Origin of the sequence: Dysgonomonas sp. GY75, assembly GCF_015234155.1 — a bacterium.
Lineage (GTDB): Bacteria > Bacteroidota > Bacteroidia > Bacteroidales > Dysgonomonadaceae > Dysgonomonas > Dysgonomonas gadei.
Genome location: NZ_JADCLQ010000065.1, coordinates 1 through 84,077, shown reverse-complemented (window position 1 = coordinate 84,077; position 84,077 = coordinate 1). Strand labels below are relative to the sequence as shown.

The following is an 84,077-nucleotide window of genomic DNA, read 5'->3' as shown; positions in this document are numbered from 1 at the left end:
AAGCCAAAAAGCAAGTCTTTAACTGATAGTCAAAAAGAAGAAAACAGAAAAATATCAAGTTTTCGTATTCTTGTTGAACATGCCATCGGTAGTGTCAAAAAATGTCGTATTGTCAAAGAACGATTCAGATGTCGCAAGTTTGGTTTTGACGATTTAGTCATGCTTATTGCTTGCGGTCTGCATAATTTCAGAATTTCAATTTCACTGATTGTGAAACATATATAACTTTATTGAATATAATGTCTAATAGATTTAATTATGGATAAAGACCTAATTATAAGCGTATTTCCTGCAGCCCTCATAAAAAAGGAATTGCAGCAAGAGTAAAAGATTGAAGGTTTGAACTAAATCTTGGCTCAGGAGGCTTTTACTAAGCGTACTGATGTTAGTTATGATGCATATCGTAGGTATTGAGAATATAGTTAAAATTACTCTTTGTGACTTAGTTTTATGTCCTGTCGCTCTGTATGGCATATAACAAAGATAGAAATAACTCCAATTCAAGATAGTTAACTGGGTAGTCTGTTCAGGGTAGTACTACCCAGTAAAATTTAAAATAATATTTCCAAAATTTTCCGTCAAATATTTCATCTTTTCACCAATGTCACGTATATTAGCGTAAGTGGTTGGTACAAAACAGAATGCATACAGAACCTATTTATGAGTTTGTACCGAAAAAATCATTATTTTCTTGATTAATAAATATCTATGCATTCTGTATCGTCGGCCTTAATTATTTCCTATCTTAAGGATTCAGATTCAGCATTTTTCGGACTCTCTTTTCATATTGATAACCTTACATTTTTGACTATGAAGATATTCTAAGATACAATACTACCTTTCGTCCGATATTGTAATCTTATTTCTTTGAAAATCATGTAATCCGATAGCATAGATCATATAGGGCCAGATTTCAGAACCTTTAACGCCCGAAAACATTCCCACATTAGAAGTAGACTCAAACTCGCCATCTTCTACTTTTTGGATTTCAGATATGTACTGGAGGGATTCTTTTGAGTAATTCTTGAATAATAAATAAATTTTCATGTTTTTCTCTTTTTCTGCCTCTGTATCCCCATGAGTTGCAAAGCAGAAATAACAAATAATAGTATTATCTTCCCCCTTATCCTTGAATAAGTAGTTATTATTCCACGAGTCAACAACTTCATTAAATGGTTCGAATTCAATGACAGAAATATCGAAATTAACAGAATCTACAGGATGGAGCTTTAATGTGAATTTAGTCCCAATAGGAAAGGAGAACCCTTTTGCTGGTATGGTTGGTAACTCCTGCGCATAGGCAGATAGAGTAATCAGTCCAAGTAAAATAATTAGAATCTTCTTCATAGCTAAGTTTTTTCTTATTAGATATAGTTAGGTATAATATTCCATAACAGCTCAACAAACATAGATAAAAAACTTTATTAGAAACCGACAATATCATAAAATTCAGAATCAGAATTTCATTATTAATATGTAGATTTGCAATAGAAGTACCTTATTCCTTTATGTTTATATGAAAACAACACATCTTATTATATTCTGCATTTTTTTGCTGCAGCAACCTTTTTCTTTTGCACAATCCGGCTTGGCCGATAGTCCACACTCTTCATCTGAAGTCCATATTTATCAAATAAGTAAAGATGATTTACGAAAAGTCCATATCAAAGATGATGGTTTTGATGAAGATATGCTAAAGACTTTTGTGTCGAAATATAATGTAGGTGAAGATATTCCTGCTTTACCAAAAGGGAACTACATACTAGTAAAAGTGATAGACAATCAGTTAAATTATACAGAACATACAGTAGATAACCTTTATGCAAAAATAGTACCTTCTGAAAAGTTTATTATTTGTCTATACGATTCATTAGGAAATATCATAAATGATGCCGAAATAAGGAAAGGGTCTTCAAAACTAAAATATGATAAAGAAACACAAACATATAGCACCAATAAAGCAAAAGATGAAGATATAATCGAAATAGCTCATAATGGAGTTTACCATTACTTGGAAATAGAAGATAACCAATATCGCGATAATTATAATCTTTTTGAATCAACCTGGTCGAAAATGAAATGGAGATGGATCGGACTAAAAAATGGAATAAAATATATCTTTAATCCATCTGAGCGACCTGCCAAACAGAAATATACTGGTTTTATTGTGTTTAATAAGCCCAAGTACAAACCGGGCGAAACCGTAAAATTAAAGGGATACTTATCAGAATATAACGGAAAAAAATATGATAAGCCTGTCGGGATCCGATTACTTGGTAGTCATAACTCATTTAATATTGATACAATTTTAATCAAATTAGAGCCCTATCAACCGGGGATGTACAGCTATGAATTTAAGCTGACCGATGAATTGGACTTGATGTTAGACATACTCCATATCACTGATTACTGATGATAAAAATGCAAATACCGTGAGAGATTATTTCAGATATGAAGATTATGAACTTAAGGGCATAAGCTTTTCGTTAAAATCTGATAAGAAAGAATTTGCGATGGGAGATTCTATCAAATTGGATATGAAGGTAACAGATGAAAACGATATGGCTGTCTACGATGGAAAAGTTGAAGTTTTGGTAACCCCGGAATATTTCGACTTGAACAAAATAAAAATGATGGAGCCGGTTTTTATTTCGGATACACTATGGAATCACACTGTTGACCTATTCGGTTCATCCGAAAAAGGATTGATTATTCCTGATTCCATTTTCCCTCCAAATATTGATTTAAAATTTAAAGTAAGATGTACTTATTTAAGTACCGATAATGAAAAACATGTGGAATCATTATCTCTGGAAAGAATAAATAAAAAGTATACATTGGATTTTTCATTAAATAAAGGTATGCTCTCTATTAAAGAACTTTATCTGGGAAAATCACAACAAGCATTGGCTAAAATTATAATCAGTGGAGAGAATGATGAGTGTCTATATAATGATTCTGTTATGTTGCCACACACATTAGCAATTCCTTGGAATGCAGCTGATGTAACCGTCGCAACCAAAAATACAAAAGATTATTATTTTTCTGATGATATTGCAGAAGGACATCAGCTAGGGTATAAATTTTATAGAAGCAATGATTCGATTTATCTAAAAGTTGATAATCCTGCAAAAATTCCTTTTTGGTATACTATCCGTAAAATGAAAAAAGAAATAGACAGGGGTTATACAACACAGTTAAACTACTCAATCAAAGATACTGGAGAGGATGGTTACAGTATGCAGCTTTCTTATTTGTTTGGAGGGAGAAGTGAGTCAATAGAAGGTTTATTACCTTTTGCTCAAAAGAATATGACTCTGGATGTGACGACTCCTACGACTGTATATCCGGGGCAGACTGCAAATGTTCAAATCTCGGTAACAGATAAAAAAGGAAAACCTGTAAAAGACGCTGATGTTACAGCCTATTCTTTTACATCCAAGTTTAAGAACTATTCAATGCCTAACATCTCCATTGGAGGTAAAGCTCGTTATGCCAAGCAGTTTTATAATACCCGTTATGAAATGGATGATGATTTGTATTATAATGGAAAATCAAGTTTGACATGGAAAAGATGGGCTGGCGCAATAGCTCTGGATACGGTCGAATACTATAAATTTTTATATCCGGAAACATATTATGTATATAAGGAACAATCTTCCAACGGAAAAACACAAATATCCCCTTTTGTTGTTATTGGTGGAGAAGTACAAGGAGTGCATATGTTATGGATAGACGAAAGGCTTTATTATGCCAATCAGTCTCAACATCAGAATATATATACTTTTGAAATTGATCCGGGAAAACACAGTTTGCGTTTTCGGACTCATAACAGGGAGATATTGGCTTTAAATTTTTATATCGAAGAAGGCAAGAAAAACATTCTGTCCTTCAATGCAGGGAAATCATATACTAAAATTCCTTATGAAGATTCTAGGTTAACACCTTTCGTTTTAACTTCCAGATTATTGGATAAGAAGGAACAAGGATATTTATCGGACAAAGAGGTTTCTGAGCTTAGTTCACAATTAATAACTGTAGATAATAATTTCGGAGAAATAGAACTACCTAATATTCGCCAAAAAATTGATATTCCGGGTTATATTAATACAGGTAATACTCTCTATTATCTAAATTACACAAATAGAACTACCTATGACCGAACTTTAAATACTCAAGTTAAATCTCCCATTCTTGCAGGGCCCTTTCCTAAGAGGAATATTCTTGCAGGATTCTCAAATATAGCCTCAGTTTATGCAGGAAACAGGTCTTTAGCTAATGTTGAAATTGAAGGAGGAAATCATTATACCTTATATCCGAATTATCAGAAAATAAAACAATGGGATAAATCGCAAATAAACAGAAGCATATCAGCATTTAAACCCGTGTTGAGCTTTAAACAAGAGCCACTAACAAAAGAAGATATCGAGAATCAGATAAAGACTAAGATTGCAGATGTTATACGCTCTACAAGAGGTTTTGTCAATATAAGACAATATAATAAAAGTTTTAGAGGCACTAATTACAAATTGGAATTGGTTCTGGGAAAAGACACAACAGGGATGTCAATAAGCCCTGCACTCATTTTAATCGAACCGAAAAAGGAAGAAGACCGGAAAGATTTCCAACTTTATTATGGAGGGACCAGGGACTTTAATAATCTGCCAACAGAGGAACTAACGCTTCATCTCATCTTTAAAGATTCGACATCATATAGCTATCCTATACAGTTACACAAAGGAGGGCAGAATTATCTGAAGTTGGATTCTATTGCCGATTATAAGAAGGATTCTGAAATATCGAGAGTTGCATATAACCTATTTAGCAAAGGCATTAAGACTCTCTCTGTAGAAAATCCATATATTTTAAAACCAATAAGGGATACTCTTTCTTTGTCTCCCATATTTGATAAAGGGAAATTTAGCAGAGAAAATGAAAATAAACGGATTGTGACCGGTATAGTGAGGGATAATGAAGATGTTGTCATCGGGGCTACAGTGAAGATTAAAAATACAAACAAAGGAGTTATCACCGATTTTGATGGACGGTTTGAAATAGATGTAGATGGAAATGCTACCTTAGAGGTAATGTATATAGGATATAAGACCAAAGAAGCCAATGTATCAACAGGTCATGATTATAACATTACCATACAAGCAGATGAACAGCGATTGGAAGAAGTGGTAGTTATTGGTTATGGTATACAGAAAAAGTCAAATCTTACCGGGTCTGTTGTTACTATCAATCCCTTAGATGGCTATTTTGACAATCAAGTTTTACAAGGCAGAGTAGCAGGTTTAATGATCAGGGGAGCATCTGGTACGGATGCTAAAGCAAACCCTTTAATAATTATAAATGGACTTCCTTTTGATGGTACTCTCGAAGATATTGATGCATCTTCAATCTTATCGCTAAATGTTTTGAAAGATGCTGCAGCAACTTCTATTTATGGTGCACGAGCAGCGAATGGAGTAATTATGATTGAGACTAGTGCATTATCGTCTTCTAAAATTGCAGAATCTGAGAATATACCCAATGAAGAGCCGGGTAATACTATTAGGCGTAATTTCCATGACGATGCATTCTGGCAACCAAAACTTAGAACCGATGAAAAAGGAGAAGTAAATTTCGAGGTAACTTATCCCGATGATATAACCAACTGGAATGCTTATTTCGTTGCTTTGGGTGGAAAGAATCAGTCAGATACAAAACAGATGAGTGTCAAATCTTTCAAGGCTTTATCTGCACGTCTATCGACTCCTCGATTTGCTATCAGGGGAGATAGCCTGAATACCGTAGGCAAAGTAGCCAATCATTTTGGGGACAGTTTAACATTAACTCGAACTATTGATATAGATAATAACAAGCAAGTTGAAAAAATAAAAATAGGTAATTCACACGTAGACTATATACCCATGCATGCAATTAATGGCGATAGTCTCACTCTGGCTTATTCTTTGCAAATGGAAAATGGCTATTTTGATGGAGAAGAGCGTTCATTCCCTATTTTTGAGCAAGGTTTGCTGCAAACCTATGGAGATTTTAAAGTAATTAATGATTCGTCAACTTACACATTCAAAACAGACCCTGAGTTTGGGGAAGTAACCCTTTATGCCGAGGCTTCAAGTTTAGACCTTTTCCTGCGTGAAATAGATAATATTGATCGGTATCCATACATGTGTAATGAACAGATGGCATCCAAAATTAAAGCTCTGTTGGCAAAAAAGCATATCTGTAAAATACAGGGAAAAGAATTTAAAGAAGACAAGAAAATTAATGGTCTTATCAGAGACCTGAATAGAAATAAAAACAAAGAAGGGCTTTGGGGTTGGTGGAATAAAAGTGAATCTGTGATGTGGATATCGAAACAGATCATAAATGCACTACTTGATGCAGACGAAGCGGGATACAAAACAGAATTAGATAAATATACGCTGGCATTAGCTTTTGAACAGGAATTAAAGAACAGTTTATCTAGTCTTCCTTTAACTGTGGATAAAAAACTACCATACGCAAAAGGTGAATTGCTTGACAGACTTATTTTCTTAAAGCGGTTAAACGCTACTGTTGATTATAAGACATATCTATATCAAGTGGATTCTCAGTTGGAGAATTCAACAGCAAGAGATAATTTAAAAACAATGCTGGTGATGTCTTCTCTCGGACTTCAAGATTCAATCAGAATGGACTCGTTGATGCATTATTCCGACAAAACAATTTTGGGCTCTCTCTATTGGGGTGAAAATAAAAAGGGGAAACCTCAGCCAGGATATTTTTATCGTCCGGATAAGACAAACACCGAAAATACACTGTTGGCTTATCAAATATTGAAAAATCTAGGAGGACACGAAAAAGAATTGGAAAGCATTCGAAACTATTTCTTTGAACAAAGACAAAATAATACATGGAATAATATCTATGAATCATCACGTATTATACAAACAATAATGCCTGATATGTTGAAGAATGCAGAGAAATATACCAATGTTGTGATGAATATGAATGGAAGAAAAATCTCAGAATTTCCGTATACCACTAAACTAGATTCAAAAGAAAAAATTCAAGTAAGCAAAACTGGTACTATGCCTCTATTTGTTACCATCTATCAGAAAGAATGGAATACAAATCCGATACAGGAAAAGTCGAAAGGATTTGAAATATCGACAACATTCAAGGTAAATAATGATAGTGTGGCAGATTTGAAAGATGGTAAAACTACGATATTACAGGCAACTCTTAACCTCTCAGGGGATGCTGAATATGTACAAATAGAAATTCCTATTCCGGCAGGTTGTTCTTACAACTCAAAAACTATGGGTAATTATTGGAAAGAGGCGCATCGGGAACACTATAAGGAAAAAGTAGTAATTTTTTGTAATAAACTCTCAAAAGGACAGCATGTATTTGACGTTGAATTGTTACCAAGATATACAGGTCGTTATACACTCAATCCTGCGAAGGCAGAGCTTATGTATTTCCCTACATTCTATGGAAATGAAGAGATTAAAACAACTTTGATAAAATAATAGTATTCTCACTTTATGAACATCAAAATAATTATCCAAACAGTTCTCATATTCCTTTTTTTATTTGCGGGTACATCCTGTCAAAAGCAGGGAAATAATTATTCAGGCAATGAGCAACGGTCTTTTTGCTATTGGAACACGAGCTATGTTCCCGATTCTGCCCTTTGGAATAAATTGGAGGCGAATCATCTGTATGTACGCTATTTTGATGTGGATTGGGATGATCTCTCAGGAGAGTCTAGGCCCATAGCTTCTATCTGGAGCAATGATTCATTGCCATTTAATTTTACCCCTTCGGTATTCCTAACCAATAAAGTTTTTGAAAAAAGTAATGAGCAGGCATTAGACTCGCTTAGTTTAAGAATAAAGCGTCGCATAGACGATATTACTGTTAGCTTTGGGACGAGTGCTTTCTATGGCCGGGAGTATCAGGATAAACACTTGAACCGTGACTCTTTCCGAAATATTGCGATTGATGAATATAAAAACAGATATAAGGACATTCTTATCGACTGTGATTGGACGGCAAGCACAAAAGATAGGTTCTTCTATTTTCTGGATCAACTGAAAAAAGATTGTAGCGGTAAAAATATCACAGTAACACTGCGTTTGTGGCAATATAAACAGACTAAAATAGCGGGAGTTCCACCTGTCGATCGTTGTTTACTAATGTGCTATAACATGCAAACAGCCAACAATTTCAATGTGGAAAACTCAATAGCCTCAATGGATGAATTGAAGAAATATATTTCAGGCGATAAGTATCCGTTAACTTTAGATGTAGCATTACCTATTTTTAGTTGGGCTGTCTTGTTTCGTAATGAGCAATTCGTTGGCTTGATAGGCAATGCCACAGATAAAGGTTATAAAGATAATTTTATTGAGTATGAAAGCTTAGGAAATGGGCGGTATAGATCACTGACAGATAAAGTTATTGGGAATTATTTTATGAGAAAAGGTGATGTTATAAGAGTTGAAAGTGTATCCAATAAAGAACTCAATGATATGGCACAATACCTCAAAAAGGAAATACCAATGGACAAATATTCGCGCATAACATTTTTTTCCTGGAATAAATCATATATTGAAAATTATGGCACAGAAGAAATTAAAAAGATATATAGTTTATTTGGTAAGTAGCCTTTTTCTACTCTTTTCGTTACAGTCTAAAGCCTGTGGATTTTATGAGACAGAGGCAGATTACAGTGCAATGATGTTCAAAGTATCCTTACCTTGGTTCAAATGCTTGCAACCATTTTATTATACAACATCTTCTTTCTATTACCTCCCTGTTGATGATCCTCTGGTGAGTGACCCTAACGGGAATGATCGTTACCGAAACTGCCTCGAATGGCAAATAGCTTGCAGTAATAAACCGTCAATAGACGATGTATATGTTATTCAATATGACACAGACCCTGTTATCTTTATCAAATCGCATGAGGAGAACTCGTTGAATAAAGTTTTTAAAAATAATTCATTCATCAAATATCTGGTAGAAGAGAAAAACAGAGATTTACTTAACTATATGCTGTTTGCTAAAAAAGCGGAGCTATATGAAGCCGGAAGAAACAATCATTTTGAGGATTGGGACTATAATGGGTATAGATACAAGGATGATAAGAGCGGAAGAGAATGTGCAAAAGCAGAGTTACTGGTAACTGCCGATTCCATTTTAAAAATAAAGCTTCCCCAATTCTTGAAAGAACGCTATGCTTTTCAGGCATGTCGCCTATATTATCAATTAAATCAATATAGAGAAGTTACATATATATATGATAAATATTTTGGAAAAATAGATAAAAACAGCCTGATGAGTGTATGGGCCGGATTGTTCAAGGCTATGGCAACCTCATCAGATAGTATAGAGCATCATCGTTTGCTGATACAAGTCTTTAATAATTGCGATGAGAAGAAATTCAGATGTGTACAGCTATTCAGAGATAATTTCGATGAAAGAGAGCTTAAAGTGGAAGAATTAAGCACAGCTCTGGTCATGATGGCTTTAAAAAATCCGGGGAAGTCTCTGTATAAGATAAAAAGAGCATTCGAACTAGACAAAGACAATAAATATATTCCCTTCTTAGTTTTAAGAGAGATCAACAAACTGGAAGATTGGATAATAACTCCACTTTTCTATGGTAAATACTCTATTACAAACAGCGATCCTTTTCGATGTGCATATTATAGCGAATGGTTAGAGGAATATAAGAAGGAGCATCCCGAAGAATACAAAAGCGATGAAGAGGAATCCAGATTACAACAAGAGAATCTTATAACTGATATGAAATATATAAATCAGCTAAAGTCTGTCATATCAAAGATGTTATCTTGTTCAAATGCTGAAATAAAGGATTTTTATGCAATCAGTTTGGCACACCTGTCCTTATTAGAAGAAAATACATCGGATGCCCAAAAGTATATGTCTATGATTTCGGACAAAGCAAATCCGTCTATGCTTTTACAAAAGAAAGTTGAAAGTATTTGGTTGGCAATCAAAACTCAAAATATTGAATCCGATAAATTCAAAGATTACTTTGTGAAAAATATCTCTGATTTGGAACGTATTTCGATGCCTAACTTCGACAACAATAAAATGCTGTTTACACTTACTTTATCGTTAGCGAATGGATATCTGAAAAGAGATAACCGGGTATACGGTAATCTCTTCCGGTTAAAAGCAGACCGGTACAATAATAAAGAAAGCGATTGGTATTCTTCTTATTCTAGAAATGGTGATTCTTATTATACAACTGTATATTTTGATATAAATGCCACTACATCCGATATGGATATACTTATCAGGTTATTGGAAAAGCCGAATAAAACTCCTTTCGATAATTTTTTATGTAATCAATCTCTAAGCTCAACCAATGCTTATAAAGAGCTGAAAGGAACGATAGCTTTCCGAAATAATAATCTAAAACTGGCATATGAGACTTTTGCTTCTATGCCGCAAGACTACTGGCAAAGTGAAAACTTTTCTTTCAATAGTTACCTGAACGAAGATCCTTTTGTTCCTAAAGGTCTAAAAGCAGATAAATATCGGCTATTCGATTACAAATTCAATAAAACTAATTTTGTGAAAGAATTGATAGATCTGGAGGAAAAAGCCTCAAAGAAAGATGAAAGAAGTTCCGATTATTATAATAGACTCGGAGATGCTTATTTTAACACCACATATTGGGGTAATTCCTGGATGATGACACGATACTCATGGAGTTGCAATGACCAGGATTATTCTAAAATAGATTGTCTCCCTGAATGGATGTGCAACTATATGACAGCAGGAACAGCTCGCAGGTATTATGAGAAAGCGTTGGAGAAAGCTGCGAATGAAGAACAAAAAGCGTATGCTACGGTTATGCTTCGTTATATACACTACCTGAATTTTTCATTCCGATCGCAAGGCTATGATAAACGATTGGCTCAAAAATACAGGGATGATCTGAAAAATTATGAGTATACAAAGGCTTATCAGATATACAGATCGAATTGTATCGCTCCCTTTATTGCAAACTAATATCCTGAAATTAAAGAAATTTCATTTTCAAGAGATTAGATTTCTTTTCGCCTTAATCGCGCTCGAACTCACAATTGAAACAAATATTTTGGGAAGAATTTTCCATCCAATATTTGATTTTTATTAAAAAATCAAATATATCTTCTCGCTTATTTGCACAATCGGGGAGCAAATATATCTGCATTTTGCACTATTACAGTATTTGAAATCAATGGAAACGAGATACTTTAATAAATTCGCCACCAATGATAAATGAGCGTATTGACTGTGGATTATTTGCCTTATGCAATATATATTAAGATAATGATCATTAAAATAATTCTGTCGGTCGATGGGGAATTAAATAAAATGTTCTATTTTTGTAATGGGTATTAAAATAATATTCATTAAATTATTATTTAAGATGAAATTTTATAATAGAATACAGGAATTAGAGATTTTAGCCCGCACACTGGAGCAATCTCAAAAAAGTTCGTGTTTTACAGTTATGGTAGGACGTCGCCGTATCGGTAAAACATCTCTTCTTCTCGAATCTGTAAAGGGTCAAAAATATCTATATCTATTTGTTTCCCGAAAAAGTGAGCCGCTTCTTTGTGAACAGTTTCAAAAAGATGCAACAAGAGCTTTGGGTATACAGATATTCGGAAGTATTACCCAATTTAAAGACCTCTTTGAGCAATTACTTATTTTTGCCACAAAAGAACATTATACGCTGATAATTGATGAGTTTCAGGAATTTGACAATATAAATTCATCTATATTCAGCGATATCCAGAATCTTTGGGATCAATATAAAGACAAGACTAAAATCAACTTTATAGCTTCCGGTTCTATCTATTCAATGATGATGAAGATATTTGAGAATAGAAAAGAGCCTCTATTTGGTCGTCTTACATCAAAGATGATATTGAAACCTTTTGCCGTAAGTGTCATCAAGGAGATATTAAATGATTATAATCCTAAATACACTGCAGAGGATCTTCTGTGCTTGTATATGCTTACCGGAGGAGTTCCTAAATATCTTGATTTATTGATGGAGGCTGGAGCGGTTACGAAAGATAAGATGCTGGATAGGGTCACAAGTCCGAACTCACCCTTTCTTGATGAAGGTAAAGATCTACTGGTCTCTGAGTTTGGAAAGGAATATGGCACATATTTTTCCATTATGCAGTTAATTGCTTCAGGAAAGACTACCCAAAGTGAAATTGATTCTATTATCGAAAAAAATACAGGCGCCTATCTGGTAAATCTTGAGAAGGAGTATTCTCTTATCATAAGAAACAAACCGATGTTTTCAAAACCGGAGAGCCGTAAAAACCGTTGGAGCCTGAATGATAATTATCTTCGCTTTTGGTTCAGGTTTATTTTCCCGAACCAATCATTGATTGAAATGGGAAAGAACGAATTGCTTCGAGAGTATATTGATAAGAATTACGAGCAATACAGCGGACTGATCTTGGAGAAATATTTCCAGTCAAAAACGGTAGAAGAGGAGAGGGTTACCATGATTGGTAGCTATTGGGACAATAAAGGATTAAATGAAATCGATTTGATAGCACTGAATGATTTGGATAAGACAGCTATTGTTGCAGAAGTAAAACGTAATCCGAAGAAAATCGATTTAAATCATCTTCAGGCAAAGGTTGACTCTATAAAAAAAGAACTTTCAAAATATAAAGTTCAATTGAAGGGGCTTTCTCTGGAAAATATGTAACTGTTATAAAAGTTTCGTTACCCTCGGTGCAATATCCTCATGAGACATTAAATAAAGGTATATTAAATGTCTTTATAATAAAATATTGTAAAACAATAAAATAAGTAGGTTTTTTTTCGTATCTTTAGAACTTGAGCAATCTGGTTTTTATTGTATCTATCTTCTCAATGTTTTGCTCCGCGCTGGTTAGCGGATCTTCCCATCGTCAAAATCGACAACAAAATTAACTTTCTTGTTTATGGTATTAATCAGTTACGAGAATGTGTAATGCTTTTGTCGTAACACATTTTTGTAAATAAGATGAAATCATTTTTTATAGGGAATCTGGAAGTTAAACTTCCGGTTATCCAAGGTGGAATGGGAGTAGGCGTATCTTTGTCCGGTTTAGCATCAGCGGTAGCCAATGAAGGAGGGATAGGAGTTATATCGTGTGCCGGTTTGGGCCTTATCCATAAAGGCCACGGAAATTTTATCAAGAGCAGTATTTGGGGGCTAAAAGAAGAGTTGCGTTTAGCCAGAGAAAAAACAACCGGCATAATAGGAGTCAATATAATGGTGGCTTTATCCAATTTTGCAGATATGGCGCGTACAGCCATCGAAGAAAAAGCGGATGTCATATTTGCCGGAGCAGGACTACCGTTGGATCTGCCATCTTATCGGACTGTGGATAGTAAAACCAAGTTAGTCCCGATCGTTTCTTCCGCCCGGGCCTCAAAAATAATTTGCGAGAAATGGTATAATAATTACGGTTACCTACCTGATGCGATCGTTGTAGAAGGTCCGAAAGCAGGAGGGCATTTAGGATTCAAAAAAGAGCAAATCGATGATAACCTGTATTCTCTGGAACAGATAATTCCCGAGGTCATAGAAACAGTTTCATTATATAAAGGAATAAAAACGATATCAGTTATTGCCGCAGGTGGGATATCTTCAGGAGGGGATATATACCGTTTTATCGAAATGGGGGCATCGGCTGTACAGATGGGAACAATATTTGTTACTACAGAGGAATGCGACGCTTCAGAAGCCTTCAAGCAGGTCTATCTTACTGCCAAAGAAGACGACTTAATGATAATCAACAGTCCCGTAGGGATGCCCGGGCGTGCCATCAAAGGAGAATTTCTCAAACGTGTTGCCGATGGATTAGAAGTTCCTAAAAACTGTCCTGTACATTGTATAAAAACCTGCGACTATACGAAGAGCCCCTATTGTATTATGAAAGCATTATTTAATGCAGCAAAAGGTGATATGAGAAAAGGGTATGCTTTTGCCGGAGTAAATGCACATCTGGCACAGAAAATAAGCAGCGTAAAAGAAGTTGTATACAGGCTGAAAGAAGAATTTGCCCTGGCGGAAAAAAGAACATTATTTACAATGGGGCTGTCTTATGAACGATAGTCTGGTAGAAGAAACAATAAGAAGATATATCCGGGAATACAGGAATGGCCTTGACATTCTGTGCTCAGGATGAACAAGGCTTGCTCAAGGAAATTCAGAAACTTACAGGCAAGCGTCTAACAGTATCGAGTCAATAATAAACATTCACTAAAACTACAATATATGGTAGCAAAACAAAGTTCTTCCCTCAATAGAAAAGAAGGTGAAATAACCCGTTCTGAAAGAACTTCGGCAACACAACAAGCCGAGTCAGTGTTGAAAAATGCAAAGGAGCGTGCCGGAGATGTTATTCATGTCGTAATTAGTGACAGGACTACGATTGAACTCCCGGCTCATTTATCACAGGAAGAGATAGATGCCCGCGTGGAGAAATATATAAAGTTGCATAAATCGAAGATATAGTTTCTAGAGAATTGCTGTAATAAAAATAATAAGTATTCATTATAAAAAAACAAAGATATTTTAAGAATAAGTATGGCTAAATCAAACTCATTTAACAAGAGAGAAATAGAAAAAAACAAACAACAAAAAAGAAAAGAGAAACAGCAAAAACGGGAAGAAAGAAAAAATAATCCAGCCGATTCTTTTGAGGATATGATTGCTTATGTAGATGAAAACGGAGTTATAACCAGTACTCCTCCCGATCTTACTAATAAACGAAAAATCAAGATCGAAAATATAGCTGTTTCTACACCGAAAAAAGAAGATATGGAAGATCCTATATTGAATGGGCGTGTAGAATATTTTAATTCCGATAAAGGATATGGTTTTATAAAGCATACAGGAAGTACGGATAAATATTTTTTCCATATAAGTAGTGCTCCGGCTTCCATTATAGAAGGAAATATGGTGACATTCGAATTGGAACGTGGTCAAAAAGGCATGAATGCCGTAAGGATTACTCTTGCCAATAAGGACGGCCAGTAATCAATAATAATTAATTTAAGAAAAAGAATGAACATTTATGTATCAAGTCTAAACTTTAGCACAACAAGCGAAAGTTTACAGAAATTATTTGCAGCGTATGGTGAAGTTGAATCTACAAAGATTATCACAGACAGGGAAAGCGGGAGGTCTCGCGGGTTCGGTTTTGTAGAAATGCCAAATGATACCGAAGGGCAAAATGCCATATCGGGATTACATGACACCGATTTTGAAGGAAAGACTATTGGCGTAAGCGTTGCCCGTCCAAAAACAGATAGAAGCGGCGGTGGATATAATAGAAATCGCTATTAATCAAACAGTATAGTTAACGGGTAGGAGACTTTTCTTACCCGTTTTCTGTTTTTGTAATCGGTACCCCGATTATTTTTTGTATATTTACAATCCGGGATCATTTATACAAACGCAATAGCATCCTTTTAGCTGTACCTGTGTTTGTTCCGGATATGATTAGTCAATATATCATTGTGAGATATTTTATTTACAGGTAAGATCAGCTTTTTTCTAAACCTTATCTGATATGGCTTGAACTCTATTCAGGTTTGCCTTTTTGTCTATTTACTGATTATGAATATTCAGATGATGCCTTCTGTACACTCGAAAACAACATAAAATCAAATTCAATATACCTGCACTTGGAATATAAGTAAGTGTAGCTTAATAATTTAACTGTAAATATGAATAAATCCCGTAATCAATTAAAAACGTACACATTACACAATTATCAATCAATACCTCAGATGGCAGGTACCTCCAAAGAGTTTGTCAGGGATATTGAAATCGTAGGAAGAGTATTACCCTTCAAAACCAATAATTATGTAATAGATGAACTGATAGATTGGGATAATATCGAAACTGATCCGATATTCACATTAAACTTTCCAAGAAGAGGGATGCTTGATAAAAAGCATTATGCGATAGTCGAAAAATTATTGGATAGAAATGCAGAAAAATCCTTTCTTGACGGGAAGATACAGGAAATACGTCTGTCGTTGAATCCCAATCCGGCAGGGCAGGAGCATAATGTACCATCTTTAGGAGAGATAAAGTTAAAAGGTATCCAACATAAATATCCTGAAACGGTATTGTTCTTTCCCAGTCAGGGACAAACCTGCCATGCTTATTGCACTTTTTGTTTCCGGTGGCCTCAATTCTCAGGGATGAGCGGATTAAAATTTGCAATGAAAGAAGTGGACTTATTGCTTAAGTACCTGCGGGTTCATAAAGAGGTAACAGATGTTCTCTTTACAGGTGGAGATCCAATGGTTATGAATGCAGCCATTCTTAGTAGTTATATTAACCCCTTGTTAACTTCTGATTTTGATCATATCCGTTCTATTCGTATCGGGACAAAGTCATTAGCCTACTGGCCATACAGATATCTTACCGATACAGATAGTGATGATATTATTCGCTTATTTGAAGAAATTAACAAATCGGGAAAGAACCTGTCGATTCAGGCACACTTTAATCATCCGAGAGAGCTGTCGACCGAGGCTGTCAAGCAAGCCATTATGCGTATCCGAAGTACCGGAGCACAAATACGGACTCAGTCTCCACTGCTAAAGCATATCAATGATAAGCCTGAAATATGGGTGCAAATGTGGCGTAAACAAGTTGATTTGGGTTGTATCCCTTATTATATGTTTATCGCACGGGATACCGGCTCAAAGCAATATTTTGAACTTCCATTGGAGAAATGCTGGAATATCTTTCGAAGGGCATATCAGCAGGTGAGCGGTCTATGCAGGACCGTAAGAGGACCGAGTATGAGTGATCATGCCGGAAAGATACAGGTGTTGGGTGTGCAGGAGATTAAAGGAGAAAAGATATTTATACTTCGTTTTATTCAGGGACGTAATCCCAAGTGGGTCGATATTCCTTTTTTTGCTGAATATGATCCCAAAGCAACTTGGTTCAATCAGCTTAAACCGGCATTCGGAGAAGAAAAATTCTTCTTTGAAGAAGACCGTTATAAACTTATCGATACAAAACCTTTCTTGTTTGAATAATGAAGAAAATTATGCAAGGAGATTCTCTCTTTTGGGCTTTCAATTTTTTCTTTTACTTTAAGAAGATATGGCCTGTAAACTATAGTTGCTTTCTTTGAGGCTGTATTATTTTTTCTTTTATGTTATAAATATTTATAGTATATACTGAGTCCAATTATATTATTTCACAGCAGGTTGTACCCATTTGAAAATATAAGAATCCACTGGAATAACCAACCGTTCTGATATTTTAGACATACGCACAGGAAGCTTCATCAGAAAATCGCGGGCACGTTCTGCTTCGTCCGTTAATCCCGTAATTTTATCTATCTGCCATTTGTCTATCAGCTTTTGTATAATATCCACATAATCGGCGGCTGTATATACCCCGATGCGCTGTGCGGCATTTGAAAACTGTTCGAAGGCAGTGCTTATTTTCTCTTTCGATTCTCTCAGGAAGTGAGCAGGCATAACTATCTTTTGTTTCATCATATACTGGAAAGCGAGCATCATTTCACTCGGGTCTACCTCAAATATACGCCTTACAAATTCGCTGTATGCATGGTGATGCCTCATTTCGTCACTTGCGATACGTTTACACATTCTCGACAATTTTTCATTACTCATTTTTTTGCCATTTCTGCAACACGATTGTGCGAAATGAAAGTTGCCAATTCCTGAAAACTGGTGTATACAAAGTTTTTGTACGGATCTCTTCCTGTACCAATATCAAAACCGTCATTGATGAGATGTTGCGTGGTTTGCTCAATCTCTCTCATATTCACTCTGCCGGATAAATAAAGGTATTTGGTCAATAAATCGCCGTGACGGTTTTCCTCGCCCGTCCAATGTCTGATCCATTTTGACCAACCGTTACGCTTTTCTCCGTCTACATTGTCTATACCTTCTACGTCCATTAACCACGATTCATAAGTGGGTAAAGCCTCTTCGGTGATGGTATCCCCGACCAATACGACCCAGAAGTCGTAAGGGAGCTCTTTGGCCAGTTCGCGTAATTCTTTTACATCTTCAAAGAAAGTTTCTTTCTCTGAGTCAGGAAGATAATCAGTAGGTTGCCATATTTTTTCAACAGGAACCAGAAACTGGGTAATAAAATTCTCGACATTCTTTTCTAAGAAGTGCATGACTTCTAAACGGATATTTGTAATTGACATTATACTATATTAATTAATGCCTTCTACCACTGATCTTTTCTTCTTCTCAGAAACTTTCGAGAAGGGTGATCTTTTACAGTAAAAGGCTGGTGTGTTGTAAAGGTAAAATTATTTTCAAGTCCTAATAGTAAATTATTATATTTTGTCATTTTCTACAAGTTATTAATAGTTAAACGCCTATCATGTAAGCGGCTGAAATGAATTTCCATGAATTTTATTTTACTTGTTTCTTTATGAAAGATTTATAGTAAATTACTCTGTTGAATAAGATTATAAACTATTTGTACTTCAATCTAGAACTGATAAATATAGTCACTTAATTTGGTTATATGCAGCTAATTAGTTTCCGGACGAATATATAAATAAATTGCATCTTTTCCTTTGGTGTAACTCACTGCAAAACAGTGAATAATAAGCGTGGGCTATTTGCTCGTTCATAAAATATCAATGGTTTAACCAATTGATATACAATATAAAGATTTGAGGGCAAAGTTCCCTCTCTCCGTCAAGATAAGATGAAAGATGAATTAAAATACTGAAATTCAATGAGTTTTAGGTTTTTTTGTTTAATCGTACTATTTGCTACTATAACTGTTATATTCTTCATCGGTTACAGGTTCCATCCAAATAACAGCGCCTTTATGAGATTGTGGGCTAATTGCTATATGCTCGAATTCACTATCTGGAGTTGCGCCATGCCAATGGACGACATCAGCATGAATTTCAACAACATCGCCTACATTAAGTAATTGAATCGGCTTGTCTTTTTCCTGATAATAGCCTTGTCCTTTAGTACATAGCAGAATTTGTCCGCCCGGATGTGAATGCCAGTTATTCCGTACTCCCGGTTCAAAAATTACATTACCTATCGTGAGGTCGAAATTTTCTTTATCTGTTACTAACATTTGCAGCCATGCTGTTCCGCTGAAATAGTTGTTATTTATCTTTTCTCCTTTCGGAAATATCTGATTTATCTCTTTATTGTTTGTTTCCATTTCATTGTTATTTTTTGAGTTATTACATGCTGTGAACAGTAACAGGGCGATAGCCGGTAATACAAAAGCATTTCTTTTTATTGTTCTCATATTCTATTGTTTTATTATTTCAGATATTGTTTAAAGAATGAATTCAATTTAGGTAATGAAATACCCATATATTCCGGTCTGTCGTATAAATCTACATGTGAGGCTCCCCGCACAACAAACAACTCTTTCGGCTCGGCAGCTTTGCTATACGCATCTTCACTGAAATAAGCTGATACGGCACGCTCACCAACTATAAATAACAGAGGTCTTGGTGAGATAGTTTCTATTTGAGCAAACGGAAAGAAGTTCATCATCGGCGCAAGGCTCGTATAAGAATAACTCGTAGTTGAGTTTGGATGCCCTCCACGTGGTGTACGGTAGTAATCGAAAAATTCCCGTGTATTTTCCGTATCGTTGGGACTAAGCCCGGTAGGAATAGCTGCAATATCTTTTCTTGCTGCGCCATTAAACTCTTTTGTACGTTGTTCGCCTATATCATCCAATGTTTTCATGCGCTGTTCATATGTTATCACATCGCCTAATCCTTGACGGCGGGCGCGCCCCATATCATACATGCTAATGGTAGCTACCGCTTTTATCCTGTGGTCTATTTGCGCTGCACTGACCGAATAACCACCACCGCCACAAATGCCGATAACTCCGATTGCCTCCGGATTTACGTTTTTATGATTACTAAGGAAATCAACCGCCGCACTGAAATCTTCCACACGGGCTTCGGGTGATTCAATATAGCGTGGATAACCACCGCTTTCGCCATAATGTGTAGCATCGAATGCAAGAGTGACATAACCTAACTCTGCCATTTTTTGTGCATGAAGTCCTGAAGTTTGTTCTTTTACTCCACCAAACGGATGACCTACAACGATAGCTGCATACTTCTTGTTTGTATCATAGTTTGGAGGAAAGTACAGATTACCTACCACCGTATTAAGAAAACGGTTGGGGAATGAAACTTTTTGGACACTTACTCTGTTTTCGGCTCTCATAGACGGATCAATGTCAGTTTCTATATTGCGACTTTGAAATACATCGGCAAGGACTGATTTTGCCTGTGTGCCTTCTAACTGTCCAATAGTTGTAGTGATTATTTCTACAACCTGTTTTAGTTGAGTGGGAGTTATACCGGTATTGAGTGCCAGCCCCATGTGTGAAGTCAGCATGGGTTGCAAATCGCCCAATGCAGCTATTACCGATACCGTAACCAGTTCACGCTGAGCATAGGTCAGTACATCCCGCTCAAATATATCAGCAAAAAGATGTTCTTTCAGGAATGTTTCTATTTCGGGACTGAAACCTGCATAGCCTGCGGTTGCGCGTCCGGCCGGTGGAGTAATACCTTGAAGTTCGGAAAGGATTTCTTTTCCACGCTCGTATTTATCGCGGGTATCGGTAACGGGTGAGGCTTCACGTCCGGGGTTATCGTTTATACCGGCTGCTTTGCGTTCATCCAATACGCTCATAAAAGTTTGCAGTCCGCGCAGGCTTCTGGGAAAGCCGCTGTAAGCATACAGATGTACTAATACTTCTTTAATTTCACTAACCGTCAATCCGGCTTCAAGCCCTGCTACTAATTCGAGTTTTAATTTGTCTAAATCACCCCTTGCCGTAAAAGCGGTGATGGTTACTATTTTTTCCTGCTTTTTATCTAACATATTATTCTGTGCATTTACGTTGCCGGATATGCCCAGCAACAAAATCATTATTGCTATATATAAATTTATATTTCTCATCTTTCAATTGTTTAAATTAAGTTCATATTCATGCGCCTGGCGAGTGAAGGTCATCGCCATCAATTTCCATTCGTTGTCTTTCCTGATATATATTTCGGCTACGATAAACGGATTTACAACTTCATTGCCGCCTACAATGGATTCTAGGTGGATTCGGTTCAGAAGAATGGCAGTCGCTCCATCTACCTGTACAGATATTTCTTTTATATCAGCATGTTTGTAAATAATATTCTTTTTATTAATTACATCTAATTCTTGCTCTTTTGTAAAGGTTGCACCCATATGTACAAATACAACCTTATCATGGAATAAGTTGGATAATGCCTCGGTATTAAACTCTGCCATCCATTGCCATTTAGTTTTTGACAGGTCGATTAATTCCTGCTTTGTTTTATCATCGTTTTTTACTTCTTGCTGCGCATATGCTTCTTGAATGCCGAATAATATGCTTAAAGCAAGAACCAACACAATCACTTTTGTTTTCTTTTCCATATCTATAATATTATTGATTTGAAATAATACCGATCTCTTTCAGCCACGGTGTTACATCAGCATTTCTGTTGGTAGTTCCAAGACCTTTCAGATGCTCGGAATCGGGAGTAAGTTCTACTATTTTAGCCAGTGTTTCATCCCTATATGTGGCGGCATATGTGCAAAACGGAATGATTGTTTTTCCTTTGAAATTATAATTTTCACTTTCCAGAAACGACCAAATTGCCATTGGTGCGGTATGCCACCAAACAGGACAGCCTACAAAAATGGTATCGTATTCATCCGGATTTTCAACTTCAGTTTTTAATGCCGGACGTATTCCTTCATCACGTTCCACTTTTGCCACTTCGGTACAGGGTACATATTCAGTAGGATAAGGATTTACAGTTTCTATTTTGAAAAGTGTTCCTCCGGTATGTTTGGCAATATTTTCGGCAACTTGCTGCGTGGTTCCTCCCCAACTGAAATAGGCGATAAGAATCTTCCGGTCTGTTACTTCGGAGGGTATCTGCTCTTTATCTTCCCAAATATTTTCGTTATTACCTGAACATGCCGACACGGGGCATATTATTAGCATCATGAATAGGGTTAAAATTAAATTCTTCATGTTTCTATTTTTTATCTAAGTTTTTTTCTTTCAACCAACCGGAAAGCAAATCGGCTATTTCTACATTGTTGAGGTCAGACATCGGAAAATGGGTATTGCCAAATACGCCTATTTTGGGTAATTCAACTAAAGTAGCATCACCGCCGTGACGGTTTATAGCTTCAACGAATAATCGCCCTAATGCCAGACGTGTCCGCCAGTTTTCTCCTCCGAGTTCGTTGGTTACTTCATCAGGTATATAATCGCCGAAATACATCACAATAGGAATTTTAGTCAGTTTCATGAAATCTTCCATCGAAACTTCAACACCTGATAATATTCCTGTACGTCCGCTTATTGGTTGGGGTACTTCTCCTTTGGGGAATGGGTAGGTTCCCGGCTCATAGGCAACGATGGCTTTTACATGCTGATTTTTTATGCCTGTAAACCATCCCGGAAGGCCTCCTTGCGAATGTGTTACCAGAATACCTGAGCCTATTCTATCAAAAAGGGCAGACATGCTGTTGCTGATTACTTCGTTGTCGAATGCGCCTGTATTCGGCGTCATTTGGCGGAAGAAGTTTTCGAGGCTCTGGCTATCTTTCGGGAATTGTACTCCCTCGTGATAATCGGGCCATATACCTATACGGAATATTTCGTACCACATTTGCTCGTCGGCAATGGGTTCGATGGTAGATGCAACCGTGCTTCTTCCTGCTTTTCCCCGGCGGGGTTGGTCGATTAAGTATGTACTGAAACCTCTACGGAGAAAAATATTCTGGAAGCCTTCACGCCCGTCGGGTGTCGTTTCCCATGTTTTGGAGGATTGCCCTGCTCCATGCAGAAAAACAAGAGGTAATTGCCGGGCTTTGTCGGGTATCTGGTAAAATACATAGGCATGGTCGCCGTGATAGGTTTGCCCTTCGGGATAAGGTTTGAAGTTATCGAAGTTGTTGCCATTATATGTACCTTCATTTTGAATCACCGAGCCACCAACGGCAAAACTGCCCTGTTCTTTTATTACAAGTAGTCCGTTCATATCTTTTTCCTTATTTTGATTACAAGCCGAGAAAATAAGGAGGATACTTATTATAAATACTATCTCTTTTACGCTATTCCTTTGCTTCATATTTTACGGATTATAAGTTTATAATTTTCATGTTACAAACTTACGCTGAAAAATACCCCATGTAAATAGACAGATTACTGATTCTCCTACCATTATTACTGATTGCTACTTTATAGAATATCAATCATATACACAAATTACAGTTTCTTATACCATTATTACTGATTTACAGCATGGGATGGTAGATTTTAAACAAGAAGCCTTATTTTTACAAAATATAGGTGCGCCTCAGCAATTCAAATAAATTTGATTGCTTTCGGCTTTTTATATATTTGTTATACATAAAATCAGAAATTATGAGCGAAATATTGAATTTTGATACTATACACGATTATAACAGTTTTCTGGGAATAGAAACGCTGCACCCTTTGGTAAGTTCTATCGACTTTTCCACAGTCACAAAAGAATTTCATCATATCCGTAAAAGATATGGTTTCTATTTCATTTTCCTGAAAGATGTTAAATGCGGCGATTTGATTTATGGCCGCCATACATACGACTATCAGGAAGGTACGCTTGTTTTTATTGCTCCGGGACAAGTGGCCGGAAAAGATGATACGGGCGAAACTTTCAAAATGCAGGGCTGGGGGTTATGTTTTCATCCCGATTTGCTTCGGGGTACACTGCTTGGACAGAAAATGAATGATTATTCGTTTTTCTCTTACGAATCGAATGAATCGCTGCATATGTCGGAACGTGAACGGCAGATTATAGTGAATTGTTTTCAGGAAATAAAAGACGAATTGAGTCATTCTGTTGATAAACACAGTAAAGCCATCATTACGGCGAATATTGAGGTTTTTCTTAATCATTGCCTGCGCTTTTATGACCGCCAATTCATTACCCGTGAGAATATAAATAAAGATGTATTGTCCCGGTTCGAGGAACTGCTTAACGGTTACTTCGAATCGGATAAACCGCAAACAATCGGTTTACCTTCGGTGCAGTATTTTGCAGATGAACTTCATTTGTCAGCCAATTATTTCGGGGATTTAATCAAAAAAGAAACAAGTAAATCCGCTCAGGAGTATATCCAGATAAAGGTTATTGAAAAGGCAAAGGATAAACTGTACCACCCCGATAAGTCGGTAAATGAAATTGCTTATGAATTAGGGTTTAAATATCCGCATCATTTCAGCCGGATGTTTAAGAAGATTGTGGGTAGTTCGCCAAGTGATTATCGGTTGATGAATTAATAAAAATGAGAGAATCCGTAAAAATTCTCTCGTTATATATCGTATGTTTATATCCACTCTATTTCAAGTATTCCTTAAAGAAAGATTCCAGTTTGTCAAATGGTATATAGCTAACGACTAGATATGCAGAATTTTTCATTCAGGAATAGGATCGCACTCAATTACATAATCACAACCGCTTTGCTGATTGGTTTCAGGGCAAACGCATCAAATTGTTCAACTTCTATCGAAGGCCTGTAGGGGCGTATTGCATACGCCCGCATAGCAAAATGTCACAATTGGGCGTATGCAATACGCCCCTACATGAGGCTGAAAAACAGCTTTATGAATTTTGATGCGTTTGCCCTAATTATTTGTACAATATAAAACAAACATAAATAAAAACTACTACATTTATAGAATATCCTAATAGCTCTATAGATAAAAATATATGATGAAACTCAAATTGTACAAATCTATTTTTTATGTATTTTCCTTTCTGTCTGATAAGACGAATGGAGCGAGTTTTTTTGTTAAATACAAACTATTATTAGGCACTCTTATTATTGGATTGGCAGGGACATCTGCAAAAGCTCAAAAGAAAGAGGTCATAAATGATACGATCCCTCTTCGAATACCTCTTTATTCAGAGATGGCATCCTGCTATAAAGTCGCTGTTGATTCAACTGAAATACAACAGACCTCAGATACTTTAAATGTTAAAGAAGTAGTTGTTGTCGGTAGTAGATCAATAGTTAAAAACCGATCAGGTATTGCTTGTTATGCGGTTCAGGTCGTTGACGGGCCAGTAATAAAACCCAAAAGTTCTGTAAGCATAGATTCTATAACAAGCAAATCATTAAAGATGAATATTACAAATGAACTTACAGGTATCATGTGTTATGGTATTAGTGTTAATCCATATAATAATGATGACATATATGCTTCCAGACTCAAAGAAAGAGAATTCGATTATGACCAGGTAATAATAAAGCCCATATCTCCTGTCGGTAATCTTGAAGACTTTGAAAAATGGCTCCAACGTAATATTCGATATACAGAACAAATGCGCAGAGATGGAATAGAAGGAGTGGTAAAACTCAGCTTTATTATAAACAAAAAAGGGAAAGTAATAAATAAAAAGATTGTAAAAAGCCTATCGAAAGAAGCGGATAAGGAAGTCCTTAATGTTATATCGAAATCTAAAAGATGGAAACCCGGGCAGATTTATGGGGATCCGGTAAAAACAAGAATAACAATAACGGTTAATCTTAGTAGCGACATAGAATGAAACTCAAATCATATAATATATTATTTTGCCTATTCTCTTTTCTTGCGGACAAGACAAACGGATCGCCGATCTTTGTCAAGTATAAATTATTACTAGGTACATTGATTATTGGCATAGCAGGGACAACAGTTCAAGCACAGCGAAAAGTAGAGATAAGTTGTTATGATACGATACCTCCTCGTGTACCTCAAAATAAAGAAATAAAAACTAGGACTACTTCTTCTTTAGAAAAACAGAACAATAGGCGCGATAGTCTTATAGAAATAAAGGGAAGAGTAAAGGATGAGCATGGCGATTTTATAGCCGGAGTATCAATTGTTGCAAAAGGAGCTACAAATGGAATAGTTTCTGGTATAGACGGAACCTTTAGTATTGAGGTTAAATCTACTGACAGGTTAGTGTTTTCTTTTGTTGGTATGGAAAGCCGGGAAATCTCAGTTTCAACTATGATAGGAGGTGAAGCAATAATAACAATGAAAGATTCAGATATGATTCTCTGCTACGAAGTCATTGTTGTTAGTGATCCAAGATTCCGGGATGATATATATTCACCGGGAGTGAAGCCAATAACTAAGATTTCGTATAATGAAATATCTAAAAAGCCGGTTTCTCCTGCCGGCGATCTTGAAAGCTTCCAAAAATGGATACAAGGTAATATCCGGTATAGCGAACAGATGAAGAATGATAACGTCAAAGGAGAAGTTATTCTTAGTTTTGCCGTTGATAAAAAAGGGAGACTGGTAGATAAAAAAGTGATCGGTAAGCTATCAAAAGATGCAGATAAAGAAGCCTTGAGAGCCTTATCGTTGTCCGGAGTATGGGAACCCGGAATTCATTATGATGGCAAGCCGGTTAAAACAACGATGACTATTAGTCTGGATTTCGGAGATGAAAAATAAGGAAAGATTACAGCTATATAATATTGCCTTTGAACTGACTGATAAATGCAATCTTGCTTGCCGTTATTGTTACAATATCTGGAAGATACCTGGTGCACAACATCAATCATTCAATTCATACAATAAAGCAATCAAAACCCTGAAACAAGTTTTTTCGCAGGTGGATATCCGTAATATTACCCTTACGGGAGGGGAACCTTTTGTCGCTCAACGTATCAAAGAGATTGCTCTTTTTTGCCGGATGGAAGGTAAAACGGTCACAGTTATCAGTAATGGGTATAAAGGCACAGCAGAGGACTATGACGATATGATAGCTATGGGAATTACTCTGTTTGAGTTTCCCATACATTCAGCGGACGAAACTGTACATGATTATATTACACAGGTACACGGAAGTTGGAAGAAATCTATTAACTCTATTCGGACAGTGCAAGGTATCGGTGGTTATCCGGTTCCTGTAATAGTATTGACAAGATATAATATAGAAGTCCTATCTGATACGTTGGGCTTTATATCCGATTTAGGTTTAAGACGAATTATGATGAACCGGTACAATATCGGTGGGTGCGGTGTTGCCAATCCGGCATCTGTTTCGGCTAATCATAATCAATTGAAAAAAGCATTTACAATAGCTAATGCCAAAGCTGAGGAATTGGGCTTGGTTATTTCTTCCAATGTGTGTTCTCCCGACTGTCTTATTGATCCAGAGATGTATCCAAATATCATGTTTGGCCATTGTTCCGATAACGTATTACAAAAGCCAATAACGATGGATATTAATGGGAATATTCGTCTGTGCAATCATTCTCCTGTAGTGGCTGGAAATATTTACAAACAAGATTTAAGACAAATCTTGTATTCCCCATACGCCAATTCGTGGAATGAGATTGTTCCTGAGTATTGCTGTAAATGTGACAAATGGGATATTTGTCGTGGTGGTTGCCGTGCAGCTTCTGAACAATGTGGATTAGGATTGGAACATGTAGATCCTATATTGACTAGTGAGGAATTAATTTGATTTGATCAATCAGGAGTAAAACGCCTTTAATTCAAGAAATAGTCTCATCTTATATTATTTTTAAAATTTAGATAGATATTCCGTATCTATTTAATCAGTATGTATATAAAAAAAGAGACCGGGCCCGGTCTCTTTTAGGGTTGATGCATCACTGCATTAAAAAGTGTTTGTATGAATTGGATGCAACATTATAAGGAGTGTATCCTGTCCCCTATTTCATTGTGTTTATTATTTCTACATTTACGGTTTTATCGTAAATGTGAAAGCAGCATAAGATCCAACTCCCACAATAGTTGGTGTTGCTGTAAATTTTATCTGCCGGGTACATGTGGAAACAGAAGCATCTTTAAATCTCCAGACAACCGGAGTCGCGGGATTTCCTTGGTAATCATCTCCTGTAGGCTGGTCTGTAGCCACAATCGAAAAATCTTCCGTATTTATCCAAATCAATGTATATTCACGAGCACCCTCCCAAATATTAGGAGAAATAGGCTCAATCCTTATACCATATAATTTTGCTGGATCTACACCAGCCGGAATCGTTTCAGGATTGCCAGTATGATGAGATAATGTCACTGCATAGGCATCATTACCATAAGAAGACGTTTCAGTACATTGAAAAGTTCCAACAAATGTTGTTTCCGGAACGAATGGACATACAACAGAATATTGTACACGATAAGAAAGGCCCCGGCCTTCAATTTGCCAGCCTGCAAAAGCCTGATTATTATAAACATTTGTATTTGGATTCCAGCCCGGAATTACTTCTCCGCTTTTTAATACAACATTCACAGTGAAATTTAATGTTTCACCCAAGGCCGGAGATGTTTTTCCAAACTTACCATACACATCAGCCATATTAATCGATATTGTCGACGGAAAGCTTGTAATGTTATCCACAACCACCTGAGCAGTCGTTTTGGTCCCATCATTTAACACAGCTAACAATTGTGCATGATCCATCATTGAATAGTCGCCTTGCTGAGTAGGGATAGTCAGTTTTACCTGATAGTTTCCGGTTGTTTGGCCATCTGAAAGGACACCATCAGTTCCGGGTACTCTCAAAATATCAATGACAACCCCTCTTTTTACTTCATCTATAGGGAACGGAAGATCCTTGTCGCAACTTGCTGTAATTAAGCATATCGTAATTGCCGCAAGAATATATAAATATATTTTTTTCATATTTCTTTTAACTTTAAATTGTCTATCAATCGCTCTGTTTTATTTATCCCAGAATATAAATTTAGCCGACAAGTTCGTCTTTTGCTCCAGATTTGGATTCAGATCCGTTTCGGTAGTTGTAGGATAATATAATGATCTAGGGAAAGATACTATTGGAGCAATAGGTACCCGTGCCGGAGAGAGTGCAGTAACGGTAGGATTTACTCCATATCCCGGATCTGCCGTATTAGCCGGATTGAACAACTCCGGATAGCCTGTCCTGCGGTAATCTGTATAGGCATCTTCCGGAGAGAAGATATTCCCGATCCATTTTTGTGTCATGATGATCTCCAGTTTACCTGCATCTGAAGCTGCGTCATATTTGGCTAGTACTGAAGTCGTGAATGCGTCTCTGTCGGCTGTCGCAATTGTAGGAATATTACTTTGTTTTGCCGCGACTGCATTTACATGTGCAATAGAAGCATTCATTCCTTCCTTAAATAAAGCCTTTGCATCGCCGTTTATCTCACCGGTAAGGGCCAATTCAGCCAGCATAAATTTGAGTGAATGAAATGTAACAAGTTTAAGTGGAGCCACACCATTACCGGTATTTGCGGATACAGCACCTCCATTACCATCATCATATTTTCCTCCGCAGAGATAGATGCCGACTTTACTCATGGAACTGGATTGATCGCCTGCATTATTTGAGCCGTTGTCGGCGAAGAAGATAGTTAGGAAATTACCTTCACGATAAGAATGATTGTTTTGTGCTGCCTGACCTGTTTTCAACTGATTGTAGAAATAATACGGTACCCGTGGATCTGTGATTCCTGCAAACGGATTTTTAGTATTGTTGTATGTGAGGCCTTTCATCATTTCATAGAAGTAAGGGCTGATATAGTGAGTTGTACCCTTATTGGCATATTCAGATACAAAGGTAGGATGACGTTCGTCCGGACTTAATTTTGCTGTATACCAGAATTGGAAATCTTCTCCCGAAGCGATAAAATTGTTTGCTGTGATTAAGTCGGACAGTCTTTTTTGCCAGTCAGTAATGTCAGATTTTGCTAACCGCGTCTGCAACAATAATTTCAGTTTGATTGTATTGTTCAGACGAATCCATTTGTCTTTATTTCCACTATAAAAAAAGTCGTCGTCTCCCGGTTTTAAAGGATTGGCTGCCGTACTATTTTGTAAATCAGCCAGTCCCTCTTCCAATAAAGCAATTACCGAATTATAGATCGAAGCGCTTTTGTCGGCTTTAGGTGCAGTTAATCCGGGTATATTGTACTCAGAGTAAGGAACATCTCCCCAAAGATCTACCATCATGGAAAACGTGTATGCTTTTAATGTTTTAGCAATTCCCGCATAAATTAGATTTCCATCCGGTTCGGCATTCTTGATAATAGCATCAAAATCAATGAGTGAATAAATATAAAAATAATTCCAAGAATTATAGATATTATTGGCAGTAGTGGTCATCCCATAATTTTGTACCTCGCGTGACACCAGATGGTGAGTATAAGAAGATAAATTATTTCCAATAAAGTTACCTTGTCCAAGTGCAGAAGTCATATATCTTTGGCTACCCGATAACAATTGGGAAAGTTCCGGAGTTGTAGGGGCATTCGGATCATCATTGATATCCAACCAATCTTTTGTACAAGATGTTGTAAAAAGAAAAGCTGATATTATAAAAAAGAATGTTAGTCTATTTTTCATTTTTCTATATATTTAGAATGTTAATCTTAGGTTCAACCCTATTCTTCGTGTCGTAGGTGCAGTCTCCCTGTCAATACCTTGTACATTTCCTGAACCGAAAGAGTTGGATCCTGGATCGTAGTTCAGATATTTCGGAAATCCAGGAGCGTAGTGCCATAAGTTTCTTGCGATTACAGAAAAACTAGCTGAGCCTATAAATGTTTTCTTTAACCATTTTTTTGGTATATCATAACCAAGAGAGATTTCACTCAGGTGGAATACCGTAGCATCGAAAGTCTGGAATTCATGTACGCCGTTCATTGCAAATGTCGGGTTGGTACTAGCTGATGCAAACCACAGATCGTTTTCACTGATTTGCACGGTATTTTGTATTTTATTACCGTTCGCATCCAATATTGGTTTATGTGTATTCGGATCGGCCAAAACTCCCGGAAGAATACGGGTTCCTAAGCGGTCTTCGTTATACTTGGTTACCCCCCTGCCCAACATATCGGATGCTGGACCTGAAACAATAACTCCACCTACACTCATATCGAACATAAAGCTGAATGTAACTCCTTTAAATGATAGTGTATTCGTAATGGCTGATTTGAAATCCGGATAAGGATTGCCCAATTCACCTAATTCAGAATCGACCATATAAGCTCCGGTAGATGGGTTTACTAAAGGGGTACCTTCTTCGTCGCGAGCGATCTTAGTTCCACGAAGAATACCATAAGGTGAGCCCGGTTGCATGGTAGGTTGTGGTTCACTGGTAGATCCCGTTGACAGAGTAAGGCGTTCAACCCCATTCGTTAGCGAAATAACTTTACTCTTATTCTGTGTAAATGTAGCGAATATATCCCATCTGAATGAGTTTTGCAGATTGAGAGGTGTCGCTGATAGCCCTATTTCAATTCCTTTGTTATTAATTTCTCCAAAGTTTGTATAATAACTGCTTGAGCCTGTCGAGCGAGGCAAACTGATAGGAGCGATCATATCCGTAATAGATCTGTTATACCAAGAAAAATCGATGCCTATACGATCCCGAAAGAACTTAAGCTCAGTTCCTATCTCAAATTCTGTAGTAAATTCAGGTTTTAGATTCGGATCATAGGTTGTTGTCGGTAACAACATAATCGGACGGCCGTCAAAAGGCGTATCCTGAAGATACGTTCCATTCTTATAATAGGGAGAAGCGTCATTACCTACTTGTCCCCAACCAAGACGAAGTTTACCAAAACTCAATATGTCAGGATTCACGCCTATAATTTCACTGAATATGAAAGAGCCTGTAAATGCAGGATAATAGTAACTGTTATTATCTTTCGGTAATGTAGACGAATGATCGTTACGCAGAGTCGCATTCAGGTAGAGATAATTTTTGTAGCCAAATGTTACGTCAGCGAACAGAGCCCATAATCGCCTTCTGCTGTATGACTCTGATGCTGTTTGGGTTTGGGTATTATCCACATTATAAATATCTTTGAATATCATTTCTGTTCCATCTTGCATAGCCCTTAAGGAAGTGCGTTGGTTCACATTGTGCCCCAGTGCAGCTTTCAGATTGTAATCCGGTCCGAAGTCTTTTTTGAACGTGAGCACAAAAATCGATTCCAGTTCTTGTACTTTATAATTATCATTCAATATATATCCTTTGCCTGAACTTGCCGCAGAACCGATATTTATAACCTGTTTACGCGCCATTTCATATTGATTCCATCCAAATGTATAGTCGAATGACAACCAATTGGTAAAATCATAACCGGTATTCATTGTCGTTACAGTACGGTCGGTTACTGTATTTATCGTATTGTTCTTCCATGACCATAGCGGATTATCCACCCCACTAAGCGGGAATAAATTTGCTCCGGTTACAGTTTCGTACGGTAATGCGCTGGAGGTATCGAAGTTGCGAGGTAAAAGTAGCGTACGTGCGAATGAACTTGCCGATCCCGTATAGCTGCCTGCTCCGAAAAATGGTCCGTCCTGAATAGTCCGGCTATATGATAAAGTTCCCCCTACCCGTATACCATTATCCAGTTTCTGGTTTCCTCCTGCGCTAAATGAACTCCGTTCAAATTCCGAATGAGGAATGTATCCGTCCTGATCTGCGCGGGATACTGTCAGATTAAAGTTTCCTTTGTCGTTGTAACTCACAATATTTGCAGAGAGATCTAATAAACCACCGGTACGAAATAAGTTCTTTACGTTATTAGGTTGAGCTTTATACTCTTGAGTCACAGGCATATTCGGATAGGCAGCAAGGTAATTAGGCCATGTCGGAAAGGTTTCCATGTCAGAGAAAGCCGGTCCCCACGAGCCATTGGCATTCGAATACACAAAATTCGATCCCGGGCCGTATGTATTTTGATAATCAGGTAAAGACGCAACGTTTTCCCATGCATAAGATGATGTTATTGTAACTTCAGTACCTTTTTGAGATGGACGTGTCTTTTTTGCACCCGATTTTGTCGTAATCAGGATAACACCATTTGCTGCGCGTGAACCATATAATGCCGCAGCTGCCGCACCTTTAAGAACGCTCATACTTTCAATATCATTCGGGTCTAAGGTCGAAATTCCCGTTCCGTAAGCACCTGCTGAAGTAAGCCTGCTGCCGGTAGTAACTTCCGGATTACTGTAAGGAATACCATCCACTACATACAATGGGTCATTACTTCCGTATATGGAAGAGTTCCCCCGGACAGATACTTTTGTAGCGCTACCTGCCACAGATGAAGAGGAACTTATTTGTACTCCGGGTATTTTTCCACTCAACGAACGAAACAAATCGGGTTCAGCTTTTTGCACCGCATTGCTCGGATCTACCTTGGCAACCGCATACCCCAAAGCTTTATCAGAGCGACTGATACCCATTGCCGTAACAACGACTTCGTCTAATATGTTTTCATCACTTTGCAGTACTACTTTCATGTTCTGAACGGGTTTAGTTTCCATTGTTTTCATTCCGATCAATGAAAATACCAGTACATTATTCCCTTCGGGCACATTAATAGAAAACTTACCGTCCAAATCAGTTATTGTACCCGTAGTAGTTCCTTTCACTACAACTGAAGCACTAATAACGGGCTCCCCATTACTGTCTACCACAGTACCGGAAATCCTCGTTGTTTGTGCTACTATAAATCCGATGCTTAGCAATAAGCAGGATAAAATTAACACCACTCTTTTCTTCATAATAATTGTAATTAATAGCTAAATATTGTTTTTTATATCAACTCGACATTATAATTTGAGAATATTTCTTTAGGCCCGATTCATTCGCTGGTACAAACGCAAAAAACCTTCATTAAGGAAACGCATATGTTTCCTTAATGAAGGTTTTTTATGATAAAATGATAGCCGGATGCTCTTTATTATATCCGGTCTATTGTTTTTGTGCCTTTTTTTAGCTAATTGCTCTCTCTCTCTCTCTCTCTCTCTCTCTCTCTCTCTCTCTCTCTCTCTCTCTCTCTCTCTCTCTCTCTCTCTCTCTCTAACAAAATATGGCTAACCTCCAAATTTTCAACAGGAAGAATAAAGAGTAAAGTTGATATTTTTTCGTTGATTTGGTTTCTTAGGGCCATATTAACTGAGGGTTCATCTTGATTTTATAATTTGAGAAGAGAGATTAAGTACGGCTAATCATATAGTTAGTCTCTACTTCAGATAATTCTTCTATAGTTTGATACAGCAAAGATATTAAAATATTTTAATGCTAGTGTAAGGAGGTGTTAATTTTTTACAATTTAAACGGTGAATGTGAAATTCAGATACAATAAAATTTCATTTAGTAAGTTCCCGTATAACCAAAAACTTATCGTTAATCTTAACAGTCTGAACAGACCTCCCGATTTCAGATATTCTATATCCAGTAGGTCTTTTACCTAGATTATAAGTTCTTTAGTGCTTTGAGAACAAAGATAGGATAGGTGGTAGAATGTGTCCCTCCTTCAAAATAATGTGTGCTGACATTTACTCCTCTTTTTTGTAAACGGTCATATGCTAATTCTGTGTTGAAAGTAGGTACCCATGTGTCTTTTGTTCCATGAACAAGGACTACTGTTCCTTTTGCTTCGAAATTACTTACATCATTGTCTATTAAAGCTTTTATAAAAGCCTCATCAGTTTTTTCTGAAATACCTTTCACAAAAATAGGATTAAATGCTTTTGAAGGAACAGAAGGAATTTGCTGTTCCTGCATGATTTTGTCAGTTTCGGTATATTTTTTCACAACAGACTCTATCTCCGGTTGTACCAACTGATTTAAGTTTCGGTTTATATTATATACTTTGTTATATGTAAGCAATACCCATAGATAGGATGCTGTGAAATAGGGCGAGTCGCCGGATGTTTGCTGAATCACATGGGTTGCTGTTTCTACTTTATCATAAGCTCCTGCTCCGGCAACAGTTGTTATATCGGTAAAATTTCCGGGGTTTTCACTGAACGACTTCAGTGTCGACATTGTAGCAAAGCCGCCTTCGGAATAACCGAAAAGGAACAGCTTGGTAGGATTGATATGTAGAGACTTATCCTGTGCAAATGATGGGACAGCTTCGATTAGCTTCCGGGCGGCTTCTGCCAATGATGATCTTACTTCATAATAATGCATGTCCTTTTCGTTTGCACCATAACCGAAATAGTCGGGAACTACTACAATATACCCATTTTCGTGGGTAGCAGGGATAAGGCTTAAAGCATCTTTTACAGTAGTGGCATCTTTAAATTTATTAAGGGATGGGGCGTCGGACTCATCAAACAGTGTTCCATGCTGGATGGAGACAATGCTTAATTGTTTATCTTTATCTCCGGCAGGTAAAACCGGATAGCCAATAAGTCCCGACAATATCTTTGTTTTCCCGAACGGGTCTGTTGCCTCATATGTTACCTTTGTGAAAGTGATATCATATTTTATCTTTCGTAATTCATCCGTTAAAACAGAATCTGATAGTTTCAGGCTGTTTTTTAGGTATTGCCTGTAATTTTCTCTGATAACATCGGCCTTTATTGTCTTTATTGTGTTTTCACTTTTTATCAGTGATGATTGGCTATTGATATTACAGGATATTACCAATAATGGTAAAAGAAAACATGAAATGAGTTTGTTTATAAAGTTCTTCATCAGTGTATATTTTAGAATACAATTTGCATCTGCCCTAAAACAACATTCGAATTTGGAGCATTCCATTTAGATGAATAATCGGAATAGGTATAGTTGAGTTGGAAGCGGCACGATTTGTAAAAGTAATAATTTATACCCAGAGTATAATCCATCACTTCATTATTAATCTCCTTATTCTGATTCAGATAATCAATTTTTGCGAATGCATTTAACTTTTCGGGTATAAAGTACCATAGTCCCACACCGTGGATACCCTCTTTGGCAATACCTCCATCATTGGCTTTTATCCATTCGGCACGTGCATATAACCTGTCGTTTTTATAATCTGAACTGACAATCCAACGATTCCGGACATGGTCGTTTCTTTCACTATCTCCGGCCTTTATATACGTAGCTTCGCCAAAATATCCGCCACCACCTATGCGGAATCCCTTTACAGGTTGCAACATAATATTAGCTGTAAAATCTTTCGAATTGTTTGTTTCATTGGTAACGAGGCCTGTTCCTTGATATATACCGAGCCCATATTCGAGAAGGTCGTGAGTACCGGTATTGATGAGGCTGCCGGATGCTTTAATACCCATGTCGCGTCCGATGTTATTTCTGTTGTTTTGTAATTTTAAAACATCGTCACCCATACCCGCAAAAGCAGAGACGGAACGTGTATTGGTGATTGACTCCAGAGCAGTAAGAGAGAATTGATTCTCGAGAGAAAAAGGGGTTTTCATTTGTCCTATCCTAAGATTAAAACTGCTCGAAGGAGTCCAGTCTACATAATATTCAGTCAGTGTAGGGTTCACAAACTCCATCATTACAAAGTATTTGAGATCTTTGAAGATTTGCCCTTGCATATGCAGGAAAACGACTCTGGTACTCAGGTCATGCTTTACTTTGTTTACATCACTATACTTATACATCAACAAACCATATCCCCCGAATTGCATATATGGGGTATTGAATGCCTGTCTTATTTTATCTACGGATTGGGAAAGCGAACTATTCCCGGTATTCTTATTTGATGATACCTGTAAAGAATCGGCTTCATCTTGTGTGAGTATATTCTTCTCTACTAATTTTTTTAGAAGTTCACTGTTCGAATCTTGTGAGTAAGTCAAAGAGCATGCTGTAAATAAAGAGAGTACAAGTAGCAGTTTCTTCATAAAGTCTTTTGAATGGTTTATTATTTATATAAATTAATTGATATTTATAGGTTCACCAAGATATTTTGGCCCTTTGCCCGTAATGATGTCGACAAAGACTTTCACCCGCGCAAATAATTCTCTTATTTTAGTACGGTACGAAAAGCGGTTCAGATCAATATCTTTTGCATTGTATCCGTATGCCTCCAATCCGTAATATTGAGCAAGGAATATAGCTCTTTCGTTATGAAACTCCTGAGATACGATAATAAAAGATTTTTGTCCGAATATCTCACTCATTCTCTCTACTGAGTCTAGTGTGCGCAGTCCTGCGTAATCCATGTATATAATGTCTCCGGGTACTCCGGCTTCTACTAAAGCATCATGCATATCCTGAGCTTCATTGTAGTCTTTTGTGCTGTTATCTCCACTCACAACAAAAGCCTTTACCTTTCCGGCATCGTATAGCTCTTTGGCTGCCCGGATGCGGTATGTAAAGTATAAATTCTGGCGGCCTCCTATATATCTGGCTGCTCCCAATACTAATGCAGCCTTTTGTGGCGGAATACTATCAGTGTGGTTAAAGACGTAATTCTTGGTGTCATGGGGGATCTTCCAGTTAGCAAAGAGGATTGCCAGTCCGATAATTATCAGAGGTATAAGTATTATCAACAAAACTTTAGTTAATTTCTTTTTCGTGTAAGGCTTCATTAAATGCGGTCTAGTACTTTTTTGATTAAATCTTCTATCGAACCTTTATAATTAGCGTTTGATTCGCCGGCAAGGCGGTTGGCGATAATTGTACATACAGTCATGGCGCGATGTCCCATCAGTCGCCCTAATCCTGCGAGCGGAGCACTTTCCATTTCATAATTGGTTATCATATCTTCCCCGAAGCGGAATGTTTCTATCTTGCTGTTCAGATCGGGATTGGCCAGAGGTATGCGCACATGCCGTCCCTGCGGGCCATAAAAACCGATAGCTGAAATAGTCACACCTTTTATCATATCGTGTCCCACTTGTTCCACAAGGCTTTCATCCGCTTTGATCACATAAGGCGCACAATGTTGAGGATTCCAGCCTACATGTTTTTTGAATGCCGCTTCAAAATCGTTCAAAGTGATACTGTTTCGTCCGTCATAATAATTCAGTACACCATCGAATCCGATCGATTTAGCCGCTACTACATATGATCCTATCGGACAGTATGGTTGTAATCCGCCTGATGTCCCGACCCGTACCATTGTCAGTTGTTTGAAGCCTTTCTTTACTTCACGGGTATTGAAGTCCACATTGGCTAAGGCGTCCAGCTCAGTGAGAACAATATCTATATTATCAGGCCCAATGCCATGTGATATGGCTGTTATGCGTTTGCCTTTGTAAGTTCCTGTAATGGTATGAAACTCGCGGCTTTGTATGTTACATTCTATAGTGTTGAAAAACGAAGCTGTGAGGGTAACTCTTTCAGGATCGCCCATCATTATTATCTTATCTGATAGTTGTTCCGGTTTTATGTGAAGATGGAATACGCTGCCGTCGCTATTGATAATCAATTCTGAATCAGGTATTATTCGCATAATTTATCCATTTAGTATTTTGAAATGCAAAGATATGCAATTTTGTTCATCAGGGAGATTGTAAATGATATAAAGTAAAGACTTAACAAATCTGATTTTATTTTTAACTTTGTGAGACACTCAAGAGCTATTCTTTCCTTATAGATAAATTGAATATTAAATGATAATAACCATGAAAAGAAAACTAAGCGTATTTTTATCAATCATTTGCAGTTGCATATTCCTTTCCGGTAGCAGTCTGTATGCAAAAGAACCGGAAAGAAACTTAAGGGATGACAGGGAACTGTTCAAAGTTGCCATTGCAGGTTATACCTTTGTTAACTTCAATCTGGATGAGACATTGAAGATGATGCAGGAAGTAGATGTCCATTATCTCTGCATTAAAGACTTTCATCTGCCTCTGGCCAGTACCGATGAGGAGATTGCAGCATTTCATGCAAAACTCGCGGCTCATAACGTCACCGGATATGCCGTAGGACCTATCTATATGAAAACAAAGGAGGAAGTAGACCGCGCTTTCGATTATGCTAAGAGGGTAGGGGTGAAGTTAATTGTCGGCGTACCTAATCATGAGGTATTGCCCTATGTTGACCAGAAAGTGAAAGAGTATGACTTCAAATATGCCATTCATCTGCATGGGCCTGATATCAAGTTATATCCGAATGCTACCGATATTTACGAGAATGTAAAAGACTTGGATCCGCGTATTGGTATGTGTCTCGATATTGGCCATGATGCCCGTGACGGACAAGATCCCATCGCCGATCTGAAGAAGTACAAAGACCGTGTGTTTGATATTCATATGAAGAATACGACTGCTGCCAGTAAAGAAGGTAAAACCGGAGAAATAGGACGCGGCGTTATAGATATTCCCGCATTTGTGCGTATGCTTCGCGAGGTAAAGTACGATGGAGCTTGTAGCCTGGAGTATGAACGTAATATGAAAACTCCTCTGGCGGGGATAGCCGAATCTATCGGTTATTTTAGAGGGGTGATAGATGCTACGAAGTAAAATCCTTATTTTTGCAGGATAAAATTATTCAAATGAAAATTACCCTTCTTGTTATAGGCAAAACGGATGCCGGCTATTTTATCGATGCTGTCAGTGAGTATCAGAAACGGCTCGAGCATTATATTCCTTTCGAGATACAGGTTATACCTGATATAAAGAATACAAAGAGCCTTACTGCCGATCAGCAGAAAGAAAAAGAAGGAGAACTTATCCTCAGGAGCCTGCAAGCGGGTGATTATCTGGTCTTACTGGATGACAAGGGAAAAGAATATACATCCATGCAATTCGCCGCTTATATTGAAAAGAAGACACATACGGTAGCCAAACGACTTGTCTTTCTGATTGGCGGCCCTTACGGCTTTGCCCGAAGTGTGTATGATAAGGCGAATGAAAAGCTGACCCTTTCGCGTATGACTTTTTCGCATCAGATGGTGCGGCTGATATTTGTAGAGCAGCTATATAGGGCCATGACAATTTTGAATAATGAGCCCTATCATCACGAATAAAATAAGAACGGGTTCAGCTATAAGTTGAACCCGTTTCCTTATATAGATATAAATCTTACATATTCATACCGCCGCAAACAGGGATAGCCTGTCCGCTAACATACGAAGATAAATCAGAACCTAAGAATACAGCTACATTAGCCACATCTTCCGGAGTACCACCGCGACGCAATGGAATTTGTTCCGCCCACTTTTGTTTTACTTCGTCAGACAATACGCCAGTCATTTCTGTAATGATGAATCCCGGACAGATGCAATTGGCACGAATGCCTCTCGAACCTACCTCTTTAGCTATTGATTTAGCCAATCCGATCATGCCGGCTTTAGACGCAGAATAATTGGTTTGTCCTGCATTACCTGAAAGACCTACAACTGAGCTCATATTGATAATGCTGCCGCCTTTCTGTTTCATCATGATAGGAGTGATGGCATGGATGAAGTTGAATGCTGATTTCAGGTTGATATTGATAACCATATCCCATTGTTGTTCGCTCATACGCATCATCAAGCCGTCGCGGGTAATACCTGCGTTGTTTACAAGGATATCGATCTTCCCAAAGTCTTTCATTATTTCTTCTACTACTTTATGTGTATCGTCGAAGTTTGCAGCATTAGATGCGTATCCTTTAGCTTTCACTCCGAAAGCAGCAATTTCTGCTTCAGTAGCTTTTGCGTTATCATCTATCGCTAAATCGGTGAATGCAACATTTGCACCTTGTTCTGCATATTTTAGGGCAATGGCTTTACCTATGCCGCGGGCTGCACCTGTAATGACAGCAGTTTTACCTTCAAGTAATTTCATAATTTAAAATGTAAATTAAATATAAATTCAGTTGATTCTCATTTCTTCTTTTTGATTCCTTCGAATATCAGATAGGCGATGTTTTCGCGCTGAGATTCTGTTTTCAGGCTTTCCGCTCTTATCTGCCCTCTTATGTATGGGACCTCTAAGCCCTTCAGTGCATGGTGAAGTATCTCGGCAGTGGCTTGTGTATCGGGCATCTCGAAAGTTCCCTCCTCTACACCTTTGGTCAATATATCATTAAGTACCTGGATTTCTTTTATGTCGAATGACTTGCGAACGTTCTGCACGCGCCATATGTCGCGGAAAAAGTCAGCTTTTAGCGTACCATTTCGCACTACAACATTTTTTACTGCATCGAACCGGGTATAAAAGAAAAGGAGAAGCTTTTCATCGGCAGGAAGTTTCTTGCTCGCTACCGATTGCAGGGCGTGATACATCTGGTCAAGCTCTGTTTCCAGTACTGCCTGGTAAACCTCATTCTTATTGTTGAAGTATGTATATAATGTACGGCGGCCTTTATGCGAAGCCACAGCAATATCATTCATGGTTGTGTTATCCACACCCAGTTTTGCGAATAGTTGACGAGCTACGTCAATTAATATATTTCGGGTTTTGTTTATGGCCATATATTAAAACTGCACACAAATATTCTAAGTGTGCAAATTTAGCATAAAAATATTGAATATATAAGATTTTAGATGTTTTTATCAGTTTTTCTTAGGAAATGTGAGAAAATGGAATCTGGTCGCTTCTATTGGAAGAGGTAACAGGAAAGCAATTAAAAATTAAGAATGAATAATTAAAAATTAACTTGTCAGTCATCAGTTAACAACTTGTATCTCGTGTCTTGTTTATTCGTATCTCATAAAACTTTCAACTTACTACTTGTTAAAAAGTAACAAATGTAACACATTTTTAGCTTTTAGCTGATAGCTTATGTACAAAACTTGACAAACCTGACGACTTTTCACACAATTTTTATTGTCACTTTTTCAACTTATTACTTAAAACTTACTACTTATTTCAATCTTTCAAAGAACTCCGGCTATTAAAGGCTCGTATATATAGATAAAGGGATCTCTGTATTATGCAAATAACCTCAAGCCAAAGACCTGAGGTTATCTGTTGTAAATAAAAAAGTTTATTGTCCTTTTGCCTTATAATCTTATTCTATAACGGCAGCAAAGCCCCCGTTTCTTGCTATGTTGATCTTTATTTTGTCCCCTAATTTCACACTTGATGATTTTTTTCGATAATCCATCGCCTGACGTCCCGCATTAATGCCATCCTCAAAAGACGTCATTGTATACGTTTTTCCATTGTTTAGAAAGTTCAGGTCCAGTTCAAATTCACGGGAGGTTTCTTTATTGTTAGTCATACCGCCGATATACCATTTATCACCCTTGCGTTTAGCTACTATCGCGTATTCTCCTGCCTGCGCCGCTAAAGCTTTAGTTTCGTCCCATGTGGTAGGCACTTGTGTGATGAACTTTGTGCAATCCTCATTGCGGTAGTATAAAGTAGGATTATCCGCTAACATTTGTAGCCCGCTTTCGAAGATTACAAATAGCGCCAGCTGATAAGCACGTGTTCCTATACTCGCAGAATTCGGCCTTTGTCCGCAATATACATTCGGTTGCATGCTGATCATGGCTCCCGGTGTATAATCCATAGGCCCTACGGCATTACGCATAAACGGAAAATAAACACTGTTGTCGGGAGTACAGCCGCCCATTTGCTCCATTCCTCTTACGCCCTCGTAAGAGAGTACGTTCGGATACTTATATTCCAGTCCGGCCGGTTTGAAAGAGCCGTGAAAATCAACAAGGATATTGTACTTCGCGGCTTCTTTTGCCACTCTTTCGTAATAGTTTACCATCCACTGGTCGCTTCTGTCCATGAAGTCGATTTTTACACCCTTTACACCCCATTCCTGAAACGTCTTGAATATCTCGAAATTGTTTTCTACAACCAGCCATGTAAGCCAGAGTACAATGCCTACATTCTTTTCTTTTCCGTAGCGGATCAGCTCATGTACATCTACTTTCGGATTCGGTGTGTAAGGATCGCGGGTACTCATTGCCCAGCCTTCATCCATAATAATATAAGGGATTCCGAACTTGGAAGCGAAATCTATATAGTACTTATATGTTTCCAGATTGTATCCCGCAACAAAATTTACATCCGGGCCGTAAGGCGATGCATCATTCCACCATTCCCAGCTTACCTGTCCGGGTTTTATCCATGATACGTCTTGCAGTTGGCTTTTAGTCGCAAGGTTGTATGTCATGGTGTTTTCTATCAGTTGTTTATCGTCTTTTGTTATCACAAAATAACGCCACGGATAATTCCTTTTTCCGGAGGTTTTTGCTATATAGTCGGCTTCTTTGAGCAGCTTTACGCTGCGGTCTCCGTCGTCACCAAATTCGAGGGGGACTTTGGGGAATACCGATTGCATACCGTTAGTGCCTGTGCCTTTAAGAAACAGGCATGGATAATCAGACAGGTCGGATTCCGAGATAAGTATTTTGTATTGCTTCTTTGTATCTATCAATACAGGGAGTACAGCCATCTTATCCGAGGCTTTCCAGTCTGTACTTTCTATGTGTGTATAGGGTTCCTCATATGCAGTTTTGAAACTGCCCGGCTGTTGCAGGTGCAGCAGATAGCCGGCTGGGAAGTTTACAACGAAGTCTTCACCTAATACTTCTACTTCCGTTTTCTTATTTGTAATAAAGCGGTAAGCAATTCCATCATTATAGGCACGGAATTCGATTGAATAATCGCCTTTGAATGTAAGCAGGAGTTGGTTATACTCATCTTTTACAGTTGAAAACTTCAATGGGACAACAGGTTTGCTTTCCGATTTTACCTGTGACCGTTTTTGTTTCGCTAATTTGGGCTTTTGCCCCAGAGTGTCGTTTCTAAGGTTTAGCTGTAAATAATTATTTGTTAATAATGTATCACTATTGTACGAAATATTATAATATATCTTATCGGATATATTTAATGATACCTTGAGTTCTCCGTTCGGAGACGACAGTTCTGTTTGTTTCTGCGCATGCAAGTATAATGCGAAGCAGTTTATCAATAAAACTGTGAGTAAGATTTTTTTCATTCCGGTCGTTAAATTTTAAGGGGTGTTATTGATTTATAAGTTATAAATTAAGAATCATAAGTTACATGTCATTCACAGCACTCTTGATTCTTAATTATTCATTCTTAATTATTTTATAGCTCCTATCCGTGCATACATTTCAACCATAGCAGCCTGTGTCAATAACCATTTTTTGTCATCCTTCTTTTCTCCGCTCCAGTCGGTATTGAAGAGCCCGTTATTGTCGCGGGTGTGTGCCCATGCATAATCCAGATTCTTATCGAAGGCGTCTATATAGGTCTTGTTGTTGTCCAGATGATATAGTTCTATAAAACCTCTTAGCATAACAGCTATAAACCAGACGTCGCCTTTCTTCAGTAATCTGAACTGTTCGCCCTCCGGTGAGGTGAAATCGGTAAAGAAGTGATTGTAGCATGACCCGGCTATATTCTGAGCCTCGGAGAGATATGTTTCATCCTTTGTAAATTTATATAAGAGCGCCGCAGATTGCATCATCTGCCCACTGTTGTAAGCATATTTTGCTTCGCCTATTTTGCCGTCCAGCCTCACATTGTCATAGTAAAGATAGTCTGATGTATCCTGTAAATGCTTTTTGGTCCAGTCATACAGGTTTTTTCCCAAATGGAAGTATGTGCTGTCTTTTGTGGCTTCGAAAAGTTTCAACGCAAAGACAGAACCCGGGGCGTTCGAACAGGTATTTTTTGATTCTTTTTTCTGTTCGCACCAATAGATGCCACCGTCCAGTTTATCGTCGATACCGCTGGCTACGAAAGTCCAGATAAGCTTTGCCTTATCAAGATATTTAGGCTCGTTAGTCATCATATAAGTGTCAGTAAAGTCGATACCCAGCCATACATTATCATCGTAGAAACGGTCCGACCGTGGAGCGGTATTGATATAGGAGGCATATCCCGGAGGATTTCTTTTCAGATCGAAATACTCTTCCAGTCCCGGAAGTACTTTGGTGTCCAGTATTTGTTGGTATTTTTTGTCATTTTTTGCTTCAAACAATGCGTTTACAGCAGAGAATGTACCGGAATAGGGCCACAGGTAGGAATACTGGTTGGGGGTATTGGCCTGTTCTGAAGAAGCCAGATATGTGGCCATGTATGCTTCATCGAACGGATAATTTTCCCGTAGAAGATTCGTATTCGGAGCCGAATAATTCTGATAAAGGAAATCGAGTGTAAGCCGGGCTCTTTCTTTATTAGAGGGGATGTTTGATGCTTCTTTTTTATTACAATTGCTAAAGGCGCAGATACTGATGATTAAACTAAAAAAAATGGATGTCCTTTTCATTTACCTTATTTTTGTTTGTTGAAATATTTTGTTCCATAGGTTGCATATCTAAAGATATGATATTGGCTTGTTCCTATTTCTTATACAAAGGTGAAACAATGCTATAAAAACCGAAACCGGTCTAAGCACAGGTATTAAATGTTAATCGTTAATTTTCGGGTACTTATTTGCAAAATGATGCATACCGGCAAATATATTCTTTAAATATATGAACAGATAAGTATGATGATGACAAATAGCTTGCAATGATACTAAAATTATGTGATATCTGCAAAAGAATGTTTTTGTAAGATTTATCCCTGTTAAGTCCGTTAGTATGGAGTTTGATAATCTATAAATGTCTTGTCACTAGATAGTTTGTTCTGTCGTATTATTCCCCTTGTAATCTTTTTCAGTCGGAGACCATGGCCTCTATATACTCTCTTTGGGAATTTAGGAACTCAGCCTGTAAGAGTTCGTTTGACTTTGTTATCAGAGTAGAATATTTCATTAACGATTCGAGCCATTTTTTCTGGATAGCGCAGGCTTCGTGATTGAATACCATTATCGGGTTTACTGTATATACCCAGAACTGTGAACATACATTCCCATCGTATTCAAGATAGGAATAATTAGATTCAATATTTAGCGCTGATAGATAAATAAGCATATTTACACCTGCCTTATTGGTTCCGGTTTGTAATATCTGCTCCAGTTCATTGACTATTTGCCGCAACTCTTCCTGCATCGCTTTCAATTCCTCTTTATCTATCAGGTTTCTTCTGTAATAATATAACATCTCGTCTATTAAAGATGAAAATACATTTTTATCTATAATTAATGTTATGTTGTTTAGCCTCAGATAATTATACGCGTATTTTTTATAGTCTGCATTCAGTTGAGATGGGACCTCTAATTCCGAAAAGTAGAAATTGAGAGGTACATTATGGGTTTGATGAACCCATTTGAAATACCTGAATTTTTTAATGTATTCATAATTCGCTGTCAGAACGATAGATACTCTGTTATTTGCAATAATTACTTCAGACGACTTTGCTTTTCGTATCTTCTCATAAATGTTGTTGATATTGTTTATGATCTGTGAATAAGTTTCTGTGGCTTCCGGAGTCTTGCTTACATTCAAATCGAAAAAGGCACGTTCTTTACTGTTTTGTCCTACTAATTCGTCAAGGGACAGCCCAAGTTTGGCAGATATTATTGCCGCTTCCTCCAATGTGAGCGGTATGTCTCCTCTGACTCTGCGATAGGCCGATTCTCTGCTTATATCCAGTATGTCCATAAGGAACGGAACTGATTTTTGGTTCACAGGCATATAGTCTTGTATAGCAGCGATAAGTTTATCGCTCAATAATATATTCTTCATAATGTTTTCTTGTATGAGATAATAACCCCTTCTCGGATAAAATGTTTTGAAAATCCTTGAAATAAATGGATCGAGTAAAACTCTATTATATATTGTATGAACAAAGATGTAGAAAATTCATGAATTTATTTATACCGAAAACTATTTGTTTTCAAAAAAAATCATGTATGAAGAGTAGATGAATAAAAGGGGATTTTTTATTCATACTATTAAATCACTACATCTAGTGATTGTTGGAAATAAAGAGAATATATTACTTTGTGCATTCCAATAAATATAATTTATGAGACAACATTCTTATATGAAAAATACATTATTGATAATGTTACTATCTGTATCGACCATTCCTCTTTTTGCAAAAGGTGAATTGCCAAAAGATACATTATATACAGAGTTGAAAAATGATATAGTTATCCTTTCCACTACGAAAGAAACCAACAGCCTGAAATCTTTGCCGGCCGCAGTTTCAGTTTTCTCTCCAAAAAATCTGGATGCATTACAGGTACATTCCCTGAAAGACCTGAGCGCTATTGTGCCTAACTATTTCGCTGCGGATTATGGTTCTAAAATGACTGCACCTGTTTATATACGGGGGATAGGCGCACGGTCAGGCGACCAGACGGTGAGTATGTATGTGGACAATATTCCGTATTTTAATACGACATCTTTCGATACAGAATTATTCGATATACAGCGGATAGAGGTGTTAAGAGGTACACAGGGTACACTCTATGGCCGCAATGCAATGGGGGGTATTATGAATATTTACACTTATTCACCTTTGACATATGAAGGTACGAGTGTTAGGGTAGGTGGAGGAAATTATGGCTTGTTCACGGCCAATGCATCCCATTATCAAAGACTAAACAGTAAAATGGGATTCTCTGCCGGAGCATATTACAGGCAGGATAACGGATACTTCACGAATCTATATACGGGCAAGAAGGCCGATGACCTGAAGAACACAGGAGCCCGGGCTAAATTCGTATGGGACATAACCTCACGTCTTTCATTGAATTACAGTCTGAGTTTCGATTATGTAGATCAGGGAGCTTTTCCTTATGCGAATGTAGCAACAGGGGATATAAATTATGATTCGGAAGGCTATTACAAGCGCAGGCTCGTAACAAACGGACTGGCCCTGAAATATACAGGTAACAACTACGAGATAAATTCCACAACCGGATATCAATATCTCAATGATGAAATGAATATGGATCAGGATTATACGCCTTTGTCCCTTTTTCAGATAAACCAGCGTCAGCGCCAGAATTCATTGAGTCAGGAAGTCACTGTAAAATCGGTGAGCGCTTCCGATTATCAATGGTCGTTCGGCGGATATGGTTTTTACGATTACCTGCACAACACGCCTCCCGTATATATGATGAAAGACGGGATAAAGCGTTTTCTGCAAGACCCGTTGACAAACGCAGGGGCACCCATTACTTTTACCGATGATCAGATTGATCTGAATGGTGAGTACAAGCGCCCTATTTACGGATTGGCGGTCTTTCATCAGTCGACATTCAATAATCTTTTCGGGCTTAAAGGTTTTTCTGCCACGTTGGGGTTACGTCTCGATTATGAAAAGACAAAACTGGATTATAATGCTTATACCTCTGCCGGATTTGATATAAATACGGGCCCGGGTAGGCCTGTTATGTCACATAGAGTTGCTACAGAGCTTGTAGGCAGTTCATCTTCCGACTATCTGGAATTGTTGCCGAAAGGTGTCCTGAAATATCAGTTCAACCCTGACTCATATGTATATGCGTCAGCATCTAAAGGGTATAAAGCCGGTGGGCATAATATCCAGATATTTGCCGATTTATTGCAGGAAGCCTTAGAGGAAGCGATGAAAAATAGTATGCCGGGAGCTCAGCCTTCAGAAGATAATACTCCAATAAATGAGCGTATCTCATATGATCCTGAATATAGCTGGAATTACGAATTGGGAGGACGGGCCGATATAATCAGTAATACTTTATCCGCCAACATTGCCCTATATTATATGGATGTACGCGATGTACAGATCACCCAGTTTATAAAGACCGGGGGCGGACGTATGGTAAGCAATGCAGGCAAAGCAGAGAGCAAAGGTCTGGAAGTCGGGATAAAAGCCCGTCCCTGCAATGGCTTTTATCTTTATGCAAGCTACGGATTAGCCGATGCCACATTCAAGGATTATAAAGTAAGGGATAAAGAAGGGACTGTTATCCACGATTATACAGGAAATCATATTCCTTTTGCTCCAAGTTCTACATTCAGTATAGGCGGCAGTATTTCTTACGATTTCAAACATAATACAATCCTTGATAAGATCACATTCGATACCAACTTTGCAGGAGTAGGCAAAGTATACTGGGCAGAGGATAATAATATGTCCCAAGGCTTTTACGGTACGCTGAATGCTCATCTGGCATTGGATAAAAACATATTTACACTCGAAGTGTGGGGAAAGAATATCCTCGACCGGGATTATAATACATTCCTGTTTGAATCTATGGGCGACTATTTTGCACAAAAAGGAAAGCCGATGCGCTGGGGGGCTTCGCTGAAAATTGCATTGTAGTTGATTGAATGTATTTTGATGTAGGGGCGAATAAATATTCGCCCGCAACAATCAACGGGCGAATATTTATTCGCCCCTACGAGCGATAATTCAATTTGTATTTCTTTTATTTTGGCAGGTTGAACGCGACTTTCAACGCTTCCATATCCTTCATGGACGTACCTTCCGGCTCGAATCCCATCGATTTGGCTGTCAGGTAAATCTGTGCGGATTTGGATAAGGTATCCACCATGTCGAAAGCCTCCATTATGTTTTCACTGACAGAGCAGACCCCGTGCTTTTCCCACATCACCACATCGTAGTCTTTCAGCATTTCCACCGTGGCATCTGCCAGTTCCATCGAGCTTGGCATTTTGTACGGGATGATACCCAGGCCTTTCGGACAGAACGCCCGTGTTTCGGGAATCATACTCCAGAGCAGGTAGGTAAGCTTGTCTTTTTCGAGGAAAGCGGGATTATGAGTCATTGCTATCAGGTCGATAGGATGCGTATGCAACGCCGCTTTATAACCCGAGCCTATTCCTATCTGGTAATTGTGCATCGATAAATGTGACGGAAGCTCAGAGGTCGGCTTCACCGGATTATCCGCTATTATCACATAGCTGGCACAATCGTCGAGAATCCGAATAACGGATGCATTTTCCATCGGCCAGCGAGCAAGGTCGCGCATACGCCTGTTTGTACCTTTGCAGAAGAAATAGCAGCCTTTGAGATGCGGAAGAGGCTTTCCTATCTGCATCACTTCGCTTATGGGCTTCATATTCCGTATTTCATCGTCTACCACATCAGTAATATTGACCGTGATATTTCCGCCGTTACGTTCAGCCCATCCTTTCTGCCATAGGTAGCCGGCTACTTCGGCAACTTCATTTACCCGTTTGGCGAGTTCGGGGCGATTTTCCAATATTGATTTCATTTTTATAATATTATAATTTCTGTAATTATCTTTTCAATAACTGATAGTATAGACAGATACGGGACCCAGCAGGCCGGATGATTGTAATCCGCTGTCTTTATTATACGGATTGACAGGGCACCAGGTCTGACGCTGATCTTCCGGAAGCATACTGTCCCCGGTCAGACGGTTTACCCAGTTGTTGACAACTGATATTTCTATACTATTTTCTCCTTCGTTTATATAATTGCTGATTTCTACCCGCCACGGCGCTGTCCATACTCCACCTGCATACTTGCCGTTTACGGAGACTTTAGCCATTACCATTGTTTTACCTAAATCGAGATAATAGGATTTGTCTTTCGCAATGTTTGCTAATGTCACATTATTCTTATAGACGGCTGTTCCGGAGTAATATTTTATACTGTCATTATCTGATAGCGTCCAGTCCTGAAGCGTATTCATTACTACGGGTTTTACTGGGCCTCTCATTTTTGAGTCGAAAGTAACAGTCCACGGAGAAACAACAGGTTGTACAGGTTCCGGCGCCGGGTAATTTATATTCACGTCTCCTCCCGGTGATTCCTTAGAAGGTTCACGGAATATAATGAAAGCGCTTTCGGTAGGTTCCAGTTTAAGGGGTAATATGGTTTTGCCGTCTTTTACTGTATATGCTTTCAGCTTCCGGACAGTAGCCGTCAAAGGGTCCCACAATTCCGGTATTTTCCCTTCTATCCTGAATTCAGGATTTATGGAGATCGTTTGTCCCGACTGGTTTGATAGAAAGTACATATCCCCGTCATTTTGTGTACGATGGATAAATAGTACAGGATCATCCTGTCCGGTTTTAAAATCCGGAATTATTTTCAGCATGTCAAATAACTCCTGCATCTCCATACCGGAGGCGATCATACCTTTTCCGGTTTTTGCATATCTGGTATTTATTCCATCTACGCCTTTCCATAGAGAAGCTGCAAGCTGTTTCACTTCATTGTCCGCCGCGGGATAATTCTCGTAACTTGGAGATCGTGTGGGTGCAGGGCCTATAACTACCGCGCCGTCATTCACTAGTTGGGATATTCTCTTTAAGAGTTCAGGTCGCATTGTTTCCTGCTGGGGCAATACGAGCACTTTATATTTCATTCCGTCCGGTAATACGATATAACCGTCTTTTACCTGAGCCCGTGTCATTAAAACTTCCGCGTTTATATAGTCAAAAGAATAACCTTTCGGTAAGGCAGGATCACAGACTCCGGTCATTTTAGGGGCGTCTTCACCTATAAAATAAGCCACATCGGCGACATAAGTGCCCTGCTGTAACATATAATTGCACCGTTTCAGGTACCGGAGAAATATATCCATATCATAGAACCATGTATTCTTACGGTTAAATTCATTTCCGAACCATGCGTTCATGCCCGGGTTTTTATCCTCATAAGGCTGGTGAACATACACATGCAACAGTGTACTATTTATGCCTTCTGTAAAAAAACGGTCGCCACGCTGCTTCAGCAACTCCGGGTAACGGGCAAAATGGGCGCCTCCCGCAGTAAAGGATTCCGCGAAGATCTTCTTTTTGCCATAAATATGCCCGCAGGAAGAAGCCGCCTTGTTTTCTATATCGCCAAGGGTGCCTTCGCTCCAGAATTCGCCACCTATCTCGTCCGACTGGCCGCCATACTGCAAAAATTCACCGGGGAATCCCCAATGACCATAATTTTCGAGCCATGTTTTTAAGCCATGTTTGCTACCTGCTTCACGGAATCCTCCAACAAAGTCATAGGCTACTTTATCTGCCACAAGCCGTCTTAAATCCCATAGGAAACGATCTGTGATGTCGCGGCTGCCGACTACATAGCCGCTGAATGCGGGAATAAAAGGAACGGGATCATAATTATATTTCTTTTTGAAGTCTTCAATAAAACCGTCGGTCCAGTTCTGCCCTCCTACTTCATAGCTATCCTGCACTATAACTTTCCAGGTCTTCCTGTCTTCGGCAGGAATGCGGCGTATTATCTCACCCATGAATGCGTCGAAATGAGCCGCAACATGCTTTTTACTCATTTTATCAATTTCCAGACCTTCACCTTCAGCCGATGCGGGGGAGTTGCGTGTGCCCGTCGGAACCATTCCCGAACGGATAATCTTCCAGTCGCCTTCCGGAACTTTCCACTCCAGATTACCATCTTTATCCATATACCGGGTAATATCAATGATTTTAGCCGGATCGACAAGAGATGATTTATTGCCGGTTTCGGGTTGTTTGTCCCACATATATTCATGCCAGTACGGAAGCGGGCTTTGGAACATTTTGCCTAACGTTTTTTCTACATAGCGTTCCTCTAATGTTTCGGCAGATAACGAAAGTTCCGCTATGCCACAGTTTTGGTTCGCGTTTGTAAATATTACCCTGAAATCTTTACTCTCTGTTTCCGGAACAGCCATTACTACGGGGCCATATGGGTTGAATCCGACCTGTACGCTTGCATTCGTGCGGTTGATATTGAATTTTCGGACTGCGTTGTATTGTCCGTTACTGTCTTTTACGAGTAATTCAATATCCGCGTTTATGGGATGCCGGGTAGGCAAAACCGATATAGACCTTAATACATAAGGTTCCGGATTTTCAAAATCTACTGTAACGGTTCCGAACGATTCCAAATTGATTCCCGTATCGGGATTTCCGTCTGCAATGTAGGATATATCCCTGATCTGAGGAGTCGATTTTATTTTAGCAATTGCAGAGTTCAACGGTAGAAGTGATTTGTCGTAAGGAAAAGCCAGAACTTTTACATCCTGAAAATCGCCATCCGGCTTTTCCAGCTTCGTGCTTAATGCAAGTGGGCCTGTAACGGACAGTTCCGATACGGCAAGATAGCGCATCGACTGACCGGGTGTTACCCAGGGGCCTCCCGACTGGCTCCAGCCCGGGCCATTGAATATTCCTATTTCTATATCTAATTCCGTCGCCTTTTTCAGTGCAGTGTGCATTATGTCCCACCACTCGTCGGAGAGCAGTTTTACATTCCCGTATGGAATATCATTAGGGCCTAATCCTATATTTCCGATAAAAGCTCTGTTAATACCGACCTTCTTCATGGCTTCAAGGTCTTTTATAACACCTTCTTTTGAGATGTTGTCCGATATCCAATACCAATATACAGAGGTTTGCACCTCCCCGGGTATATCTTTAAAGTTTTTTTCTATTTCTGAAAAACTTACAACGGAATTTTCTTTATTTTCAGAAGACAAACAGCTTGTCAGAAAGAAACATATTAAAAATGTTCCGGTAATTAAATATAAAAACTTTATAATTTTCATACCTGTGATCTTTGATGCTGTTTATTTCAATATCTGAGGTAAAATTATAGAAATTATCAGTACAAGCAACCCTATAACCAGTATAGTGATCGTCTTCTGCCCCGAACCTTTCCATTCTTTCAATATAATACCCCACAGGTTACTGAACAATACGTTCAGCGACATCAGGATACTCCACGAGAATGCCATCATTACACTACCCGGCTCAAAGAAGCTCTGACCGATACCCAATCCGAAAAACTGGGAATACCAAAGCAAGCCGGCCAAAGCACAGAACATAAGGTTGTTTATCCAGTTCGCACCTGTGATGGACGTGTAATCTCTAAACGATTTATTCTTATAATTCTGATAAAGGCAATAGACTGCATTGGTGATGAAGCCGCCCGTAGTAACAAGTAATATAACCGGGTTGAGAGCCAGCAGGGTGCTTGCTCCGGCTTCCAGCAATTGAGCCTTGATCGGCGCACCGGCTTCCAGCCCGAGGTTGAAGCAGGCACTCATTACCCCTGCGAGAAGCGCGATAAGGATACCTTTTTTTAGGGCGAAATCCTTTACCGCCTTTTTCTTTTCCTCCTCCGACATATTACGGGATTTCAATGCTCCGGCATATCCGATTATAGCGATACCTGCAATAGCTATGGATACTCCGATAAGGAGAATAAGCCCGTTGCCTTCAAAAAGGTTCTCTCCTTTGAGCAGAGCCGGAATCAATGTACCGAAGGCCGAGCAGGTACCCAGTGCCAGCGATTGCCCCAAAGCAATACCCAAATAACGCATACTAAGGCCGAATGTAAGTCCTCCTATTCCCCAGAGAACACCATATCCTATTGGTTTCAATATGGTGTCCCCTCCGGAAAACAATAGTTCGGTAAGTGAAAAACCGGAGGGGACAGCCAATAAGGCTCCTATTAAAGGAAAAATCAACCAAGCAAAAATTCCTTGTATGAGCCAAAAGCATTCCCACGACCAATTTTTGACTTTATTGATCGGTACATAAGAACTGGATTGCCCAAGGCTTCCTATTGCAATTATTATTAATCCTATGATTGTATTCATGTTTCTTAGTTATGAGTAATAAGTAATAAGTTATGAGTTGCTTACGCCTTATTACTCATAACTTACTACTCACTACTAATTTAACGTTTCGATGTTACGTCCTTTTCATACTGCTGTATTTCGCCGATATAATCTTCTCCGACAGCAATATTGTTTTTCACGCAGAAGTAATCCCATACGGCATTCCAAGGCAAGCCCTTAGCTTCTTCGAGCAATGCGAGACGTTCAAAGTATTGTCCGTTGGCTTCGTACTCGCGAAGTTTGGCGATCGGCTCGAGCAATCCCTGTAGGAACGCTTTCTGAGTAGAGCGGATACCGATTGCATAGGCACCGATACGATTGATGGAAGCATCGAAAAAATCCAGTCCGATATGCACTTTGTCCAGTGCATCGGCACGTACGATTTCTTTTGCCAGGTCGATAGTCTCATCATTAAGCAATACGACATGGTCTGAATCCCAGCGCACAGCGCGGCTAACATGTAACATGATTTCAGGAGTGAAGAGAAGTAAAGATGAAATCTTGTCGGCTACGCTTTCTGTCAGATGGAAGTGTCCCATATCCAGTGTAACCATCTTTTGTTTTTTAGCCCCATAACCCAAATAGAAGTCATGTGAGCCTACTGTATAACTCTCGAGAGCGATACCGAATAATTTAGACTCTATACAGTCTTTCATGTTTTTATATTCTTTCGCAAATATCTGGTCTAAAGAATTTTCCAGTAATGAACGATACAGATAACGGTTTACAGTTATATCTTTCGATCCGTCGTGTACCCAGATATTCATAATGCATGGGTCGTTCTGGAATTTACCCATTTCTTCCGAAATGGCACGGCAACGTTTTGTGTGTTCGATCCAGAAATCACGGATAGACTTGTCGGGATTGGCCAGAGTGAGGTCGCCGCTCTTAGGATGTCCGAATGATGTGGAGTTGAAGTCCAGTTTCAGGTCTTTCTCTTTCGCCCATTGCATCCAGCTTGTAAAATGGGATGGTTCAACTTCGTCACGGTCTACTACCTTCCCTCCGAAGTCGCCATATATTTCGTGCAGGTTGAGACGGTGTTTGCCGCCTACCAGTGTCTGCACCTTTTCAATATCGGCACGCAGTTCATCGATGTTGCGGGCTTTTCCCGGATAGTTTCCCGTAGCTTGGATACCGCCTCCACCGAGATTACCCAGATTTTCGAAGCCAGTGACATCATCTGCCTGCCAGCAGTGGATGGATATTTGTATCTTTTGCAGTTTTTCGAGTGTTGCGTCTACATCTACGCCAATTGCAGCATAACGTTCTTTTGCTATTTCGTACGATTTTTGTACCAGTTCATTTTTTTTCATGATTATATAATTTAATGTTTCAAGATTTCAAAATTGACTCTGAAGATGTCTCGACTATTTATTTTAACCACAGAGTAAAAGGAGTTTCACGGAGTTTTTTACCTTTATGAACAGAAACAAGCCTGTTTTTAATTCAGTTTTCAGAGTTTCAAGATTCTTCGTGGCTTTGCCAAAGTCCCCCTTTGGGGATTTAGGGGGCTAATAAGGTGAGGAAATACTGATATTTTTCATCCCATTGCTCGCTATCTTGCGGGTCGAAGGTTTCGGGACTAACACTGTTGCGGATAACGTCTCTTATTTCCTGTAAAGAGCTGACTAATCCTAGTCCTTTCGCCTGCATCATAATATTGCCTATTGCGGTGGCTTCCCCGGGACCTGCTACTACGGGCATACCGATTGCATTGGCTGTCATCTGGTTCAGCAATTTGTTTTGTGAACCGCCGCCAATCACATGCAGTTTCTCTATCGGGAAAGGCGCTACCTTTTGCAGGCAACCCAATACATATTTATATTTAAGCGCCAGGCTATCGAAGATGCAACGGATAAATTCCGCGTCGCTTTGGGGTGATTTCTGGTTCGTTTTCTTACAGAAGTCAACTATCGCCTTTGTCATGCACTTGGGATTGGCAAATGAAGGATGATCAGGGTCTACCAATGATTGGAAGCCGTCTACTGAACCGGACAGGGCTACAATTTCAGGATAAGTGTATTGCCTGCCGGCTATTTCCCATTCTTTACGGCATTGCTCCAGAAGCCACATGCCTGTTATGTTTTTGAGGAAACGTACTGTGCCGTCTACACCGCCTTCGTTGGTGAAGTTCATGGCAAACGATTCTTCAGTGACTATGGGGGCATTGACTTCGATACCCATCAGCGACCATGTGCCGGAACTCAGGTATGCAAAATTTTCATTTTCGGCAGGTACGGATACCACGGCCGAGCCTGTGTCGTGTCCTGCAATGGCAATGACGGGTGCGTCGGTTATTCCGCATTCATGCGCTAAAATACTGTTCAGATTACCGATTATCTGTCCCGGCATAACAACCGGAGGAATAATAGACGGATTAAGGCCTATTGCTTCCAACAGTTTATTTTCCATCTTTTTCGTAGTAGGGTTTAACAACTGTGCAGTGGATGCAATGGTGTATTCACATACTTTTTTCCCTGTGAGCAGATAGGACAATGCATCGGGCATAAATAATATTTCCTTAGCGGTTTTCAGTGCCGATGAGCCTTCTCTTTTAGCGGCATATAACTGGAACAGGCTGTTGAAATTCATTATTTGGATGCCTGTCAGTTCATATACTTCTTTGCGTGGTATGATCTTGAAATACTCGTCGGGTATGCCTACCGTATAAGGATCACGGTATGAGCGTGCTGTGCCTAAAACAGAACCGTCTTCGCCCAGATATACAAAGTCTACGCCCCATGTGTCGATACCAATGGCATCTACTTTTATATTTTGGGACGAGGCGGCGCGCATGCCATCCTTCAATGCTTCATACAGAGCAAATACATCCCAGTAATATTTGTCGTGGATGTGTATTATCTTATTGGGAAAGCGAGTGAGTTCTTTCAGCTCTACTTTTCCGTTACATAATGTACCTATAATGCTGCGCCCGCTGGTGGCGCCAATGTCGAATGCGAGAAAATTGTACGTGTTGCTCATGATTTCAGATTAGTTTTCATGATACAAATTTAGGTTTTAACTAGACCTGCGAATTGCACAAAATGATATACAACCTTGAAAAAATGATAAATCTTATTTTCAGGAAACAAATATATTCTGTTAGTATTTTCTTATTACTTTATCTATAGTATAGCTGATAGCTTTTGACAGTTATCTGAAGTTCTTTGACAGATTTAGTTTAATATGCCAATTAGAAAATGTGCCTATGTGCCAATTGAATAAATGTGTAAAGTTTGTCAGGTTTTTGATTTATGTAGTGGTGTATCCTTGTGGTCTCCTGAAATGTAAAAATAAAAATTGACAGGAATAAAGGTGCGTAAAAGTTGTCAGATCTGTCAGGTTTTAACATTTCTGAATATGGTGATTGATATCGAAAGCGGGCAAGTACAAGGGATTGCCCTTGCGAGAGGGAGGGGAAAGTGATAAAGAAAAATATCTGCAAAAGTGTAACTTTTGTAACTTTTTTATTTCTACGGTTTCGAAATTAATCTGTTATTCAGTATTATATCAAAAACCTTATCTCTTAGGTTGCGAGCGACAGGTACTTTGTGAGTGCCAATATTCAGCAGATTCCCTTCAATGGACTTTATGTGCTCGATATTTGCAATATAAGACCTGTGAACTTGTAAGAAATTTTCGCCGGGTAGGAAATTCAGCATATGTTTGAGGGTAGTATAAACAATTTCTTTAGAAGATGTAGTATATATAGTTATATAATTCTCCATGCTTTCTATAAACAGAATCTCTTTCAGCAGGATTTTCTTCAGTTGTTTATCGCTTTTGACAAAGACATATTTCTCTCCGGTATTTTTCGTTTCTTTTTCCAGCAAATCGTGAACTTTATTCACTGCTTTCAGAAAACGCTCGAAAGATACAGGCTTTAAGAGATAATCGACCACATCCAGTTCGTAACCTTTGAGCGCATACTGTTCGTAGGCAGAGATAATGATTACTTTAGGTGGATTGTGAATACTGGATAGTAATTCGATACCCGACATATGAGGCATTTCGATGTCGAGAAACAGCAGATCGGGTTGTGCTGTTTTCAGCATTGTATTCAGCTGGATAGCATCTTCGCATTCTCCGGTTAGAGTGAGAAAGTCTATCTTCTCTATATAGCTGCGCAAACCTTTTCTGGCTATCGGTTCGTCGTCTGTTATGATACATTTTATTTCCATGTCAGTTGGTTTCAATTATTAATTCGGCAAAGAAAGAGGTGTCTTTCTGTTCTGTTGTGAGGCTATGTTTATCAGGGTATAAGAGTTCGAGCCTTCTTTGCAGGTTATTGATACCTATGCCTTTGTCTTTTCTGCTGTCGGGTATAGGTTGAGGTATTGAGTTTTCTATCCGGAATATGATTTGATTTACTTCGGATCTGATGCTGATATTCAGATAATATTCTCCGCCTATATACTTGAACGCATTTTCTATTAATGGCTGGAAAAGCAGGGGCTGAATCTTCTGTGTATTCAGTTGAGGGTCGAAATCGGTCTTTATAACCAAACGCTCATTTGTGCGTAGCTGCTGGAATTTGATATATGTTTCCAGATATTCTATCTCTTGCTGCATGGTTACTTCATGTTTGATACCGTAGAGCTGGTAACGGAGCAGGTCGGATAGTAATTCCGTCGTTTTTTTTGCGGCTTCCTGTTCTTCATCTATTTGGAAATAGACTGTGTTTAGTGCATTGAACAGGAAATGAGGATGGTATTGGGCCTTCAGAAAATCGAGTTCGGCTTCAAGCTGTTTATTCCTGAGCTTTTCCAGTTGCAGAGCCTGCTCATTATAACTTTTGTGGATCTGAGTATTCCGGATCATAGCATAGTAGAATAACCCGATTGGAATAACCACGACATAGGCAATAATAAAGTCGACAAGATAATTGGGGTATTCGATAAAATAGTGTGCTACAACTAAAGAAATATTCGTACCGATGAAAATCAACAGGCCAATCCAGAGGTAATCTAAGAACGATTGACGGCCTTTTTGTATATCGTTGTTCTTACGTCTGATATGGTACCTGAGACCAAAATCGAGGAGGTAGCAACCTGTAATTGAGATGATAAAATCCTTTAGATTGATTGCCGCGGCTCTGTTCCAGAACGGGCTGGATGTAGAGATGTCCGAAATCAGGCGGATACCTGTTGTGGTAACAAGTGCCAGTAAAAAGGGCGATATCCAGCGGAGTATAGAGTTCATTGCTTTTTAATATTTTGTCAGAGTTAGTCCGGAATAATAACCAGCGTAACCGAAAAGATGTTATCCATATTTGTTATATCCAGACTAAATTTGCCAGGGTACAGTATTTCAAGCCTTCTTTTAAGGTTTTCTATGCCGATCCCTTCTCTCTGTCTATTGTTTGGTACTGTGACAGAAGCTACGGAGTTTTTCACAGTAAGCGATACTTTATTGTCGGATAGCAGTAAATCGATAGATATCCGGTATTCTCCCCCGACATGTTTGAATGCATTTTCCAAAAGTGGCTGAAAGAGTAAGGGGTGTATCTTCTGAGTGCTTAACAACGGATCGAAATAGTATTTCAACACCAGCCTGTCGCTCATTCGCAGTCGCTGAAACCTGATATATGAATCAAGATATTCGATTTCGTGGCTTATATCCACTTCTTGGTTCTTGTCGTATAATTGATATCGCAACAAGTCGGATAGAAGCTCTATGGTTTGTTTTGCCGTGTTATTTTCGTCGTGAACCTGAAAATATACAGTATTCAGTGCGTTGAACAGAAAGTGGGGATGGTACTGTGCTTTCAGGAATTTCAGTTCGGTTTCCAGTTGCATTGTTTTCACCTTTTCCAGTTGTGACTCCTGTTCCCGTTGATATTTGTAGGTTACATCACTTCTTATTATAGCATAGTAAATAAGGAAGAGGGGTATATAAATCACGTTTGCTATGGCATAGTCTGCCAGTCCGTTTCCCAGAAATACAAACCCCAGATGCGACCAGATATACATATGCAAATTGAGAAATATAAACATGCATAGGCAAACAATACCATATTCTTTGAGAATTGACCGGCTGTCCTGTGCCGGTTTCTTTTTCTTCTTGAAATAAAAGCGGCAGATAAGATCGAACAGGTAACAGGATATTATGGAAGAGAGTTGCGAAAAGATATGTGTACTACGCTGGTCTCCCCATAGACTTTCATCCTTAGGAATGTCGGTAATTATCCTTACAGCAGCAAACATGACTATGCCGTATAAGAAAGGAAAAATCCGGCGTAAAATTGTATTCATCTTCTACACTATATAGATTGTGCAATATAATACAAAGTTATGGATTTTTCGCTTTAGGTTTCATGCCAAATAAGGGTCTTATCAACGGATAGCGTCTTATCCCGAATTCGTAGATAATCCATGAGATACCGAATGTGCCGATTGACAAGATAGAGAATTTAGCGAAGAAGCCCATCTCTATATCTTTCAGATAATAGCATAAACCCATCATGACGGTTTGATGCAGGATAAAGAACGGATATACAGCCTCATTGGCATATGATAATATTTTGCTTGGTTTGTTGAAGTATATAGCTGAATAAGCAAACAAAGTAAGAATCCATGACCAACTGTTGAATACCCGCACCAGAGCGGTAATATATTCTTTTCCGGCAAAATCACCTATAACGTACCACAGGCACATAAGTAACGGGAATGACATAATACCACTTACCAGATATTTCTGCCTGTTCTGAGTGACTGATGTCCAGAATGCATCCTTCAGAGATATAAGTAAATATCCGAAAAAAAAGAGAGTACTGTAATTTATCAGATTATACCAGTCGTTTATCAGTCCGTTTGTTTGCGGATAATAGGGTGCCAGTAATATCTGCCATAAAAAAAGAGGTACTGTGAAAATATAGAGTCCCGTATATTTTAGGCTTATGGATTTGATTTTCCGGATTATCCATGTTTCCGGATGTTTTTGCAGATATAGGAATACGGGAACCAGTACGATCGAGAATATGAACAGGTAAAGGATAAACCAGAGATGATGCCACGAAATATTTCCTTCGGGATATACCCCACTTAATGCAACCCGGGGCCAGTAATCGAAGAAATAACTTCCGGCAAATTGTCCTTTATCCAGTCTCTCGAAATAGACCTGAGGAGGGATGATGAATACCATACCTACGATCAGAGGAACAAACAGCCTTTTTATACGCTCTTTGGTAAATTGGAATCCGCTTCTTCTGGTCAGGGCATAATATGTACCCATTCCCGAAATGACAAAAAGCAGGGGAAGCCGCCATTGGTTGAGAAATAGCATCGGATAAGTCAACCCTTCATAGGTAACCGGGTTTTTGATATGGAACCACCAGGGAACGAAGAACATCCCTACATGGTAAAAAATAAGTAGTCCGAAAGCGATTACCCTGAGACTGTCGATGTCGTATCTGCGCATAACCATGAAGTTTTATTAGTTTAAATTCTTGATCCAAAACTAGTACTATGCGCAAATGCGAGCAAATTAATATGACCAATGGCAGGCTTTTCTTGATGAAATGGAAAATATGCTATAATATTCATTTAAGGCTCTGCAAATAAAAACTATGTACAGAAAAAATATGACATAATAACTAATTACTTATCTTTGTACCCTTATTTATTATAAATAATTCATCTGATAAAAAAATGAGAATTGCTATTGTTGGCACAAGTGGTGCTGTAGGTCAGGAATTTCTTAGAGTTCTTGATGAGCGTAACTTTCCTATTGAGGAATTAGTATTGTTTGGTTCTGCCAGAAGTGCGGGAACTACTTATACCTTTCGCGATAAACAGTATACAGTCAAACAACTGGAGCATAATGACGATTTCAAAGATATAGATATTGCTTTTGTTTCGGCAGGAGGAAGCGTCTCTGTTGAGTTTGCTTCTACTATAACCAAGCACGGGGCGATAATGATAGATAATTCGAGCGCATTCCGTATGGATAAAGACGTGCCGCTCGTAGTGCCTGAAGTAAACGGAGAAGATGCAAAGGTGCGTCCTAAGGGAATTATCGCTAATCCTAATTGCTCTACAATACAAATGGTGGTGGCGATGAATGTGATAGAGAAAATCTCTCATATAAAGCGTGCTTATGTATCAACTTATCAGGCTGCATCGGGAGCAGGAGCTGCTGCTATGGATGAACTTATCAACCAATTTAAACAAATAGCATACAATACGGACGTCACTGTTGAGAAATTTGCCTATCAACTGGCATATAACCTGATTCCGCAGATAGATGTATTTACCGATAACGGTTATACCAAAGAGGAATTGAAGATGTATAACGAGACACGTAAGATAATGCATTCTGATATTGAAGTGAGTGCAACATGTATCCGTGTACCGGTTTTACGTTCTCATTCGGAAGTTATCTGGGTAGAGACAGAAAGACCTGTATCACCGAACGAAGCCCGCGAAGCATTCTCCAAAGCGGAAGGTGTGATAGTGCAGGACAATCCTTCGGAAAAAGAATATCCGATGCCTTTGTTTGTTGCAGGTAAAGACCCTGTGTATGTAGGCAGAATCCGTGAAGATATCGCCAATCCGAACGGGCTGACATTCTGGGTGGTGGCCGATCAGATAAAGAAAGGTGCTGCGCTGAATGCTGTACAGATAGCCGAGTATTTGATAAAAGAAAAAGCTATTTAAATAGGAAACTTGTTTGTATAATCAAAACAAACAATTATATTTGCATCGCAATTGAGCAAAATGATGCTTTTTGCGATTTCAGGAAGTGTGGGTGAGTGGCTGAAACCACCAGTTTGCTAAACTGACGTACGGGTAACTGTACCGGGGGTTCGAATCCCCCCGCTTCCGCAACGAATTCTGAATATCAGTGATTTGTAAAGTTTACTCCCGATATTACTCTTATAAAAGATGAATATTGGGAGTTTTTCGTTGTATTATATATAAACAAAAATACCCTCTGAAAAATCAAAGGGTATCTTAATATATTATTCTTAGTTTTATTTTTTGTCTTTCAATACTTCCTGTAATAGTTGTACTTTTTCCTGCTCTGTCTTGAGCATTCGTTCATACAACTCTATTACTTTGTCAAGCGGATTAAATGAGCATTGATGATAAGTATTGGCAACTGTACTGTCGTGGAATGTGTTTGCAACAAAATTGATAGCAGCATCCTCACTGAAGTTTTTTATGGCATCAACAGAAATATTAAGAGCAGCAGCAATTTTATCTAAAGTTTCATCATCCAGTTGTGGAGTCGATTCAAATCTGGAAACAGTTTGTTGAGATACGCCTATGCGCTCGGCTAATTCCTCTTGTTTTACGCCCAGTATTTCTCTCAGGCGTTTAGCATTATATCCGTAATCGCTTTTCTTTGTTTCGAAAGTTGTTTCCATATTTTATACTGTGAATGTTAAATTGTATAATTCTCAAAAGTACAAAAATAAACATAATCAATAAGTTTTTTACTCACAAAATCAGATTATTTACTTCCTGTATGGATATAATACACAGTATTAAAGTAAGAGCTTTGCCTTATATCTTTTAATATCTACATATGGGAGAGACAGCCAACAAACTCACAACTATTCAAATCTATTTATTAAACATTCCTAAGCCTTGCCATACCGTAACCGATAAATACAATGGCATGCACTTTACAGATTTATCTCAGACTATAGAATGCCATATCTCATAATTTTTGCAGTTTATACCCTTTGCTGGCTATACATAATTTACTCTCTGTATAATGTCCCAAGCGATATAGAGTTATTTGGTAAAGAAATAGAATGATATGATTATAATTAAACATTACTTTTCGACTGTACACAAACTTAAAACAGATGTCAATAAGTAAGTTATGGCTGTTGCCTTTCCCTGATGCTCCCGAAACACTAGTCGGGGGCATCTTTTTTTGCTTATATAGGATAATTTACATCAACTGCAACTCTCAACTTGCGAATTTCTTTGAAAATTAACGGGTTCTCACTGTCTGATAAGTTGCCGTTTTATAATCCTATTCAATGAAAATAGTGAAAAATGCTGTAATTTGTCATTTTCTTCTTTACTTGCCGACTAACATATAAAAAGCAAATTGATTGATGGATATTAATATTGATTTGGAAAAAGCATTTATAGAAATGGTTCATAATAATGAGCGGATTATCTATAAGGTTTGCTCTTTTTATATATCCGATGAATTTCCGATGACCGATCTGTATCAGGAGGTCGTTTGTAATCTCTGGACGGCCTATCCCCGTTTCAGAAATGAAAGTACAGTCTCTACGTGGATATATCGCATTGCTTTGAATACCTGTATCTCGGGTATACGGAAAGATATGCGCAGGCCAAAAGGTACGCCAGTCTCTGTACTGGAAGATTCTCTTACTGCGCCGGAGAATATAAGTGAACAAATTAAGGAGATGTACAGGTTAATTCATCAGTTGAATACCATCGAGCGCGCCATTGTCTTGCTTTATCTCGAAGAGAAGTCGTATCAGGAAATAGCAGATATTACGGGGTTGACAGTGAGTAATGTAGGCACAAAGTTGAAACGGACTAAAGAGAAGCTGAAACGGTTGTCGAATCTTTAAGCATCAAGAATTATGGAACTGAACGAATTAAAAAATACATGGCTATCCCTGGATGAACGGCTCAGGAAACAGGAATTGCTGAAAGAGAATATCCTGAAGGAAATGCTACAAGCCAAATCCAACAAAGCTCTGAGCAGGCTTGTCAACTTTGAGTTTCTGGGAATAGTGCTTACTATACTGGGTATCCCCTTTCTTATATTTATGCTTGCACACGAGAACTTCTATCCGATACAGATAATCTTTATGTATTTTATAATAGGATATGCTGTTGTGGGTATCTTTTTTCAGCTAAGGAAAGTATATATTTTGCTGAAAATAGATTTTTCCAAGTCAGTAAGAGCCAATATCAGGCTGATGCAGCGGTTCAATATTCAGATAAAATGGGAAAAGATAATATCTTTCTCTATCATACCTCTGATGGCTCTATTTATATTGTCTCCGTATTTTACAAAAAATGTAGAGATGTGGAGATGGGTGGCTATTATCGCTGTTTTCTTAATAGTCGCCGTTATAGCATATTGGCAATATAAGAAAATTTATGATAAGAATATAGGCTCGATACTCAAAAGCCTTGAAGAACTGAAAGAACTGGAGGAGGATAACGAATAACAACTATGAATATATTAAATATTATATGGGACATCGATCCCGTTTTGTTCAAAGCCGGGCCTATCCAGTTCAGATATTACAGTTTATGCTGGATATTAGCTTTCGCCAGCGGTTTTTGTGTGTTGAAAGTAATATACGAGAAAGAGAATATCCCACACGAAAAATTGGTGAGCCTGCTTATCTACATCTTTTTCGGTACGCTCATCGGAGCCCGCCTGGGGCATTGCCTGTTCTATGACCCTGTTTATTTCCTGACCCACCCATTGGAGATGCTGTTGCCTTTCGGGAAAGATGAATATGGCGATTTTATATTTACTGGTTATGCCGGACTAGCCAGCCACGGAGGGGCAATCGGTATCGTTATAGCAATCGGAATATATTCGTATCGTTATAAAGTTCGGGTATGGGGCATCCTCGACCAGCTGGCATTGGTAGCTCCATTGGCCGGAATGTTCATACGTCTGGGCAATTTCTTTAACTCCGAGATTGTAGGATATCCGACTAATATGCCATGGGGTGTCGTTTTCAGCAGGGTGGATAATCTTTCCCGCCATCCGGCACAATTATATGAAGCAATAGCATATTTGGCTATTTTTATTGTCCTGTATTACTTGTATACCCGAAAGCAGGAGAACTTTCAAGCCGGATTTTTATTTGGTTTAGCTTTAATCCTTATTTTCTCTTTCCGTTTTTTTGTGGAGTTTTATAAAGAGGCGCAGGAAGACTTTGAGAGCGGAATGCTTTTCGATATGGGACAATATCTGAGTATTCCTTTCTTTATTGGCGGCATTGTGATTATAATATTGAAACATAAAAAACACAAGGGAATATCCTGACTAAAGATGGCTTTTTCTTTTCGATTTATCCCAATGTTTTTATAAACCATTTTTCATAATTTTATGTAAAAAGAACCGATTGTTCGATTTAACCCGTATTTTTATGAAATTATTGATAACACAACATACGCTTTATGGAAGGATTCCTTATATTTCTTTTGATTATACTTATTGTCGGTATATTCATAGTCCCGATTATCATACTGGCTAAAATAGGCACTATAAATAAGAACATTGACTATTTGAACACTGATATGAATAACCTCAATAAACGCATGACGGATCTTCATAATCATACTGCTTCGAGAGATGATGCAAAAGATATACTGAATGCGATGGATGATCTTAAAGTTAAAACGGGCTTTACACCGGGTGTGGTTTCACCCTTGTCGGATACTAAATTGGAAAATGAGCTTGTGGCAAAAGAAGAACCGGTCATTGAAGATATTCATAAAGAAATTGAAGAAGAAGTAAAAGCCCCTGTGACAGAGGATATCCCGGTAATGACTCAGGCCGGAAATTTAATAAATGAAGAATCCGGACAGGAGATGTCTCCGGAGCCGGAACAGAAAGAGTCAGAAGAAACACCTCCACCTTTTGCCGCATTTAACCGTAGCAAGAGATCGGAACCCATAATTGAGGAAATACTACCGAGATATCGCACGGCTCCTGTTCAGCAGAATGATGACGAGGACGATGATGATCCGGATAAAAACTTTATAGAAAGATTACTTGGCGAAAACTGGCTGAGTAAGGTCGGTATAGTTACGCTGGTATTGGGTATAGGCTTCTTTGTGAAATACGCTATCGACAAGGAATGGATAAATGAAGTGGGCCGTGTGGGGATCGGTATTCTCACAGGTGGTATACTTATCGGCATCGCTCATAAGCTAAAATCGAAATACCATGTATTCTCGTCCATATTGGTGGGTGGAGGTATCTCTGTATTTTATATAACGATTACACTCGCATTCAGGGAGTATGAACTATTCAGCCAGTCTGTCGCCTTTGGCTTGCTGATTGCCATTACTATATTTTCTGTTATTCTTTCCTTGTACTACGACAGGAAGGAACTCGCCATATTCTCCCTGTTGGGTGGATTTGCGTCACCATTGATGGTGAGTACGGGGACAGGAAATTATATCGTTCTGTTTTCATATATACTTATCCTGAATACGGGTATGCTGGCCGTATCCTTTGTGAAGAAGTGGCGGATAATAGGTATTATCAGTTACGTGCTCACTCTTTCATTTTTCTGGGCATGGACGTTAAGTGATTTCAAGGATCAGTTTGTGTGGGCTACTGTGTTCACGGTTCTGTTCTTTATCCAATTCTATGTACTGGCCCTTTTCGACCATTTCAAATCGAAAGATAAGATCACGGCCTATCAGGCATTTTTGATACTGACCAATAACCTGTCTGCGTTCCTTGCATGCCTGTATATATTCGACCGTTATGAATATGATGTCAGGGGACTTGTAACTATTGCCATTGCCGCAGTTAATGCCATAGTAATGCTGACACTGTTCCGTAAGAGCAAGGTCGACCGTAATCTTATTTATCTGATTATAGCCGTAGTGATGACCTTTGTCAGCCTTGCCATACCAATGCAGATGCATGGGCATGTGATTACGATGTTCTGGGCAGCTGAAGCTGTTTTACTATTATGGTTGTGGCAAATGTCGCACATAAAGGTATTCCGGTTGGGCTTTATTGTTATAGCTGTACTGGTGCTTATTTCGTATGCGATGGATATCAATTATAATTACAGGTATGATGATGCTTTGCCTTTCTTTGTCAATAGGATATTTATTACGGGAGTGGTTGTAATTGCCAGTTTTGTGATCAATATGTTGCTGTTGAGAAGGGAGGATGCAGATTCGGATATAGAGATAGGCGGATTTGAGACTATTTCGATCAGTGCTGTTGCCAAGGCTTTTGACTTTATTGTAATTGTCCTCACATTCTTTGTCCCTTTTCTCGAGTTGAACTATCAATTGGAACGTTTTACAGACACCGATATAGTATCCAGTTTCCGTTATCTGGCTTTAGCTACTTATACGACTGTGTATGTTGCCGTTTTGGGGCTTGTCTATAGAAAACAACTGGTTGCAAAGGCGCATATTTTCGTCTTACTGTTTTTCTCTATTCTTCTTTACTCGTTTGTATATACCTATCTGGCTATAGATTTACGATTCGATATATTTGTCCTTAACGCATATAGTACCAATCATTTTCTGATTCATCTGATTTCTTTGCCGGCTATCGTATATATCACATATCTGTTAGCGAGAAATGTAAAAAAGATATCGGAAGATTGGTTTGCCCCCCTATGCTGGTGTCTGGTTGTCATGTCGGTTGCTATACTAAGTATAGAGGTGGATAATATTGTGATCCTGCTGTTGGGGAATATTGACAACTATGATAGTTTATTATATGATGTGCATACATTCGGGTATCCTATCCTGTGGGGTGTCATTGCTATGATACTTATGATCTGGGGGCTGAATCGTAAGGAAGTATTGTTGCGGAAAATATCATTGATTTTCTTTGGGGTGATTATCATTAAGTTCTATGCATACGATGTGTGGCATATGTCGCAGGCCGGACGTATTGTTTCGTTCATCATGCTGGGAGTTATCCTGTTGCTGGTATCATTCCTCCAGCAGAAGATAAAAACATTGGTTAAGGACGATAGCCCGGTAGAAGATATTATCAACGAACAGTCTAAAAAAGAAGAGTAAATGAAACTATATTTATTTATAATCCTGTCTTTATTATTATCTCCGGGAGTCTTTGCCCAGTCAGTCTGGATGGAGGAGATTCAGCCTGTAGAGGTTAGTGGATATTACAACATCCAACTCGGACAAGGAATAATAGCGAAGTCTTTGGATAGCGATTTGTCAGACCTGAAAATACTGGATAGTAAAAACAACGAAGTTCCCTATTTCCTGCGTTCTGTAAATCCCATATGGGAGATAAGCCGGTTCGAGAATTATAATCTGAAGCAAAATCAGGTAAAAGACAGCCTGAATATTGTTACAATAGACAATCAGGAAAAAGAAGATATAAACCGTTTCTACATTATTGTCCGCAAAGCAGATGTGAGTAAGTATGCATCTTTACGCGGAAGTAACGATTTGAAGCAATGGTATATTGTCAGGCAAAAGACGAGTGTGTCGGGCTTCGGCGATGCAGACGAGGTGCTGATTCTGGACTTTCCGAAAGGAAATTACAGGTATTATGAGATAACACTTGAAAACAACCAGAACAGTCCGCTGGAAGTACTTAAAGTGGGAAAGATAAAAAACTCCAGTATATACGCTCAATTTACAGAATTGCAGTTGGGACACTTTTTGCAAAAGGATAGCATCTCCGACAAAAAAACATATATAACTTTCCCGGATTCTCAGGATACATATCGTATAAGTAAGTTGGAGGTAGGTATAAACAACAAGGCTTATTTCTTTCGCCATGCTGTAATGTCGGACTCCATATCTCACAGCCGTGTTACATTTGACCTCTCCTCAAAAGGAAATAATACCTTCTTTATAAACAGTTTCTTGTTTAGCGGTAATACTTCTATTGCAATAGAGAATCACAATAATCCACCTCTCAAAGTAGATTTCGTGAAGGCTTATGGTCTTAACCGCTATGTATGTGCATACCTGGAAGAAGGACAAAGTTATATTGTTAGGGTAGGGTCAAAGGATAAGACGCCCCCTAAATATGATATTGAATACTTTCAGAACGATATTCCGGCTGACCTTCCTGTCATCAAGACCAATAATCTGCAAAGTATAGTTGTTAAAAATACTGAGCAGGTCAGGGAGCTTTCATGGATAGAAAAACCTGTATTTCTCTGGGGAGTAATTGTTATTATAGGCTTATTTCTCCTGTTCATCTGTGTAAAGATGATCAGGGAAATGAAAAAGAAGTAGCCGGGGAGGGATATAATCAGAATTACTTTATCTATAGAAAGAACTGTTAGCATTTGACTGATAGTTTAGAGCTCTTTAAAGTAGTGATTGGCAACTTTGCGAATTAGCATATTAGCAAATAAGTGAAAAGACTGTAACCTTTACATACGCTTCGCTCCTGTGACCGTTGGTTGTTACCTTTTATTTTTAACCACGGAGAACCAACAGTCGGAGCCAAAAAGGAGTAGCATGGAGTTTTTAGAAGAAAAAGTGACAATAAAAATTGTGTGAAAAGTCGTCAGGTTTGTCAGGTTTTGTACATAAGCTATCGGCTATCAGCTAATAGCTAAAAATGTGTTACCTTTGTTACTTTTTACATTTATTACTTACCACTCATTATTTATAATTCCTAACTATTTCCCTATCTTTGCATCCATTTCCGAAACTAAAGAAACGTCAATGAGCCGAAAGAAAAAAGAACTTCCTCTGATAGAGAATGTGCAGATTGTGGATATAGCTGCTGAAGGCAAAGCCATAGCCAAAGTAGATGATATGGTTGTGTTTATACCTTATGTAGTACCGGGCGATGTAATCGATTTGCAGATTACCCGGAAAAAAAATAAGTATGCAGAGGGTAAACCTGTCAGGTTTGTTACATATTCTCCTGACCGTGCAGAGGCGTTTTGTGAACATTTCGGTATCTGTGGAGGATGTAAATGGCAGATACTGCCATATGCGGAACAGTTGAAATTCAAGCAGAAGCAGGTAACTGACAACCTTACCCGTATAGGAAAAGTAGATTTGCCTGAAATTCAACCGATATTAGGTTCGCAAAAGACAGAGTTTTACCGGAACAAGCTGGAATATACTTTCTCAAATAAAAAGTGGCTGACTTTGGAGCAATTACGTTCGGGAGAAAACTTTGCCGATATGAATATGGACGGGCTGGGCTTTCATATTCCGGGGATGTTTGACAAAGTATTGGATATCAATAAATGCTGGTTGCAAGATGATGTTTCGAACCAGATACGGAACTTTATCCGCCAGTATTGCCATGAAAAAGGATATACCTTTTTCGATTTGCGGAATAGGGGCGGGCTGATGCGCAACCTGATTATCCGTACCTCTACTACCGGCGAATTGATGGTTATCGTAGTATTCTACGATGATGAAAAACAACAGCAGGAAGATTTACTGAAAGCTATTGCAGATAAGTTTCCTCAGATTACAGCCCTGTTGTATATTGTCAACCAAAAGGCAAACGACACGATTACTGATCAGGAAGTGCTGACATGGAAAGGAAATGACTTTATTTACGAAGAGATGGAGGGCCTTAAATTCAAGATTGGACCGAAGTCATTTTACCAGACAAACAGTGAGCAGGCATATAATTTATATAAAGTGGCCCGTGGCTTTGCCCGGCTGAATGGAGATGAACTTGTGTATGACTTATACACGGGAACAGGCACGATTGCTAACTTTGTGGCGCGCCAGTCAAAAAAGGTAGTCGGAATAGAATATGTGGAAGATGCCATTGAAGATGCCCGGTTCAATTCTATGAATAACAAAATCGATAATACGCTATTCTATGCCGGGGATATGAAGGATATACTTACTCAGGACTTCATTAATGAGCATGGCCGTCCGGATGTAATTATCACAGACCCTCCACGCGCGGGTATGCATGACGATGTTATCAAGTCTATACTCTTTGCCGAGCCTCAACGGATTGTGTATGTAAGCTGTAATCCTGCGACTCAGGCACGGGATCTGTCTTTATTGGATGAGAAATATAAAGTTACGAAAGTTCAGCCGGTAGATATGTTTCCTCATACACATCATGTAGAGAACGTGGTCCTGTTAGAAAAACGATAATACGACCAGCGCCTGAAGCATTATTTAAAGGCAAGATATGTCCACACTGGGTAGTGATCGGAATACTTGACCTTATCTACTGTACAATTATAGGATTCAAAAGCTCGCGAATGTAATATAAAGTCTATCCTCACCCAGAAATAGTTTTCATGGTAGGTAATCCCTTGTCCAAACCCCGAATTGGCATATGAATCGACCAGATCGCCCTTCATCGTGTGATAAGCGTAGGAGATAGGAGTATCGTTAAAGTCTCCGCAGACGATCGTTGCTTTAGCATCTTGCTTATCCATAAAACTTCTGATAAGGTTTACTTGTGATTCGCGTATTTGATATGCTGCACCCAGTCTGTCCTGGAGAGTATTGGCCATTTCGTCAAAAGATTCCCTGTCTCTTGTTTTGAGGAAGTCTTTATAGAGCTTTTTGTCTTCCGTAGTTAGCCTGTTCGATTCCAGATGGTTCACAACGAGAGTGACGGTGCGGCGGTCTATTTCCAGTTTGTGTATAACCGATCCGTTGTAAGAACTTTGAATCGGTATCTTTATTGATTCCGTAATCGGGAATTTCGAATAGCAGGCGATACCATAGATATAGGATCGTTTAGTCTTCCTTGGTTTCCCCAGTTCAATAATAGAGCGGTACGGATAATCTTTCATTATCTCATTCAACTCCTGTAATGAAATGATACTACCTTTACCCTTCTTAGCTGCTACGGCGAACTCCTGAAAGCAAACAATGTCGGCATTACACTGAGTTACATATTCGAAGATAGGGTTATTCTGAGCCTTTTCTCCTGTCAGCCAGTTGAACCCCCTTACATTATAAGTGAGTACCTTTATCTTGTTTGCGGGTATATCTTTTTCTTTGGTCTCCATATGCACAGGGAAGCAAGTCGATATAGGCTGCCAGCAGGCAAGAATCACAACCAACTGTATTAAAGCATACTTCCAACGGAAGAAGACAGTCCAAAGAATGAGATAAGCGATATTGATAAATAGCAGGATAGGGAATATTAACCCTAAGTAAGCGATTAAGGTCACCTTAGAGGGGACTACCGACCATGCCAGTAATGATAGCAGCAATAATATAATTGCTATAATATTGGTAGCAAAGATACTATACTTGATGACTTTGCCTATCTTCTTTCCTAAGAGCTTACTTGTTACTGGCATCGAATAATCGTTTTTTTTCGGCTGAACTAAGGCTATTATAGCCTGAAGCCTTGAGCTTGTCCAGAATACGGTCTATTTCTTCCGATTCGTTATATTTCCGCTGATTATATTCATAGTCCGCCTGATTTTTGAATTTAACCTTCATCTTGGGATTTCTCTTCGACTTAGGTTTCGTTAAATTAACGATAGAATCCATTATTTTGTTTATCCAACGGGTAATATCTTTTCCTCTCAGATATTGCTTCGCATATATATATCCCATTAAAGCACCGCCAATGTGGGCTATATGGCCACCGGGATTACTGGTGCTGGTAAGTCCGATAAAATCAAGGACGAAGATAACCAGAGCTATATAGATGATTTTTATCCGTCCCAGAAAAAGCAGTCCTATTTCGGTATTAGGCCGGTAAAATGCAACCGCAAATATAATTGCCATTACCGAAGCTGATGCTCCGATCATCGGGGCGCCATTCATTAGTACAAACATTGGGATTATGTTGAATGTCAGCACAAAAAGGGCTGCTCCAGCCAATCCCCCGAGTATATACAGACTACCAAGACTTTTAGCGTTGAAATATGAAAGAAATATCTGTCCGAACCAATACAGCATTAACATATTGAACAATATATGAAAAAAGTTCTCATGTACAAACATATATGTTAATGGCGTCCAGAAATGCGTCTTCAATAACTCCAACTGTGCCGGTATGGCTATATAACTGATAACGAAATCAGTGATATCTATATTGAAGAGCTTGGTAATGTTAACTGCTATCAATATAAGGAAAACACATACATTGATGACGATCAGCCGTATCAATACATCTTTTCGCTTAAGTATAGGTTTTATATTATCCGAAAATATTCCCATTTGTAGTAAATCCTTTTTTACGCCAATAAAGCAATATGATAAGACCTGTTATAAGCCCTCCAAGATGGGCAAAGTGCGCCACATTATCTCCGACTCTATCCACTACGCCTAATGAAAGCTCAATAACACCATATCCGATAACAAACCACTTTGCTTTGATTGGTATCGGTGGGAAGAGGAGCATAAGTTCCGCATTAGGGAATAACATCCCAAATGCAACCAGTATTCCAAAAACAGCGCCTGATGCACCCAGCATTGGAGTATTGATAAGTGCAAATAAATTCTGTATTGCCTCGTGATCACTTACATTTGCCATAACACTCGTAGCTCCGGCCTGTACTTGCGATACTATATCGGGAGATAAACTTTCTTCAATTCCTTTGATCCTGAGATAAGTAACTAATATTTGCAGTGCTGCAGCTCCTATTCCTGTAATTATATAATACACAAAGAATTTCTTAGGCCCCCATACTGTTTCCAATACACGTCCGAACATAAATACGGCAAACATATTGAAGAACAAATGGCTAATGCCACCGTGCATAAACATATATGTTATGATTTGGTGAGGCATAAAGAGGGATGAGGTGATGTAATGAAGCGACAAATAATTATTCAGGTTCACTATATCTTTCAGCATCACAGTCGCAAAATACGCTAATACATTTATGATAAGCAAATTCCGTGTTACAACCGGAATGGAACTCATAAAGCCTGCACTATTCTGATTCATCATTTTTCCTTAAAAATTGTTTTTTCAAGCCCAAAAGTACTTATATTTTTTCTTTTTCATTCTAAAATGGTATGTACATTTAGATATTTTGCAATTTAGCATGAGTTTTTCCGTTTTTTTTTTATGATTATTAAATAAAACACTTATATTTGAGAGCTAGAAACAGAAATAGAGTAAAACGTAATTTCAGTTATATAATGTTTAATTAATCATTACAAAATTTATTATGAACAAGACAGAACTTATCAATGCTATTGCTGAAAAATCAGGCTTGAGCAAAGTAGATTCTAAAAAAGCTCTGGAAGCTTTTATCGAATCAGTAACAGGAGAAGTTAAAGCAGGTGGAAAAGTTGCCCTAGTTGGTTTCGGAACATTCTCTGTAACTCAAAAAGCTGCTAGAAAAGGCATTAACCCAAGAACTAAAGCGGTTATCAACATCCCTGCTAAGAAAACTGTTAAATTTAAAGCTGGTGCTGATTTAGCTGCATTGTAATTTAACTATTACATTTCTAAAAGATAAAGAGCAGAGAAGGATTTCTTTCTCTGCTTTTTCTTTATATCCATCACTGCTTTATGGAATAAGAAAAAGTAACAACCATCGGTCACAGGAGCGAAGCGTATGTAAAAGTAACACTTCTTTCAGTTAGCAGTTAACAGTCATCAGTCAACAACCCATAAGGTGTAAAAACTTTACGTCTTTGCGTGAAACAAAATAAATGTTTGCTAACCCATAACTGTTAAAAGGTAACAAAGGTAACGGAAAATCAGTGAACAGTTAGCAGTCATCAGTTAACAACTCGTATCTTGTCTACTTGTATCTCACTTGTAATCATTCACTTTCAATTGTCAACTGTCCATTATCCACTGTCCACTCAAAAAAGGTAACAAAGGTAACACATATTTAGCTAATAGCTGTTAGCCGATAGCTTATGTACAAAACCGGACAAACCTGACGACTTTTCACACAATTTTTATTGTCACTTTTTCTTCTAAAAACTCCATGCTACTCCTTTTTGGCTCCGCCGACCGTTGGTTCTCCGTGGTTAAAAATTTCTCGCAAAGACTCTAAGACGCAAAAAGGTAACAGTTCCCCAAAAAGTAACAAAGGTTACACTTTTTCAACTTATTACTTAAAACTTACTACTTATTTCAATATTTCAAAGAGCTATCAGCTAACAGCTAAAGGCTACCGGCTCTTACTCTATAGATAAAACTTCTCTGCTTTTATAAGCTTTATAGATAGTTTTTTATAATTTTGCAAACTTAATAATGAAAATAATAAATAATTAATATAATGAAGATTGAAGCCAGGTTGCAGGAAAACGTAATAAAGGGAATTGAAACCCTATACGGACAGACGATATCGTCCGGGCAGGCCTCATTACAAAAGACGAAAAAAGAATTTGAAGGTCATCTTACCCTTGTCGTTTTCCCTTTTGTGAAAATGTCAAAGAAAGGACCTGAGCAAACCGCGCAGGAAATAGGGGAGTGGCTTGTTGCAAATACTTCTGAAGTAGAAAGCTTTAATGTGATTAAGGGCTTTCTGAACCTGACTATATCAGGAGCTTGTTGGTTACAGGAGCTTAATTCTGTACGTTCTGTTGCGAATTACGGGATTCAAGAGGTTAAAGCAGACGCCCCGTTGGTTATGGTAGAATATTCTTCACCAAATACCAATAAACCATTGCACTTGGGTCATGTGCGCAACAATCTGCTTGGCTTTGCTTTATCCGAAGTGTTAAAAGCAAATGGTAAAAGAGTACTAAAAACCAATATAGTAAACGACCGTGGTATTCATATCTGCAAATCTATGTTGGCCTGGCAGAAATGGGGAAATGGAGAGACCCCCGAATCGAGCGGTAAGAAAGGAGATCATTTGGTCGGTGACTATTATGTATTGTTCGACAGACATTATAAAGCCGAGCTGGCAGAATTGCAAGAAGGTGGCTTGCCGAAAGAAGAAGCGGAAGCCCAGTCCAAGCTGATGGGCGAAGCCCGCGAAATGCTTCGCAAGTGGGAAGCCGGAGACACCGATACGGTTTACTTATGGAAAATGATGAATTCATGGGTATATGCTGGTTTTGATGAAACATATAAGAAACTGGGAGTAGACTTTAATGAAATATATTACGAATCGGAAACTTATCTGGATGGGAAAGAAACGGTTTTGGATGGATTGAAAAGAGGTGTTTTCTACCAGAAAGAAGATGGTTCGGTATGGGCTGATCTTACTGCCGACGGGCTGGATCATAAATTGCTTCTGCGTAGCGATGGCACTTCCGTTTATATGACACAGGATATAGGTACTGCACAACAACGATTCAAAGCTCATAAAGACCTGAGTGAAATGATCTATGTGGTCGGCAACGAGCAGAATTATCACTTTCAGGTACTATCCATCGTTTTGGATAAGCTGGGCTACGAATTTGGTAAGGGACTTGTCCATTTCTCGTATGGTATGGTGGAACTTCCCGAAGGTAAGATGAAATCGCGTGAAGGCACGGTTGTGGATGCCGACGACCTTGTCGAAGAAATGATATCTACAGCCAAAGTAACTTCCGAAGAGTTGGGTAAGCTGGATGGTGCTACAGAAGACGAGGCAAACAATATTGCACGTATCGTAGGAATGGGAGCATTGAAATATTTTATCCTGAAGGTAGATCCTAAAAAGAATATGACTTTCAACCCGAAAGAATCTATTGATTTTAACGGAAATACAGGGCCGTTTATACAATATACTTATGCGCGTATCCAATCGGTGATCCGTAAGGCCGGTGACCAGGGATTATCTATTCCGCTATCTTTACCTACCGATATTGTACTCACACCAAAAGAAGAAAGTCTTATACAACTCGCGGCCGAATACGCTGCTGTTGTAAAACAGGCAGGAGATGAATATAATCCTGCATTAATCGCTAATTATATATATGAATTAGTGAAAGAATATAATCAGTTCTATCATGATTATACAATACTGAAAGAGGAAAATGCTGCATTAAGAGATTTCCGTCTGGTACTTTCGCAGGAAGTCGGTAAAATTGTAAAAAGCGGTATGTCCCTGTTAGGTATTGAAGTTCCCGACCGGATGTAATACTCTATTCCGAAATAGGATCAGAATCTCCTTCGAGAGGCTCTTCCTCTATCCCAAGTTGTTCATTCAGCTTGGGAATATTTTTTAACCTCGTTTCCAGTTCTGCTTTATAAAGGGCTACCTGGATGGCCAGTTCCGAGCGGCTCTTCTCCGGTAGCATCTCAAAAGCAGAGTTTATCCATTTCACGGCATTTTCTACATCATCGAGGCATTCATTTGCTAAAGCTATATTAGATGCCAGTCGTATTTTTTTTGTGGGTTTACTTTCTTCATAGAGACTTCCCCAGATATCAGCAGCTTCGAGCCACTTTCCCTGTTCCACATATTTTGCAGCCTGTTTCATCTCCGAAGAGTTATCCGAATAATACCAGCGCTGGCTTGTCTTCCACGAAGGTATAAAGTTGCTGGTTATTTTATCCGCACCCACTACCGACATTTCGGTAACAAGGCTGTTGATTTCGTCTACATTGTTCTTTATCCTGCTCCAATCAGTCGCTTCCTGCCTGAAAAGACTATCTACAAGCCCGATCGGGGCGCCATATTGGGAACCATCTTTGGCGTACGCTCTCATTATAACTCCCAACTTTGTACCGAGAATACTGTAATTACTGAAATATGCTGTGTTTTCTGTTTCCAGTTGGGCGGAAATCGCAAATAGATTGAGAGACAACAATGCATCGGCATCTTTCTCTTGACAAATAGTTTGGACTTTTCTTGCCGGCAGCAGTGTTATATCATTATTCGATCCATTGTATGTTTTATAAGGGTATAATTCTACTTTGTTAAAGTATTTTTCCTCATTCATAAATTTAGTCAGCGAATTCATAAATATGGTGCGGGCACTATCCATTGATAAAATCGACGGACCATTATTGGAGGGGGCGGTTTCTTCATCATTGTCTAATGTCGGGCTGTTGTCTACAATAACTACATTCGTAACTTCCGGAGGGAAAGATATGAATGCGGGTTGCCGTATATCTATCGATATAATATTGGTTGTGGTACACGAACTCAATATATATATGAATATAATGGAGGATAATACCTGCTTCATAATACGTTTCATTTGATGCTAACTCTTTATTTTCAATTTCATCGCGACAGGGCATAAATGCCGGAAAATAACAAATGGCTCTGCGACCCTAAATGTACAAAATAAGCATTATATTTGTAATATAAGTAAAAGAAAATATTTAGTGCTACTTTATTTAGTCATAACTAACTATTGCTGTTTCAGATACGAAAGCAATAAATGGGTATATGACCTTAATTATAAAAATAAATGAATGAACTTTCCGCAAACGAAGTTTTCAGGCTGGCTGCCGATATTGTGAGCAACACTTCACAAAGTGTATTCCTTACAGGAAAAGCCGGAACAGGTAAAACTACATTCCTTCATTATATACGGCAAAATGTAGATAAGAATGTCGTTGTGGCTGCCCCTACGGGTGTTGCCGCCATCAATGCCGGAGGAGTGACATTGCATTCCCTGCTTCAATTACCGTTCGAACCTTTTATTCCCAACTTTGAAGGAAAGAAGAAACTGGACTATCATTTCAAGCTGCGCAAGTCTAAAATAGAAATGCTGCGTGAACTCGATCTGCTGATTATAGACGAGGTGAGTATGTTGCGCGCCGATATGCTCGATGCTATCGATTATATGTTGCGCCGCTACAGGAACAGCCAGCAGGCCTTTGGCGGGGTACAGATACTTTTTATCGGGGATATGTTCCAGTTGCCGCCTGTCGTGCAAACTTCGGAATGGGAGTTGCTGAAACATCATTATCCGTCCCCTTTCTTTTTCCATGCGCAGGTACTGGCCGATTACACGCCTCTTTATATAGAACTGAAAACGATATACAGGCAGCAGGACCAGCAATTTATCGATATACTCAACCGTATCCGTAACAATTGCGCCACATCTCAGGATTTACAGGTGCTCAACCAGCGGTATAATCCCGCATTCAAACTGCCCGAAGAAAACCGCTATATTGTTCTTTGCACACACAATTATAAAGCCGACCGTATCAATAGTGAAGAGTTATCACGGTTAGCCGGTAAAGAATATAAATTCAACGGTGAAGTAAAAGGGGATTTCTCCGAAAATTCCCTCCCGACAGAAGCCAATCTGACGCTCAAAGAAGGAGCGCAGGTTATGTTTGTGAAAAATGACGCAGGAGAGAAACGCAGGTATTATAACGGAAAACTGGCTACGATCTGCCTCTTGACAGAAGATAAGATACAGGTGCGCTTCGAAAACGGAGATGAAATGGAACTCGAAAGCGAAACATGGCGTAATGTCCGTTACAAGCTGAATGAGGAATCAGGGGAAATAGAAGAGGAGGAGCTGGGTTCATTCACCCAGTACCCGATACGCCTTGCATGGGCAATCACCATCCACAAAAGCCAGGGGCTTACCTTCGACCGGGTGGTGATAGATGCGGGACAGGCTTTTGCCGCAGGCCAGGTATATGTGGCGCTTAGCCGTTGCACCTCTCTGGAGGGGATTGTTTTGTTTTCGCGTATCTCTGCGCAGAGCATAAGCACCGACCGTTTTGCCTTGGAGTTTGCTGATAAAGAGCAAAGCCCGGAATATCTCCGTCAGATATTGATTCAGGAAAAGCCCCGCTATTGTGCCGAACAGGTAAAGAAATACTTTGACTGGACACCATTTATACGCAGCCTGCATTCTTTGTACGACCTTGCCACGGAAAAGAAAATACCGAAACAGGAAGAAACGCAGGCGATGATTGCCCGGTTGTGCAGCAGGGCTGTGGAGCAACAGGAGATAGCCCTGAATTTCACGAGGGAACTGAACCGTATATTATCAACTCCAGATCCTGATATTGACCATCTGCGGGAGCGTGTGCAGAAAGGAATCCTGTATTTTCATAAAGATGTACAGCAATATATAATACTGCCTGTGGAAGAGCATCTGAACAGTCTTAAAAACGCATCGAAAGTAAAGCAATATCTGAAGAAAGCAAAAGAGATACATGCAGCGTTACTTCGTTTGCTTGAACGCCTGGAGTTTGTCCGCTATGGTGACATCAATCTTACTGAAGGATTGTCTTTTAATAAGATAGCGTCGCCTAAGGAAGAAATTACTGAAACAAAACCGGAGAAAAAGGAGCGGCCACAGAAAGGTGATTCGCAACGTCTTACCTTATCCCTCTTCAATGACGGAAAGTCGGTGAAAGAGATTTCCAAGGAACGTAATCTGGCTGTGACGACTATCGAAGGTCATCTGGCGGGTTTTGTCCTTACAGGAGAGCTAGCCGTTAGCCGTTTGGTCGATGAAAGCAGGATGGAATATATGCTTCCGGTATTGAGAGAGATTGCGCCTCAGACTCCTTTGACCGAGATAAAGGAGAGATTGCCCAAAGAGTGCTCTTATCTCGATATTAAGGCGGTGATGAATTATATTAGGTATACAGAGGGATAATTTCCAGTGTGTTAAGAGAATAGCTATGAAAGGGCTTTTATAAGCGGATTTTTTACATGGATATATTCCATTGCAACAAAGAGGGTATCCCATTGTTCGTTTCTTTTTCCTGCTGCCACACGATTGTATCGTGTGGCAGCAGGAAAAAGAAATACTAGATATTTCCTTAATATATTAGGAAAATTAAGGAATCGTTACAACCCTTTTAATATCTAGCTTGTATTCCTGGCTGAAAGGAAAAGTATATTTAGTATCTGGCTCTAATAATATAAAATCAATAATATTTCTTTGAACAATGGAATAGTTTATCAATTGATTATTTTTAATAAAAAGTAAAGTGCAGGAACCATCGTCATATCTAGCTGTATTGTTTATTTTATTCAAGACTGATTCAGGCATATTGTATTTTCCAGAATCTATCGTTTCATAGGGTCTTACTATATACAAGTAGTCCCAATCGTTTATATTTATAGTGTCTAACTTAAAAGTAGTTCCTGGAGTTAACTTTTCTAGCTTTAGATCAATTTCCTTTACCTTGTTGTTGCACGAAATAAAAGAAATTCCGATCATAATTCCGATTATAATTGTTCTCATACCTATTTATTTTAGTCCAAGTTGTAATTTACCATCTGATTTTGCTTTAATAACTTCATTCCATATCTGCTGATCAGTCCAACTTGGGGTTATTGCATCCCCTCTTCCCTGCAAACCGATTATATACCCAATAGCATTATTATGCAAATCCATTGCTCTTTCATTATTCGGCTGCGCTGGGTTACTTTCATGTGCATCTCCATATCTTTTTGCTAAATCACCATGATCTCTTGCATTTAAGGCGTTCCAATATGCATGCCGAACTGCATCCGCTTCTCCATTATGCTGTCCTGGCATAGATAATACTGCGAGCGCAGCTTTTTCTGCATTATCATAAAAAACTTTTGCGATATGAGGATAATCAATAACAAACCTCTTTTCATCTGATGTTAAATCACTCCAAGGATATTGGTCTCCAAGTGGTCCATATGCTGAACTTACATCCCATCCATTATACATATTGCCGCTTAGACCACCACTACCACCACCTCCGCTTAGTCCATATCCGCATACCTTACAATACATATTGTAATTATCAAAACCAATTTCACTTCTTGATGAACCGCACATCGGGCATATAAAGTCAGTGGGGTCAATTGGTATATAGTGAACCCAAAGCTCCCAATTAGTCACGAATTCAGGCCCTTTTCCATATATAATAACTTCATTCAATAAATTATCATCATTAACACCTTTCGTTAGAAGTATATTTCCATTATTATAATTTTGAGATTTTAATAGCTTATTATCTAAATCATATATGTTAACTATGCCGGAAAAAGATTCATAATATAATTTATAACGATTCTTTAAATAGTATAATTCGTTAGGATTACTCTCCATAAAATATATCTCTTCTATTTCTTTCTCTCTATTAATCTTTATAGATAAAGAATAGTGTACTTTCCGGCTTAAATCACTAAAAATTGGGACAAAGAGTATTAGATGACCATCTTCTTTTTGTAAGATCGAAGTTAGTCCCCATTTTATGCTGTGTGATTGAATGTTTCTATCATTCAGTGCTTTGTTGTTTGTTAGCTTACTTTTGTAATAATTAAGAGTATTCTTAACTATTGGAAAATATTTTGCGCTATAATCTGAAGGTCTGGTTGTTGTAGGCTCTATAAAATTATCATTATTGGAACAGGAGAAAAAGAGGACTATGCATAATAAAATAAGACCATAAGAGATTTTCATAAATTGTGTTTTTAGTGGTTAATATATAGCTAATGTAAAAAAAAATGTAATATAATCTAAATTCGAATAAATATTTTCTACTTCCAATGGCAAATTTTAAACCTGCATTTCACATAATGATTCTTGTATATCTGTTTATTCAGAAAGTGTATTTGGTTAATTATCAGATGGATAAATGTTGGTACGGACTTGCAGAACTAAAAAACTATCTATAAAGTTTATAAAAGCTGGGAAGTTTTATCTATAGAGTAAGAGCCGGTAGCCTTTAGCTGTTAGCTGATAGCTCTTTGAAATATTGAAATAAGTAGTAAGTTTTAAGTAATAAGTTGAAAAAGTGTAACCTTTGTTACTTTTTGGGGAACTGTTACCTTTTTCCGTCTTAGAGTCTTTGCGAGAAATTTTTAACCACGGAGAACCAACGGAGGAGCCAAAAAGGAGTCCACGGAGTTTTTAGAAGAATAAGTGACAATAAAAATTGAGTGAAAAGTCGTCAGGTTTGTCAGGTTTTGTGCGTAAGCTATCGGCTAACAGCTATCAGCTAATAGGGCAAACGCATCAAAATTCATAAAGCTGTTTTCAACCTCCTGTAGGGGCGTATTGCATACACTAGTGTCCACTAAAAAACATTAACAAGCGATGTAATTATTTGATATGCAATTAATAATATTCGTTTTTTTTACGTGTACATTTCAAATCTCTATTTTTGTTAGAAGTAACAAAATGATAGTAGGGATGCACAATGGACATTACGTTTTTACTCAATTATGTAGATTTCTGCCCAAGAGAGCTTTTGATTGTTTAGTCGATAAATACGAAGGCAATAAATATGTAAAATCATTTACTTGTTGGAAT

At 38.6% G+C, this 84,077-nt stretch carries 63 protein-coding genes, 1 tRNA gene and 1 pseudogene; 30 read left to right on the top strand and 35 right to left on the bottom strand.

The window, feature by feature from the left end; translation table 11 throughout:
- On the top strand, positions 1 to 225 hold a 225-nt coding region (locus IR083_RS23480), incomplete at its 5' end, for a transposase family protein (protein WP_242052372.1).
- Positions 226 to 834: 609 nt separating this feature from the next.
- Here the strand turns inward: IR083_RS23480 and IR083_RS23475 are convergent.
- Positions 835 to 1,347, bottom strand: coding sequence for a hypothetical protein (locus IR083_RS23475; protein WP_194226140.1), 513 nt, complete (start codon positions 1,345 to 1,347; stop codon positions 835 to 837).
- A 169-nt stretch (positions 1,348 to 1,516) separates the two neighbouring features.
- Between IR083_RS23475 and IR083_RS23470 the strand changes: the two genes are divergently transcribed.
- The 10 genes from IR083_RS23470 (at position 1,517) to IR083_RS23425 (ending at position 17,115) form a co-directional block, all read left to right on the top strand.
- Positions 1,517 to 2,413, top strand: coding sequence for a hypothetical protein (locus tag IR083_RS23470; protein WP_194226139.1), 897 nt, complete (start codon positions 1,517 to 1,519; stop codon positions 2,411 to 2,413).
- A gap of 292 nt (positions 2,414 to 2,705) precedes the next feature.
- On the top strand, positions 2,706 to 7,526 hold the full coding sequence (locus IR083_RS23465) for a carboxypeptidase-like regulatory domain-containing protein (RefSeq protein WP_194226138.1): 4,821 nt from the start codon (positions 2,706 to 2,708) through the stop codon (positions 7,524 to 7,526).
- 15 nt (positions 7,527 to 7,541) lie between these two features.
- Positions 7,542 to 8,666 (top strand): hypothetical protein, encoded by a 1,125-nt coding sequence (locus IR083_RS23460; RefSeq protein WP_194226137.1) that lies wholly within the window; start codon positions 7,542 to 7,544, stop codon positions 8,664 to 8,666.
- Positions 8,620 to 11,049: a hypothetical protein gene (locus IR083_RS23455; RefSeq protein WP_194226136.1), complete on the top strand. Its 2,430-nt coding sequence runs from the start codon at positions 8,620 to 8,622 to the stop codon at positions 11,047 to 11,049. Before IR083_RS23460 ends, IR083_RS23455 begins: the two co-directional genes overlap by 47 nt.
- 403 nt (positions 11,050 to 11,452) lie before the next feature.
- Positions 11,453 to 12,763, top strand: a complete 1,311-nt coding sequence (locus IR083_RS23450; protein ID WP_194226135.1) for an ATP-binding protein — start codon at positions 11,453 to 11,455, stop codon at positions 12,761 to 12,763.
- Positions 12,764 to 13,063: 300 nt separating this feature from the next.
- Positions 13,064 to 14,161 (top strand): NAD(P)H-dependent flavin oxidoreductase, encoded by a 1,098-nt coding sequence (locus IR083_RS23445; protein ID WP_194226134.1) that lies wholly within the window; start codon positions 13,064 to 13,066, stop codon positions 14,159 to 14,161.
- Between the two features lie 162 nt (positions 14,162 to 14,323).
- Complete coding sequence (locus IR083_RS23440) at positions 14,324 to 14,563, top strand: hypothetical protein (protein ID WP_194226133.1); 240 nt, start codon at positions 14,324 to 14,326, stop codon at positions 14,561 to 14,563.
- Positions 14,564 to 14,635: 72 nt separating this feature from the next.
- The gene (locus IR083_RS23435) at positions 14,636 to 15,088 is read left to right on the top strand and encodes a cold-shock protein (protein WP_194226132.1); all 453 of its coding nucleotides are present in this window, start codon (positions 14,636 to 14,638) and stop codon (positions 15,086 to 15,088) included.
- A 27-nt stretch (positions 15,089 to 15,115) separates the two neighbouring features.
- Entirely contained in the window at positions 15,116 to 15,397 is a 282-nt protein-coding gene (locus IR083_RS23430) for an RNA recognition motif domain-containing protein (RefSeq protein ID WP_194226131.1), read from the top strand.
- Between the two features lie 383 nt (positions 15,398 to 15,780).
- Entirely contained in the window at positions 15,781 to 17,115 is a 1,335-nt protein-coding gene (locus IR083_RS23425; RefSeq protein WP_194226130.1) for a KamA family radical SAM protein, read from the top strand.
- Between the two features lie 159 nt (positions 17,116 to 17,274).
- Here the strand turns inward: IR083_RS23425 and IR083_RS23420 are convergent.
- From IR083_RS23420 to IR083_RS23395, 6 genes and pseudogenes are all read right to left on the bottom strand, one after another.
- Positions 17,275 to 18,239: pseudogene (locus tag IR083_RS23420) on the bottom strand (acyl-ACP desaturase).
- A 605-nt stretch (positions 18,240 to 18,844) separates the two neighbouring features.
- Complete coding sequence (locus IR083_RS23415) at positions 18,845 to 19,354, bottom strand: cupin domain-containing protein (protein WP_194226129.1); 510 nt, start codon at positions 19,352 to 19,354, stop codon at positions 18,845 to 18,847.
- 14 nt (positions 19,355 to 19,368) lie between these two features.
- Positions 19,369 to 21,045, bottom strand: a complete 1,677-nt coding sequence (locus tag IR083_RS23410) for a carboxymuconolactone decarboxylase family protein (RefSeq protein ID WP_194226128.1) — start codon at positions 21,043 to 21,045, stop codon at positions 19,369 to 19,371.
- A gap of 3 nt (positions 21,046 to 21,048) precedes the next feature.
- Positions 21,049 to 21,537, bottom strand: coding sequence for a nuclear transport factor 2 family protein (locus tag IR083_RS23405; RefSeq protein ID WP_194226127.1), 489 nt, complete (start codon positions 21,535 to 21,537; stop codon positions 21,049 to 21,051).
- A gap of 10 nt (positions 21,538 to 21,547) precedes the next feature.
- Positions 21,548 to 22,144: a flavodoxin gene (locus tag IR083_RS23400; RefSeq protein ID WP_194226126.1), complete on the bottom strand. Its 597-nt coding sequence runs from the start codon at positions 22,142 to 22,144 to the stop codon at positions 21,548 to 21,550.
- A gap of 4 nt (positions 22,145 to 22,148) precedes the next feature.
- Entirely contained in the window at positions 22,149 to 23,252 is a 1,104-nt protein-coding gene (locus IR083_RS23395; protein ID WP_006801048.1) for an alpha/beta hydrolase, read from the bottom strand.
- A gap of 296 nt (positions 23,253 to 23,548) precedes the next feature.
- Between IR083_RS23395 and IR083_RS23390 the strand changes: the two genes are divergently transcribed.
- From IR083_RS23390 to IR083_RS23375, 4 genes are all read left to right on the top strand, one after another.
- On the top strand, positions 23,549 to 24,448 hold the full coding sequence (locus IR083_RS23390) for a helix-turn-helix domain-containing protein (RefSeq protein ID WP_006801049.1): 900 nt from the start codon (positions 23,549 to 23,551) through the stop codon (positions 24,446 to 24,448).
- Positions 24,449 to 24,878: 430 nt separating this feature from the next.
- A complete protein-coding gene (locus IR083_RS23385; RefSeq protein WP_052303111.1) occupies positions 24,879 to 25,718 on the top strand; it encodes an energy transducer TonB in 840 nt (279 codons plus the stop codon).
- Complete coding sequence (locus IR083_RS23380; protein ID WP_194226125.1) at positions 25,715 to 26,617, top strand: energy transducer TonB; 903 nt, start codon at positions 25,715 to 25,717, stop codon at positions 26,615 to 26,617. The genes IR083_RS23385 and IR083_RS23380 overlap by 4 nt, the downstream gene beginning before the upstream one ends.
- Positions 26,607 to 27,635, top strand: coding sequence for a radical SAM/SPASM domain-containing protein (locus IR083_RS23375; RefSeq protein ID WP_194226124.1), 1,029 nt, complete (start codon positions 26,607 to 26,609; stop codon positions 27,633 to 27,635). Before IR083_RS23380 ends, IR083_RS23375 begins: the two co-directional genes overlap by 11 nt.
- A 240-nt stretch (positions 27,636 to 27,875) precedes the next feature.
- Here IR083_RS23375 and IR083_RS23370 read toward each other — a convergent pair whose 3' ends face one another.
- From IR083_RS23370 to IR083_RS23340, 7 genes are all read right to left on the bottom strand, one after another.
- Entirely contained in the window at positions 27,876 to 28,820 is a 945-nt protein-coding gene (locus tag IR083_RS23370) for a hypothetical protein (protein WP_194226123.1), read from the bottom strand.
- A gap of 39 nt (positions 28,821 to 28,859) precedes the next feature.
- The gene (locus tag IR083_RS23365; RefSeq protein ID WP_006801054.1) at positions 28,860 to 30,524 is read right to left on the bottom strand and encodes a SusD/RagB family nutrient-binding outer membrane lipoprotein; all 1,665 of its coding nucleotides are present in this window, start codon (positions 30,522 to 30,524) and stop codon (positions 28,860 to 28,862) included.
- A gap of 12 nt (positions 30,525 to 30,536) precedes the next feature.
- Positions 30,537 to 33,704, bottom strand: a complete 3,168-nt coding sequence (locus tag IR083_RS23360) for a SusC/RagA family TonB-linked outer membrane protein (RefSeq protein WP_006801055.1) — start codon at positions 33,702 to 33,704, stop codon at positions 30,537 to 30,539.
- 694 nt (positions 33,705 to 34,398) lie between these two features.
- Entirely contained in the window at positions 34,399 to 35,631 is a 1,233-nt protein-coding gene (locus IR083_RS23355) for an alpha/beta hydrolase family protein (protein WP_194226122.1), read from the bottom strand.
- A gap of 11 nt (positions 35,632 to 35,642) precedes the next feature.
- A complete protein-coding gene (locus IR083_RS23350; protein ID WP_194226121.1) occupies positions 35,643 to 36,791 on the bottom strand; it encodes a porin in 1,149 nt (382 codons plus the stop codon).
- A gap of 33 nt (positions 36,792 to 36,824) precedes the next feature.
- Positions 36,825 to 37,481 carry an ElyC/SanA/YdcF family protein gene (locus IR083_RS23345; protein ID WP_194226120.1) on the bottom strand — a complete coding sequence of 219 codons (657 nt, stop codon included), beginning with the start codon at positions 37,479 to 37,481 and terminating at the stop codon, positions 36,825 to 36,827.
- Positions 37,481 to 38,347 (bottom strand): nucleoside phosphorylase, encoded by an 867-nt coding sequence (locus IR083_RS23340; RefSeq protein ID WP_194226119.1) that lies wholly within the window; start codon positions 38,345 to 38,347, stop codon positions 37,481 to 37,483. Before IR083_RS23340 ends, IR083_RS23345 begins: the two co-directional genes overlap by 1 nt.
- 172 nt (positions 38,348 to 38,519) lie before the next feature.
- Here IR083_RS23340 and IR083_RS23335 point away from each other — a divergent pair, with 172 nt between their 5' ends.
- A complete protein-coding gene (locus IR083_RS23335) occupies positions 38,520 to 39,359 on the top strand; it encodes a sugar phosphate isomerase/epimerase family protein (RefSeq protein ID WP_194226118.1) in 840 nt (279 codons plus the stop codon).
- A gap of 32 nt (positions 39,360 to 39,391) precedes the next feature.
- Positions 39,392 to 39,865: a 23S rRNA (pseudouridine(1915)-N(3))-methyltransferase RlmH gene (gene rlmH / locus IR083_RS23330; RefSeq protein WP_006801061.1), complete on the top strand. Its 474-nt coding sequence runs from the start codon at positions 39,392 to 39,394 to the stop codon at positions 39,863 to 39,865.
- 55 nt (positions 39,866 to 39,920) lie between these two features.
- On the opposite strand, the gene fabG is transcribed toward rlmH, so the two are convergent.
- The 5 genes from fabG to IR083_RS23305 all read right to left on the bottom strand — a co-directional run bounded on the left by fabG (position 39,921) and on the right by IR083_RS23305 (position 46,450).
- The gene (gene fabG, locus IR083_RS23325) at positions 39,921 to 40,667 is read right to left on the bottom strand and encodes a 3-oxoacyl-[acyl-carrier-protein] reductase (protein WP_194226117.1); all 747 of its coding nucleotides are present in this window, start codon (positions 40,665 to 40,667) and stop codon (positions 39,921 to 39,923) included.
- 38 nt (positions 40,668 to 40,705) lie between these two features.
- Positions 40,706 to 41,296, bottom strand: coding sequence for a TetR/AcrR family transcriptional regulator (locus tag IR083_RS23320; RefSeq protein WP_006801063.1), 591 nt, complete (start codon positions 41,294 to 41,296; stop codon positions 40,706 to 40,708).
- 539 nt (positions 41,297 to 41,835) lie between these two features.
- The gene (locus tag IR083_RS23315) at positions 41,836 to 43,788 is read right to left on the bottom strand and encodes a glycoside hydrolase family 97 protein (protein ID WP_194226116.1); all 1,953 of its coding nucleotides are present in this window, start codon (positions 43,786 to 43,788) and stop codon (positions 41,836 to 41,838) included.
- 108 nt (positions 43,789 to 43,896) lie between these two features.
- Positions 43,897 to 45,087 (bottom strand): glycoside hydrolase family 76 protein, encoded by a 1,191-nt coding sequence (locus IR083_RS23310; RefSeq protein WP_194226115.1) that lies wholly within the window; start codon positions 45,085 to 45,087, stop codon positions 43,897 to 43,899.
- Positions 45,088 to 45,478: 391 nt separating this feature from the next.
- Positions 45,479 to 46,450 (bottom strand): helix-turn-helix domain-containing protein, encoded by a 972-nt coding sequence (locus IR083_RS23305; protein ID WP_194226114.1) that lies wholly within the window; start codon positions 46,448 to 46,450, stop codon positions 45,479 to 45,481.
- 301 nt (positions 46,451 to 46,751) lie between these two features.
- On the opposite strand from IR083_RS23305, the gene IR083_RS23300 reads away from it, so the two are divergent.
- Complete coding sequence (locus IR083_RS23300; protein ID WP_242052520.1) at positions 46,752 to 49,022, top strand: TonB-dependent receptor; 2,271 nt, start codon at positions 46,752 to 46,754, stop codon at positions 49,020 to 49,022.
- A gap of 106 nt (positions 49,023 to 49,128) precedes the next feature.
- Here IR083_RS23300 and rhaD read toward each other — a convergent pair whose 3' ends face one another.
- From rhaD to IR083_RS23255, 9 genes are all read right to left on the bottom strand, one after another.
- The gene (rhaD, locus tag IR083_RS23295) at positions 49,129 to 49,938 is read right to left on the bottom strand and encodes a rhamnulose-1-phosphate aldolase (protein ID WP_194226112.1); all 810 of its coding nucleotides are present in this window, start codon (positions 49,936 to 49,938) and stop codon (positions 49,129 to 49,131) included.
- 33 nt (positions 49,939 to 49,971) lie between these two features.
- The gene (locus tag IR083_RS23290; protein ID WP_194226111.1) at positions 49,972 to 53,238 is read right to left on the bottom strand and encodes a glycosyl hydrolase; all 3,267 of its coding nucleotides are present in this window, start codon (positions 53,236 to 53,238) and stop codon (positions 49,972 to 49,974) included.
- A 21-nt stretch (positions 53,239 to 53,259) separates the two neighbouring features.
- Positions 53,260 to 54,294: an L-rhamnose/proton symporter RhaT gene (gene rhaT, locus IR083_RS23285; RefSeq protein ID WP_006801070.1), complete on the bottom strand. Its 1,035-nt coding sequence runs from the start codon at positions 54,292 to 54,294 to the stop codon at positions 53,260 to 53,262.
- A gap of 80 nt (positions 54,295 to 54,374) precedes the next feature.
- Complete coding sequence (locus IR083_RS23280) at positions 54,375 to 55,631, bottom strand: L-rhamnose isomerase (protein WP_194226110.1); 1,257 nt, start codon at positions 55,629 to 55,631, stop codon at positions 54,375 to 54,377.
- Between the two features lie 190 nt (positions 55,632 to 55,821).
- Complete coding sequence (locus IR083_RS23275; RefSeq protein ID WP_194226109.1) at positions 55,822 to 57,300, bottom strand: rhamnulokinase; 1,479 nt, start codon at positions 57,298 to 57,300, stop codon at positions 55,822 to 55,824.
- Positions 57,301 to 57,791: 491 nt separating this feature from the next.
- Entirely contained in the window at positions 57,792 to 58,499 is a 708-nt protein-coding gene (locus tag IR083_RS23270) for a LytR/AlgR family response regulator transcription factor (RefSeq protein ID WP_006801073.1), read from the bottom strand.
- A 1-nt stretch (position 58,500) separates the two neighbouring features.
- The gene (locus tag IR083_RS23265; RefSeq protein ID WP_006801074.1) at positions 58,501 to 59,520 is read right to left on the bottom strand and encodes a sensor histidine kinase; all 1,020 of its coding nucleotides are present in this window, start codon (positions 59,518 to 59,520) and stop codon (positions 58,501 to 58,503) included.
- A 23-nt stretch (positions 59,521 to 59,543) separates the two neighbouring features.
- Entirely contained in the window at positions 59,544 to 60,572 is a 1,029-nt protein-coding gene (locus IR083_RS23260; protein ID WP_194226108.1) for a sensor histidine kinase, read from the bottom strand.
- A gap of 37 nt (positions 60,573 to 60,609) precedes the next feature.
- Positions 60,610 to 61,737 carry an acyltransferase family protein gene (locus tag IR083_RS23255; RefSeq protein ID WP_194226107.1) on the bottom strand — a complete coding sequence of 376 codons (1,128 nt, stop codon included), beginning with the start codon at positions 61,735 to 61,737 and terminating at the stop codon, positions 60,610 to 60,612.
- A 230-nt stretch (positions 61,738 to 61,967) separates the two neighbouring features.
- Here IR083_RS23255 and IR083_RS23250 point away from each other — a divergent pair, with 230 nt between their 5' ends.
- Together IR083_RS23250 and IR083_RS23245 are read left to right on the top strand one after the other, a co-directional pair.
- Positions 61,968 to 62,975: an aspartate-semialdehyde dehydrogenase gene (locus tag IR083_RS23250; RefSeq protein ID WP_194226106.1), complete on the top strand. Its 1,008-nt coding sequence runs from the start codon at positions 61,968 to 61,970 to the stop codon at positions 62,973 to 62,975.
- Positions 62,976 to 63,056: 81 nt separating this feature from the next.
- A tRNA-Ser gene (locus IR083_RS23245) sits at positions 63,057 to 63,143 on the top strand.
- Positions 63,144 to 63,292: 149 nt separating this feature from the next.
- On the opposite strand, the gene IR083_RS23240 is transcribed toward IR083_RS23245, so the two are convergent.
- Complete coding sequence (locus IR083_RS23240) at positions 63,293 to 63,688, bottom strand: helix-turn-helix domain-containing protein (protein ID WP_006801098.1); 396 nt, start codon at positions 63,686 to 63,688, stop codon at positions 63,293 to 63,295.
- Positions 63,689 to 64,393: 705 nt separating this feature from the next.
- On the opposite strand from IR083_RS23240, the gene IR083_RS23235 reads away from it, so the two are divergent.
- From IR083_RS23235 to rlmD, 6 genes are all read left to right on the top strand, one after another.
- Positions 64,394 to 64,885, top strand: coding sequence for an RNA polymerase sigma factor (locus IR083_RS23235; protein ID WP_194226105.1), 492 nt, complete (start codon positions 64,394 to 64,396; stop codon positions 64,883 to 64,885).
- A 12-nt stretch (positions 64,886 to 64,897) separates the two neighbouring features.
- Entirely contained in the window at positions 64,898 to 65,494 is a 597-nt protein-coding gene (locus tag IR083_RS23230; RefSeq protein WP_006801101.1) for a hypothetical protein, read from the top strand.
- A gap of 5 nt (positions 65,495 to 65,499) precedes the next feature.
- On the top strand, positions 65,500 to 66,330 hold the full coding sequence (gene lgt, locus IR083_RS23225) for a prolipoprotein diacylglyceryl transferase (protein ID WP_194226104.1): 831 nt from the start codon (positions 65,500 to 65,502) through the stop codon (positions 66,328 to 66,330).
- A gap of 134 nt (positions 66,331 to 66,464) precedes the next feature.
- Positions 66,465 to 69,074, top strand: coding sequence for a DUF2339 domain-containing protein (locus IR083_RS23220; protein WP_194226103.1), 2,610 nt, complete (start codon positions 66,465 to 66,467; stop codon positions 69,072 to 69,074).
- Entirely contained in the window at positions 69,075 to 70,271 is a 1,197-nt protein-coding gene (locus tag IR083_RS23215; protein ID WP_194226102.1) for a hypothetical protein, read from the top strand.
- A 438-nt stretch (positions 70,272 to 70,709) separates the two neighbouring features.
- Entirely contained in the window at positions 70,710 to 72,125 is a 1,416-nt protein-coding gene (rlmD, locus tag IR083_RS23210) for a 23S rRNA (uracil(1939)-C(5))-methyltransferase RlmD (RefSeq protein ID WP_194226101.1), read from the top strand.
- Positions 72,126 to 72,145: 20 nt separating this feature from the next.
- On the opposite strand, the gene IR083_RS23205 is transcribed toward rlmD, so the two are convergent.
- From IR083_RS23205 to IR083_RS23195, 3 genes are read right to left on the bottom strand one after another with little or no spacing between them, the layout of a single operon-like run.
- The gene (locus tag IR083_RS23205; RefSeq protein WP_006801106.1) at positions 72,146 to 73,294 is read right to left on the bottom strand and encodes an endonuclease/exonuclease/phosphatase family protein; all 1,149 of its coding nucleotides are present in this window, start codon (positions 73,292 to 73,294) and stop codon (positions 72,146 to 72,148) included.
- Positions 73,278 to 74,165 (bottom strand): rhomboid family intramembrane serine protease, encoded by an 888-nt coding sequence (locus IR083_RS23200; protein WP_194226100.1) that lies wholly within the window; start codon positions 74,163 to 74,165, stop codon positions 73,278 to 73,280. The genes IR083_RS23205 and IR083_RS23200 overlap by 17 nt, the downstream gene beginning before the upstream one ends.
- Complete coding sequence (locus IR083_RS23195; protein ID WP_006801108.1) at positions 74,146 to 74,901, bottom strand: rhomboid family intramembrane serine protease; 756 nt, start codon at positions 74,899 to 74,901, stop codon at positions 74,146 to 74,148. The genes IR083_RS23200 and IR083_RS23195 overlap by 20 nt, the downstream gene beginning before the upstream one ends.
- A gap of 223 nt (positions 74,902 to 75,124) precedes the next feature.
- Here IR083_RS23195 and IR083_RS23190 point away from each other — a divergent pair, with 223 nt between their 5' ends.
- Together IR083_RS23190 and argS are read left to right on the top strand one after the other, a co-directional pair.
- Positions 75,125 to 75,391, top strand: coding sequence for an HU family DNA-binding protein (locus IR083_RS23190; RefSeq protein ID WP_006801109.1), 267 nt, complete (start codon positions 75,125 to 75,127; stop codon positions 75,389 to 75,391).
- Positions 75,392 to 76,192: 801 nt separating this feature from the next.
- Positions 76,193 to 77,989 (top strand): arginine--tRNA ligase, encoded by a 1,797-nt coding sequence (argS, locus tag IR083_RS23185; protein WP_194226099.1) that lies wholly within the window; start codon positions 76,193 to 76,195, stop codon positions 77,987 to 77,989.
- A gap of 4 nt (positions 77,990 to 77,993) precedes the next feature.
- On the opposite strand, the gene IR083_RS23180 is transcribed toward argS, so the two are convergent.
- Entirely contained in the window at positions 77,994 to 79,055 is a 1,062-nt protein-coding gene (locus IR083_RS23180; protein WP_194226098.1) for a DUF6340 family protein, read from the bottom strand.
- A 216-nt stretch (positions 79,056 to 79,271) separates the two neighbouring features.
- Between IR083_RS23180 and IR083_RS23175 the strand changes: the two genes are divergently transcribed.
- On the top strand, positions 79,272 to 81,434 hold the full coding sequence (locus tag IR083_RS23175; protein ID WP_194226097.1) for a helix-turn-helix domain-containing protein: 2,163 nt from the start codon (positions 79,272 to 79,274) through the stop codon (positions 81,432 to 81,434).
- A gap of 183 nt (positions 81,435 to 81,617) precedes the next feature.
- Here IR083_RS23175 and IR083_RS23170 read toward each other — a convergent pair whose 3' ends face one another.
- Positions 81,618 to 82,028, bottom strand: a complete 411-nt coding sequence (locus tag IR083_RS23170) for a hypothetical protein (protein WP_194226096.1) — start codon at positions 82,026 to 82,028, stop codon at positions 81,618 to 81,620.
- 6 nt (positions 82,029 to 82,034) lie between these two features.
- Positions 82,035 to 83,225 carry a DUF6973 domain-containing protein gene (locus tag IR083_RS24435; RefSeq protein WP_199343266.1) on the bottom strand — a complete coding sequence of 397 codons (1,191 nt, stop codon included), beginning with the start codon at positions 83,223 to 83,225 and terminating at the stop codon, positions 82,035 to 82,037.
- 651 nt (positions 83,226 to 83,876) lie between these two features.
- Between IR083_RS24435 and IR083_RS24935 the strand changes: the two genes are divergently transcribed.
- On the top strand, positions 83,877 to 84,077 hold a 201-nt coding region (locus IR083_RS24935), incomplete at its 3' end, for a DUF4372 domain-containing protein (RefSeq protein ID WP_317174748.1).

Excerpts from the sequence above, each read along its gene's own strand:
- IR083_RS23475 (WP_194226140.1), bottom strand. The coding sequence starts at position 1,347 with ATGAAGAAGATTCTAATTATTTTACTTGGACTGATTACTCTATCTGCC.
- IR083_RS23470 (WP_194226139.1), top strand. The coding sequence starts at position 1,517 with ATGAAAACAACACATCTTATTATATTCTGCATTTTTTTGCTGCAGCAA.
- IR083_RS23460 (WP_194226137.1), top strand. The coding sequence starts at position 7,542 with ATGAACATCAAAATAATTATCCAAACAGTTCTCATATTCCTTTTTTTA.
- IR083_RS23455 (WP_194226136.1), top strand. The coding sequence starts at position 8,620 with ATGGCACAGAAGAAATTAAAAAGATATATAGTTTATTTGGTAAGTAGC.
- IR083_RS23450 (WP_194226135.1), top strand. The coding sequence starts at position 11,453 with ATGAAATTTTATAATAGAATACAGGAATTAGAGATTTTAGCCCGCACA.
- IR083_RS23445 (WP_194226134.1), top strand. The coding sequence starts at position 13,064 with ATGAAATCATTTTTTATAGGGAATCTGGAAGTTAAACTTCCGGTTATC.
- IR083_RS23440 (WP_194226133.1), top strand. The coding sequence starts at position 14,324 with ATGGTAGCAAAACAAAGTTCTTCCCTCAATAGAAAAGAAGGTGAAATA.
- IR083_RS23435 (WP_194226132.1), top strand. The coding sequence starts at position 14,636 with ATGGCTAAATCAAACTCATTTAACAAGAGAGAAATAGAAAAAAACAAA.
- IR083_RS23430 (WP_194226131.1), top strand. The coding sequence starts at position 15,116 with ATGAACATTTATGTATCAAGTCTAAACTTTAGCACAACAAGCGAAAGT.
- IR083_RS23425 (WP_194226130.1), top strand. The coding sequence starts at position 15,781 with ATGAATAAATCCCGTAATCAATTAAAAACGTACACATTACACAATTAT.
- IR083_RS23415 (WP_194226129.1), bottom strand. The coding sequence starts at position 19,354 with ATGAGAACAATAAAAAGAAATGCTTTTGTATTACCGGCTATCGCCCTG.
- IR083_RS23410 (WP_194226128.1), bottom strand. The coding sequence starts at position 21,045 with ATGAGAAATATAAATTTATATATAGCAATAATGATTTTGTTGCTGGGC.
- IR083_RS23405 (WP_194226127.1), bottom strand. The coding sequence starts at position 21,537 with ATGGAAAAGAAAACAAAAGTGATTGTGTTGGTTCTTGCTTTAAGCATA.
- IR083_RS23400 (WP_194226126.1), bottom strand. The coding sequence starts at position 22,144 with ATGAAGAATTTAATTTTAACCCTATTCATGATGCTAATAATATGCCCC.
- IR083_RS23395 (WP_006801048.1), bottom strand. The coding sequence starts at position 23,252 with ATGAAGCAAAGGAATAGCGTAAAAGAGATAGTATTTATAATAAGTATC.
- IR083_RS23390 (WP_006801049.1), top strand. The coding sequence starts at position 23,549 with ATGAGCGAAATATTGAATTTTGATACTATACACGATTATAACAGTTTT.
- IR083_RS23385 (WP_052303111.1), top strand. The coding sequence starts at position 24,879 with ATGATGAAACTCAAATTGTACAAATCTATTTTTTATGTATTTTCCTTT.
- IR083_RS23380 (WP_194226125.1), top strand. The coding sequence starts at position 25,715 with ATGAAACTCAAATCATATAATATATTATTTTGCCTATTCTCTTTTCTT.
- IR083_RS23375 (WP_194226124.1), top strand. The coding sequence starts at position 26,607 with ATGAAAAATAAGGAAAGATTACAGCTATATAATATTGCCTTTGAACTG.
- IR083_RS23370 (WP_194226123.1), bottom strand. The coding sequence starts at position 28,820 with ATGAAAAAAATATATTTATATATTCTTGCGGCAATTACGATATGCTTA.
- IR083_RS23365 (WP_006801054.1), bottom strand. The coding sequence starts at position 30,524 with ATGAAAAATAGACTAACATTCTTTTTTATAATATCAGCTTTTCTTTTT.
- IR083_RS23360 (WP_006801055.1), bottom strand. The coding sequence starts at position 33,704 with ATGAAGAAAAGAGTGGTGTTAATTTTATCCTGCTTATTGCTAAGCATC.
- IR083_RS23355 (WP_194226122.1), bottom strand. The coding sequence starts at position 35,631 with ATGAAGAACTTTATAAACAAACTCATTTCATGTTTTCTTTTACCATTA.
- IR083_RS23350 (WP_194226121.1), bottom strand. The coding sequence starts at position 36,791 with ATGAAGAAACTGCTACTTGTACTCTCTTTATTTACAGCATGCTCTTTG.
- IR083_RS23345 (WP_194226120.1), bottom strand. The coding sequence starts at position 37,481 with ATGAAGCCTTACACGAAAAAGAAATTAACTAAAGTTTTGTTGATAATA.
- IR083_RS23340 (WP_194226119.1), bottom strand. The coding sequence starts at position 38,347 with ATGCGAATAATACCTGATTCAGAATTGATTATCAATAGCGACGGCAGC.
- IR083_RS23335 (WP_194226118.1), top strand. The coding sequence starts at position 38,520 with ATGAAAAGAAAACTAAGCGTATTTTTATCAATCATTTGCAGTTGCATA.
- rlmH (WP_006801061.1), top strand. The coding sequence starts at position 39,392 with ATGAAAATTACCCTTCTTGTTATAGGCAAAACGGATGCCGGCTATTTT.
- fabG (WP_194226117.1), bottom strand. The coding sequence starts at position 40,667 with ATGAAATTACTTGAAGGTAAAACTGCTGTCATTACAGGTGCAGCCCGC.
- IR083_RS23320 (WP_006801063.1), bottom strand. The coding sequence starts at position 41,296 with ATGGCCATAAACAAAACCCGAAATATATTAATTGACGTAGCTCGTCAA.
- IR083_RS23315 (WP_194226116.1), bottom strand. The coding sequence starts at position 43,788 with ATGAAAAAAATCTTACTCACAGTTTTATTGATAAACTGCTTCGCATTA.
- IR083_RS23310 (WP_194226115.1), bottom strand. The coding sequence starts at position 45,087 with ATGAAAAGGACATCCATTTTTTTTAGTTTAATCATCAGTATCTGCGCC.
- IR083_RS23305 (WP_194226114.1), bottom strand. The coding sequence starts at position 46,450 with ATGAAGAATATATTATTGAGCGATAAACTTATCGCTGCTATACAAGAC.
- IR083_RS23300 (WP_242052520.1), top strand. The coding sequence starts at position 46,752 with ATGAAAAATACATTATTGATAATGTTACTATCTGTATCGACCATTCCT.
- rhaD (WP_194226112.1), bottom strand. The coding sequence starts at position 49,938 with ATGAAATCAATATTGGAAAATCGCCCCGAACTCGCCAAACGGGTAAAT.
- IR083_RS23290 (WP_194226111.1), bottom strand. The coding sequence starts at position 53,238 with ATGAAAATTATAAAGTTTTTATATTTAATTACCGGAACATTTTTAATA.
- rhaT (WP_006801070.1), bottom strand. The coding sequence starts at position 54,294 with ATGAATACAATCATAGGATTAATAATAATTGCAATAGGAAGCCTTGGG.
- IR083_RS23280 (WP_194226110.1), bottom strand. The coding sequence starts at position 55,631 with ATGAAAAAAAATGAACTGGTACAAAAATCGTACGAAATAGCAAAAGAA.
- IR083_RS23275 (WP_194226109.1), bottom strand. The coding sequence starts at position 57,300 with ATGAGCAACACGTACAATTTTCTCGCATTCGACATTGGCGCCACCAGC.
- IR083_RS23270 (WP_006801073.1), bottom strand. The coding sequence starts at position 58,499 with ATGGAAATAAAATGTATCATAACAGACGACGAACCGATAGCCAGAAAA.
- IR083_RS23265 (WP_006801074.1), bottom strand. The coding sequence starts at position 59,520 with ATGAACTCTATACTCCGCTGGATATCGCCCTTTTTACTGGCACTTGTT.
- IR083_RS23260 (WP_194226108.1), bottom strand. The coding sequence starts at position 60,572 with ATGAATACAATTTTACGCCGGATTTTTCCTTTCTTATACGGCATAGTC.
- IR083_RS23255 (WP_194226107.1), bottom strand. The coding sequence starts at position 61,737 with ATGCGCAGATACGACATCGACAGTCTCAGGGTAATCGCTTTCGGACTA.
- IR083_RS23250 (WP_194226106.1), top strand. The coding sequence starts at position 61,968 with ATGAGAATTGCTATTGTTGGCACAAGTGGTGCTGTAGGTCAGGAATTT.
- IR083_RS23240 (WP_006801098.1), bottom strand. The coding sequence starts at position 63,688 with ATGGAAACAACTTTCGAAACAAAGAAAAGCGATTACGGATATAATGCT.
- IR083_RS23235 (WP_194226105.1), top strand. The coding sequence starts at position 64,394 with ATGGATATTAATATTGATTTGGAAAAAGCATTTATAGAAATGGTTCAT.
- IR083_RS23230 (WP_006801101.1), top strand. The coding sequence starts at position 64,898 with ATGGAACTGAACGAATTAAAAAATACATGGCTATCCCTGGATGAACGG.
- lgt (WP_194226104.1), top strand. The coding sequence starts at position 65,500 with ATGAATATATTAAATATTATATGGGACATCGATCCCGTTTTGTTCAAA.
- IR083_RS23220 (WP_194226103.1), top strand. The coding sequence starts at position 66,465 with ATGGAAGGATTCCTTATATTTCTTTTGATTATACTTATTGTCGGTATA.
- IR083_RS23215 (WP_194226102.1), top strand. The coding sequence starts at position 69,075 with ATGAAACTATATTTATTTATAATCCTGTCTTTATTATTATCTCCGGGA.
- rlmD (WP_194226101.1), top strand. The coding sequence starts at position 70,710 with ATGAGCCGAAAGAAAAAAGAACTTCCTCTGATAGAGAATGTGCAGATT.
- IR083_RS23205 (WP_006801106.1), bottom strand. The coding sequence starts at position 73,294 with ATGCCAGTAACAAGTAAGCTCTTAGGAAAGAAGATAGGCAAAGTCATC.
- IR083_RS23200 (WP_194226100.1), bottom strand. The coding sequence starts at position 74,165 with ATGGGAATATTTTCGGATAATATAAAACCTATACTTAAGCGAAAAGAT.
- IR083_RS23195 (WP_006801108.1), bottom strand. The coding sequence starts at position 74,901 with ATGATGAATCAGAATAGTGCAGGCTTTATGAGTTCCATTCCGGTTGTA.
- IR083_RS23190 (WP_006801109.1), top strand. The coding sequence starts at position 75,125 with ATGAACAAGACAGAACTTATCAATGCTATTGCTGAAAAATCAGGCTTG.
- argS (WP_194226099.1), top strand. The coding sequence starts at position 76,193 with ATGAAGATTGAAGCCAGGTTGCAGGAAAACGTAATAAAGGGAATTGAA.
- IR083_RS23180 (WP_194226098.1), bottom strand. The coding sequence starts at position 79,055 with ATGAAACGTATTATGAAGCAGGTATTATCCTCCATTATATTCATATAT.
- IR083_RS23175 (WP_194226097.1), top strand. The coding sequence starts at position 79,272 with ATGAATGAACTTTCCGCAAACGAAGTTTTCAGGCTGGCTGCCGATATT.
- IR083_RS23170 (WP_194226096.1), bottom strand. The coding sequence starts at position 82,028 with ATGAGAACAATTATAATCGGAATTATGATCGGAATTTCTTTTATTTCG.
- IR083_RS24435 (WP_199343266.1), bottom strand. The coding sequence starts at position 83,225 with ATGAAAATCTCTTATGGTCTTATTTTATTATGCATAGTCCTCTTTTTC.